The organism is Faecalimonas hominis (assembly GCF_054660755.1).
The window spans coordinates 1-90,978 of the sequence record NZ_BAAHSH010000027.1 but is presented as its reverse complement, the minus strand read 5'-3'; the positions used below and the strand labels follow the sequence as shown (position 1 = coordinate 90,978).

The 90,978-nt window shown below is 39.0% G+C and carries 97 protein-coding genes, 8 tRNA genes and 1 pseudogene; 24 read left to right on the top strand and 82 right to left on the bottom strand.

The window, feature by feature from the left end; all coding sequences use genetic code 11:
• The 11 genes and pseudogenes from ACYQ35_RS05290 to ACYQ35_RS05240 form a co-directional block, all read right to left on the bottom strand.
• Positions 1-86 (bottom strand): annotated as a pseudogene (locus tag ACYQ35_RS05290) (IS200/IS605 family transposase); the annotation flags it as partial.
• A gap of 228 nt (positions 87-314) precedes the next feature.
• A complete protein-coding gene (locus ACYQ35_RS05285) occupies positions 315-821 on the bottom strand; it encodes a flavin reductase (RefSeq protein WP_009461401.1) in 507 nt (168 codons plus the stop codon).
• Between the two features lie 20 nt (positions 822-841).
• Complete coding sequence (gene nagA, locus ACYQ35_RS05280) at positions 842-1,948, bottom strand: N-acetylglucosamine-6-phosphate deacetylase (protein WP_009461403.1); 1,107 nt, start codon at positions 1,946-1,948, stop codon at positions 842-844.
• An 11-nt stretch (positions 1,949-1,959) separates the two neighbouring features.
• Positions 1,960-2,691: a glucosamine-6-phosphate deaminase gene (gene nagB / locus ACYQ35_RS05275; RefSeq protein ID WP_009461405.1), complete on the bottom strand. Its 732-nt coding sequence runs from the start codon at positions 2,689-2,691 to the stop codon at positions 1,960-1,962.
• Between the two features lie 153 nt (positions 2,692-2,844).
• A complete protein-coding gene (locus ACYQ35_RS05270; RefSeq protein ID WP_459830963.1) occupies positions 2,845-5,010 on the bottom strand; it encodes a DNA topoisomerase III in 2,166 nt (721 codons plus the stop codon).
• Positions 5,011-5,038: 28 nt separating this feature from the next.
• Positions 5,039-5,797, bottom strand: coding sequence for an acyl-CoA dehydratase activase (locus ACYQ35_RS05265; RefSeq protein WP_009461409.1), 759 nt, complete (start codon positions 5,795-5,797; stop codon positions 5,039-5,041).
• Positions 5,798-5,809: 12 nt separating this feature from the next.
• Positions 5,810-6,547, bottom strand: coding sequence for a tRNA pseudouridine(38-40) synthase TruA (gene truA / locus ACYQ35_RS05260; RefSeq protein WP_459830960.1), 738 nt, complete (start codon positions 6,545-6,547; stop codon positions 5,810-5,812).
• Between the two features lie 95 nt (positions 6,548-6,642).
• Positions 6,643-7,467, bottom strand: a complete 825-nt coding sequence (locus ACYQ35_RS05255; RefSeq protein ID WP_009461413.1) for an energy-coupling factor transporter transmembrane component T family protein — start codon at positions 7,465-7,467, stop codon at positions 6,643-6,645.
• Positions 7,464-8,306: an energy-coupling factor transporter ATPase gene (locus tag ACYQ35_RS05250; RefSeq protein ID WP_009461415.1), complete on the bottom strand. Its 843-nt coding sequence runs from the start codon at positions 8,304-8,306 to the stop codon at positions 7,464-7,466. Before ACYQ35_RS05250 ends, ACYQ35_RS05255 begins: the two co-directional genes overlap by 4 nt.
• Positions 8,291-9,142 (bottom strand): energy-coupling factor transporter ATPase, encoded by an 852-nt coding sequence (locus ACYQ35_RS05245; protein ID WP_459830956.1) that lies wholly within the window; start codon positions 9,140-9,142, stop codon positions 8,291-8,293. Before ACYQ35_RS05245 ends, ACYQ35_RS05250 begins: the two co-directional genes overlap by 16 nt.
• A 52-nt stretch (positions 9,143-9,194) precedes the next feature.
• On the bottom strand, positions 9,195-10,127 hold the full coding sequence (locus ACYQ35_RS05240) for a DMT family transporter (RefSeq protein ID WP_459830953.1): 933 nt from the start codon (positions 10,125-10,127) through the stop codon (positions 9,195-9,197).
• A gap of 142 nt (positions 10,128-10,269) precedes the next feature.
• On the opposite strand from ACYQ35_RS05240, the gene ACYQ35_RS05235 reads away from it, so the two are divergent.
• The 3 genes from ACYQ35_RS05235 to ACYQ35_RS05225 are packed head-to-tail and all read left to right on the top strand — an operon-like array spanning position 10,270 to position 12,058.
• Entirely contained in the window at positions 10,270-10,788 is a 519-nt protein-coding gene (locus tag ACYQ35_RS05235; protein ID WP_459830949.1) for a peptidylprolyl isomerase, read from the top strand.
• A gap of 15 nt (positions 10,789-10,803) precedes the next feature.
• The gene (locus tag ACYQ35_RS05230) at positions 10,804-11,382 is read left to right on the top strand and encodes an RNA polymerase sigma factor (protein WP_459830947.1); all 579 of its coding nucleotides are present in this window, start codon (positions 10,804-10,806) and stop codon (positions 11,380-11,382) included.
• Positions 11,375-12,058: a DUF4367 domain-containing protein gene (locus tag ACYQ35_RS05225; protein ID WP_459830944.1), complete on the top strand. Its 684-nt coding sequence runs from the start codon at positions 11,375-11,377 to the stop codon at positions 12,056-12,058. Before ACYQ35_RS05230 ends, ACYQ35_RS05225 begins: the two co-directional genes overlap by 8 nt.
• 88 nt (positions 12,059-12,146) lie before the next feature.
• Here the strand turns inward: ACYQ35_RS05225 and ACYQ35_RS05220 are convergent, their stop codons facing one another.
• Positions 12,147-12,353 (bottom strand): hypothetical protein, encoded by a 207-nt coding sequence (locus ACYQ35_RS05220; protein WP_459830941.1) that lies wholly within the window; start codon positions 12,351-12,353, stop codon positions 12,147-12,149.
• A gap of 177 nt (positions 12,354-12,530) precedes the next feature.
• Between ACYQ35_RS05220 and ACYQ35_RS05215 the strand changes: the two genes are divergently transcribed.
• The 5 genes from ACYQ35_RS05215 to ACYQ35_RS05195 all read left to right on the top strand — a co-directional run bounded on the left by ACYQ35_RS05215 (position 12,531) and on the right by ACYQ35_RS05195 (position 14,087).
• On the top strand, positions 12,531-12,797 hold the full coding sequence (locus tag ACYQ35_RS05215; RefSeq protein ID WP_459830939.1) for a hypothetical protein: 267 nt from the start codon (positions 12,531-12,533) through the stop codon (positions 12,795-12,797).
• 219 nt (positions 12,798-13,016) lie between these two features.
• Complete coding sequence (locus tag ACYQ35_RS05210; protein WP_009461430.1) at positions 13,017-13,178, top strand: DUF6019 family protein; 162 nt, start codon at positions 13,017-13,019, stop codon at positions 13,176-13,178.
• Positions 13,179-13,213: 35 nt separating this feature from the next.
• Complete coding sequence (locus ACYQ35_RS05205) at positions 13,214-13,465, top strand: hypothetical protein (RefSeq protein WP_009461432.1); 252 nt, start codon at positions 13,214-13,216, stop codon at positions 13,463-13,465.
• Positions 13,466-13,500: 35 nt separating this feature from the next.
• The gene (locus tag ACYQ35_RS05200) at positions 13,501-13,758 is read left to right on the top strand and encodes a hypothetical protein (RefSeq protein WP_009461434.1); all 258 of its coding nucleotides are present in this window, start codon (positions 13,501-13,503) and stop codon (positions 13,756-13,758) included.
• Between the two features lie 14 nt (positions 13,759-13,772).
• Positions 13,773-14,087: a hypothetical protein gene (locus ACYQ35_RS05195; protein ID WP_459830934.1), complete on the top strand. Its 315-nt coding sequence runs from the start codon at positions 13,773-13,775 to the stop codon at positions 14,085-14,087.
• A 23-nt stretch (positions 14,088-14,110) separates the two neighbouring features.
• On the opposite strand, the gene yaaA is transcribed toward ACYQ35_RS05195, so the two are convergent.
• The gene (gene yaaA, locus ACYQ35_RS05190) at positions 14,111-14,848 is read right to left on the bottom strand and encodes a peroxide stress protein YaaA (RefSeq protein WP_459830931.1); all 738 of its coding nucleotides are present in this window, start codon (positions 14,846-14,848) and stop codon (positions 14,111-14,113) included.
• A gap of 236 nt (positions 14,849-15,084) precedes the next feature.
• On the opposite strand from yaaA, the gene ACYQ35_RS05185 reads away from it, so the two are divergent.
• From ACYQ35_RS05185 to hydF, 4 genes are read left to right on the top strand one after another with little or no spacing between them, the layout of a single operon-like run.
• Positions 15,085-15,336, top strand: coding sequence for a TM1266 family iron-only hydrogenase system putative regulator (locus ACYQ35_RS05185; protein ID WP_009461438.1), 252 nt, complete (start codon positions 15,085-15,087; stop codon positions 15,334-15,336).
• Positions 15,337-15,345: 9 nt separating this feature from the next.
• On the top strand, positions 15,346-16,383 hold the full coding sequence (gene hydE, locus ACYQ35_RS05180; RefSeq protein WP_459830928.1) for a [FeFe] hydrogenase H-cluster radical SAM maturase HydE: 1,038 nt from the start codon (positions 15,346-15,348) through the stop codon (positions 16,381-16,383).
• A gap of 15 nt (positions 16,384-16,398) precedes the next feature.
• A complete protein-coding gene (gene hydG, locus ACYQ35_RS05175) occupies positions 16,399-17,820 on the top strand; it encodes a [FeFe] hydrogenase H-cluster radical SAM maturase HydG (protein ID WP_459830925.1) in 1,422 nt (473 codons plus the stop codon).
• A gap of 10 nt (positions 17,821-17,830) precedes the next feature.
• Positions 17,831-19,030, top strand: coding sequence for a [FeFe] hydrogenase H-cluster maturation GTPase HydF (gene hydF, locus ACYQ35_RS05170; protein ID WP_459830923.1), 1,200 nt, complete (start codon positions 17,831-17,833; stop codon positions 19,028-19,030).
• A 36-nt stretch (positions 19,031-19,066) separates the two neighbouring features.
• On the opposite strand, the gene ACYQ35_RS05165 is transcribed toward hydF, so the two are convergent.
• A complete protein-coding gene (locus ACYQ35_RS05165; protein WP_009461446.1) occupies positions 19,067-19,336 on the bottom strand; it encodes a DUF1294 domain-containing protein in 270 nt (89 codons plus the stop codon).
• A 66-nt stretch (positions 19,337-19,402) separates the two neighbouring features.
• Here ACYQ35_RS05165 and sdaAB point away from each other — a divergent pair, with 66 nt between their 5' ends.
• Together sdaAB and sdaAA are read left to right on the top strand one after the other, a co-directional pair.
• Entirely contained in the window at positions 19,403-20,071 is a 669-nt protein-coding gene (gene sdaAB / locus ACYQ35_RS05160) for an L-serine ammonia-lyase, iron-sulfur-dependent subunit beta (RefSeq protein ID WP_009461448.1), read from the top strand.
• A gap of 12 nt (positions 20,072-20,083) precedes the next feature.
• Positions 20,084-20,956, top strand: a complete 873-nt coding sequence (sdaAA, locus tag ACYQ35_RS05155) for an L-serine ammonia-lyase, iron-sulfur-dependent, subunit alpha (protein WP_459830919.1) — start codon at positions 20,084-20,086, stop codon at positions 20,954-20,956.
• Positions 20,957-21,009: 53 nt separating this feature from the next.
• On the opposite strand, the gene ACYQ35_RS05150 is transcribed toward sdaAA, so the two are convergent.
• The 4 genes from ACYQ35_RS05150 to ACYQ35_RS05135 all read right to left on the bottom strand — a co-directional run bounded on the left by ACYQ35_RS05150 (position 21,010) and on the right by ACYQ35_RS05135 (position 23,702).
• Positions 21,010-21,840, bottom strand: a complete 831-nt coding sequence (locus ACYQ35_RS05150; protein WP_459830916.1) for a hypothetical protein — start codon at positions 21,838-21,840, stop codon at positions 21,010-21,012.
• A complete protein-coding gene (locus tag ACYQ35_RS05145) occupies positions 21,837-22,556 on the bottom strand; it encodes an NAD-dependent protein deacylase (RefSeq protein ID WP_459830914.1) in 720 nt (239 codons plus the stop codon). The genes ACYQ35_RS05150 and ACYQ35_RS05145 overlap by 4 nt, the downstream gene beginning before the upstream one ends.
• Complete coding sequence (gene yfcE, locus ACYQ35_RS05140) at positions 22,556-23,098, bottom strand: phosphodiesterase (protein ID WP_459830911.1); 543 nt, start codon at positions 23,096-23,098, stop codon at positions 22,556-22,558. Before yfcE ends, ACYQ35_RS05145 begins: the two co-directional genes overlap by 1 nt.
• A gap of 115 nt (positions 23,099-23,213) precedes the next feature.
• Positions 23,214-23,702 carry a helix-turn-helix domain-containing protein gene (locus ACYQ35_RS05135; protein ID WP_459830909.1) on the bottom strand — a complete coding sequence of 163 codons (489 nt, stop codon included), beginning with the start codon at positions 23,700-23,702 and terminating at the stop codon, positions 23,214-23,216.
• A gap of 151 nt (positions 23,703-23,853) precedes the next feature.
• On the opposite strand from ACYQ35_RS05135, the gene ACYQ35_RS05130 reads away from it, so the two are divergent.
• Positions 23,854-24,279 (top strand): GNAT family N-acetyltransferase, encoded by a 426-nt coding sequence (locus ACYQ35_RS05130; RefSeq protein WP_459830906.1) that lies wholly within the window; start codon positions 23,854-23,856, stop codon positions 24,277-24,279.
• A gap of 1 nt (position 24,280) precedes the next feature.
• Here ACYQ35_RS05130 and ACYQ35_RS05125 read toward each other — a convergent pair whose 3' ends face one another.
• From ACYQ35_RS05125 to gloA2, 4 genes are read right to left on the bottom strand one after another with little or no spacing between them, the layout of a single operon-like run.
• Positions 24,281-24,709 (bottom strand): GNAT family N-acetyltransferase, encoded by a 429-nt coding sequence (locus ACYQ35_RS05125; protein ID WP_459830904.1) that lies wholly within the window; start codon positions 24,707-24,709, stop codon positions 24,281-24,283.
• Between the two features lies 1 nt (position 24,710).
• Entirely contained in the window at positions 24,711-25,223 is a 513-nt protein-coding gene (locus ACYQ35_RS05120) for a hypothetical protein (protein ID WP_459830902.1), read from the bottom strand.
• A gap of 2 nt (positions 25,224-25,225) precedes the next feature.
• Entirely contained in the window at positions 25,226-25,783 is a 558-nt protein-coding gene (locus ACYQ35_RS05115) for a GNAT family N-acetyltransferase (protein WP_459830900.1), read from the bottom strand.
• A 20-nt stretch (positions 25,784-25,803) separates the two neighbouring features.
• Positions 25,804-26,184, bottom strand: coding sequence for an SMU1112c/YaeR family gloxylase I-like metalloprotein (gene gloA2, locus ACYQ35_RS05110; protein WP_009461481.1), 381 nt, complete (start codon positions 26,182-26,184; stop codon positions 25,804-25,806).
• Positions 26,185-26,539: 355 nt separating this feature from the next.
• Between gloA2 and ACYQ35_RS05105 the strand changes: the two genes are divergently transcribed.
• Positions 26,540-26,776 (top strand): hypothetical protein, encoded by a 237-nt coding sequence (locus ACYQ35_RS05105; protein WP_459830897.1) that lies wholly within the window; start codon positions 26,540-26,542, stop codon positions 26,774-26,776.
• A gap of 152 nt (positions 26,777-26,928) precedes the next feature.
• On the opposite strand, the gene ACYQ35_RS05100 is transcribed toward ACYQ35_RS05105, so the two are convergent.
• Genes ACYQ35_RS05100 through ACYQ35_RS05045 form a run of 12 tightly spaced genes read right to left on the bottom strand, consistent with a single transcriptional unit; the run spans position 26,929 to position 37,412 of the window.
• Positions 26,929-27,366 carry a MarR family winged helix-turn-helix transcriptional regulator gene (locus tag ACYQ35_RS05100; protein ID WP_459830895.1) on the bottom strand — a complete coding sequence of 146 codons (438 nt, stop codon included), beginning with the start codon at positions 27,364-27,366 and terminating at the stop codon, positions 26,929-26,931.
• Between the two features lie 35 nt (positions 27,367-27,401).
• Positions 27,402-28,481, bottom strand: coding sequence for an NAD(P)H-dependent flavin oxidoreductase (locus tag ACYQ35_RS05095; RefSeq protein ID WP_459830893.1), 1,080 nt, complete (start codon positions 28,479-28,481; stop codon positions 27,402-27,404).
• 12 nt (positions 28,482-28,493) lie between these two features.
• Positions 28,494-30,185 carry an acetyl-CoA carboxylase carboxyltransferase subunit alpha gene (locus tag ACYQ35_RS05090; RefSeq protein ID WP_459830890.1) on the bottom strand — a complete coding sequence of 564 codons (1,692 nt, stop codon included), beginning with the start codon at positions 30,183-30,185 and terminating at the stop codon, positions 28,494-28,496.
• Between the two features lie 5 nt (positions 30,186-30,190).
• Positions 30,191-31,456: an acetyl-CoA carboxylase biotin carboxylase subunit gene (accC, locus tag ACYQ35_RS05085; protein ID WP_459830888.1), complete on the bottom strand. Its 1,266-nt coding sequence runs from the start codon at positions 31,454-31,456 to the stop codon at positions 30,191-30,193.
• A gap of 9 nt (positions 31,457-31,465) precedes the next feature.
• The gene (gene fabZ / locus ACYQ35_RS05080) at positions 31,466-31,894 is read right to left on the bottom strand and encodes a 3-hydroxyacyl-ACP dehydratase FabZ (RefSeq protein ID WP_459830886.1); all 429 of its coding nucleotides are present in this window, start codon (positions 31,892-31,894) and stop codon (positions 31,466-31,468) included.
• Between the two features lie 15 nt (positions 31,895-31,909).
• Positions 31,910-32,335, bottom strand: coding sequence for an acetyl-CoA carboxylase biotin carboxyl carrier protein (gene accB, locus ACYQ35_RS05075; RefSeq protein ID WP_459830884.1), 426 nt, complete (start codon positions 32,333-32,335; stop codon positions 31,910-31,912).
• A 3-nt stretch (positions 32,336-32,338) separates the two neighbouring features.
• Complete coding sequence (gene fabF, locus ACYQ35_RS05070; RefSeq protein WP_009461491.1) at positions 32,339-33,583, bottom strand: beta-ketoacyl-ACP synthase II; 1,245 nt, start codon at positions 33,581-33,583, stop codon at positions 32,339-32,341.
• 11 nt (positions 33,584-33,594) lie between these two features.
• Positions 33,595-34,335 (bottom strand): 3-oxoacyl-[acyl-carrier-protein] reductase, encoded by a 741-nt coding sequence (gene fabG / locus ACYQ35_RS05065; protein ID WP_009461492.1) that lies wholly within the window; start codon positions 34,333-34,335, stop codon positions 33,595-33,597.
• Positions 34,329-35,264 carry an ACP S-malonyltransferase gene (gene fabD / locus ACYQ35_RS05060; RefSeq protein ID WP_459830880.1) on the bottom strand — a complete coding sequence of 312 codons (936 nt, stop codon included), beginning with the start codon at positions 35,262-35,264 and terminating at the stop codon, positions 34,329-34,331. The genes fabG and fabD overlap by 7 nt, the downstream gene beginning before the upstream one ends.
• Entirely contained in the window at positions 35,257-36,195 is a 939-nt protein-coding gene (fabK, locus tag ACYQ35_RS05055; RefSeq protein ID WP_459830878.1) for an enoyl-[acyl-carrier-protein] reductase FabK, read from the bottom strand. The genes fabD and fabK overlap by 8 nt, the downstream gene beginning before the upstream one ends.
• 20 nt (positions 36,196-36,215) lie before the next feature.
• Entirely contained in the window at positions 36,216-36,434 is a 219-nt protein-coding gene (acpP, locus tag ACYQ35_RS05050; RefSeq protein ID WP_459830876.1) for an acyl carrier protein, read from the bottom strand.
• Positions 36,435-36,488: 54 nt separating this feature from the next.
• Positions 36,489-37,412 carry a beta-ketoacyl-ACP synthase III gene (locus ACYQ35_RS05045; RefSeq protein ID WP_459830873.1) on the bottom strand — a complete coding sequence of 308 codons (924 nt, stop codon included), beginning with the start codon at positions 37,410-37,412 and terminating at the stop codon, positions 36,489-36,491.
• 167 nt (positions 37,413-37,579) lie between these two features.
• Here ACYQ35_RS05045 and ACYQ35_RS05040 point away from each other — a divergent pair, with 167 nt between their 5' ends.
• On the top strand, positions 37,580-38,572 hold the full coding sequence (locus tag ACYQ35_RS05040; protein ID WP_009461497.1) for an aromatic acid exporter family protein: 993 nt from the start codon (positions 37,580-37,582) through the stop codon (positions 38,570-38,572).
• A 19-nt stretch (positions 38,573-38,591) separates the two neighbouring features.
• Here ACYQ35_RS05040 and ACYQ35_RS05035 read toward each other — a convergent pair whose 3' ends face one another.
• Together ACYQ35_RS05035 and ACYQ35_RS05030 are read right to left on the bottom strand one after the other, a co-directional pair.
• Entirely contained in the window at positions 38,592-39,026 is a 435-nt protein-coding gene (locus ACYQ35_RS05035; protein WP_009461498.1) for an NfeD family protein, read from the bottom strand.
• Positions 39,027-39,070: 44 nt separating this feature from the next.
• Positions 39,071-39,229: a hypothetical protein gene (locus ACYQ35_RS05030; RefSeq protein WP_009461499.1), complete on the bottom strand. Its 159-nt coding sequence runs from the start codon at positions 39,227-39,229 to the stop codon at positions 39,071-39,073.
• A 116-nt stretch (positions 39,230-39,345) separates the two neighbouring features.
• Here ACYQ35_RS05030 and ACYQ35_RS05025 point away from each other — a divergent pair, with 116 nt between their 5' ends.
• Positions 39,346-39,579 carry a helix-turn-helix domain-containing protein gene (locus ACYQ35_RS05025; RefSeq protein WP_009461500.1) on the top strand — a complete coding sequence of 78 codons (234 nt, stop codon included), beginning with the start codon at positions 39,346-39,348 and terminating at the stop codon, positions 39,577-39,579.
• 216 nt (positions 39,580-39,795) lie between these two features.
• Here the strand turns inward: ACYQ35_RS05025 and ACYQ35_RS05020 are convergent, their stop codons facing one another.
• From ACYQ35_RS05020 to ACYQ35_RS05000, 5 genes are read right to left on the bottom strand one after another with little or no spacing between them, the layout of a single operon-like run.
• On the bottom strand, positions 39,796-41,214 hold the full coding sequence (locus ACYQ35_RS05020; RefSeq protein WP_459830868.1) for a zinc-ribbon domain-containing protein: 1,419 nt from the start codon (positions 41,212-41,214) through the stop codon (positions 39,796-39,798).
• 32 nt (positions 41,215-41,246) lie between these two features.
• Positions 41,247-41,774, bottom strand: coding sequence for a zinc-ribbon domain-containing protein (locus tag ACYQ35_RS05015; RefSeq protein WP_459830865.1), 528 nt, complete (start codon positions 41,772-41,774; stop codon positions 41,247-41,249).
• 37 nt (positions 41,775-41,811) lie between these two features.
• Positions 41,812-42,153, bottom strand: a complete 342-nt coding sequence (locus ACYQ35_RS05010) for a DUF2085 domain-containing protein (protein ID WP_459830863.1) — start codon at positions 42,151-42,153, stop codon at positions 41,812-41,814.
• 7 nt (positions 42,154-42,160) lie between these two features.
• Positions 42,161-42,988, bottom strand: coding sequence for a zinc-ribbon domain-containing protein (locus tag ACYQ35_RS05005; RefSeq protein WP_009461504.1), 828 nt, complete (start codon positions 42,986-42,988; stop codon positions 42,161-42,163).
• Positions 42,989-43,002: 14 nt separating this feature from the next.
• A complete protein-coding gene (locus ACYQ35_RS05000; protein ID WP_009461505.1) occupies positions 43,003-43,554 on the bottom strand; it encodes a zinc ribbon domain-containing protein in 552 nt (183 codons plus the stop codon).
• Between the two features lie 102 nt (positions 43,555-43,656).
• Between ACYQ35_RS05000 and ACYQ35_RS04995 the strand changes: the two genes are divergently transcribed.
• Positions 43,657-43,977 (top strand): helix-turn-helix domain-containing protein, encoded by a 321-nt coding sequence (locus tag ACYQ35_RS04995; RefSeq protein ID WP_459830858.1) that lies wholly within the window; start codon positions 43,657-43,659, stop codon positions 43,975-43,977.
• A gap of 90 nt (positions 43,978-44,067) precedes the next feature.
• On the opposite strand, the gene ACYQ35_RS04990 is transcribed toward ACYQ35_RS04995, so the two are convergent.
• The 22 genes from ACYQ35_RS04990 to murB all read right to left on the bottom strand — a co-directional run bounded on the left by ACYQ35_RS04990 (position 44,068) and on the right by murB (position 63,029).
• A tRNA-Leu gene (locus ACYQ35_RS04990) sits at positions 44,068-44,147 on the bottom strand.
• Between the two features lie 64 nt (positions 44,148-44,211).
• Positions 44,212-44,284, bottom strand: a tRNA-Lys gene (locus ACYQ35_RS04985).
• A gap of 9 nt (positions 44,285-44,293) precedes the next feature.
• A tRNA-Gln gene (locus ACYQ35_RS04980) sits at positions 44,294-44,365 on the bottom strand.
• An 11-nt stretch (positions 44,366-44,376) separates the two neighbouring features.
• Positions 44,377-44,450: transfer RNA gene (locus ACYQ35_RS04975), tRNA-His, on the bottom strand.
• 7 nt (positions 44,451-44,457) lie between these two features.
• Positions 44,458-44,531, bottom strand: a tRNA-Arg gene (locus ACYQ35_RS04970).
• 47 nt (positions 44,532-44,578) lie between these two features.
• A tRNA-Gly gene (locus ACYQ35_RS04965) sits at positions 44,579-44,649 on the bottom strand.
• Positions 44,650-44,653: 4 nt separating this feature from the next.
• Positions 44,654-44,728, bottom strand: a tRNA-Pro gene (locus tag ACYQ35_RS04960).
• A 182-nt stretch (positions 44,729-44,910) separates the two neighbouring features.
• Positions 44,911-45,390, bottom strand: a complete 480-nt coding sequence (locus ACYQ35_RS04955) for a metallophosphoesterase family protein (protein WP_009461507.1) — start codon at positions 45,388-45,390, stop codon at positions 44,911-44,913.
• A 4-nt stretch (positions 45,391-45,394) separates the two neighbouring features.
• Positions 45,395-45,994, bottom strand: a complete 600-nt coding sequence (locus ACYQ35_RS04950; protein ID WP_009461508.1) for an XTP/dITP diphosphatase — start codon at positions 45,992-45,994, stop codon at positions 45,395-45,397.
• Positions 45,987-47,150 carry a THUMP domain-containing class I SAM-dependent RNA methyltransferase gene (locus tag ACYQ35_RS04945; RefSeq protein ID WP_459830854.1) on the bottom strand — a complete coding sequence of 388 codons (1,164 nt, stop codon included), beginning with the start codon at positions 47,148-47,150 and terminating at the stop codon, positions 45,987-45,989. The genes ACYQ35_RS04950 and ACYQ35_RS04945 overlap by 8 nt, the downstream gene beginning before the upstream one ends.
• A gap of 95 nt (positions 47,151-47,245) precedes the next feature.
• The gene (locus ACYQ35_RS04940) at positions 47,246-47,401 is read right to left on the bottom strand and encodes a hypothetical protein (RefSeq protein ID WP_009461510.1); all 156 of its coding nucleotides are present in this window, start codon (positions 47,399-47,401) and stop codon (positions 47,246-47,248) included.
• 328 nt (positions 47,402-47,729) lie between these two features.
• Complete coding sequence (locus ACYQ35_RS04935) at positions 47,730-48,167, bottom strand: DUF1700 domain-containing protein (RefSeq protein WP_009461511.1); 438 nt, start codon at positions 48,165-48,167, stop codon at positions 47,730-47,732.
• A 19-nt stretch (positions 48,168-48,186) separates the two neighbouring features.
• The gene (locus tag ACYQ35_RS04930) at positions 48,187-50,298 is read right to left on the bottom strand and encodes a glutamine synthetase III family protein (RefSeq protein WP_009461512.1); all 2,112 of its coding nucleotides are present in this window, start codon (positions 50,296-50,298) and stop codon (positions 48,187-48,189) included.
• A gap of 132 nt (positions 50,299-50,430) precedes the next feature.
• Positions 50,431-51,294, bottom strand: coding sequence for a class II fructose-1,6-bisphosphate aldolase (fba, locus tag ACYQ35_RS04925; RefSeq protein WP_459830850.1), 864 nt, complete (start codon positions 51,292-51,294; stop codon positions 50,431-50,433).
• 111 nt (positions 51,295-51,405) lie between these two features.
• Entirely contained in the window at positions 51,406-56,955 is a 5,550-nt protein-coding gene (locus tag ACYQ35_RS04920) for an NPCBM/NEW2 domain-containing protein (protein ID WP_459830848.1), read from the bottom strand.
• 351 nt (positions 56,956-57,306) lie between these two features.
• Positions 57,307-57,378, bottom strand: a tRNA-Glu gene (locus ACYQ35_RS04915).
• A gap of 278 nt (positions 57,379-57,656) precedes the next feature.
• Positions 57,657-59,027 (bottom strand): sodium-dependent transporter, encoded by a 1,371-nt coding sequence (locus ACYQ35_RS04910; protein WP_009461515.1) that lies wholly within the window; start codon positions 59,025-59,027, stop codon positions 57,657-57,659.
• A 14-nt stretch (positions 59,028-59,041) separates the two neighbouring features.
• Positions 59,042-59,977 carry a diacylglycerol/lipid kinase family protein gene (locus tag ACYQ35_RS04905; protein ID WP_009461516.1) on the bottom strand — a complete coding sequence of 312 codons (936 nt, stop codon included), beginning with the start codon at positions 59,975-59,977 and terminating at the stop codon, positions 59,042-59,044.
• Positions 59,978-60,029: 52 nt separating this feature from the next.
• On the bottom strand, positions 60,030-60,287 hold the full coding sequence (locus ACYQ35_RS04900) for an HPr family phosphocarrier protein (protein WP_009461517.1): 258 nt from the start codon (positions 60,285-60,287) through the stop codon (positions 60,030-60,032).
• Positions 60,280-61,242: a DNA-binding protein WhiA gene (gene whiA / locus ACYQ35_RS04895; protein ID WP_009461518.1), complete on the bottom strand. Its 963-nt coding sequence runs from the start codon at positions 61,240-61,242 to the stop codon at positions 60,280-60,282. The genes ACYQ35_RS04900 and whiA overlap by 8 nt, the downstream gene beginning before the upstream one ends.
• Before the next feature lie 13 nt (positions 61,243-61,255).
• Positions 61,256-62,116, bottom strand: a complete 861-nt coding sequence (gene rapZ, locus ACYQ35_RS04890; protein ID WP_459830842.1) for an RNase adapter RapZ — start codon at positions 62,114-62,116, stop codon at positions 61,256-61,258.
• Position 62,117: 1 nt separating this feature from the next.
• Complete coding sequence (gene murB / locus ACYQ35_RS04885; RefSeq protein WP_009461520.1) at positions 62,118-63,029, bottom strand: UDP-N-acetylmuramate dehydrogenase; 912 nt, start codon at positions 63,027-63,029, stop codon at positions 62,118-62,120.
• Between the two features lie 158 nt (positions 63,030-63,187).
• On the opposite strand from murB, the gene ACYQ35_RS04880 reads away from it, so the two are divergent.
• A complete protein-coding gene (locus tag ACYQ35_RS04880) occupies positions 63,188-64,471 on the top strand; it encodes an HlyC/CorC family transporter (protein WP_009461521.1) in 1,284 nt (427 codons plus the stop codon).
• A 69-nt stretch (positions 64,472-64,540) separates the two neighbouring features.
• Here the strand turns inward: ACYQ35_RS04880 and ACYQ35_RS04875 are convergent, their stop codons facing one another.
• The 12 genes from ACYQ35_RS04875 to ACYQ35_RS04820 form a co-directional block, all read right to left on the bottom strand.
• Positions 64,541-65,386 carry a carbohydrate ABC transporter permease gene (locus ACYQ35_RS04875; protein WP_459830839.1) on the bottom strand — a complete coding sequence of 282 codons (846 nt, stop codon included), beginning with the start codon at positions 65,384-65,386 and terminating at the stop codon, positions 64,541-64,543.
• Entirely contained in the window at positions 65,386-66,264 is an 879-nt protein-coding gene (locus ACYQ35_RS04870) for a carbohydrate ABC transporter permease (RefSeq protein ID WP_459830837.1), read from the bottom strand. Before ACYQ35_RS04870 ends, ACYQ35_RS04875 begins: the two co-directional genes overlap by 1 nt.
• 1 nt (position 66,265) lies before the next feature.
• A complete protein-coding gene (locus ACYQ35_RS04865; protein WP_459830835.1) occupies positions 66,266-67,522 on the bottom strand; it encodes an ABC transporter substrate-binding protein in 1,257 nt (418 codons plus the stop codon).
• Between the two features lie 128 nt (positions 67,523-67,650).
• Complete coding sequence (locus tag ACYQ35_RS04860) at positions 67,651-68,343, bottom strand: sigma-70 domain-containing protein (protein ID WP_459830834.1); 693 nt, start codon at positions 68,341-68,343, stop codon at positions 67,651-67,653.
• 18 nt (positions 68,344-68,361) lie between these two features.
• Positions 68,362-69,123, bottom strand: a complete 762-nt coding sequence (locus ACYQ35_RS04855; protein ID WP_009461526.1) for an N-acetylmuramoyl-L-alanine amidase — start codon at positions 69,121-69,123, stop codon at positions 68,362-68,364.
• A 172-nt stretch (positions 69,124-69,295) separates the two neighbouring features.
• Positions 69,296-69,736: a ribose 5-phosphate isomerase B gene (rpiB, locus tag ACYQ35_RS04850; RefSeq protein WP_009461527.1), complete on the bottom strand. Its 441-nt coding sequence runs from the start codon at positions 69,734-69,736 to the stop codon at positions 69,296-69,298.
• A gap of 97 nt (positions 69,737-69,833) precedes the next feature.
• Positions 69,834-70,616, bottom strand: coding sequence for an ABC transporter ATP-binding protein (locus tag ACYQ35_RS04845; RefSeq protein WP_459830831.1), 783 nt, complete (start codon positions 70,614-70,616; stop codon positions 69,834-69,836).
• Positions 70,613-71,599 (bottom strand): FecCD family ABC transporter permease, encoded by a 987-nt coding sequence (locus ACYQ35_RS04840; RefSeq protein WP_009461529.1) that lies wholly within the window; start codon positions 71,597-71,599, stop codon positions 70,613-70,615. Before ACYQ35_RS04840 ends, ACYQ35_RS04845 begins: the two co-directional genes overlap by 4 nt.
• The gene (isdE, locus tag ACYQ35_RS04835) at positions 71,596-72,486 is read right to left on the bottom strand and encodes a heme ABC transporter substrate-binding protein IsdE (protein WP_459830828.1); all 891 of its coding nucleotides are present in this window, start codon (positions 72,484-72,486) and stop codon (positions 71,596-71,598) included. The genes ACYQ35_RS04840 and isdE overlap by 4 nt, the downstream gene beginning before the upstream one ends.
• A gap of 3 nt (positions 72,487-72,489) precedes the next feature.
• Positions 72,490-73,185, bottom strand: coding sequence for a heme-binding Shp domain-containing protein (locus ACYQ35_RS04830; RefSeq protein WP_459830825.1), 696 nt, complete (start codon positions 73,183-73,185; stop codon positions 72,490-72,492).
• Between the two features lie 2 nt (positions 73,186-73,187).
• Positions 73,188-74,786 carry an NEAT domain-containing protein gene (locus tag ACYQ35_RS04825; RefSeq protein WP_459830822.1) on the bottom strand — a complete coding sequence of 533 codons (1,599 nt, stop codon included), beginning with the start codon at positions 74,784-74,786 and terminating at the stop codon, positions 73,188-73,190.
• Between the two features lie 224 nt (positions 74,787-75,010).
• Positions 75,011-75,781, bottom strand: a complete 771-nt coding sequence (locus ACYQ35_RS04820; protein WP_009461533.1) for a MarR family transcriptional regulator — start codon at positions 75,779-75,781, stop codon at positions 75,011-75,013.
• A 171-nt stretch (positions 75,782-75,952) separates the two neighbouring features.
• Here ACYQ35_RS04820 and ACYQ35_RS04815 point away from each other — a divergent pair, with 171 nt between their 5' ends.
• A complete protein-coding gene (locus tag ACYQ35_RS04815) occupies positions 75,953-76,726 on the top strand; it encodes an HAD family hydrolase (protein ID WP_459830819.1) in 774 nt (257 codons plus the stop codon).
• A 45-nt stretch (positions 76,727-76,771) separates the two neighbouring features.
• Here the strand turns inward: ACYQ35_RS04815 and ACYQ35_RS04810 are convergent, their stop codons facing one another.
• The 5 genes from ACYQ35_RS04810 to ACYQ35_RS04790 all read right to left on the bottom strand — a co-directional run bounded on the left by ACYQ35_RS04810 (position 76,772) and on the right by ACYQ35_RS04790 (position 85,848).
• Positions 76,772-77,398: an HAD family hydrolase gene (locus tag ACYQ35_RS04810; RefSeq protein WP_009461535.1), complete on the bottom strand. Its 627-nt coding sequence runs from the start codon at positions 77,396-77,398 to the stop codon at positions 76,772-76,774.
• Between the two features lie 8 nt (positions 77,399-77,406).
• A complete protein-coding gene (locus ACYQ35_RS04805; protein WP_459830815.1) occupies positions 77,407-79,194 on the bottom strand; it encodes an aminopeptidase P family N-terminal domain-containing protein in 1,788 nt (595 codons plus the stop codon).
• A 77-nt stretch (positions 79,195-79,271) separates the two neighbouring features.
• The gene (locus ACYQ35_RS04800) at positions 79,272-80,663 is read right to left on the bottom strand and encodes an aminopeptidase (RefSeq protein WP_459639350.1); all 1,392 of its coding nucleotides are present in this window, start codon (positions 80,661-80,663) and stop codon (positions 79,272-79,274) included.
• 131 nt (positions 80,664-80,794) lie between these two features.
• On the bottom strand, positions 80,795-80,977 hold the full coding sequence (locus tag ACYQ35_RS04795; RefSeq protein WP_459639351.1) for a ferredoxin: 183 nt from the start codon (positions 80,975-80,977) through the stop codon (positions 80,795-80,797).
• 47 nt (positions 80,978-81,024) lie between these two features.
• A complete protein-coding gene (locus tag ACYQ35_RS04790; RefSeq protein WP_459830811.1) occupies positions 81,025-85,848 on the bottom strand; it encodes a discoidin domain-containing protein in 4,824 nt (1,607 codons plus the stop codon).
• A 232-nt stretch (positions 85,849-86,080) separates the two neighbouring features.
• On the opposite strand from ACYQ35_RS04790, the gene ACYQ35_RS04785 reads away from it, so the two are divergent.
• Positions 86,081-87,202, top strand: a complete 1,122-nt coding sequence (locus ACYQ35_RS04785) for an MFS transporter (protein ID WP_459830808.1) — start codon at positions 86,081-86,083, stop codon at positions 87,200-87,202.
• 54 nt (positions 87,203-87,256) lie between these two features.
• Here ACYQ35_RS04785 and ACYQ35_RS04780 read toward each other — a convergent pair whose 3' ends face one another.
• A complete protein-coding gene (locus ACYQ35_RS04780) occupies positions 87,257-88,288 on the bottom strand; it encodes a YeiH family protein (RefSeq protein ID WP_009461541.1) in 1,032 nt (343 codons plus the stop codon).
• 10 nt (positions 88,289-88,298) lie between these two features.
• Positions 88,299-89,198 (bottom strand): NAD(P)/FAD-dependent oxidoreductase, encoded by a 900-nt coding sequence (locus ACYQ35_RS04775; protein ID WP_009461542.1) that lies wholly within the window; start codon positions 89,196-89,198, stop codon positions 88,299-88,301.
• Positions 89,199-89,344: 146 nt separating this feature from the next.
• On the opposite strand from ACYQ35_RS04775, the gene ACYQ35_RS04770 reads away from it, so the two are divergent.
• Together ACYQ35_RS04770 and ACYQ35_RS04765 are read left to right on the top strand one after the other, a co-directional pair.
• A complete protein-coding gene (locus ACYQ35_RS04770; RefSeq protein ID WP_459830804.1) occupies positions 89,345-90,232 on the top strand; it encodes a LysR substrate-binding domain-containing protein in 888 nt (295 codons plus the stop codon).
• Positions 90,222-90,923 (top strand): class I SAM-dependent methyltransferase, encoded by a 702-nt coding sequence (locus ACYQ35_RS04765; RefSeq protein WP_009461546.1) that lies wholly within the window; start codon positions 90,222-90,224, stop codon positions 90,921-90,923. Before ACYQ35_RS04770 ends, ACYQ35_RS04765 begins: the two co-directional genes overlap by 11 nt.
• The last annotated feature ends 55 nt before the right edge of the window (positions 90,924-90,978 follow it).

Below are 90,978 nucleotides of genomic sequence, written 5' to 3'. Positions count from 1 at the left end.
TATGCTACTTTTCTTCTATTTTTTGGTGCAAAAACAATATGATACTTACAATTCCATTTTGTATGTGATAAACTATTACTATCCATCTGGATACCTCCTTTGTTTATTAATGCGGTTGGCGAACCTTGCATTAATTATAACACTGGAGGTTTTTTACTGTAAGCTGAAGCACCTCTATCTCACCTGCATAGCAGGTGGTTTATTTGTTTTCCAAAGTTCCGTTTTTCGGATCAGCGAAAAACTCCACAATGGCAAACAGGGCTTTACCCTAACAACTAAAATGGGAGCAGACTCTTTCTGCTCCCATTCTCATTTTATTCTCGTACAAAAACTTTCTCAATTTCTGCTATATACATTGTATGGTAGTCTTTCTCAGGATAGCACTTCCGTTCGGTTTCCCTGTCCAAAAAGCATTCCGGCTTCAATGTATCCGCATATAACTTTTTACAGACAAGAACAAGCTGTGCTTCCTTAAAAGCGATTGTTCCTTCCATTTCCATCGGAGTTAAGCCGCTTTCTTTTATCTTATCTCCGTCTTTTCCCGACACTCTTCCCAAATATGTCAGCGCATTGCGATATTGTTCAGAGAAAAATGTAAGGGTAAACTTCTCATTTCCGTCCACAAATTCCTTTGTATATCTCTGTGGGCGAATATAGACTGTCGCCACATTCTTATTCCAAAGAACGCCGACGCCTCCCCAACTCGCTGTCATCGTATTGTGTTTTTGGATATCTCCTGCCGTAATCAAAGTCCACTCTTTTCCTATTTTCGTAAATGGATTTATCTGCAGTTCATTTATTGCAATCTCTACAAACGCCATACTATTCCTTCTTTTCTTTGTTAACCGTTTACAATAACTTCTTTTAATGATAAGTCTTCATTTAACAACACAACATTTCCGACTTTACCCACTTTGATTGAACCGTATTTATCGTCCAAACCTACGCTTTTTGCCGGATTAATTGTCGCTGCTGCAATTGCAGTTTCCAACGGAATATCCATTTTCTGAACTGCAACTCTCACACAGTCCATCAGATTTGTAACAGAACCTGCCAAAGCACCGTCTGACACAAGAGTGGCCACATTGCCCTCTACTTTTACCGCCTGACCGCCAAGAGTATATTCTCCATCATCAAGACCTGTTGCACGCATGCTGTCACTGATTAAAACTACTCTGTCTTTAAACATATCAAATGTTGTTCTGACAACTGACGGGTGAATATGAACTCCGTCTGTAATCAACTCTACAAAACAATGGCTGCTGTCATGTGCCGCTCCGATAACTCCCGGTGCGCGATGTGTAAATGCAGGCATTGCATTGTATAAATGTGTTGCGTGGTCTGCCCCTAAATCGTATCCCTTTTTCGCAGTATCATAATCTGCCAATGTATGCGCAAAAGAAATATGTACTTCATCTTTCAGCGCTTCAATAAAGTCCATTGCTCCCTCTGCCTCAGGCGCAATGTCTACAAGACGGTATAAACCGTTTGCCGCTTCCTGCAGTCTGCGGAACATTTCCACATCAGGTTTTACAATATGCGTCCCCGCCTGAGCGCCCTTTTTCCCCGGTGAAATAAACGGTCCTTCCATATTAATTCCCGCAAGAACAGCGCCCTCTTCATTTTTATACGCACCTGCCGTCTTAGAAATATGCATCAACTCTTCTTCAGACAAAGTCATTGTTGCAGGAACCATCGTTGTAATTCCCTGTGACGCTTCGTATTTAGCAATCTCACGGATAGCCTCCTCTGTTCCGTCACAGAAGTCATGCCCTACTGCACCGTGAAAATGTACATCAACAAGTCCCGGAATTGCGTATCCGCCCTGTCCGTCTATTACTTCGTCCTGATTTGTCGCCGTATCCTGAAAAATACCGTTCTCAATAATGATTTCTCCCGGTTCAAATTTTCCTTCTTCCGTAAATACCTGTACGTTCTTAATAATCATTGTCTTCACCTCTACTGAGCCACTTTAGAATATGCTGCCTCATCACATACAACAGTTACGTCCGGGTGCATCTGCAAAATTGATGCAGGTACTTCAGGAGTAACCGGCCCGAAAAATGCTTTCTTAACAATCTCTGCTTTATCTTCGCCGCTTACTACAACAACGATTTTCTTTGCACTCATAATTGTTCCGATTCCCATTGTATATGCCTGTCTTGGAACATCATCTGCTGATGCAAAGAAACGTTTATTTGCTTCGATTGTACTTTCCTGTAAATCTACACAGTGTGTAATTTTGTCAAACTGTGGTGCAGGCTCGTTAAATCCGATATGTCCGTTGTGTCCAAGTCCTAATAACTGTAAATCTACTCCGCCAAGAGAAGCGATTAATTCTTCATAACGTGCACATTCTTTTTCAGCATCTGGTTCCATACCGTTTGGCACGTTTGTGTTTGCCTTGTCAATGTTGATGTGGTCAAAGAAATTATCGTTCATAAAGTAGTAATAACTCTGATCGTTATCTCTTGGAAGTCCTTTATATTCGTCAAGGTTTACTGATTTCACCTGCGAAAAATCAAGATCCCCTTCTTCATATCTTTTGATTAATTCTTTATATGTACCGATTGGTGAAGAGCCTGTCGCAAGCCCGAGAACACAATTTGGTTTCATAATAACCTGTGCTCCGATAACATTTGCTGCCTTTCTGCTCATTTCGTTATAATCTTTTGCTACACAAATTTTCATGTTTATTTCTTCCTTTCTACATATGCTGATTTTTACCGTTACTGAGTATCAGATAATACTCTTTATATATTACCACGTTATATGACGATTTTGTAGACTATTTAACTATTTCATTATCTTTTTTTATTTCTGTTCTGATATACTGTGAATTTGCTAAATTTTTAATTTAGCAAGTGCGTCTGCAAATGCGGTATTGACCGGCTCTTCTTTCTGTTGTTTCAGATATCGCTGTACGTCCTTTTTGCTGACTCCGGCCCCTTCTTTTTCTCTTCTCGCTTTAAAAACAGACATTTTTTCCTTATGCCCGCATACACATACAAACTGTTCTTCATCACCTTTTTTAATGATTTCCATTTTCTTGTGGCAATTCGGACATCTTGCATTGGAAAGTCTTGCAATTACTTCCTTGTGTCCGCACTCTCTGTCCTGACATACAAGCATTCTCGCATTTTTCCCGTTCACCGCCAGCATCGGCTTATTACATTTAGGACATTTCTTTGTCGTCACATTATCGTGTCGGAAATTCCCTTCCCCGTGTTTGATTTCCTCCACAATATCTTCCGTGTACGTTTCAATCTCCGTCATAAATGTTTCTTTCGCCAGTTCCCCTTTAGCAATGCGGGAAAGTTTCATCTCCCAGTCCGCCGTCAGTTCCGGCTTCTTTAATTCTTCAGGAACAAGCGACAATAACTGTTTCCCTTTTGACGTGAGATAAATTTCTTTTCCTTTTAACTCCATAAGGAATGTATTGAAAAGTTTATCAATAATATCAGCCCTTGTGGCTACCGTTCCAAGACCGCCGGTTTCTCCCAGCGTCTGCACTGCCTGTTTGTCTTTGGATTCCATATATTTTACCGGATTCTCCATAGCAGATAAAAGTGTTGCCTCCGTAAATCTTGCCGGCGGCTTTGTTTTTCCTTCCGAGGCGAATACTTTTTCTATCGCAAATGTACTTCCTTTTTCTATCTGCGGTAAAGACTGTTCAGACAACTCATCTTCCTGCTCTTCCTCATATTCATATACAGCCTTCCAGCCAATCTGTTGAACCGTTTTCCCTTTCGCCACAAAAGTCTCTTTCCTCACTTTCCCTTTTAATGTCGTCTGCTCATATACAAACGGGGGATAAAGAACACTCAAAAATCTTCTCACGACCAAATCATAAATTTTTCTCTCTTCATTTGTCATATGCTCCAACTGTACATACTGTTCCGTCGGAATAATGGCGTGATGATCGCTCACTTTTTTATCGTCCACAAAAGATTTATTCGTCTGAAGCGGTTTCATCAGAAGACTTCCCGCAAGTTTTTTGTACGGTCCTATGCCACAGGCACGCAGCCTGTCCTTAATCGTATCCACAATGTCCGTTCCGATATATTTCGAGTCCGTTCTCGGATACGTCAGTACTTTATGATTTTCATAAAGTCTTTGCATAATGTTTAACGTCTCTTTTGCAGAAAATCCAAATCTCTTGTTTGCATCTCTCTGCAGTTCAGTCAAATCATAAAGCCCCGGTGCAAAAGATTTTTTCGCTGATTTTTCCACCTGCTCCACCTGCAGTCCTGTATTTGCCACTCCCTTTTCCAGTTCTTCAATTCTCTCTTTGGAAAATGTGCGGTAACTTCCGGATTTCATGTCCTGCCATGTCCATTTAATCTTTCCTGCCTGAACCGTCAGCCCATAGTAAGTTTGAGGTTTAAATGTTCTGATTTCCTCTTCCCTCTTTGCAATCATGGCGAGAGTCGGCGTCTGTACACGCCCACAGGAAAGTTGTGCGTTATATTTACATGTCAATGCCCGTGTGGCATTGATTCCTACAAGCCAATCCGCTTCCGCACGGGAAACTGCCGCCATATATAAGTCATTGTACTTTCTTCCGTCCGAAAGATGGGCAAATCCGTCCTGAATGGCTTTATCCGTCACGGAAGAAATCCAAAGACGCTTAATCGGTTTATGGCAGTTCACCTTTGCAAGAATCCATCTGGCAACAAGTTCCCCTTCTCGCCCGGCATCTGTGGCAATAATAATATTGTCCACATCTTTCCTAAACAACTGCGTTTTCACCGCATTGTATTGTTTTGCAGTCTTTTTAATGACAACCAGTTCCATTTTCTTTGGCATCATCGGAAGAACGTCCATCTTCCATTCTTTAAATTTTTTGTCATATCCTTCAGGGTCTGCAAGGGTAACTAAATGTCCCAGCGCCCATGTTACAATATATTTTTCCCCTTCAATGGCACCCGAGATATTCTTTTTGCAGTGCAGCACCCTCGCAATATCTCTCGCCACCGACGGTTTTTCTGCTATAACTAATGATTTCATTTTTCTTTCCTATCCTTCAGTTTTTAATCTACTTTTTCTCTTCCGCAAGATAAGAAGCCCCCAATGCTCCGGCAAATCTTCCGAAAGCAGTCGGCGTGACTGCTGCTCCTAATTTCTTGGAGAGACGCTCCGCAAAATAAGCGCTGTGACTTAGTCCTCCTGTCAGAATGATTTTCTCAGCCAACGTCTGCCGTTGTGCCAATTGAGCCACCTTTGATACGACCGATTCAATCACACCCATGGCAATATCCTCCCTCGGCCGGCCTTCACCGATATAACTGATAACTTCTGATTCCGCAAACACCGTGCAAAGTGAACTGATCGGTATCATCTCCCCTGTTTTTGCCAGTTCAAATAACTCGTCGAGCGTGATACCTAAACGATTCGCCATAATTTCCAAAAACTTTCCTGTTCCCGCAGAACATTTATCATTCATCAGGAAATCCATAACCATACCGCCATTTACCTGAATAACCTTTGTATCCTGACCGCCCACATCAATAATTGTACAGTCGCCCTCTGCCAGTTCACGGCCACCTCTGGCGTGGCATGTGATTTCCGTCACAACTTTATCGGCAAAATCCACCGCCACCCGTCCGTAACCTGTTGCCACAACTCTCGTCTTTTCGTCCTCCACATCAATTCCTTCTTTTAACAGACGCTCCCGAATTGTCATCGTCGTTTCTTTGCTGCTCCACCCTGTAGGCAGAACAAAGTGCAACTCCTTCTCCCCACGTACAACTACTTTCGATGCAGTAGAACCTATATCTATTCCTACGTAATTCATCTTTTCGCCCCCTTAATTGTATCTGATTTCCATTAACATCAGGCCATGCGGCGGCGCTGTCACTCCCGCTGCCTTTCTGTTCTTCGCTTCCAAAATTTCTTTTACCTGCACAGGCTCATAAAACCCTCTTCCTACCCTGATAAGTGTTCCCACGATAATGCGAACCATATTATAAAGGAAGCCGTTCCCGCTAATCCGAATGGTAATCTCTTCGCCATTTTCCAAAATTTCCAATTCTTTTACCGTACGAACCGTACTTTCCACGTCCGTCTTAATGTTACAAAAACTGGCAAAATCATGCTCACCAATCAGATAAGATGCTCCCTCTCGCATCTTATCCAAATCCAATTCATAGGAAACAAAATAATTCGTCAGTCGCTTTGTCGGAATGGGAATTCTCGTATTTACAATATGATATCCATACGTCTTCTCACAATCGCAATATCTTGGGTGAAAATCTAACGGTACTTCCTCAGATTTTACTACCACAATATCTTCCGGCAAAATGCGGTTCACTGCCATTGCAACCCTCTCAGGTGGAATCGTTGTCTCCGTGTCGAACACCGCCACATTCCCCATGGCATGCACGCCTGAATCCGTACGGCTCGCTCCAATCACAACAATTTTCTCTCCCGTCAATTTACTTAACGCCTTATTTACTATCTCTTCTATCGTAATCCCATTCGGCTGAATCTGCCAACCGCAATAATTCGTGCCGTCATAGGCAATTGTCAACTTCACTCTTCTCATCTTCTACCTCAATTCTTCAAAAAGGGACAGGGCATTTCTCAATTGGGGACGTAGTAAAACTCAATTTTACTACGTCCCCAATTGACTAAAATTCACTAAAATATCCACACTCGGAAGGAGATATAGCGTCCCACCAGAACCATTACAACTATATATAGTATCGTTACCGCATAAGTAATGTAATCTCGTTTTTGATATACGAGCGGCTTCATTTTTGTTCTTCCTTCTCCGCCCTGATAGCATCTCGCTTCCATTGCCATTGCCAAGTCATTTGCCCGACGAAATGCAGATACAAACAACGGAACAAGAATCGGAATCATGTTTTTTGCTTTCTGAATGATGTTCCCGCCTTCTAAGTCCGCACCTCTTGCAATCTGCGCTTTCATGATTTTGTCTGTTTCTTCCAGTAAAATAGGAATAAACCGAAGTGCAATGGACATCATCATGGCAATTTCATGTACCGGCACTTTGATTTTGTTAAACGGTTTTAATAATTTTTCGATTCCGTCCGTCAGTTCATTTGGCGTTGTTGTCAGTGTCATCAGTGATGATCCGACAATCAGATAGATAAGACGGATTGCCATATATACCGCCGTGCGAAGTCCCTCGTCCGTAATTTTAAAAATCCAAAAGGATACAAGTACATTTCCCTGATTCGTCAAAAACAGATTAAACAAAACCGTAATCATCAGTAAAACGATAATGGGTTTCAATCCTTTTGTAATAAATTTAAACGGCACTTTTGATAATCTGATTACCGCAAATAAAAATACAGTGCAAAGAGCATATCCCAGCACACTTTTAAACAGGAAAAGTGAAATCAGGTAAAATAACGTACACATAATTTTTACTCGCGGATCAAGCCTATGCACAATGCTGTTTGCCGGATAATATTGTCCTATTGTTATATCTCTAATCATAATGCTTTCATTATCTCCTCTACCGCTTCCTCAATGGTTGTCGCCTCCGTACTTACCGCAAATCCTTTGTCTTTTAACGCATTCATCACATAAGTAACCTGAGGTGCCGACAGCCCTATCTGCTCCAGTTCTTTATAGTGGGAAAAAACTTCTTTCGGTGTTCCGTCAAACATTTTTTCACCCCTGTTCATCACGATAAGCCGTTCCACATATTTCGCAATATCTTCCATACTGTGTGATACGAGAACTACCGTCATATCTCCCTGTCGGTGTAACTCTGCGATTTGATCTAAAATCTCATCTCGTCCCTTGGGATCAAGACCGGCGGTTGGCTCGTCCAAAACGAGAACTTTCGGCTGCATCGCCAAAACACCTGCGATTGCCACTCGTCTTTTCTGTCCTCCGGACAAATCAAATGGCGATTGTCCATAATATTTTTCCGGAAATCCTACCGCTTCCAGCGCTTCTTTCGCCCGCTTTTCACATTCTTCCTTCGGAAGCCCCTGATTTTTCGGTCCGAAACAAACATCGGTCAGTACGTCCACCTCAAACAATTGATGCTCGGGATACTGAAAAACAAGTCCGACTTCATTTCTCAGATTCCTCATGGAATATCCTTCCGCATACACATCTTCACCGTTGAAATAAAATTTTCCGTCCGTTGCCCTGATTAAACCATTCAAATGTTGAATCAGCGTCGATTTTCCCGAACCGGTATGCCCGATAATTCCCACAAACTGCCCGTGAGGGATTTCCAGTGAAACATCTTTTAACGCCTGTTTCCGATAAGCTGTCCCCTCTCCGTATATATAATTGATATGCTCTAATTTAATTGACATAATGCCTCCACCAACTCTTCTGTCTTAAGAATATCCTTCGGAAGTTTTACTCCTCTTTTTCTTAATTCATGTGCCAACATTGTTACCTGCGGAACGTCTAGTCTGTGTTTTTTCAACTCGTCCACCTGCGAAAATATTTCTCTCGGCGTCCCGTCCATGACAACACGCCCCTGTTCCATGACAAATACTCTGTCTGCTCCGATAACCTCTTCCATATAATGTGTAATCAAAATGACCGTTACCTTTTCTCTTTTGCGAAGTTCCTCAACCGTACGCAAAACTTCTTTTCTTCCAATCGGATCCAGCATTGCCGTAGGTTCGTCTAACACAATACATTTCGGACACATGGCAATCACACCTGCAATGGCTACACGCTGTTTCTGTCCGCCTGACAGTTTATTCGGTGAATGGTGTCGGTATTCCGTCATACCGACTGCGTGAAGACTTTTATCCACCCTCTGCCATATTTCCTCTGTGGGAACTCCCAGATTCTCAGGCCCGAATCCCACGTCTTCCTCCACAACCGTCCCGATAATCTGGTTGTCCGGATTTTGAAAGACCATTCCTGCCGACTGACGTATCTCCCAAAGTTTATCTAAATCCTTCGTATCTTTTCCGTCAACCCACATTGTTCCTTCCGTAGATGTTAAAATAGCATTGATATGTTTCGCCAATGTAGATTTTCCCGAACCGTTATGTCCGAGAATCGCAATAAACTGCCCCTCTTCTATATTCAAGTCCACGCCGTCAATTGCACGGTGCTTTCCAATGACATTTCCTGTTTCGTCTAATTTATCATATTCAAACACAAGATGTTTTGTTTTTATCATGCTCATACGCAACCCTCTTTTCGTCTTGTCACTGTGTGTTATTGTACTTCATCTCACTTTATTTTGCAATAATCTGCTCTCTGCTTCGGCTTTCTCTATTCACAACAATAATTCCCGCACAAACACATAGCAATGCAAGTATATTCTTGATAGAAAAGATTTCTTCTCCCAAAAAGATCCCTGACAGCAGTACGCCAAAAATAGGAATACTGAATCCGAAAATTGCAACTTTGCTTACCGGATTATACTTCAGCAATACCGTCCACAGACTAAATGCTATCGTAGAAAGCAATGCCATATAGAGCAGTAATACAGTAGATTTTACCGTAAAGTTTGTAATACTGCCCCCTGCAAATATACCAAGAAGAGTTAAAACCGCCCCGCCAAACAGCAATTGATACGCCGTTAATGTCATCGGCTTTTCTCTATGTGAAATCAATTTCAACGTCACCGAACTCGTTCCATATGCGATAGAACAAAGCATCACCATTCCTTCTCCCTGCAGAGAAAATCCACTTCCCCACGCTCCCGGTGACAGATTGATGAAAATAACTCCCGCAAATCCTACAACACAGCCCAGCGCCTTTCTCCACGTCATTTTTTCTGCCGGAATAAGCATCGTTGCAACGATAATTGCAACAAATCCGTTTGACGCATTGATGACAGAGCCTTTTGCTCCCGTTGTATTTGCCATTCCTATATAAAAGAAAAGATATTGTACCGTTGTCTGAAGTAATCCCTGTGCAAATACATAAGGAATTGAAGATTTCTTCAGCGTAACAAATCGCTTTTCGTATATGCAGGCCAGCAAAAATGTTAAAACTCCCGCCAAAAAGAATCTGTATCCCGCAAATAAAATCTGACTTCCCACCATCTTAATCTCAAATAACTCATATCCTATTTTCACTGCCGGAAACGCACTTCCCCAAAGTGCACAGCAGATAAGCGCCAAAATCGCAACGACACTTGTCTTTCTCATTGTTTTTTCCATTTTCTCACACTCCATTTTTTCATGTCTCTATTGTAACGAAGTTTCTCCCATTCGTAAAGTAAAAACCGTACGTTGACAAAATATTTCTCCCCCATTACAATAGGATATAACATTATTTTTTCAGAAGAAAGGAAGTAATCAAATGGCAAATCCAATCGTAACATTTGAAATGGAGAGCGGAGATATACTCAAAGCAGAATTATATCCTGAAATTGCTCCGAATACAGTAAATAACTTTGTATCCCTTGTAAATTCCGGATATTATGACGGATTAATTTTCCACCGTGTTATTCGTGGCTTTATGATTCAGGGCGGTTGTCCTGACGGAACAGGAATGGGTGGTCCGGGATACACAATCAAAGGAGAATTTAATCAGAACGGATTCTCAAATCATTTAAAACATGAACCGGGCGTACTTTCCATGGCTCGTGCAATGCACCCTGATTCTGCAGGTTCACAGTTCTTTATCATGCACGAAACTTCTCCTCACTTAGACGGCTCTTACGCAGCATTCGGTAAAGTGACGGAAGGAATGGATATTGTAAATAAAATTGCGGAAACAGCAACAGATTACAATGACAGACCATTGGAAACACAGAGAATGAAAACAGTAACAGTGGAAACATTCGGAGAAAATTATCCTGAACCGGACAAAATGTAATGACAGGCGGCAAATTTGCCGCCTTTTTTAGAAATTGGAGACGTTATGCTTGTTTACTTAGAAATGCTTGAAACACCGGAGGAAAAACTAAAATTTGAACAGTTGTATTTCCTCTACAGAGATAAAATGTACGCTGTCGCATTTAAAATTTTACATAATGAAAATGATGCAGAGGACATTGTCCATGAGTCCTTCAAGGCGATTATTGAAAATTTTGAAAAAATAAATGATATTTCCTGTCACAAAACATGGAACTACATTGTTACTATTGTAAAGAACAAATCGTTTACACTTTATCAGAAGAAAAAACACCATGAAACTTCTGCCTACGAAGACTGGGTTGAGGTGAAAATGGATTTTACACCGGAAAAGGTAACGGAAGAACGGGAAATTGCGGAAATTCTTGCAGAATTAATTCGCAGCCTGCCTTTTCCTTATAAGGAAGTTTTATACCTACAATATTACAATGCACTTTCCGGTGAGGAAATCGCTAAATTTATCGATAAGACACCTGCCCACGTCCGCAAAATCTCCCAGCGGGCAAAGGCAATGTTAAAAGAGGAGTTATTAAAAAGAGGGATTCAAAATGAATGATAAATTATTAGAAAACGCCGTAAAAATTGCTGTTGAAAAGGATTACAAAAAAGAGGTAACCGATTTTTCAGAGAGAGATAGTCATACATTTCCCCCTGCTTTCGAAGAAAAAATGCAGCCTCTTCTACATCGGGAATCTCCTATTCGATACCGCAAACGTTTAAAATTCCGTTATCTTCTCGTGGCAATCCTCGTTCTTCTTTTCGGCGGAATGACCGTCCTCGCCAATCCGGATATTCGGGAACGTATCGGAAAATATTTTGAACAGTTATTTGACGACCACACAGACGTATCATTTGACGCTCCTGAAAATCATAAGGAAAAAGAGTTTGTGAAAGTGAAACCGACCTACATTCCGGAGGGGTGTACGTTGGTAGACGCAGAATATGATTCCACTTTTGAAACTTATAGTCTAATATATGAAGATAAAAATGAAAGAACCTTCTATTACGAACAATCTTCTGTAAAATTTTTTGAAGATTCCTCTGTTTCGATTTCATCTGATGGAACACCCGCTAAAAAAATTGACATTAGTGGATTCCCATGTTATTTGCTATCTGATGAATATGGATTTCATACTCTCATGTATATTACTGACAATTATGTTTTCCAAGTTGGCGGTGAAAGTAGTTCTGAAGAACTTATAAAAGTTATAAAAAGTTTAAGAAAGGAGTAAATTTATGAAACTATCTCTAAAAACTTACAAACCTTTGGTACTTATTTGGGAAATCATGTGTATTCTTTCTTGGTGTAAAGCCATTTTCTTACCCGCCAAAATTGAATACAACTACAGCGGTGTATTTTTTGCACTTAATTTCATCTATTGCGTTTACAGTATTGTTTTGATTTGGCTGATGCCTAAAGATTTTACGCTTTCTTCCAAACAGAAAATTGCTGCCAGCATACTTATGCTCGGATTGTTTATCAGCATTTTTTTCTAAATCTAAAAAATTTTTAAAATTTTTTGTCACATTTTCCTCCTTGGATTGTTACTAATTATATAAAACAATTTGAGGAGGATTTTTTATGAAAAAGAATACACAACTCACCATTCCTTAAGGATTACTTAACTTTTGGAAATAACTTCCGTATCCATTGACAACACAATGAACACCTAATACACTAAACTTACTAGAGGAGGGCTGGATATGACAATACCCAAAAAACCTTTTCGATTTTTAAGAATTATTGCAATTATAATGACGTTTATCTTTTGGGCAAATATGTTTTTCGTCCCTGATGAAATTTTAGTCACATATAATACCGGCTTTTTTATATTTGACATTACATATTTCGTACTGGCTTTTATTGTTTCATACTTTGAACCAAAAGATTATCATGTACCTAAAATCGAAAAATTGATTGGATTTATTATGATTATTGTAATTATTGTAAAACTTTTCTTTTTTTCATAAAAAATGTCGGGAGGGGATACTTTGACGTTAAAACAAAAATCTCGACTGCGTTTTTATTTTCTTATATGCTGCCTCTCTTTCTTTTACGGTGTCCATACTGTAGAAAAACTGTTTTACCATGCCAGTGGAATTTAAAGACTTATTATTGTGGCAACTGTGGAAACAAAATTTCTTCCACATTGAATTAAAAAGTTAAAATATTTAAAAGAGGGAACATTTATGATGGATTTTTTTAATGATGTACTATTTGATTTGATTATGTTTGCAAAGTCACTTCCTGCATTTTTAATCACAATAATCGTATTATACTTTGTGATTAAATCTGCTGTTAAGAAAGGACTGCAGGAGTATCATGACTCTCTAGAAAAGAAAAACGATTAAACTATTTAAGCAAAACTTTGCAGGAGGATTTACCTATGACTCTGTCAACAAAGCAATTTAACGTTTTGAAAATCATTTGGTTTATGATGACCTTTGTCCTTGCATACATGATGTTTGCTTTACCTAAAGGAGTTAATCATAGTGCTTCGACTTCCGTATTTGATACAGCACAGTTCATCTTCACCTGTATCCTTGTCAAATTAAGACCGAAAAACTATGAATTTTCACTTGTTGAGAAAGGGATTGTTATCTTCATTATCATTACAATGATTATCTCCCTTTTCTAACTTTATTTACACGAACGAAGAAAAGGGGGGATTTTATGCTTATGTCCATTGTACTTATTTTTCTAAACTTTGCGTTATTTTTTAAAAGCCTTTGGAATTGGTTCGCTCTTACAGGTATCGACTCCAATATGATTTCTTTATTTGCTTTGTTATGGTGCATTATTATCGCATTTGTTCCTGCTGCCTACTGTGCCGAGCGGGAAAAACAATATTTAGAGGCATCTGTCAACCGTAAAAAGCAAATCATCATTCTCTGCATATTTGCCTTTATTGTTGCAGGACTTTATGTATAAATGAGGTGAATAAAATGACTAAGAAATTTTTTGTTTTACTTGTTTGCAGTATGGTTCTAACCGGTTGCGCATCTTCCAAACAGGAAAACACACAGAAACAGGAGTTTGTTCGTGAGGAATCTTCGCTGATAAATTCCCCTGAGATAATGAACTACAAATATCGTGTCAAACTGACCGGAAAAAGTAATAATGCAAAGCAAAAAAGTTATTATACTGTACTGACAAATGATAAATCACTTACATTTGAAACTGTTGATCGGAAATTTTGGAGCAGTTCAATCGAAGACAAAAACGACTTTTATATTGTAGCACATGGAATAGCAGAATAGAAGGAGGGGCGAAATCCCCTCCTTTATCGTTGTATAAATACATATTTTTTCTCATTTGACATACTTTCTTCAAATTCATAGTCATTCCAGTCAAACGCTTTGATTTGTTCCGGCTCGTCAATTCTGTTTTTTGCGATAAACCGTACCATTTGCCCTCTCGCTATTTTTGCCGAAGTGGTAATTGTACGCAGTTTCCCCTTACGATATGTCAAAAATTCCACATCAATAAACTTATCATACTTAGCATATTTCCGAATCGCCTTTGCATATTCCTCCGATGCCAAGTTTAACACAATCTGATTTTCCCTATAAACTTCCTTATACAACAAATCTCCCCAAAACTGATACAAACTCTTGTCATCTATTTTCAATTTACATTGCATTTCCAACCGATACGGTAAAATTTCATCTAACGGTCTGACTGCTCCATAGCAGGCGCTTAAAATTCGCAAGTGCATATTGATAAACTCCATTTCCTCCACCGAAAATGTTTCCGCGTCTATATTTTTAAACACAAGACCGTCATAGGTCAAAATCGCAGGTGTTCCTGCCTTATGCAAATCAAAATTTTGTATGTCCATAAACGCCTGTACCGCCAGTTTTTCATTGATTTTCATTAAAGTTTCCAATTCGTAAGGCTGATATTTCTTTAACTCTTTGATGATTTCTTCTGTTTCTTCGGGAAATGCAGTTTTGCTCAGCGATAGGTCATCTCTTTTTCGTATTTTCATATTTTTTGCAGGTGAAATAATTGTCAGCATTTTTCTCCTCCTTTTCTGTGACATTATTATACTGTTTTTATCATATATTTGTCAAAAAATAAACGTTTCTTGTCCCTATTATCTAATTATGATATACTAAGAAAAACGTACTGATTACAAAGGATTACACCTGCGTAAGAAGGCATAACATTTCGATTTCAAGGGGATTTTCTACCCTTTTTTATGTGTGCCTTCCGGCACTTTTCTTTTGTAATCCCACTGTAAAAGGAGGCTTTATGAATACAAGAATTGCACTTATCGGCATTATTGTCGAGAGTAATGAGTCTGTAAGCGAACTCAATCGGCTGTTAAGTGAATACAGCCAATACATTATCGGACGTATGGGGATTCCATATCGCGAGAAAAATATTTCCATTATCAGCGTGGCTATTGACGCACCGAATGATATTATCAGTTCACTTTCAGGAAAACTAGGAATGCTTTCGGGCATCAATACAAAAACAACCTACGCAAAAACATCAGTTTAAGAGGAATTTATGAAACAACTTATTCAAAAATTAAAAGAAACACAGACGTTGACAAAAGAGGAATGGATAAGTCTTATTGACAATCGCACACCCGAACTGGCAGAATATCTTTTTTCAGAGGCACGGGAAGTACAGAAATTTTATTACGGAAATAAAGTATATATACGGGGACTGATTGAATTTACAAATTTTTGTAAAAACGACTGCTTTTACTGTGGAATCCGCAAAAGTAACGGAAATGCCTGCCGCTACCGTTTGACAAAGGAAGAGATTTTGGAATGTTGCCGGATCGGTTATCCGCTTGGATTTCGCACATTTGTCCTGCAGGGCGGCGAGGACGGTTACTTCACGGACGCAAAAATGACGGACATCATTTCGTCCATAAAATCAGTTTATCCGGATTGTGCCATCACTCTGTCTGTCGGTGAAAAATCTTATGACAGTTACAAGGCATTTTTCGATGCAGGCGCTGACCGCTATCTTCTTCGACACGAAACATATGTGTCCGAACACTACAAAAAATTACACCCGCATACACTCAGCGCCAAAAAACGTCAGCAGTGCCTGTGGGACTTAAAAGACATTGGCTATCAGGTCGGAACCGGATTTATGGTTGGTTCGCCTTATCAGACAACCGAAAATCTTGCGGAAGATATGCTGTTTTTAAAGAAATTAAATCCGCAGATGGTGGGCATCGGACCATTTATCCCCCACCACGATACACCATTCAAAAGTTCTCCACAGGGAAGTCTTGAACTTACCCTGTTTATGCTGGCATTAATCCGACTTATGCTGCCTAAAGTACTTCTCCCTTCCACGACTGCGCTTGGAACAATCGCCCCCGACGGACGGGAACAGGGAATCCTTGCGGGAGCAAATGTAGTGATGCCAAATCTTTCCCCGCTAAGTGTGCGAAAAAACTATCTGCTCTACGATAACAAAATCTGTACGGACAGTGAAGCAGCCGAGGGACTTGAACAACTTACGACACAAATTCAAAAAATCGGATATGAAATCAGCGTTTCCAGAGGGGATTCGCTCAATTAATGAAAGGAGTTTACCATGTACAATATTTTATCTGAGAATCCGGAAGAATTTATTAACCACGAGGAAATTCTCGACACATTAGATTTTGCCGGGAAAAACAAACATAATGTGGAACTCATCAATCAGATTATCGAGAAAGCAAAACTTCGCAAAGGTCTTACACATCGAGAGGCGTTAGTATTGTTAGACTGCGATATTGAAGAAAAAAATCAGGAAATTTATGCTCTTGCTGAGCAGATCAAAAAGGATTTCTATGGAAACCGTATCGTTATGTTTGCCCCGCTTTACCTTTCTAACTATTGCGTAAACGGCTGTACATACTGCCCTTATCATATGAAAAATAAACATATTGCGAGAAAGAAACTGACACAGGAAGAAATCCGAAAAGAAGTGATTGCCCTTCAGGATATGGGACACAAACGCCTTGCTTTGGAGACAGGTGAAGACCCTGTGAATTCTCCGATTGAATATGTACTTGAATCCATTAAAACCATTTACGGCATAAAACATAAAAACGGTGCAATCCGCCGTGTCAATGTAAATATTGCCGCAACTACAGTGGAAAATTACCGCAAATTGAAAGAAGCCGGAATCGGCACTTACATTCTCTTTCAGGAAACGTATCATAAAGAAAGTTATTTGCAACTTCACCCGACCGGACCGAAACATGATTACGATTACCACACAACCGCTATGGACAGGGCGATGCAGGGCGGCATTGATGATGTTGGAATTGGCGTTCTCTTCGGTTTGGACAAATACCGCTATGAACTGGCAGGTCTTTTGATGCACGCGGAACATTTGGAAGCAGTTTTCGGAGTAGGTCCGCATACTATCAGTGTTCCTCGTCTCCGCCATGCAGACGATATCGACGCAGATTCTTTTGACAACGGAATTGACGATGATACTTTCGCCAAAATTGTTGCCTGTATCCGTATTGCCGTACCATATACGGGAATGATTATTTCCACAAGAGAAAGCAAGGCCTGTCGCGAGCGTGTTCTTCATTTGGGTGTATCCCAAATTAGCGGCGGTTCTAAGACAAGTGTGGGCGGCTACGCTGAACCGGAACCTGACGACAATAAATCCGAGCAGTTTGATGTCAGCGATACAAGAACATTGGACGAAGTTGTGAAATGGCTTATAGATTTGGGATATATCCCTAGTTTCTGCACTGCCTGCTACCGCGAAGGGCGAACCGGCGACAGATTTATGTCTCTTTGTAAAAGCGGACAGATTCAAAACTGCTGCCAGCCAAACGCACTGATGACATTAAAAGAATATCTTATGGACTATGCTTCTGAGGCAACAAAAAAAGTAGGGGAAAATGTTATTCAGGAAGAAATCGGCAAAATTCCAAATGAAAAAGTCCGTCAGGTTGTCATTGAAAATTTAAAAGCCATTGCAAATGATAATCGAAGAGATTTCAGATTCTAGGAGGAATTATATGAGTTTAAACAGCACTCCTTCTGCAAACCGAATCCACATCGGCATTTTCGGAAGAAGAAATTGTGGAAAATCCAGTTTAATCAACGCATTAACCGGACAGGCACTCTCCATTGTGTCCGACACAAAGGGAACAACTACCGATCCTGTCTTAAAGGCAATGGAACTTCTTCCCATTGGGCCTGTCGTATTTATCGACACTGCCGGTCTTGACGATGAGGGGGAACTGGGGCAGTTACGTATTACAAAAACATATCAGATGTTGAACAAAACCGACATTGCCCTGCTCGTTATAGACAGTTCTGTCGGAATGACCGTGGAGGACGAAAACATTTTAAAAAAAATTCAGGATAAGCAGATTCCATATCTGATTATCCACAATAAATGTGATTTGCCGGAAAAATCTACACTTTCCCTCGCGGAACATACTGAACATACTATAGAAATAAGCGCAAAAACTGGTTTTCACATACGGGAATTAAAGGAGAAAATTTCCACTCTTCTTCCCAAAGACGTAAATGGAACTCCAATTGTAAGTGACTTAATCTCACCTAATGATTTTGTTGTCCTTGTTGTACCGATTGATTCCTCCGCTCCGAAAGGACGGCTTATTTTACCGCAACAACAGACCATTCGGGATATTTTGGACGCCAATGCCGTTTCCATTGTCGTCAAAGATACGGAATTAAAAGAAACTCTCGAAAATTTAGGAAAAACACCCCGACTTGTCATTACTGACAGTCAGGCATTTAAACAGGTGTCGGAAATTGTTCCGAAAAGTGTTTTACTGACTTCTTTCTCTATTTTATTCGCCAGATATAAAGGAAATTTGGACACGGTAACTCAGGGAGCATTTGCCATTGACCAACTGAAAGACGGAGATACCGTGCTGATTTCCGAGGGCTGCACCCACCACCGCCAATGCGGGGATATAGGAACGGTAAAACTGCCAAATTTATTGAAAAAATATACGCAAAAAAATTTGCACTTTGTATTCACAAGCGGGGAAGAATTTCCTTCCGATTTAACAAAATATCATCTGATTATCCACTGCGGAGGCTGTATGTTAAATGAGCGGGAAATGAAATACCGCCTTCGCTGTGCCAAAGATATGAATGTTCCAATAACCAATTATGGTATTGCCATTGCAAAAATGAACGGAATTTTAGAAAGAAGTTTAGAACCCTTTACACACAGATAGAAAACCTTTACAATATAGGTATTATCCAAACTACACTTAAAGGAGACGAGTCTGAATAACAATGATGCCCACTGCCTGCATCACAAAAAACATCGGTACACCAATATAAAACTTTGCTTTCTTTGTCTTATGATGAAATATATACATTCCAAGAAACGCCCCTATGGAACCTCCCGCTAAAGCCACACCTAAAAGTGTCGCTTCAGGGATTCTCCATTTGTGGCGTTTCGCCTTTTGTTTATCTAACCCATATAATAAAAATGTCATTATATTTATCGCACATAAATAAATAATTATATTTGTCATTTTAATACCTCCCTAACCATGATATAATAAGAAGAATAAATTTGTAAATATATCAGGAGGAATGTTATGAATTTTCTAAGCATTTTCGATGTGATAGGTCCAAATATGATTGGTCCGTCCAGTTCACACACCGCAGGTGCAGTTGCCATTGCACTTCTTGCACGAAAGATGTTTGCTCAGCCAATCGATAAAGTCACCTTTACACTATATGGTTCTTTTGCCAAAACTTATCGCGGCCACGGAACAGATAAAGCATTATTGGGAGGCACTTTAGGCTTTTCTACAGATGACGAAAGAATTCGGGACGCTTTTACGATAGCCGACCGTGAAGGATTGGAATACCATTATATTATTGATGAAGAGACAATGACAGAACACCCAAATACTGCTGATATTGTATTGGAAAATAAAGCGGGACACATTCTTTCCATTCGCGGAGAATCTATCGGCGGAGGAAAGATGAAGATTGTCCGTATTAATAATATTGACGTAGAATTTACCGGCGAATATAGCACATTGATTGTACAACAGACTGATAAACCGGGAGTAGTTGCCCACATCACACAGTGTTTAAGTGAGGAGAACGTAAACATTGCATTTATGCGTCTGTTCAGGGAAGATAAAGGCGCTACCGCATTTACCATTGTGGAATCTGATGAGAAAATTCCGGAAGAAATTTTAGATAAAATCCGGGTAAATGAGCATGTAAAAGATTTAATGCTCATTCAGATGTAGGAGGATATGAAAATGGATTTTTTAAATGGACAAACTTTATTAAACTTATGTGAAAAAGAACAGATTTCCATCTCCGCCGCCATGAAAGAACGTGAAATCACTATGGGAACTCTTTCGTCCGCAGAGGTAGATGATAAATTGACTGAAGTGCTTACAATTATGAAAAATTCTGCCCACAAACCGATACAAAATCCGGGGAAATCTATCGGTGGTCTTATCGGTGGAGAGGCAAAACAGGTTGCAGACCATGCTAAAACAAATGCAAGCGTGTGCGGCTCCATGTTATCGAAAGCCATTTCCTACAGTATGGCTGTTTTGGAGGTCAACGCATCTATGGGGCTGATTGTCGCTGCACCGACTGCAGGCTCATCGGGTGTTATTCCGGGAACATTACTTGCTCTTCAGGAGGAAAAGGAATTGTCAGACTCCACGCTTTATAGCGGGTTGTTAAACGCCAGCGCCATCGGATATATTTTAATGCGAAATGCTTCCGTTTCCGGTGCAGAAGCCGGCTGTCAGGCAGAAGTCGGCGCTGCCTCTGCGATGGCTGCCTCTGCGGTAGTTGAAATGATGGGCGGCACTCCCGAGATGTGCCTGACTGCTGCCGGCATTGCCCTTTCAAATCTGCTCGGGCTTGTATGCGATCCAATCGCAGGGCTTGTGGAATCTCCTTGTCAGAGCCGAAATGCAATTGGAGTTGCCAATGCGATCACTTCCGCAGAACTTGCACTCAGCGGTGTTACACACCCTATTCCGTTTGACGAAATGGCAGAAGCGATGTTCCGCGTTGGAAAAAGTCTTCCGTTTGAACTTCGAGAAACTGCTATGGGAGGCTGTGCAGGTACACCGACAGGCTGCAGTTTGGGCTGTGGTATTTGTAAATAGTCAAATAAAAACAAGGTCTGTTTCCATTCTATCTAAACGAAACAGACCTTATTCTATGGGATATAAAATCCATAATGAACATTTCCATTATCCCATGTGGCAATCACTTCATATATATATGTCTTTTTTGCTCTTTTTATGTAGGCGGTATTTCCGTCCAGTGTTACCCTCACGCGCTGCCCGTAAGAATTTTGTTCCTTCGCTGTGTCGAGCGGCCATCTTCTCACTTTGACATGATTTGGTTCAGCAGAGAAAATCAATTTTAAGTCCGAATTTTCTCCATCGCAAATCACATCTGCCAATCCTTCTTTATCCGAAAGAGAAAGATTTTCTACTGTCTCCACCTGCTCATTTCCACTGCTGTCCTCATATTTCCACTCATAATTTCCCTCTGTTGCGGCGGTTGTCACAAGAGCATCTTTCTGCATATTTTCAATATCCAGATACGGAATATCTGCTTTGCCCGGTTTCTGTGCAAATTTGGCAACTTCCTTCTCATATTTTTTCGTATCTTCCACTGTTCCCTTTTTTACACGAACCATTTTCGTCACGCCCGGATATTGCCCCGGATATGATTCAAGCATTTTCCCGTCACCATAACAGGCAATGATATCTCCCGCACTCAAATCTTTTTGTTTCATCTTTTTATCATTCGTATCATACAGTTTGTCTTCCGGAATGATTGCATAAAACGGAGATTCCGTACTTGTGTCGAAAAAGATATAACCGTCTTCTCCAAATGGAACGTACATCGCCTCGATTGGTTTATGATTATCTTTTGTACTATTTTGTTTTTCTTTTTTTTCTTCCTTTTTGCACGCTGCTAAACAAACACAGAAAAGTACTAATATAAATAGTAAACTTATTCCCGCTTTCTTTCTCATACTGTAATTCCTTCCAACACTTCTCCTATTGGTTTTTGTATACACAAATCTGCCTGCTCATCTCTCGGTGTGGCGCTCTTATTAATAACAACAAGATGCTTTCCCCTGAAATAATCAATAAAACCTGCCGCCGGATAGACAACGAGGGAAGTTCCTCCGATAATCAGCATATCCGCCTGGGCAATCTCTCTCACGGACTGCTGAATAACCTCACTATCCAAACTTTCTTCATAGAGTACCACGTCCGGCTTTATTGTTCCACCACATTCACAGATAGGAATTCCTTCCGATTCCTTCACATATTTTGCACCATAAAATTTCCCGCATCTCTGACAATAATTGCGATGAATACTTCCGTGTAGTTCCAAAACATTTTTACTTCCTGCCAGTTGATGTAAGCCGTCAATATTTTGCGTGATAACGGCACTTAATTTTCCCTTTGCTTCCATTTCTGCCAGTTTTAAATGTGCTTTATTCGGTTTTGCATCTAGGAACATCATTTTCTCTTTGTAAAATTCATAAAACAATTCCGGTTTCTTCTGAAAAAATGTGTGACTTACAACCTGTTCCGGAGGATAAGCATATTTTTCCTGATAAATGCCGTCACTGCTGCGAAAATCAGGAATATTACTCTCCGTAGATACTCCCGCCCCTCCGAAAAATACAATTCGATGACTGTCATCTATCATTTTTTGAAGCAGTGATAACTTTTCCATTAGAAAACCTCCTTCTTATATACTTCTCCTTCTAAGTTTTTCCACAAATATACATTGTCTTCTATTATCATATAACTATGTTCTGAATTTTCCTTCGGAATGGATATCGAACCCGGATTCAAATAAATGTATTTTCCAACCTGCTCTCCTGCCGGCACATGGAAATGTCCGTTTAACAAAATATCTCCCTCTTTTAACATAGGAAGATTGTCTCTGTTAAACTGATGTCCGTGTGTGGCAAAAATCGTTCTGTCATTAACGGAAAGAATGGCATAATCTGCCAAAATAGGAAATTCCAGCACCATTTGGTCGACTTCCGTATCACAATTTCCTCTGACACAGAGCAGTTCCTCTTTCATGTTATTTAACATTTCAATTACCTTTTTCGGCTGATATTCTTTCGGCAAATCATTTCTGGGACCGTGATATAAAATATCACCTAGGAGTAACAATCTGTCCGCTTTTTCCCTTTGAAATGCGTCTATCATTTTCTCGCAATAATATGCTGAACCGTGTATATCTGATGCAATCATTAACTTCATTTTTCTGTCCTCTTTCTTTGTTCCAATCTCTACCTTAACTGTAACATAAATTGACCTAAAGGCTCAAGGACTTTTAGTTTTTAGAGGAAGGAATTAATATATTTTTCCAATATAATTATATCGTACTCTTCATTATGGCAAAATTCCTATTTCTCCATTTTATAAAAAAAGCAATACTTAAAACAAATGGAATAACAGTCACTAAATGTAGCAAAACAGGATTTATGATAATCCAATATTTCAAATACGATATAAATGCTCTATCTCCCAACCAATTCATATCAAAATAAAGTACATTTATAATTAAAAATAATAGTCCTGTAAAAAGGCTTATTAAACACCAACGAAAATTTTTTCTTCTTTCTTCCAGCAACCTGCTATTTTTTATTATTGTATCTTTAACATCAATACTCTCCTTCAATAACTCATCTGTAGAAACCTGATACAATTTGCTTAACAAAACTAAATTATCAAGGTCTGGTGCTCCTTTGCCGGTTTCCCATCTCGAAATAGACTGTCGTATGATATTTAATTTTTCCGCCACATCTCCCTGAGATAATCCCAGCCTCTCTCTATTTTCCTTTAATCGTTCTGCAAGTCCCATATACTTTCCTCCTTTGTCTGTTTATGCCATGATTATAAGGTAACACACCTGTTACATCAATGCTCAATCATGTTACAAATACGCAACGATTCGTTGCATTTCTCTCGTTTTGTTATATAATAAAGACAATTCCAAAAGAAAAGAGGTTCATATGCAAATCATACTTCGCGATTATCATATAACAGACAAAAAATATTTAGCATTATTATTTTACCAAATACAACAAAAAGAATTCTCATGGATTGACAAAAACACGCTATCTCTAACTGATTTTGAACGTTCTACTGAGGGTGAACGTATTTTTGTCGCTGAAGTCAATGGAAAAATTGCAGGTTTCATATCCGTATGGACGCCCGATAAATTTATCCACAATTTGTTTGTTGTAAAAAATTTTCGCCACCTTCATATTGGTCAGGCACTGATAGAAAAAGTTCTTCTCACTTTCGGAAAACCTCTTACACTGAAATGTATCGCTCAAAATAAAACCGCACTACAGTTTTATCTTTCTCACGGCTGGATAATACAGGAAGACGGTATTTGCGATGAAGGCACTTATTATCTGATGATATTAGAATAATTTAGCGCTTCCATGCCATTTCGTATTCTTTCTCCCCCGTATTTTCATCTATATTTTCACTCGTTATCTGAAAGCCTTCTCTTTCATAAAATTGTATTGCCCGTACATTTTTCTGATACACACTTAACTTTAAAAATGTTTTTCTTTCCTTCACGAAATCCAGTAACTGTCTGCCGATTCCGCATGACTGTACCTTGTCACAAACAAAAATTCCTTCTATGTAGTTGTCGTCTAAGCCTACAAACCCCTCTATCTTTTTTGATGTTTCCCCTTCGTAAACATAAATTTCTGCCTGTAAAAACATTTCTTTCACAAGAGTAAAGTTACTTTCCCAGTGTTTTGCCGGAACAAAATTGTGCGCTTTTATATTGGTATCCAGCCAGATTTCTGCCACACTGTCTACATCTGTTTTTTCTAAATTTCTAATCATACTACATTTCCGCTTTCTTTTTTCGCTTTCTTATCCATACTCCCAAATATCCCAACAAAACAATTATTGAACAAATACTTGTTATTCCGTATATCCTTCTCTGTTTTGCAACATAACTTTTGGCTGTCTGCTCCGGTTCTACGGTAATATATTTCCCTTCTTTTTTAATGGACAGCACCCGCCGTTTCACTTCTCTGCCCTCAGATATTTTCTTTTGCCCAACTCCTCTTGAAGATACTTCTTCTTTCCATTTGTATCCCGTTCCACCGGTTTCCCTGTAATAGAGATAATACACTGTTTTTGTCGGGTGAAGACGTCCCTGACGTCCACCGGCAGTATTTTTCACCTGAGTTGGCAATACCCTGTATGGTGAAAAAGTATATACACCCTTATCCTCATATACTGTAGCCGGACGTATCGCAAAAAATCTTTGCGCTCCTATGTATAGACACGCCATTGCCAATATCAATATAGCTGCACTAATAGTTGTTAAAACTCTTTTTCCTTTTTTCATTTCTATTTCTTAAAATACTCCTTTGCCAAAATACCATAAGTAACCATATCTACAATTCCCCTATTGTTTCTATCAGCCTCCCGAAGAGTTCCCTCATAAATCATTCCACATTTACTCATCACTTTTCCTGAACCGACATTCTCTTGGTCATGGTACGACTGAATCCTATTTACTTTTACTTCCTCAAATAAAAACGTAATTACTTTTTTAAATGCCTCCGTCACAATACCCTGATTCCACCATTTACTTCCTATGCAATATCCTATCTCAACCATATCTATCGATTCATTACTTCTCACGACACTGATTGTTCCAATCGCCTCTCCTATTTCCTTTAATTCAATTGCCCACTGATAAAAAGATGGGTTTTTATATTCTTCTATCCAACTTTTAAGCACCTGCTTTGTCACTCCAATATTCTCATGCGTAGACCATGTTAAATATTTTGTTGTCTTATCATCACTCGTCCAGTTGCGATAAGAACTCTCTATATCGCTTTCAGCAAACTTTCTTAAAATCAATCTTTCTGTTTCCAGTCTTCCCGTTCCTTTATGCTCCATAGTTTTTCAATCCTTTCGGTTTATTCATGTAATTCCAACGGAAGTCCATCAGGGTCAAAGAAAAATGTCATTTTCTTTCCCGTAAACTCATCCATTCTTATCGGTTCTGTTTCCACTCCCAAATTCTTCAACTCCTGCGCCGCTTCCTCTACAGAGTCCACTTTAAATGCTAAGTGCCGTAAACCGTATGCCTCCGGATAACTGACTCTTTTCGGACGTCCCTTTATAATAAATAATTCCAGTTCTATATTTCCACGTCGAACATCTATTTTATAATCTTCTCTTTCTTCCCGATAATTTTCTGCAATAACTTCAAATCCTAAAATCTCAACATAAAAATGTTTTGTTTTTTCATAATCACTTCCGATAATCGCAATGTGATGTATTTCATCTAATTTCATATATACCTCCCTATCCATTTTATAAATATGGCAATATTATACCTTTTTCATTTTCTATAAACAATACCTATTTTATATGGCTATCCGCTAAAGCTTCTGCTATAATCAACCTATAGAACTCCTCTGTAAACGGAGGCGATCAAATGAAAAAACAGTTACGTTATTTTCATCTGTGATTTTGATCCCTTTGGAGAGAAAAAATGATGCAGAAGTACCAGAAGAACTTGTATGTTTTCTTAAATTTGTGAAAGCAGATATAAAGGAAAGGCAAAAGGACTTTCACAATGAATATGTAAAAAAATTACAGGAATTTATAAAGCATATTAAAAAGAACAGGGAAATGGAGGAAAAATATATGCTTTTTGAAGAATTGCTGAAAGAAGAATGGGAAACCGGACGCAAAGAGGGACTCCAAGAAGGTGAAAGTATCGGAATGATAAACTCTTTAACCATGCTTTTAAAAAATTTCGAAGAGGTACCGGAAAGTCTTCAAAAAAGAATTTCCGAAGAGAAAAATCTTAAAACTCTAAATCTTTGGTTTCAACTGGCAATCCAAGCAGACTCTTTAGAAGAATTTATCTCTAAAATGTAAACATTCTATATTTCACATCAACTCTATTCACCGCAAATCTGACTAAACGGATTTGCGGTCACAAGTAACCAAATCTCTGCCAACTCAGGTAACAATTCAAAGAAAAAACAGAGGAATTCTATCAAATGGAAAAGGGGCTTATCGGAATGAAATTAATGATAATTTCTAAAAAATTCCGAAAGCCCCTCTAATGTTTTCAGCAACACGGGAATCTCTTCCTCATTCAATTTTTTGATAACCGCCTCCGTCATCTGATGATGAAACTGAGCGTGATGTTCATATGCTTTTTTCCCTTTTTCCGTTAATTTAATATAAACAACACGCCTGTCCTCCTCACTTCTCTCCCGGACGGCATATTTTTTATTTACAAGACTGTTCATTGAAGTAGTCAGCGTCCCAGCTGTTACATTCATCTTTTTCGCAATCGCAGACATTGGACTTCCCTCTCCAAGGCCGATTGCTTCAATGATGTGCATATCATTGTTTGTAATATCTTTAAATTCTTCCGTAATGATTGCCTTCTCTTCCAGTTCCCAGATCTCATTAAACAAATGCACTAAAATATCATTAATGGTTTCATATGTATTCATTTGCTTCCTCCTTCACCAGAATGATACTATGTACATTATACACATTCTTCCGCTAAAAGAAAAGAATCAATTACCTCTTTCACCGTTTCTATTTTTGCAGCACGATATACCTCAGCGCCACAAAAAACAAGACCATTTTCCACATTTCCTTTCACTGCCTCAATCAATTTATCCGTAATGCAGTATGGAATCGTTTTGGGATTGCACCCCTTAACGCACTGATGACACGGTGTATGTGGAATCTGTTCTCCATTTTCCACTCTCCTTATCAGTGTGTTATAAATCGCTCTTGCGGGCATACCTACGGGACTTTTCACGATGCAGATGTCTTCCTGTCCGGCTTTCAAATATGCTTCCTTATAACGAATATCCGCATCGCATTCCTCTGTAGTGACAAATCGGCTTCCAACCTGAATGCCGTCCGCTCCCAATTCTTTTGCCCTCTTTAAGTCTTTTGCCGAATACATTCCTCCTGCAAGTATAATCGGAATCTTCCTTTCGTATTTCTCCTCATAAAACCGCACAATGCCAATAATTTTTCCAATTTCCGTTTCATAAGAAATGTCGTCCCATTTTCCCAGTTCGTCCGAATGGAATCCTAAATGTCCCCCTGCTTTCCAGCCTTCTATCACAATCATATCCGCGGTGACACCATACTTTTTGTCCCAATATTTCAAAATAACATGAGCGGATTTTTCTGTTGATACAATAGGAGCAATATTTGTCTTCGTTCCTTTTGCGTATAAGGGAAGGTCTGTCGGCAATCCCGCACCTGAGACAATCAAATCCGCCTCCAGCCTTACCGCCTCCCTGACATATTCCTCATAATGTCTTGCTGCCACCATAATATTAAATCCGATAATACCGTTTGGCGCAAGATTTCTTGCAGATTTTAGTTCTTTCCCCATAGCATGCAAGTTTGCCTGCAAAGGATTTCTGTCAAAGTTTTTCTCCCGAAACCCTATCTGCGCAGTGGAAATAAGTCCCACCCCGCCTTCCTTTGCAATTGTTCCTGCAAGACGATGCAGACTTATTCCTACTCCCATTCCTCCCTGCACAATAGGAATATATGCCTTTTTTTCTCCAACCGCAAAAGATACTTCTTCTCTTTTCATGATTGCTCCTCTCTACATCTTTCGGAAACGCTGATAACGTTCTTCTGCAATATCATTCCCCACTTTGTCTTTATATTTCCACAGAAAACAAGAGATTTTTGCTGCTAAATTGTCACAGACGGAAGACAAAGTTTCCACCGTAAAATGTTTAGGCTCTTCAATCACCTTTTCCACAATGTTCGCCTCTTTCAATTCTCTTGCAGTCAATTTCATCACTTCCGCTGCCTCTTTTGCTCTTTTACTGTCCTTCCACAGAATTGAGGCAAATCCTTCAGGAGAGAGAATGGAATAAACAGCATTTTCCAATATCCATACCTCATTTGCAACAGCCATAGCCAAAGCGCCTCCACTGCCTCCTTCTCCTATAATAATGGAAAGTACCGGAACTTTTAGCGCCGACATTTCATAAATATTTTTGGCGATTGCCTCGCCCTGTCCCCTCTCTTCCGCTCCGATTCCACAAAAAGCCCCCGGTGTATCCACAAAGCAGATTACCGGCCGGTTAAATTTTTCTGCCTGTTTCATTAAACGCAGCGCCTTTCTATATCCTTCCGGGGAAGGCATTCCGAAATTTCTCTCCAGATTTTCCTTCGTTGTTCTTCCCTTTTCCTGCGCGATAACCGTCACGGGAATCCCATGAAACTTGGCAATTCCACCCACAATGGCTTTATCGTCCTGAAAATATCTGTCTCCATGCAATTCTATAAAATCCGCAAAAAGCCTGCTGATATAATCTGAGCCGACCGGACGGTCTTTCATGCGGGATTTTGTTACACAATCCCATGCTGTTCCTACCGCTTTTTTCTCTGTTTCTTCCGCATATATATCATTTGATTTTTCACAGATTTTCTTCTGCTCATGTAAATCAATTAGTTGAAACAGAACTTTTTTCAAGTTTTCTCTCTCTACAATCGCGTCTATAAAACCATGTTCCAGTAAAAACTCTGACCGCTGAAAGCCTTTTGGCAGTTTCTGACCGATTGTCTGCTCAATCACTCTCGGTCCCGCAAAACCGATTAAAGCGTTCGGCTCTGCCAGAATCACATCACCCAGCATGGCAAAACTTGCAGTAACTCCTCCTGTTGTCGGGTTAGTTAAAACAGAAATATAAAATCCGCCCGCTTCACTATGCTTTTTCAAGGCTGCCGCTGTTTTTGCCATCTGCATAAGGGAAGTAATCCCTTCCTGCATTCTCGCCCCGCCTGAGCAGGCAAACATAATGATTGGGAGTTTTTCCTTTGTGGCACGCTCGACCATGCGGGTAATCTTTTCTCCCACAACTTCTCCCATGCTCGCCATAATGAAACGGCTGTCACATATGCCAAGCGCCACGGTTCTTCCGCCGATTTCCGCTTTTCCGGTAATGGCCGCCTCCTCTAACCCCGTCTTTTCCTGCGTCAGACGGATTTTTTCCTCATATCCTTTATATTGCAACGGATTTCTTGTACATAATCCTCTGTCCCACTCCTCAAAACTGCCCTCATCTGCGACCATTTCCAGCCGATGTTTTGCATGAACACGAAAATAATTATGACACTTTGGACAAATATAATATCCATTTTTTACATCTTCCGTAAAAATGGCAGACTTACAGGCATTACATTTCTTTAAAATACCTTCAGGCACTTCAGGAGTCTGTTCTTTTTTTACATCTCCTTTCAGGGAAATGTAGTTTGTCTTCTTAAACATTTGTTTTAAATTCATTTTGCTCACATCTTTTCTATAATGTCGTACTGATAATCTATATTTGTGCCGATTCCTTCTATGATCACTTCTCCCAGCGCGCTGCGCATTTTCGCAATGGCATCTTCTCTCGTCTTGCCGTGTACGATGAGTTTTGCCAACATGGAATCATAGTATGGCGGCACAGTATAGCCGTGATAAACCGCAGTGTCAATCCGCACACCCTCTCCTCCCGGAAAATGTACGTCTGTAATTTTTCCTGAACACTTCGCATTGATTCTGCACTCAATGGCATGGCCGTTTATCTGAATGTCACTCTGGTCATAGGGAAGAGGCAATCCCGAAGCGATTCTTATCTGCTCCTTAATCAAATCCAAGCCCGTCACCCACTCTGTCACTGGGTGTTCCACCTGTATTCTCGTATTCATCTCCATAAAGTAAAACTGATTGTTGTTCTCCAAAAGAAACTCGATTGTCCCCACATTCTCATACTGTACTGCCTTTGCAGCCTTCACTGCTACCTCACCCATTTTTCTGCGAAGTTCCTCCGAGAGTATCGTACACGGAGATTCTTCAATTAATTTTTGATGATTTTCCTGAATGGAGCAGTCCCTCTCTCCAAGATGAACTACATTCCCATATTTGTCAGCCAATATTTGAAATTCGACATGCCTTGGGTTTTCCACAAAATGTTCGATATACATCGAATTATCCCCAAAAGACGCTTTGGCTTCCTCCTGTGCCATTTGAAAACTTTTGGAAAATTCCTCTTCCGTGTATGCCACACGCATTCCTTTTCCGCCTCCGCCAAGCACTGCCTTTATTATTACGGGATAACCTACTTTAACTGCAACTTCTTTCCCTCTTTCCATATCCAAAATAATTTCGCTGCTGCCGGGAATAACCGGTATACCCGCCTCAATCATCGTATTTCTCGCCTGAGATTTATTTCCCATTTTTCGAATGACTTCTGACTTCGGTCCGATAAATATAATGTGACACTTCTCACACAGTTCGGCAAATTTACTGTTCTCCGACAAAAAACCAAAACCCGTATGAATGGCGTCCGCACCCGAAGTGATGGTTGCACTGATGATTCTTTCCATATTCAGATAACTTTCCCGAGACGGTGCAGGTCCGATACAGATTGCCTCGTCCGCAAGCTGCGTATGAAGTGCTTCCCTGTCCGCCTCCGAGTATACTGCTACCGTTTCAATTCCCATTTCTCTGCAGGTGCGGATAATCCGCACTGCAATTTCGCCTCTGTTTGCAATTAACACTTTTTTTATCATATCTGCCACCTATCCAATCATAAAGGTCAATTCGGCACTTGCCACCACTTTTCCGTCAACACTGGCGATTGCCTCCCCAATTCCAAGCGGTCCTTTCTGCTTAATGATTTTCGTTTCCAGTTTTAACTTATCTCCCGGCACAACTTTCCCCTTGAATTTACATTTCTGTATTCCTCCAAAGTAAGCGATTTTTCCTTTGTTTTCTTCTTTTGACAGAATGGCAACTGCCCCAACCTGTGCCAGCGCTTCCACTGTAAATACCCCCGGCATAACCGGTTCTTCCGGAAAATGTCCTCTAAAAAAATCTTCTCTGTACGTCACACATTTATATCCAACCGCAAACTCTCCCGGCTCATAGTCTTCTATATAATCTACGAGCAAAAAAGGGTGTCTGTGAGGTATAATTTCACAGATTTCCTGAACTGTTAATCCTTTCATAAGTTCTCCTTTCCCCTATTTTAAGCGGAACAGCGGCTGACCGTATTCCACTGCCTGACCGTTTTCCACAAAAATTTCCGCTACGACACCGTCAAATTCACTTTCAATTTCATTCATCAGTTTCATTGCTTCCACAATCGCCAAAGTCTGTCCTTTTGTTACTGTATCTCCTACACGCACAAACGGTTCTGCATCTTCGGAAGGCGCTGTATAAAACGTTCCTACCAATACCGACGTTACAAGTTTTCCTTCCTGAGCCTCCTCCGTCTTTTGTATTTCTTCCACGTTTATCTGTGGAGCAGGCAATTCTTTTTCCCCGGCATATACAACCTGACATTCTCTTTTCATGCTGATTTTCATTCCATTTTCCTCATATTGAAACTCTGTCAGATTTGAGGAGGACACTGTATGTATTAATTCGATTAACTGCTCTTTTTCCATTTCTTACTCTTCCTCCCTATATTTTTTGACTAAAATTGTTGCATTATGCCCGCCAAATCCAAGAGAATTGCTGATGGCACAGTTGACTTCTTTTTCTATCGGTGAATGTATCGCATAATTTAACGTACACTCTTCGTCCAAATTTTCTGTCCCCATTGTCTGATGAATAAATCCTTCCTGAATGGTTTTTATACATGTGATAAATTCCACCGCCCCTGCTGCCCCAAGCAAATGTCCTATCATCGACTTTGTGGAATTAATTATTGGTTTTTGCGCATCTTCTCCAAATGCGAGAGAAATGGCTCTCGTCTCAAACAAATCGTTGTGGTGCGTACTTGTTCCGTGTGCATTGATATAATCTACGTCTTTCGGAAGCACACCTGCCTCCTGCATGGCCAGCTCCATCGCTTTTGCCGCCCCGCTTCCGTCTTCCGCAGGGGAGGTGATATGATACGCGTCACAGGTTGCCCCGTATCCCGCAATTTCACCGTAAATTTTCGCTCCTCGCGCCTTGGCATGTTCCAGTTCTTCCAAAACAACAATCCCCGCACCTTCACCGATGACAAATCCGCTTCTGTCTTTGTCAAAAGGTATGGACGCTTTATTTTTATCTGTGCTTGCAGTAAGCGCAGTCAATGCAGAAAATCCTGCCACCGCCGTAGGACAAATGGAACTTTCCGCTCCTCCCGCCAGCATTACATCGGCATCGCCGTATTGAATGGCACGAAAAGCATCGCCGATAGCGTGTGTTCCCGTGGCGCATGCTGTCGTGATACTCGTACATTTCCCTTTTAATCCAAGTTGAATCGCCACATTTCCTGCTGCCATATTAGAAATCATAAGCGGAACCATAAGCGGGTTTACCTTTGAAGGTCCTTTTGTCTGAATTTTATCGTACTCTCTCTCCACAACCTGAAGGCTTCCGATTCCCGAACCGACAATCACACCCATACGAAAAGCATCTTCCTCTTCCGGACAAAGCCCGGCATTTTCAAATGCTTCTTTTGCTGCTGCCACCGCATACTGTGAAAAGGTTTCCATTCGTTTTGCCGCTTTAAAATCCATTCTCTCTTTAGCAACAAAGTCTTTCACTTCCGCCGCCAGTTTTACCTTATATTCTGTTGTATCAAATTTTGTAATCTCTCCGATACCAACCTGCCCCGCTTTAATTCCTGTCCAAAACTCTTCCACAGAATTTCCTATAGGGGTAATCGCTCCCATACCTGTCACAACAACTCTTCTTTTCATAGATACTCTCCTTATATCACCATTCCACCGTCCACATGAAGCACCTGACCTGTAATATATCCCGCTTTGTCTGATGCCAAAAACGCAACCGCGCCGGCAACGTCTTCCGGTTTTCCATAATATCCAAGAGGGATTTTCTCTATGGAATCCTCTTTTACTTTGTCCGGTAAAACCTTTGTCATATCTGTTTCAATAAATCCCGGCGCAATGGCATTTACCGTAATCTTTCTCGATGCCAATTCTTTTGCCGCAGACTTTGTAAGCCCTATCACTCCCGCCTTAGATGCCGCATAATTTGCCTGTCCCGCATTTCCCGCAACACCTACAACAGAAGAAATATTAATAATTCTTCCATAGCGCTGTTTTATCATCTGCCTTGCCACAAATCTTATACAGTGGAACGTGCCCTTTAAATTTGTGTTCATAACCGTATCAAAATCTTTTTCCGACATTTTCATCAGAAGACCGTCACAGGTTATGCCTGCATTGTTCACTAAAATATCAATACGTTTATATTTTTCTATTACCTGTTGAAAAAACTTCTCACTCTCTTCAAAATCTGCAACATTACACTGCATAATTTCTGCCGTTCCGCCTTTTTCCTCTATCTCATGTTTAACTGCTTCCGCTTTTTCCGTCGAACCGTGATAATTAATAACTACATTGGCTCCCTGTTCCGCCAGTTCAAGAGCAATTGCCCTTCCAATCCCTCTGGAACCGCCTGTGACAACCGCCGTCTGCCCTTTTAACATTTATCTCTACCTCCCAGTTCATCTGTTACTTTTTTCATCTCTTGCCAATTACTGATACTGTATGTTTTCACATTTCTGTCAATTTTCTTTATAAATCCTGACAATGTCTTTCCAACACCTATCTCCACAAATGTATCCACACCGTCTGCAATCATATTTTCCACGCTCTGCTGCCAAAGTACAGATGATGCCACCTGTTTTGTGAGCAGTTCTTTTGTTTCTTCTATATTCGTAATATACTTTCCGGTTACATTTGTAACATATGGAATTTTTAATTTTGTAAAAGAAATATCTGCCAATACTTCCCTCAATTTTTCTCCCGCATCAACTAAAAACGGCGAATGAAACGGTCCGCTTACATTCAAAAGCATGGCGCGTTTAGCACCTGCTGAGAGAAGTTTCTCATTTGCCGATTGAACTTCCTCCGTCTTTCCTGTAATTACAGTTTGATTCGGACAATTATAGTTAGCGACAAAAACATTTTCCATGTTCGTAATCACACTTTCCACCTGCTCTGCCGTCATTCCGAGAATGGCGGACATCGCTCCTTCCCCCTGCGGTACTGCTTCCTGCATAAACTTCCCTCTTTTTTTTACAGTGGAAATGGCGTCCATATCGGTCATTCCCCCTGAAACGGCAATGGCTGTATATTCTCCCAGACTCAATCCTGCCGTCACATCAGCATGCAAACCATTCTCCTCCACCACTCTCGCAATGGCAAGACAGGTTGTCACAAGAGCCGCCTGTGTATATTCTGTTCTGTCCAGCAAGTCATTCTCTTCAAAACATAATTTTCTCAAATCCAACCCAATTCTCTCTGAGGCCTCGTCAAATATATGTTTTGCGATTTCACTCTGCTCGTAAAAATCCTTTCCCATTCCCGCCTTTTGTACTCCCTGACCGGAAAAAACAAATGCGATTTTACTCATAAAAAACCTTTCCTTTCATCAATCTGTCGGTTTCCGACACTAACTTTTCGATAAACTTTCTGCATGACATCTCTTCTTTCACCAACCCTGCTATCTGCCCCGCCATAACACTTCCGTTAATCACATCGCCTTCCACAACCGCCTTGCGCAGTCCCCCGAAGGTTAGAAGTTCCAGTTCTTCCAAAGACGCTCCTTCTTTTTCTAATTTTAAATATTCTTTCGTCATCTGATTACGCAATGCTCTCACAGGGTGTCCTGTCGTTCTTCCGGTTACTCTGGAGTCAATGTCTTTCGCTTTGATAATACATTTCTTATAGTTCTCGTGAACAACCGACTCTTTTGTCACGACAAAACAAGTTCCAAGCTGTACCGCTTCCGCTCCCAGCATAAAAGCGGCCGCCATTCCTCTGCCGTCCCCGATTCCCCCCGCAGAGATAACCGGTATTGACACTGCATCAGCAATCTGGGGAACAAGCACCATCGTCGTATTCTCTCCGATATGACCGCCCGCTTCCGTTCCTTCTGCTACGATTGCATCTGCACCGCAGCGTTCCATACGTTTTGCCATTGCTACGGAAGCCACAACCGGAATCACTTTTATTCCCGCTTCCTTCCACATTTTTATATATTTTTCAGGATTTCCCGCTCCTGTTGTCACAACCGGAACTTCTTCTTCCACAATTACTTTTGCCACTTCGTCCGCGTTCGGACTCATCAGCATTATATTTACCCCAAATGGTTTCTTCGTTAGTTTCTTCACTTCCCTAATCTGCCCGCGTACCCATTCTGCCGGTGCATTTGCCGCCCCAATCATTCCGAGTCCGCCTGCTTCCGACACGCCTGCCGCAAGATGATATTCGGCAACCCACGCCATACCTCCTTGAATAATCGGATATTCAATTCTCAGTAATTCAGTTACTCTCGTTTTCATATGATAACCTTTCTTTTGACCTAAGCCTCTAAATACACTACTACATCTCCAATTGTTGTCAGTTTTTCTAAATCTTCCGTAGGGATTTCTTTTTCAAATTCTTCTTCAAATGCCATTACCATCTCAAACAAATCTAAGGAATCAGCGCCTAAATCTTCTTTAAATGAAGTTTCTGCCGTTAATTCTTCTACCTCTGCTCCTAATGAATCTGCTACAATTTCTTTTACTTTTTCTAACATATTATTTTTCTCCTTTATTTTCTTAAATTTATGTAATCCTAAATTGGATATTACCTACCACTCAATCAGGCTTGCTCCCCATGAAAGTCCCGCGCCAAATCCCGCTATTACAATTTTCATTCCTTTTCTTAACAAACCTTTCTGATTCATCTCGTCTAGCAAAATCGGAATACTCGCCGAGGAAGTATTTCCATATTCCTGAAGATTCATGGGAAATTTTTCTATTTCTATTTTTAATCTTTTTGCCACGGCTTCCACAATTCTTCTGTTAGCCTGATGCAGTATGAAGTAATGAATCTCTTCCTTTTTCAAGCCGTTTGCCTCCAACAACTCGCAAATACATTTCGGCACCTGCTTTACGGCAAACTTAAATACTTCCTGACCGTCCATGTGAATAAAATCATTCTGCTCACAGGTGAGCGCCTTTCCTTTTTCACCGTCCGAATGTGTGATGATCGAAGGTTGTGTTCCCTCCTTTGCTTTCACCACAACCGCACCTGCGCCGTCTCCAAATAAAATACATGTTCCCCGGTCTTTCCAGTCAATTAGATTGGAAAGACATTCTGCTCCAATCACAATTCCTGTTCGGTATATTCCACTTGCGATATAAGCCTGCGCCGTATTGTACGCAAACAGGAAACCGCTGCACGCCGCATTCAAATCAAAACAGACCGCATTCACTGCCCCGATTTCTTTCTGCACCTCACAGGCGGCACATGGCAGAATTACATTTGAAGATATGGTGGATACAATAATAAAATCGATTTCCTCTGCCGATATATTGGCATTTTTCAATGCGCTTTCTGCAGATTTTACCGCCATACTCACCGTATTTTCCCCGTCTGCAATATGTCGTCTTACGATTCCTGTCCTTTCCCGTATCCACTCATCACTCGTCTCCACAAGTTTTGACAAATCATTATTATCCATAACATTGGGTGGGACGTATGCCCCTGTCCCACATATTTTTCCTATCATTTTCTCTTCTCCATATTTTGTTTTGATTTTCAAATACTTTGATATTCAAAGTATACTACTAAAAAAACATTTGTCAATAAAAATTTTTATCTTTTCCCAAAATAAACTCCGTCCATTCAGCCATACTATATTAAAAAAGCCGTTATTTACAATAAAGGAGACTGTCTATGAAAACTCTTGACTACATCAAAACAATTAAAATTTCTTTCGGGTGCTGCATTGCTTTTTTTATCGCTGAGGTTTTCTCTCTAAACTTTTCTACATCCGTTATCACAATCACTCTTCTCAGCATTTTAAATACGAAAAAGGATACTTTTCTCGTTGCCGGAAAGCGTCTTCTCTCCTTTTTCATCGCTGTATTTGTCGCAATATTATTTTTTCCGTTTTTAAATTATTCTCTGCTTAGCCTCGGTATTTATCTTGCCGTCTATCAGTTACTCTGTCAATTTTGGCATTTAACCGAAGGCTTTTCCATGAGTACCGTTCTTATGCTGCATCTTTGGAAAACTAAGAAAATGTCTCTTCCTCTTCTTGCCAACGAACTGGGACTTATGTTAATCGGTATTTCTATGGGAATTTTGATGAACTTGTATATGCCCAATAAAGTCGAAAAAATCAGAAAGGCGCAGAAAGACATAGAGGAAAAAATGTCGCAAATTTTATTTACAATGTCCCGTGCTATTTTTCAGGAGTATTTAAGTGAGAGTATCGCTCAAAATCTGTCCGAATTAGAAAACCTTCTCTCTACCTCTCTTACCCATGCACAATATACACAGAAAAATTTTTTTCTGAAAGATATGAGTTATTATGTTTCCTACATTCGCATGCGCTCCGAACAGACCGCACTTTTAAAACAAATCCATCGAAATCTTCCGCGTCTGCAGGAATCCTATTTACAGACCAATTTAGTTTCCAAATTTATGCGTGTCGTTGCCATTTCTATGGAAAATTATGATAATGCAGAAGATTTATTAAAATATCTTTCTCTTCTCCGCCAAAAATTTCGCGCAGCCTCTCTCCCATCTTCCAGACAGGAATTTGAATCCCGCGCGGTGCTTTATGAGATTGTAAACGAATTGAGGGAAATGCTTATTTTAAAAAGGGATTTTACAAAAAATCTGTCCTCCCATCAAATCGAAACATTTTGGGTACAAAAATAGAGTGTGCATTCGCACCACCCTATTTTTGTACTTTCTCCACGATTAGTTTCACTCCGATAATATCCAAAACTTTGACGATTTCATCTTTCTCAATAACGTCCACAGTATCTTTCGCCCTTGCTGTCCATTCCTGACCGTCCACGACGGCTGCCCCTGTCTCATTCAGATTATCAATTGTTTCTGTCACCTTTGCCGTCTTTCCGATAATGCTTTCATAGTTTGTCTTTGTCCGCCCTGCGTTAATATATTTCTTTGCAAACGGACGTGTAAATACCATCAGCACTACCGATACGACAAAAAAGGCAACTATTTGCCAAATAAGATTTACCCCTAACTGATTTAAGATCAGTGCCACCAGAGCACCGCCGGCCAACCATATGGAAGTAAGCCCAACCGTTATAATCTCAACAATCAAAAAAACTAATATTAATCCTAACCAAATTACACTTTCCATAGAAATCCCTCCTATTTCCGTCTGCCCGAATATCGATTTCCGGTTTATGGAATTTCTTCAAGGAATTCAGGACATTGCCGTAAAAAACTTTTAAATTCCTCCTCGGTTAAATCTCGTATTATTCGGGCATTATATTCTTTATCATCTTGCAACAGTATATGTATTGCCTGCATCATTTGTTTTTCTTCTAAATTATTTTTCATTTTGCTTACCTCTAACTTAAACTTTTCTTCCATTCAAGTTGTGATTTTGCAACCATATAGTTGTATTTCTACTTTCATTATGCCACTAAATGATAGCCTTATCAAGAGGTGATTTTATGTATTTAAAACGTTTGAAAGATTTAAGAACTGACCATGATTTAACACAGGAAAATATGGCTGATATTTTGAAATGCCATCGTGAAGTTTATAGAAGATATGAAAGCGGTATCCGCACGATTCCCATTGACTATCTGGTGACGATAGCAAAGTATTACAATACAAGCACAGATTATCTGTTGGAATTGACAGATGTGAAAACACCTTATCCGCCGACAAAGAAAAAGAGTTAATCTCTGTAATTCAGAAGTGCGGATTATTCAAATACGGAAATATCTTTTAATATAATTTATATTCTATTACTTACAAGAATAATCCCCTTCTGTTTTCTATAATGAAATTTGTTCCATGCCTCCTATTTCTGCATAGAAATAGAGCAGAAACCCGAAAGATTCTGCTCTGTCCAATATTGTTTCACTGTTATAATATGTAATTGAAAATGAATACTTTTACTTAGATTTTAGAACTCCGTCAAATCCGCTACCTGTGACTTCTACTTGACCATTTTTAAATGTAGCAGTTCCATATATCTCTTTAGAAATACTGTCTACAATTGCCAATCCCCCGTCTCCTTGTGTATATAATCTACCATTAATTTCCAATCCATTATTATATTTTACATGAATTGCCGCTATATCTGCCCCCGTAGGAACATATTCTGTGCTTGCTTCTGCCATTTGTTCTGATACTGTGATTATCGTTGTATCGTTTTCATAAGTTCCTTCGATTTCCAAATCAGGTGTAGAAGTACCACTAATTCTACGATAATTTCCCCAACCTTGCCCTGCTCCTGATGTTACACCAAGCAATCCATTTTCATTTTTATAAAATGTATAATATTGCCCTTCTAAATAATCTTTACCTGCGCTGCATCCGGATTCTTTCTGCTCAACTTGCCCGCTTGCTGTATACATTACATAAGACCACTCATATCCAATAGAAGCAATTACAAGACGTTCTCCTGAATCATCATCCTTATATGTACCTGCCCAGCCCATTGTAATTGGGTCTGTCAATACATTCTCCTCTTCACTGCTCTCTGATGACTCTTCTTGTGGTTCTTTTACTGGTTCTTCTTTAGGTTCTGTTTCTTCCTTTTTAGGCACTTCAGACTCTTTGTCTTTTTTCACTGTTTTCAATTCTTTATCATCCACATTTGATTTAATATCTTTATATGTCAAATGTGCAACATCCTCTTTGGTAAGGTCAATATAATTTAAATCACCTACAAAATTATCTATGCCTGATTTTAACATAATTGCAATATCATCCTTCTTAATCTGTTGTGCATACTTTTTCTTGAGTTCATATCTTTCTCCATCTACAATGAATGTTATTTCATCTTCTTCTACATCATATGTAATAACTGATAAGTTTTCTCCCTCAACTTCCGCATCACAGTACATATTTAAGTTTTCAGTCTTTAAATTATATCTAACTGTTCCATCATCTCCTAATTCTCCAATTCCCCATGCTTCCTCAAAATATTCACTCAAAGTTGAATCTGGTATGATTACGAACGCAGATTCCTTTGTATAGCATAATGTCCACATATCACCATAGGTAAATTCATATCCATTCTCTGTTTTACTAACCGTCGTAGAAGTTTTCAATTTTTCCACAATTTCTTTTGTATTAGAGTTTCCTCCGAACATTTTCATTACAAGAATAATTACTGCTATAATAACCGCTATGATTCCCACCAGAGCTATTGCTTTTCCTGATTTCTTCTTTTTAGGTTTATCTATATCACTCCTGTTTTTCACATCCGAACTATTCGACGCCTTTTCCTCTTGTATTAACTTTCCACAATTTGGGCAAAACACATCATTATCTTTTATCTCTTTCCCACAATTTTCACAAAACATTTTTCCACATCCTTTATCTCTTTTTTATAATTTTAATATAATGTCGCAGTCGTCTCATATCCATCATACTCTAAAATCAGTGTCGCTCCATCAACATCACATTCCGCAAAACTCAATCCGTAAAATTCTAAGATATTCCCCTCTACATCTTCAATCGCAAAATCCCAATCAAGATTATCTTCTGTAATTATGAATTCTATATTCATTTTTTCCCCATCACATAATATATTTTCGTCTAGCAAATCTTCTTCCCAGTTGTCTACATTTGGTTCAGAAGCATAGAGGGCACAAATATCAAAACCTGTATTATTAACTACACGCACATTAAACTTCAACGTTTCCTCTTTAGAACTCCATTTAAATATACCTATTACCACAACAATCACTAAAGCAATAATTGCAATAGTTTTCCAGTTTTTCTTTTTACTAGCACCCTTAATCGCAAAAGTTTTTTGTGATTCTGGCTCTAAACCAGTTCCTCTTTTTTTAATTTCTGATCCACAATTCCTACAGAACCTTTCACCATCTTTTATTTCTTTTCCACAGTTTTCACAAAACATAATTATCTCCTCGCACTCTTACTCCTAATCTTCTTCACTACATAAAATATCTTAAATATTTCATAATAAAATTTCCAAATGCATATCCACACACAAAACCAGTTACCAGTCTACGCAGATTATTTGATTCTCTCTGAAACTTGTATTGTACAAACCAATCTACAAACATAATCAAACAGAACAATATTGCGGTTAAATTAGAAATTTCAGCAATTTTAAATAAAGCAACTCCCAAAATTTCTCCAATAAACACTCCTGTACATCTAGCACATACTGGAAATTGCTTTCCATGATAGAAGAAACTTCGTTCCGGTAATTGATGACATCCTGTTGCTCTTCCTATCATTATAAGTTTCTTATATATTCTTTTTTTATCCATAATCATCCTACTCTGCAAAATATATTAAAATCGGACAAACAATAATCAATGTAACCGCTAGAGATATCATCGAATATTTTATGCTATCCCAAAATTCTTTCTTCTTCTCCACTTCTAAAATATCCCAAACACTATACCCTAATTGTTTGTCTATATCTTCACATAATTGATAGAAAAAATATAGTGGTACGGAAACTCCCACTATAACGGCTATAAAAACGATTATGAGTGTTCTCAAAAATCCATTCACAAGTTCATCCAATATTGGATAGAGCAAAAGAGAACCAATAGAGCCATAACAGAGACAATTTATAACCATCTTGTCTATAAATACCCTCATCATTTCCACAGCATCGTGTTGTGCTAGATGTTGTTTTCCACAATTTTTGCATCCCCACCATGTTTGAGAAATACTCTTTACTTTAGAACCAGAGCCGAACGATCCACACAATACTCCAAACGGACCAAGCAGACACATTCCACAACAGCCTCTCCCTATACTGTAACCTTTAGTTTTTATCTCCGTTTCGCTCTTGACAATTGGAAAGGTATCCTCGCTGTTACAATACGGACACATAGAATCTTTTGGGATATTCGGTTCTGTCTGAATCACTTTATCAATCGTACGGATAATATTTATCCCAGTATCCTTTATACATTCGATTAGCACCTTAAAAAACTCAACAAGTGATTCCCAAAGCGTTTTATCCGTGTTATTACCCTGAAATGAATTTTCAGTTCTTTCTACTTGCTCATCATTTACCCGATTACCACAATTAGGGCAGTATTGATCCTCTTCATTTATTTCATTTCCACATTTTCCACAATATTTCATCTTATACACACTCCCTATTCTTTCCTAACCAATGCCCGAAATCGCTCTACATCTTCAGTCATTCCATTTACAGGAATTTCAAAATTCAGTCCATTTTTCATTTTCAAATTTAAAATCTTTCCATAACCTGTATACAAAAAAATTGCTATCAATAGAAGCCATGCTATATCTGTTGTATCCAACAGAAAGATTACCCCAAATAGTGCCGCATACATTGTATCCCAAAAATCCATTTTTGTTTTTAATTCCATTGAACTAATTTCTGATAATTTTATCTCCAAATGGTTCGCTTTATCTTTCCTTAAAAATCTATGTGTCTTTTGATTTATCTCTAAACCATCTCCATCATTATTTACCTTTGTTTGGATAATTTTGTATCGTAGTCTTCCAATCATTTTTACTTTTTCAAAATAAAATGCCGCTTTACTTTGCTCCACTTTATTCTTTTCTTCATTTGAAATCTCATCATTCCTCTTTTCTTGTTGCTCCAAAATATTACTTCCACATTTTGAGCAAAACTTTGTACCTTCCCTAATTTCATTTCCACAATTACTACACTTAATCATATCTTCATCTTCCTTTGTAACTAATATTTTTATATTTATAGATTATTATACTATAACTAAACAAATATTACAATTAGATAAATATTTGTTAGGAGTTATTATATGGCTAATTTGAATTTTGAACGAATTGGAGAAAAATTAAGAATAATACGACTTTCTAAAAATCTGACACAAGAATATATTGCCAATGTCGCGGATGTAAACACCAGTCACATCAGCAACATTGAAAACAATCGTGTTAAAGTATCCCTTTCCACATTAGTACAGATATGTAATGCGTTAAATACTACTGTTGACTATGTTCTTTCTGAAGAATATAACGATACCTCTTCTGCTATTGAACAAGAAATCATCCATGAATTACATGCTTGCGACACCAAAACAAAAGAACAGATTTTAAAAATCATTAAGGCTTTACAGTAATTCTTTCCGATTTCTCATTCTTGTAAAATATAATTCCACACACGAAAAAAGCCGCAACCCTTGATTTCTCAAAGATCACGACCTTATTACTGCGGATGACAGGAATCGAACCTGCACGGTCTCCCACTAGATCCTAAGTCTAGCGCGTCTGCCAGTTCCGCCACATCCGCATATTATATTTTTAAGAATTTCTCCTTAAAATAAATATGAACAAACTTACGCTTGTTCATCAAGTGAAGCATCGGGGATTCGAACCCCGGACAACTTGATTAAAAGTCAAGTGCTCTACCAACTGAGCTAATGCTCCATATTCAATCTGGGCTAGTTGGATTCGAACCAACGAATGCAGGAGTCAAAGTCCTGTGCCTTACCGCTTGGCGATAGCCCACTATATTTGAGGGTGGATAGTGGGACTCGAACCCACGATATCCAGAACCACAATCTGGCGCGCTAACCAACTGCACCATACCCACCACAAAGCGTGCTTGAAGGGATTCGAACCCCTGACCCACGGCTTAGAAGGCCGTTGCTCTATCCAACTGAGCTACAAACACATATGCTTGTCTTAAAGTAATTTCTTATATTAAATTGGCTTTAAGAAAGCGGGTGATGGGAATCGAACCCACGTATCTAGCTTGGAAGGCTAGTGTTCTACCATTGAACTACACCCGCAAAGTCGGGGTGACAGGATTCGAACCTGCGACCTCCTGGTCCCAAACCAGGCGCTCTAGCCAAGCTGAGCCACACCCCGATGTGAAGTTTTTTGTTGTCATCTCCGTGACACAATGGTTATTATATATGCTCGTATAAGAAATGTCAACAACTTTTTTTATTTTTTTTACATTTTTTTATTTTCGCTTTTTTATCACTAAAACCGGCACCTGAAAGCCACCTGTTTTTCAACGGCGCCGGTTCTGATATATGCACTCTGCTTTAAATATAATGCAGTTCATATTCCACGGAATCGTCCTCATGGATTTCCATAATCATGTAACTTGCCCGACGCCCCTCCTGGCGTGGATAAGAAAGACTTCCCGGATTCAGTACGGTAATCTTTTCTCCTATATCAAGATATGGCCTGTGTGTATGCCCGAACATGACAATGTCCGCTCCTCTTGACAGTCCTTCTTCCTTAATTCTTTCCATTCCAACGGATACATAATAGTAATGTCCGTGCGTCATGAAAATGCGATGATTTCCCAGTTGAACTTCTTCTTCCCTATTCAACTGCGAAAAGAAATCATTGTTTCCCGCAACAATCCGTACCGGGCAGCCTGCAACGGCTTCAATATAATCTTCGCCGCCTTCCACATCTCCCATATGTAGAAGCAAATCAATTTTCCCCGCCTGCTCTAACGCAATATCCAAATTTTTATGTAATCTGTGCGTATCACTTACAATCAAAACTCTCATTTTACTATCCCAACTTTTTTTCCATAATCGCACGCATGGCGCGAAGCGCTTTTCCTCTGTGACTTAATTCATTCTTTTTCTCCGGTTCTAATTCCGCTGTAGTACATTGATATTCCGGAAGATAGAAAATAGGATCATAGCCAAAACCGTTTTCCCCCGCTATCTCATGACCTATAATTCCTTCAATTGTTCCTCTTGCCGTCTCCACGGTTCCATCAGGAAATGCACAGGCAATAACGCATACGAAACGTGCGGTGCGCTTTTCATCAGGAACACCCTCCAAGCGGTCTAACAGCATACGATTTTTAATGTCATAAGAAGTGTCTACTCCCGCATATCGCGCCGAATAAATTCCCGGCTCTTTATTCAGATAATCAATTTCCAATCCCGAATCGTCTGCCAGTACAATATCTCCCGTCATTTTTGCAATCGCAGTTGCTTTGATAATCGCATTTTCCTCAAATGTACTTCCATCTTCCACGATGTCAACATCAATTCCGGCCTCTTTCATCGACTGAATCGGCATTCCCAAGTCCGACAGAATCATGCGGATTTCTTTCATCTTATTTTCATTTCCCGTGGCAAATAAAATTTTATTACTCATTTGTATCCTCCCTTTGTTTTCTCGGTGGTTTTGGTCCTAAGAACTGATAGAAATATGTTTTTAACATTCCATTATAAATTTTTCTGTTCTTGTCGGCTTTACGCCCAAAATATTTTTCTGTATCTTCATAACTTGTAATCATGTACGCAGACCAACTGTCTAACAGTTTAAAACTTTCCCCGAATTCCCCGTACAGTTTTGGCAAATCTTTCTTTTCTTCCAGTCTTTCCCCGTACGGTGGGTTTGTAATAATGAAACCGTATTTTTTCGGGTGACGCAAATCTTTAACTGCTCTCTCCTGAAAATGTATCAGATGTTCCACGCCGGCTTCCCTCGCGTTTTCTCTTGCCGCCTTAATAACGGATTTATCAATGTCATATCCCTGAATATCAACCTCAATGTCATCATTTACTAAATCATTCGCTTCATTAACAGCGTTGTACCACTCCTTCTTTGGAATAAAATTCGTCCATTCTTCCGCCGTAAAGGAACGATTCATGCCCGGCGCAATATTTGCCGCAATCATTGCCGCTTCAATCGGAAATGTACCGCTGCCGCAAAATGGGTCAACGAGAATTCGGTCTTTTTTCCACGGTGTGAGCATAATGAGCGCTGCCGCCAGCGTTTCCGTAATAGGCGCTTTGCTCGATAACTGTCTGTATCCTCTCTTATGCAAAGAAACGCCTGATGTGTCAATTCCCACCGTCACAATGTCTTTCTTAATAAAAACACGTACCGGGTAAGACGCTCCGCTTTCCTCAAACCACTCTGCATCGTAATGCTCTTTCAGACGGTTTACCATCGCTTTTTTCATAATAGATTGAATGTCTGAAGGACTAAACAGTTTGCTCTTAACTGACGCCGCTTTTGTCACCCAAAATTTGCCGTCCTTCGCAATATATTTTTCCCACGCAATCTGTTTTGTTTTTTCAAATAACTCATCAAATGTAGTTGCCTTAAATGAACCTACTTTTAATAAAACTCTCTCCGCCGTTCTCAAGAAAATATTTGCACGGCAAATGGCTTCCACATCGCCATAAAAGGAAACTCTTCCGTCTTCCACAACTGATATTTCATACCCCAAATCCTGCACTTCTCTTTTTAACACGGACTCTAATCCGAAATGGCAAGGGGCTATTAATTCTATTCTTTCCATATGTACCTCCAATGTTATCTGCTTTCTATATTATTTGAAATTACCGCATATGTCAAATGGGGACGCAACATTTTTATTGCGTCCCCATCTGCAGATTAGTTGTTGTTATACTCGTTTGATTCTGCGTTATTCATTTTGTTTTTAGATGCATTTGTGTTCTTGTTTGAAGTCTTGTTTTTCTTGCTCTGATAATCTGCCTCTGATGAATATGCGTTTCTTGTTTTGTTGTTTGTTCCATTTGTTTTTGCCATTTTTACTTCCTCCTCATCTTTTTGTTTCTCAAAGTTCATACCTGTAAATCACGCTGTACTTTGATTACAAAAATATTATGGCTCGTCATCGCTCTTTCTATTCATTATGTAAAAATAAGAACCTTAACTTTTTTTTAAGTTTTTCTTGCTTTTTTTACCATTTTATATTATACTAACCCATGTAGAAATTATTTCTACAACCCCTTATTAATTATTTATACTCCCCTCGAAAGACCGATAGCTCCCCTATCGGTCTTTTACAATATGTGAGTATAATGTGCTATGAAAAAATGACAGGTCATATCGTCGAGATATGACCTGTCATTTTTTATTTCTTATGAAAGAATTTAATCAAAAACATAATCGCCAAAAACGGTATAAGTATAGGCAATACAATTCGCACTACACCAACTAAAAGTGTCCCTATTCCAAAAATAATGCCCACAATAGCAAGAATCAGCGCCGCTTTCTTCCACCATGTGTCCAAGCCCAAAATATGCACGTTCTGTCTCCGGTCTTCGTACCGGCTGACATTGTCCTCCTCTGCTTCCTCATAAGTCTGCTCTCCGCCCGGAGATTCAATTAAAGTTTTGGCAATTATCCACGGATCTCCCAGTTCTTCCACAACTTCTTTTTCCGTTCTTCCCTTTTTCACTTCATCTTCAATATATGTCTTATAGTACTGTAGATTTTCTTTTACTGCCTGTTCACTCATGTTTCCTTCGAGCGCTTCCCGAAGACTGCTTAAAAACTTATTGCGGTACATTCTCTAACTCACTTTCTTTTTATACTTCAAACATTAAGTCACCATATGAAGGCATTGGCCAAACTTCTTTTGCAACTATCATTTCCAACTTATCCACAGGATCTCGAAGCGCCTGCATTGCCGGAGACACTTCCTCATAGAACCAGAATGCCTGCTCTTTTCCCTCTTCCTTTTCCGCTGCCTGATTTGTCACTTCACCTAATTTTACAAGAGCCTCTTTCGCTTCTTTTAACAGTCTTGAAACTTCATTTAAAATTTCAGACTGTACTTCCGCATCGGCTCCCGCCTCTTTTACTGCAATAACCGTATCTGCCAACTGTTTTGTATACTTCACAACAGCAGGAAGAATATGCTTGCTCGCAATGTCAATCATGGCTCTTGCTTCAATATTAATGGCTTTCGCATATGTTTCATACTGGATTTCCGCACGAGATTCCAGTTCCGCTTTTGTAAATACATTGAATTTCTCAAATAGTTTTACAGCCTTGTCCGAAACCATCGCATCAATGGATTCCACCATGGATTTTAAGTTTGGAAGCCCTCTTCTTTTTGCCTCTTCCACCCATTCCTCGGAGTAGCCGTTTCCGTTAAATACAATTCGCTGATGCTTAATCGCATATTCTTTAATCAAATCGTGTACTGCCAGGTCGAAATCTTCCGCCTTTTCCAAAATGTCACAGGCATCTGAAAAAGCATCTGCCACAATTGTATTGATTACAACGTTCGGTGCTGCAACTGAATCTCTTGAACCAACCATACGGAATTCAAATTTATTGTTTGTAAAAGCAAACGGGGAAGTTCTGTTTCTGTCCGTTGCGTCTTTTGCAAGGTTTGGAAGAGTGCGCACACCTGTCTCTAATTTCCCCGATTTCAAACTGTGTGTTGCCGAACCTGTAGATACAAGTTGCTCTAACACGTCCTCCAGCTGCTCACCCAAAAATACGGAAATAATCGCAGGCGGCGCTTCCGCCGCCCCTAAACGATGGTCATTTCCAGGGTCTGCCGCCGATTCTCTAAGCAACTCCGCATACGTATCCACCGCCTTTAACACGCACATCAAAATGAAGAGGAACTGAATATTTTCGTGAGGAGTTTTTCCCGGTTCTAATAAGTTCTTTCCGTCGTCGGTTGTCAGTGACCAGTTATTGTGTTTACCCGAACCATTTACCCCCGCGAACGGCTTTTCATGGAGAAGGCAATGTAAATCGTGTCTTGCAGCCACTTTCTTCAACACTTCCATAATTAACTGGTTGTGGTCCACCGCCACATTACACTGTGCATAAATCGGTGCAAGTTCATGCTGTGCAGGCGCAGCCTCGTTGTGCTGTGTCTTCGCGGACACACCCAGTTTCCATAGTTCTTCGTTGACATCTTTCATGTATGCGGCAATTCTTTCCCGAATACTTCCAAAGTAATGGTCGTCCAACTCCTGCCCTTTCGGCGGCATCGCACCAAACAATGTTCTTCCCGTGAACACTAAATCTTTTCTTTTTAAATATTTTTCTCTGTCAACTAAGAAATATTCCTGTTCCGGACCAACGGAAGCAATAACTCTCTTTGCCGTCGTATTTCCAAATAAACGAAGTAAACGCAGCGTCTGCTTATTTAACGCCTCCATAGAACGAAGCAATGGGGTTTTCTGGTCAAGAGCCTCTCCTGTGTAGGAGCAGAATGCTGTCGGAATACAGAGAGTTGCCCCACCTGCGTCCTGACGGACAAATGCCGGTGACGTACAATCCCACGCCGTGTATCCTCTCGCCTCAAATGTTGCACGAAGCCCGCCTGATGGAAAGGAAGATGCGTCCGGCTCTCCTTTAATCAGTTCTTTCCCCGAAAAACTCATGAGAACTTTCCCGTTAGGCATCGGTGCAGAAATGAAAGAATCGTGCTTCTCCGCAGTCACTCCGGTTAAAGGCTGAAACCAGTGTGTGTAATGGGTCGCCCCTTTTTCAATTGCCCACTCTTTCATCTCATGTGCAATGACGTCCGCAGTCACAAGATCCAACTCTTTCCCATCTTCTATCGTCTTCTTTAAGTCTTTATACACCTTCTTTGGCAGTCTCTCCTGCATAACTGTATCATTAAATACATTTTCCCCAAAAATCTCTGCTACATTAATGAACTCTCTCATTTCTCCTCTTCCTCCAACGTATACGCAAATTTACTTATACGATACCCTACTTTTTTTCTTTTTGCAAGATTTTCTTTATATTAAGAAAAAGAGATGCAGTGCGAACTACATCTCTTCCCATTTGTATTATTCTTATGCTCTGTTTACTGAACCGAATAACTCCATTTTTTCTTTTACTGTTGCTTTGATTGCTTCAAAACCAGGCGCTAATAATTTACGAGGGTCAAATCCTTTACCTTCTAAATCTTTTCCTGCTTCAACATATTCACGAGTTGCTGCTGCAAATGCTAACTGGCATTCTGTGTTTACATTGATTTTAGATACGCCTAAATCAATTGCTTTCTTAATCATATCAGCAGGGATTCCTGTTCCTCCGTGAAGAACTAATGGAAGTTCACCTGTCAACTGCTGAATGGCATCTAATGTTTCAAAACTAAGTCCCTGCCAGTTTTCCGGATATTTACCGTGAATGTTACCGATACCCGCTGCAAGGAAATCAATTCCTAAATCTGCTACCATTTTACATTCTGCAGGATCTGCACATTCACCTGCACCTACAACTCCGTCTTCTTCTCCGCCGATTGAACCAACTTCTGCTTCAAGAGACATTCCTTTTTCTTTAACGATTGCTACTAATTCTTTTGTTTTAGCAACGTTTTCTTCGATTGGGTAGTGTGAACCGTCAAACATGATTGATGAGAATCCTGCATCAATACATTTTAAGCAACCTTCATAACTACCGTGGTCTAGGTGAAGTGCTACAGGTACTGTGATGTTTAATTCTTCTAACAATCCGTTTACCATTCCAACGATTGTTTTGTATCCACCCATATATTTTCCAGCACCTTCTGAAACACCTAAGATTACCGGTGAGTTGTTTTCCTGTGCTGTAAGTAAGATTGCTTTTGTCCATTCAAGGTTGTTGATATTAAACTGTCCTACTGCGTAGTGTCCTGCTTTTGCTTTCTGAAGCATATCTTTTGCTGATACTAACATAATTCCATTCCTCCGTTTGTTTTCTATTTTTAGAATAAGATAATTATACCCCATATTTTTAAAAATGGAAACCCTAAATTCCGTTTTCCCACTACATAACAAAAGAAACGCTTATTTTCGCTTTCTTCCTAGTACATATGCTAAAGCAATTGCAGAAATGCCAAAGCCAAATAATGCTAATGTACTCTGACTGTCATCTCCCGTTTTTACCGGTTTCTGTGGCTGTCCTGCATTGCCATTTTGTGAAGGTTTCTGTTCATTTGGTCTGTCCGGTTTAGGCGGTATCTGTGGTGCTACAGGTTTATTCGGTTTTTCTGGAACTACAGGTTTATCCGGTTCTACAGGTTTTTCTTCTTTTTCAAACTGTGCTGTCAATTCTCTATCCTTATCTACTGTAAATGTGTATTCCTTTTCTGTGCTGATAATCTCATTGTTTTCTAGCCAACCTGTAAATTTATATCCTTCGTTTACATTTGCGATGACTTTTACTTCTTCTCCGATTTGATAAACTTCCTTTTCAGGAACAATTTCTACAACACCCATTTTATCATCATTTGCATTTGCAGTGATTGTATATGTTTTCTCCGGAAATTCTCCCAAAAACTTGGCGTCTGCCCAGTCCGCATGGTCATTAAAGTTATTTTCACCTTTTAATGCTTTAAGCGTAACTTTCTTCGCATTTTCAGGCAATTCTATAGCAAATTTTTTCATCGGTGTTTTCTGTGCCATTTCACCACTGTCAAATACAATCTGACCGTCTATCTCAATACAGAACTGTACTTTTCCATCGTCTGCATTGTATTGACAATAATCAATTCCAACAAATCCTTCCAATGCCTTGTAACCTTTTCCTGTAATGTCATACACGATTACAGACTCCGCATGCGTTCCCAAACCTTTTTTAAATGCTACCGGTTCGCCCTTTTCATTCGCCAACTGAATTGTACTGCCTAAATGATTTCTATCACGATTTACCTGTGTACCGTAACCTACTGTGGCGCTCTCCCACTCTAAATCTGACAGGTATGCACCTTTTCTCAGTTCGATACGATATGTTTCTTTTGTTTTTCTATCTGCTGCTGTTACAACAATGTCTACATTTTGCAGTCCATCATAAACATTAAGTTCTCCCTCGAAAACATTTCCTTTCGCTGCCTTTTCTCTTGTCTGTTTTACCTCCACCGTCGCATCTGAATCAATAGCAGTTACTTTTAATGTTGTCTTATCACTATCGACAAACTGCTCACTTGTTTTCTTTTCATTTAGTAAATCAGAAGTAATATTTTTTCCATCTAAAATAACTTCCTGAATACCTGTATTTGCATCAAACTGTTTATAAACGGTTACACGATAATTTTTCTTAAATAGTTTATCTCCTGCCACACACTGTATAAGAAGTGTATTTTCTCCCTCTTTTAATTTGTTAAATGTGGCTTCCGTACCATTTTTCACCTCTCCATTTAAAGAAATTTTAACTGCTGATGCATCTGTATTTACTTTTACATTTAAGTTCTTTTCTTTTTTGTCCAACGCAAAGAAATATTCTTCTTTTTCCGCATCAAAGTTTGTTAATCCTTTGCCATTCAATGTAATACCGTTTACCTGCATTTTAGTTGAAGGCATATAAGTCACATTTAAAATATATTGCTCGTATGTTGTATTGTCTTCGGCATAAACACGAACATAGAAACTATTTAAACCGTTTCTGAAATCCGCTTTTGCCGTGTATCTGTTCCCTTCATTTGAAACATTCAACGGTGTTCTGTATTCTCCTGCAAGCACTTCCACTTTTCCGATTTTTCCCTCTGTTTCTACTACAATGTCAGATGTTGCTTTACTGCCATCTGCATTCATATAAAAACTCTTTGTTTCTATCGGTTTGTTCTGCTCAAACTGTAGTTGTGGCATACTTAGTTTATTAACTTGAATTGCACTTTCACCTTTTAACTGTACGGTTAATACATATGTATTTTTTCCACGTACAATCCGAAGTTCATCTTTATCCTGTACCTCTAAAATAAGAGTATCCGTATTATTTAATTCTCCCGCAACTTCTGTTCCGTTTATATATATCTGTGTTTTTCCCACACTATCATTTACGGAAACATAAGATAACATTATTTTCTTTAACGATTGTGGTACAAGTATATTCTGCTCTTTGTTATCACCACGTTTATATACTATACCATTGTTTACGGAAATTTCCTGCAATTCGTCTGTCTGTTCAGGCGAAACTGCTACTTTCACCTTTTCGCTTGGCATTCCTACGATACCGTATTGGTCTTTTGGATATACCTGACAGAAAATATCTTTTTTACCTGCAACAGAAAGTTCTTTTTCTTTTGTTACAGTTGTCTTTTCTACTTCTCCTTCTTTCCAATACCATCTGTATACGGTTTCACCCTCTTTTGCACCTTGTGTATCAGCAAATTTATATTCCACTTTTGCTTTACCGTTTTCTACTTTTGTCTTCACATCAGAAACAGTCGGACGTACTGTCTTTGTCTGCTGAACGGAGATTTCTTCTCCTTCTAACAACTTGTTGAACTCTGTATCGGCACTTCCCACATGGAAATCGGAAAATGTTACTTTCTTTGCTCGTGCATTTGATTCCCAACAAGCCATACCGATTTTATAGTCATTTCCAAATGATGCATTTGTAAATTCTTTTGCTGTCTGCCATTCCCCATTTTCTTTTTGATAAGAAAGTGTAATTTTATCATTCTTTTTCGTTATTCCCAAATATGCAGAAGTTACATTGTTGTCCGCCTCATTTCCATGATATTCCTGTGCAGCGGCATTTTTCTCCTCTACAGTAGCAATTCCATTATAATGCGATTTCTTTCCTACTGTCACATAGTTATCATCATCATGGTATAAAATAAATGATGCTGTATCCCACTGATTATTTTCTTTTATTGGCAATCCCTCTACTTTTACAACTGCACGAAGATTATTTTTCTCTACATTCTTCGGATTGTATAGGAATAAATTCTTCACCGTATTCGTATTCGTATACAAATCACCCGGCTGCATTGTCACTTCAATAGAATTGTCTGTCAATTTATATTTTGCCTTATCTTCACGCTTAATCTCAAAATCAGCGTTAAGTGCTTTCACTTCTCCACCATAAATGACAACTGCTTTTCTATCTTTCGCTGTTCCTTTTACTGCATTTACCCAAACAACACCATTTGCTTTTGCAGTCAATTCACCTGTGGAAGAAATAATTGCACTGTTTGTTTCTCCACCTGTAAGGAAATCTGTTACAGACCATGTTGCTCCATTTCCCTTTTTCAGTGTGAACTGTACTTTTTCATTTACTTTTACTTCTTTGTTATCCTCTTCTTTTATTTCAATTTTTTCTGTTTCGGTCGCTTCTCCACCAACTGTAACTTCAATCTCATTTGATTTTACAATCGTATCGTTCCAACGATAGTATGCAAAAACAGTTGTTTTTCCTTGTTTTATTCCTAAAATCTGCCCATTTTTATCTACAGTTGCAACATCTGGATTGGTGCTTGCATAACAAATATTTCGTACCGGTTCTACAGGCGCTTGATTTTTATTACGAATAACTTTAATATCATCACCTTTGATAGAAATATTCTTTTCTGTTGCATCATCTTCCGCCACTGCATACAATTTCAATCCGTCATCATACACATTGTTTTCAATCTTAACATTTTTTGATTTTGTAAATTCAAAAACATTGTCTACTTTCTTATTATTTGTATTTCCTTTAGCATCTGTTTTTAACTGTACAGACTGACCTGCCTGAATGGTTTTGTTATCTAATGCAATTCCCACTGTTACATCAGGATTCATACGGAATACTTTGTTGTTTTTAAATGTCAGATTTTCTACACTTTCCGCTTTTACCACCGTATCCTCGTCCATATAGAATGTATTTCCCTCAATACTGATATTCTTATGAATCGGATTTGATGCATCAGGGAATTGTCCTCCTTTTGTTACCGGGTGAATATATATTGCAGGTGCATATTCCCAGCTTGTTCTTCCTATATCCTTTATATAAAAAGTGTTGTTTCTGATTTTCATATCACGGATAGGTCCTGACTCATACCAGTCATTTGAGTCATTGGAAAGGAAAATGGTTGCCATAGACATATTGTGGAAAACATTGTTTTCAATAATGACTTCCTTTCTTGTTGTACAAAGTATACCTCTTGTAGGCACATTTCTGAATGTACAATTTCTAATCGTAACTTTCGGTGCATATGTTACATTTTCTGCCACATATTTAGGTTGACCACCAATTTTATCCGATAGATTTTCCGGTAAATCTTCTTTAAATTTAATTTTCATTGTACGAAGATCGTTTCCATTTTCACCCGGATTGGAAATAACCTCCGCTACTTCATACTGTTTTTCTCCGTCTGTTGAAGACAGCAAATCTCTTGTAAAGAACTGAACCTTATCTCCTACATGATACTGTGGAAATCCTCCCTGCTGATTGTGAATATACTTTAACTCTAATGTGTGAGAATCTATTCTTTTCTCTACCCTTGTAAACGTTCCATGCAAATTAATCGGGTCATCATGTGTATTGGCAAAATTACAATTTTCAATTACAATTTCTCCTGAAGCACCTGACGCATGAATACCATCAGCATAACTCACTGTCAAATGTCCTGAATTTTCTCTTGGCATAAGATTGCAATCCTTGTAATATACATTTTCACTCATCTGAATGAGCCAGCCAAATCCATGCATAAAATGAACATTTACTTTCTCTGCACGGACATTTTTACTCTCCCAAGTAAATGCACCTGCCGTTTCTCTTACAGCACTGCTTGCCAGTTCAAAAACCATTCCTTTTTCCTGCATGGCAGGACGTGTTACAGCATAGTGAACTCTCACTTGATTATTTTCTAACTTTTCAATTTTAATTGCATTTTGAAACGGTCCCTGATTAGTATAATAATTTCTTGTCATCTCATCATCAGGCTGGTATGCAACTACTGCATAGGAATTATGTATTCCTTTTTCCGTCCAATACGGGTAATTTGTATACGGGCTGTTTTCACTCTTCCAAAGAATCGTATTTCCTTGAATTTCATATGGGAAACAATTCGGAATATAAAAATCTGTGTAATCTCTTCCTCCACTTTCGCCCATATTTGTAACCGTCATCTCAGATACAGTAGGAACTGCAAAATCCCACGAAAAATTATGCAAAGTAATATTTTCTGACTTTGCCACCGCTAAAGCCATCATATTTCCGTGCATCATAAATAAAGAACCATTTCCCTCAATGGTAAGGTTCTTTTGCTCTTCGATTAAAATTCCGATTGTTTTTACCGGATTTTCAATACTGTTTGTATTAGAGGTATGATACTCCCTTTTCTGTGCCTTGTCTTTGTAAATATGGTATTCTCCTTTTGGAAAGTTCAATGTAACCTCTTTCTTTCCTCCGTCTGATACCTTTTTTGCTTCTTCTAACGCTTTCCAAATTGCCTCAGCACTATCGTTGACTCCGGTTGGATCTGCACCAAAATCACGTACGTCAATTACAACACCGTTATTTTTCTTCGCACTTTCTTCTCCGTCCTTTGCCAAACTGACTGTCGGCTGAAGTAATAAAGCGAATATAAGCAGCAAACTCATAATTCTACTTCGTTTTCTGTTCTTTTTCATAATATTCCTCCTTTTCTTTACTTTTCATTTTGTATGTTTTTAATAATTTTTTCAATGTTCTTATCTTCTTTTTATGTTTTTCGTTGTTTTATACATGTTACTCCCTTTTATACTAAAAATTTCTTTTGTTTTTTGTATACTTTTACTATTAGGGGGAAATATAATGAACTGTAAAGAATAGAAAAGATTATGTATGCTTTCACAAAATATATTTTTTATTGTATCGGAAAATTGTGCACAACAAAAAACTGCCCAAATCCCTTTTTCAAGGAACTTGACAGTTTTTATATGCTAAAAATGCCAACCCCTGAAAATATTCAGATGCTTGGCATTTCTTTCTCATTTGTATAATGACTCCAAGGGGAATCGAACCCCTGATTCCAGCGTGAGAGGCTAGCGTCTTAACCGCTTGACCATGGAGCCGTTTTTCATACTTGTATATTATAAAACATCTTTTCCTAATATGCAAGTACAAATTTTGAAATCATTATTTTTTCTGAGACAAAAGAAAATATATTGCACTTTTCTTATTTCCATTTTATAATAATAACAAGAGAGAACAACCGCCACAAGTGGTTGACCTTGGAGTTCTAAATAACTGCCCACACATTCGGTCAAAAACAGGGGCAGTTATTTTTTATGCTTGTCTATGTAGGCAAGCAGTGTAATGATAAATATTCCAAAAGATTTCCACTCTTTTCTTATTTCATCATCGTCCAATATCCCTGAACGAAGATAAACAGCACAACAACCGGCAAAATAAATGTCAGATAAAATTTCACTGCCTTATTTTTCGGAAACTTCAATCCCGTTCCGGCATTTGCTTCTTTTAAGAAATTATCCCAGCCCCAGCCGTATCTTGTCACACAGAACAACAGGTAGACCAGTGAACCGAGCGGAAGAAGGTTATTGCTGACAATAAAGTCTTCCAAATCCATGATATTCTTTCCTGCGACTGTAAATCCCGCCCAGTCCGTCATTCCAAGTACGCACGGGATTCCCAAAACAATAAGTAAAATTCCGTTAATCCATGTAGATTTCTTCAGAGACCACCCCCACAATTCTCTTGCGCAGGTAATAACATTTTGAAATACTGCAATAATTGTGGATAGCGCCGCAAACGTCATAAACAGGAAGAACAACGCTCCCCACAAACGCCCGCCTGCCATTTCATTAAATACATTCGGCAGCGTCACGAAAACAAGTCCCGGTCCTTCCCCCGGATTGATGCCGAAGGCAAAACATGCCGGAAAAATAATTAATCCTGCCATTATCGCCACACACGTATCCAGCAGTGTAACACTTATTGCCTCTCCCGCAAGTGTTCTCTCTTTTCCAATGTAACTTCCGAAAATTGCCAAAGCGCCGATACCGATACTGAGCGTAAAGAATGACTGTCCCATAGCCGCAAATACGGTTGTTCCAATCCCAACTTCTTTCATCTTACTCAAGTCCGGTTTTAAATAGAATGAAAGACCTTCCATCGCATTTGGCAATGTCACCGCGCGAACAACAAGAACGATCATAATCAAAAACAGACTGACCATCATTGCTTTCGTAATCTTTTCCACCCCTTTTTCTAAACCTAAAGAGCATACAATCAAACCGATAACAGAAATCACCAACATCCAAAATAACATTTCATTTCTGTTGGAAGTCAACGCCGTAAAAATTTCCGAAATTTTTTCCGCACCCGCTCCCGCAAATTCTCCTTTTGCCATCTTTACAAAATAGGCTACCATCCAGCCGCCTACGGTTGTATAGAACATCATCAGCAAATAATTTCCTGCGATGGCAAAATATTTATGTATATGCCACTTCGTTCCTTTCGGTTCAAGCACCTCATAAGACTTGGCGACACTTTTTTGGCTGGCTCTTCCTACCGCAAACTCCATAATAACAATCGGCAAACCTAACACAAGCAGAAAGAACAGATAAATCAGCACAAATGCTCCGCCGCCATACTGTCCCGTAATATATGGAAACCTCCACACGTTCCCCAAACCGATTGCACACCCCGCCGAGATCAAAATAAAACCTAATCTCGAAGAAAACTTTTCTCTCTTTTCCATCTGTAATTTTCCCTCTATTCCTCTTCTTTTTCCTGCGGATATTCCATCAATGACGATTTACATTCCGCATCTACCATAATCTGTAACTCTTTTTGAGCATTTCTAATAACTACTTTATCATGCTCTCCCCCAAATTCTCCGTCAAGTGTCCATGAGATTTCTTCCAGCGATTCAAATGTAACCTCTTTTGTCTTGAAGGAATACATATATTTTGAATCCTGCTGCTCCGAAACAAGGGCAAGAATAATCCCCTGCAGTTCCAGTGGGTTTTTCGGTTTCTTTATCAAAGTCGCCTCAAATTCCCCGTCATCAAACACGACCTTTTTCCCTACCATATTTTTAAATCCGCCCACTGACCGGGAATTTGTTACCATACCAAAAATAAACTCATCTTCAATAACTTCGCCATCGTGAGTCACCCGAATATTATATGACGGTATATTAAACAATCTCTTTGTTCCCTCCAAAACATATGCCAAATGACCGAGAACATTTTTTATTTCCTGTTTTGTCTGGTAGGAAACGTCCGTAAACAGACCAAATGCAGCAATATAAACAAAGATATCTTTATTGAAACGTCCCACATCACATGAAAATATCTCTCCGTTGACCGCAACGTCAGCCGCTTTTAACAGTTCTCTCGGAATATGAAGACTTTTGGCAAAATCATTCGTCGTCCCGGTAGGAATATATCCGATTGGAATTTTATTTTCTCTCTGCATCATTCCTGTCACAACTTCGTCCAGCGTTCCGTCTCCACCGCTGCATACAAGCAAATCATAATCTCCCGTAAAATCTGCCACTTTTCTGTAACCGTCTCTATATTTTTGTGTCGGATATACAGTCACTTCGTATCCCGCCTTCACAAAAATATCAAAAATATCAGATAATCTTGGTTTTAATAATCCTTTTCCTGCATTAGGGTTATAAATAAACAATAACTTTTTCATGTTACCCTCCATATATTTCAAAAAAGATTGCGTCGAGACGCAATCTTTTTATCTATTTTCCTGATACTAAAAGTTCTTTCATCTTCTCCGTTGCCATAGTCTCATCATCGCCATCTGCAACTACTGTTAATTCATCTCCTGTTGAAAGTTGAAGACTCATCATACCCATAATACTTTTAGCATTAATTTTTTTTGTTCCTACTTCAATAAAGACCTGACTTTTAAATTCGTTCGCCACCTGAACTGCCTTTGCTGTCACTCTTGCACAAATACCATCTTCTGCCTGAATCGTCACCGGTTGCTTAATCATAACGTACCTCCTTGTTTTCTCTGAGTTTATCGGCCATTTCGCCCAATTTCCTCAGACGGTGATTCACTCCCGATTTTCCTATTGGTGTAGTGAGTAAATCCCCTAATTCCTTTAATGTTGCTTCCGGATATTCCAACCTTGTCAATGCCACATCTCGCAAGGCATCAGACAGGTTTTCCAACCCGATTGTGTCGCGAATATACACAATATCTTCCACTTGTTTTACCGCTGCGGAAACAGTTTTATTAATATTCGCTGTTTCACAGTTTACTTTTCTATTTACCGTGTTACGCATATCTTTTATGATACGCACGTTTTCAAATTTCATCAATGCAACGTGTGCTTCTATGATATTAAGAAGGTCTGCAATCTGCGCACCTTCCTTGACGTATACAACATAAGATTTCTTCCGAAGTATCACTTTTGCATCTATCCCAAAACTATTCATTATCTTCTGCAACTGCTCGGCTTTCGCACGAACGGCACAGACAATTTCAAAGTGATAGGATTTCTCCGGGTCACTGATAGATCCCGATGCTAAAAAAGCACCTCTGATAAACGCTCTTTTACAACAATACTGTTGAACAATTACGTTTTTTACAATGGAAAGTTCCTCAAAAACTTCTCCATCTTTATTAATCAACTTCGTTGCCTGAAGCACCTTTATTGCTTCTTCATGCTTTTTCACAATAATCCAATACGAAACACTCTGCCTGATGAGATTTTTTCGTATGGAAATTTCAGTTCTTATATTAAATGTTTTTTCCAGTAATGTAAAGCACTTTCTTGCAACAATCAGATTTTCTGTATGTATTTTTATTGCATAACGATTATTGCTGTCAATCATGACGCTGCCACACATGCTGATTAATGCAGAAATTTCCGCAATCTGACAATGTCTTGCCGTGCTTATCTGTCCGCCTAATTCCTCTTTAATTTCTCCCGAAAACGACATTTGCCACCTCTACTTACATTTTTCTGAGAGCATCTTTTTCAATATCGCGATGCTCAATTCTCACCCCATACTGATTTTTCTCTTTAAAATAATCGTATAAAGCATTTGCCAAAGTAACGGAACGATGTTTCCCTCCTGTACAGCCTATTCCGATAACCAACTGATGTTTCCCTTCAGATATATAATTCGGTATCAAAAATTCGACCATATCTTTCAATTTCTGTAGAAATATATCTGCTTTTCCATTACTCATCACATAATCCTGCACTTCTTTTTCATTCCCTGTTCTTGGGCGGAGTTCGTCTATATAATACGGATTTGGCAAAAAGCGGACATCGAACACTAAATCAGTATCGTTTGGAATACCATATTTAAACCCAAAAGATACGACGGTGAGATATAAATTTTTGTATTCCTGATTATTCACAAAAATATTTTGTAATGCCTGTTTTAACTCTCTTGTCAGAAGAAGACTCGTGTCAATAATGTAGTCTGCCCTCTTCTTAATCGGCTCAAGAATCTCTCTTTCCTGCAATAAACCGTCCCCGATGCTTCCCTGTGCTGTCAGCGGGTGGTTTCGCCTCGTTTCCTTATATCTTTTAATCAACACCGAGTCGCTTGCATCTAAAAACAAAATCTCGCAGGAAATTTCTTTTAACATCTCCTCCAACTCCGAAAATTCCTGCCCCCCGCGGATATCAAGCCCCAGCGCAATTTTGTTGAACTCCGGTCCCGGCACTTTTAATAATTCCGACAGTTTAGGAAACAGAGGAATCGGCAGATTATCTACACAAAAATATCCTACATCTTCCAAAACTTTTAATGCTGTACTTTTACCTGCTCCCGACATTCCCGTTACAATTACTACTCTCATCTTAAAATTCTCCCAGTTTTTTCACTTCCGGCTCAAGCGTAACACCAAATTTTTCTTCCACTTTTACCGTCACCTCTCTCATTAATTCCACCACATCTTCTGCAGTTGCATTCCCTCTGTTAATAAGAAAACCACAATGCTTTTCGGACACCTGCGCATCTCCGACACGGAAACCTCTAAGTCCTGCCTGCTCAATCAACTGTCCCGCAAAATGCCCCTCCGGTCTTTTGAATGTACTTCCCGCGCTGGCATATTCAAGCGGTTGTTTTGTCGTTCTCTTCTCTCTGAGTTCATTCATATATTCTCTAATTTCTTTTGCATCTTTCTTTTCCAACTGTAAAACAGCTTCCAACGCAATGTAACCTCTTCTTCCAACAATACTTGTCCTGTATCCCAACTCTAATTCTTCTTTACTTAACGTGAGAAGTTCTCCTTCTCTTGTCAATACGGTCACTTCTTCCAGAACGTTTTTCATCTCGCCGCCATAAGCACCTGCGTTCATCACAACCGCACCGCCTAAGGTTCCCGGGATTCCTCCGGCAAATTCAAGACCCGTCAGCCCGTTCCTGCACGCTTCACTTGCCACTTTCACAAGCAAAGCGCCTGCCTGCGCTCTTATCTTAGTTCCCGACACTTCGATTTTGTCCATCTGCTTATACAGGCGGACAATCACACCTCGAAAACCTTTATCTCCCACCAAAAGATTGCTTCCGTTTCCGAGCAGATAAAACGGCATATCCATTTCATTGCACAAACGAACAACTTTCTGTACTTCATCAACCGTCTCAGGGCAGACAAAACAGTCTGCCGGTCCGCCGATGCGAAATGTAGTGTGTCTGCTCATCGGCTCATCTGTAAAAACTCTTTCTTTATCTATAATTTCTGTTACTCTATCTAAAAATTTTCTATCCATACCTGTCTCCTGTTATTTATACCCTATCTGTTATCAAAACATTTCTTTTCATGATACACTAATCCTCTTCTAAATTCAATGAACTCTTGCAAATTCGTAAAAAATACGTTATATTAAAAATACTATTTATTTTTAATTTAAGAAGGAGTGAAAAACAATTGGACTCGAGTGTCGTCACCCAAAGTATTGTTTTAATTATTTTACTTGCGCTTTCTGCATTTTTTTCATCAGCAGAAACATCGCTTACTACCGTTAACCGAATACGAATGCGTTCGTTGGCAGAGGAAGGAAATAAGCGTGCCAAGATGGTTATTAGGATTACCGAAGATTCCGGCAAGATGTTAAGCGCCATTCTTATCGGTAACAACCTTGTAAACCTTTCCGCCTCTTCCATCACAACAAGTATTGCTTATGTGTTTGGTGGTTCGGCAGTTGCTATTGCTACAGGTATTATTACACTGTTAATTCTCTTATTTGGGGAGATTTCTCCAAAGACGGTGGCAACAATCCATTCAGAAAAACTTGCATTGGTTTATGCCTACCCTATCAGTTTCCTTATGAAGATTGCTACACCATTTATTTTTATCGTAAATAGTTTATCAAAAGTAATCTTATTTATTCTGAGAGTAGACCCTAATGCAAAGAATGACTCCATGACCGAGAGCGAACTGCGTACAATCGTAGATGTCAGCCACGAGGACGGTGTCATCGAATCTGAAGAAAAAGAGATGATTTATAACGTGTTCGATATGGGAGACGCAAAGGCAAAAGATGTTATGGTACCTAGAGTACACGTTACCTTTGCCGATGTGGAAAGTACTTACGAAGAGTTAATCGAAATCTTCCGTGAGGACAAATTTACCCGACTGCCTGTCTATGAGAATACGACAGACAACGTTATCGGAACCATTAACATGAAAGATTTACTTCTTTTTGATAACCGAAAAGAATTTCATGTCCGTGATATTCTCCGTGAAGCATACTTTACGTATGAGTATAAGAGTATTTCCGAACTGCTCGTAGAGATGAGAGAAGCTTCTCTGAATATCGTTATCGTACTTGATGAGTATGGTGAGACGGCAGGTCTTATCACTTTAGAAGATTTGCTCGAAGAGATTGTCGGTGAAATTCATGATGAATATGACGAAAATGAAGAAGAGTTCTTTAAAGAGATTAATGAGCATGAATTTATCGTAGAAGGTTCTATGAACTTAGACGATTTAAACGACCGTTTAGATTTAGGTTTGACTTCTGAAGATTATGATTCCCTCGGTGGATTTATCATTGAGCAGTTGGACCGACTGCCTGAATTACATGATGAAGTCGTTACGGATTCAGGTATCCGTCTTGTCGTAGAAACATTGGACAAGAACCGTGTAGAAGATGTTCATATTTACCTTCCTGAGAATTTTCGGGAAGAAAAAGACGAGGAAGAAGAATAATTTATCACAAATATCATAATAAGCAGAAAAAATGGAAGACTGCCGTAATGGTTTCTTCCATTTTTATATTTATCCTTTTGTTGAACCTTTCGTCATTCCTGCCACGAGGAATTTCCTGAAAATCAGTGCCACTATCGCCGGAGGAATAACTGCCAAAAGCCCGGCTGCCGCCGTCACTCCGTACTGCACCATATCTTTCGTCATAAACTCCGATGTCACGATTGCGACAGGTTTTGTCTCTGCCGACGAAGCAAGAATAAGCGGTATTTGAAATTGACTCCAACCACTCAAAAACATAATTAAAATTGATGAAAAGATAACCGGGTAGGATATTGGGAGAATGATTTTAAAAAAAGTATGAATCCTCCCACAGCCGTCCACCCTCGCCGCTTCCTCCAATTCTTTCGGAATTGTGGCAAAATAATTCGATATCAGCCACACATTCATCGGAAGAAACGAACTCACATACACCATACTGAGCCAAAATGTATTATTCAATAATCCTTTATCCACAAAAATACGGAACAACGGAATAATTGTCGCAAAAATCGGAATGACCATTGTAATAAGCAGACTGTTTCGGATAAACTTTTTCCCCGGAAATTCCATTCTTGTCAAAACATATCCACTGACAAGGGCAATCGGTACACCGAATAAAATCGTACAGCCTACCGCCTTCATTGAATTTGCCAGTCCGGTAAAGAGACGGATATGCTGGGAACTGTTCACATCAAACAGCATTTCATAGTTGTTCCATGTCATTTCTTTCGGCAGCATTCCCACTGTATTCTTAAACATCTCATACTCAGGAGTTACCGACACAATAAACGCCCACACAAATGGTCCCAACGTTAAAATAAGAAAAAGAATCACCGCAGCAATATAGAGAAGGGAAACTTTTTTGCGCCTTTTCATTAGTATTCCACCTCCTTATTCAGACTTCTCAAATAGAAAAATCCGAGAATTGCCGACAGAAGCATAATGATATAAGTCAATGCACTTCCTTTTCCAAAGTCTAAAAAAGAAAACGTCGTCAGATAGTTCTCAATTAACAAGTTTTTGCCTAAATCTTTGTACCCCGAAATTGCCACAATCTCATCAAAAATATTGATTGCAGTTATGGACGCCGATGTCATTCCAATAATCAGAAACGGTTTCACAAGGGGGAGTGTGATATGAAAAAATCTTGATTTTCTGTCTGCCCCGTCTATTTTTGCCGCCTCATATAATTCCTCCGGTATAGCACGTAGCCCCGAAACCGTAACGATTGCACAGAACGGTACACTTCTCCATGCGACAACAAGCGCAACGACAAGAAGTAAAAGCCACCTGTCCGTCAGCCACTCTATCGGTTTGTCTATCAACTTTAGAGAAATAAGCAATTTGTTCATAAAGCCATATCCCGAATGAAAAACGAACTTCCAGATAATTCCGTTCACAATCGGCGGCATCGCCCACGGCAAAATGGCAATCGCAGTCAAAATACCCGAAATCTTCGTATCCACATTTAAAATAAGCGCTACCGCAAACCCACATACCGTTGTCACAGCCATAACAATCACGAGCAGAAACAGCGTGTTTTGCAGACTGTACCAAAATGTGTCCGATTTCAATATAGATATGTAGTTTTCTAATCCAATTAACTTAATATCATTCGGCGCCGTCAGTTTCATTTTGTGAAGACTGTAGGAAAATGTCATGACAATCGGGTACAGCACCAATGTACACATAATAAGAATTACTGGCGTAAGAGTAACATACGCCAGTAATTTTTCCTTGTTTCTTTTCAACATACTATTTTACCAATTCTTTTATCTTCTTATCCATCGTATCAAACGCTTTCTCAGGAGAGATTTCTCCAAGAACCATTTTGTTTACGTTATTATAAATTGTGTTTGACATTTCTGAATAGTAGTCCGGCACTCCTTTAGGGAATGGAGATTTAATTAATTTCGCCTGATCAAGCATTGCTCCTGCATTTTTAATTGTGCCGTCATTGATTAATTCTTCGATAACCGAGTTTCTTGTCGGAATGGAACTGTTTTGTGCGTACAGTTTTTTCTGTACTTCCGGAGAGGAATACCATTTTACAAACTCTTTTGCTTCTTCTTTGTTTTTAGAAAATGCAGTAATTCCAATCGCTTCCGGAAGCGGCATTGTCACCTGTGAAGTTCCTTCTTTTCCCGGCAATAAAATCGGTTTAATCTGTCCGACTACGCTGCTCTCCTCAGGATTATTGCTGATTCCAACAAATTTTGTGGGTCCGACCATAAAACTTGCCTCTCCTGAAGTAAGTTTGCGGTAACAGTCCATACCTGAAAATGTTTTTGCCGCAGGATCAATCAATTCTTCATCTACTAATTTTTGTTCAAATTTCAATGCGTCCAACACTGCTTCTTCATTTAATGTTCCGTCCTCGTTAAACGCTACGCCATTTCTTGCAAACGCAAGCCAAATCATTGAAGTTGTTGCCGATTCGTCCGCATTTACCGGAAGAGTGAACGGATATTTTGTCACTCCGGACTCTTTCAATTTCTTTAATGCGTCATAAACTTCGTCCCATGTTTCCGGCGCTTTCTCAATTCCGGCCTTTTTGAAATGTTCCTCATTATAATATGCGATTCGGTAATCGTTCGCATATGGAACTGCCAATACCTTATCATCTATTGTAAATGTCTCCAGTGTAGGCATGTCCTTTTTATCTTCTTCGCTCATTTCAATCGGTTCAAGCCAGCCCGCACTGTTCATCTCACCAACCCATGACCAGTCTACTTCCACTACGTCCGCAGCGGCTTCCCCACCTGCTGCCGCAATGGAGACTTTATCGCGAATGTCGTCCCAACTTACTTCTTCCACATTTACCTTAATTCCTGATTCTTCCTCAAACTCTTTTAAAAGTTCTTCCCCCGGATTTCCCCAGTCAGGAATCATGAATGTAATTTCTTTTTTACCATCTGTTTTGTCTTTTGATGGTTCCTTTTTTCCACAGCCTGCTGCCATAGTTCCCACTAAAGCCATACACAAAAGAATACTTACGATTTTCTTTCTCATCTGTTTTCCTCCTTTTTTTAAATCTCTAGTAGTATACCCAAATTTTTCCTCAGTTTCAATTCTGTGACAGTTTTTTCCTATTGTTTTTTGTTGTAGTACTATACAGATTTTCTATACAGCCTGTTTTATTATTCCTCTTCCTCATCATCTTCTTCCCCTGTCAGACGCAAAATATCATTGACTTCCTCTTCCGTCATCTCCATATAGTCTGCTAGTTCTTCCAAAGTCGGCTTTCTGTTCAAATCTTCTGTGAGATTTTTTAGACTCTCGTCCAAAAATACTACCTTCTCCACCATTTTATTATCCTGATGTTTCACTTCCTCCTGCTCCTCCACAAGCAGTTGCATCATCTGACGAATACCCTCTAAAATTTCCTGTTCTTCCGCCTCTTCTTTTTCCAGTGCAAGCATCAGTCCCACATTTCCCTCCTGAATTAAATCGCCGATGAAAAATTCAGGAGTATGTAATTCTTTTGCAATCTCTACAACTTTCGGAAAATATTGTTTTAATTTTTCCTCTCTTTCATTCAAAGGTACCAACGAGGACATTTCTTCCAAATATGTTTCTAAATATAACTCGTCCTCCTTGGGGAAATTCTTTTCCTCCTCTTCCTCTACAACCGTTCCCCCTTTTTTCACATAGCCGGTTACGGCTATCTTTTGAGATAAAAGATAGTCGTATACCAGTTCCATTTGTTCTTCTGAAAGTGTGTCCTCCTCAAAATATTTTTCCACATCTTCCATTGTCAATACACGATGTTTTTCTTTTCCTAACTCTAAAATACCATTTAACTTTTCACGAAACTGTAATTTACCGCTCATTTTTCTTCTCCTGTTCTTTTAACTTACAATAATTGTCGGATACCCCGCCTGTTTCAAACGTCTTTCCATGACGACTGCCTCTTTCAGCGTAGGATACTCTCCCACCTGCACTCTCCAGAATCCATTTCCCTGTTCGATAAACGCCGGATATTCCTGTGCCTGCAATTCATTTAGCAGCGCTTCCGCATATCTTCTCTGCCGATATGCGCCGACCTGTACCCTGTACTGCATCACCTGATTCATACCCGGTTTCATCACTGTATCCATAATTCCATCTGCGATTGCATTTGCTATATCATCGAAAGACTCATCAAACAGCTGGTTATCCGTATCGGAATTGATAAATCCCGCTTCCACTAACACAGCGGGCATCTTTGTCCTTTTTAACACAACTAAATTCGGTCTGGCATGAACACCTAAGTTTACAAACCCTATGTCTTCCAATTGGGCATTGATATTCTTCGCCATCTCATATTTAATTCCCGACAAATCATAGACAAGGCTCTCCACTCCCGAAACTTCGTTATCCGTCGGATAGGAATTTCGATGAATGGACACAAAATAGTCCACTCCTGCCTCATTTGCCTCCATCGCCTTCTGATATGGCGACTCATATACGTCTGTTGTTCTTGTATATTCTACATCAAAACCGTGATTTTGTAAAATCTCACCGACGGCCAATGTCAGTTGCAGTGCGTCATCTGCCTCTCTTCTTCCTTTGTAAACGGCACCGGGATCTGTTCCCCCATGCCCTGCGTCAAGCATAATTGAAATTGGCATATGTTTACTCCGTTTTCTTTCTTTTCTATAATACAATATGTCAAAGAAAAGGAATCGTGAAAAGAGGCTATCTGTTTTAAGAACAACCCTGATTTATTTTTACAGAAAATTTCTTAGACTTTGTCAATCACATAAAAAATAAAGTGGAGTCTTTTTCAACTCCACTTTATTTTTATCTATTCTCAATATCTGAAATCATATCTACACGTCTCTGATGTCTGTCACCCTCAAATTCTGTGTTTAACCATTCTTCCACAATCATTTTTGCCAATTCAATACCGATAACTCTGGCGCCGAACGCAAGAATATTTGTGTTATTGTGCTGTTTTGAAAGTTTTGCCGAATATGGCTCGCTGCAAACGACTGCACGTACACCTTTTACTTTGTTGGCTGCAATGGAAATTCCTACGCCTGTTCCGCAAATCAAAATTCCACATTCTACGTCTCCGTCCACAACTGCGCGTCCCACTTTTTCACCATAAACAGGATAGTCGCAACTGTCGTTTGTATCTGTTCCATAGTTTACCACTTCATGTCCCAGTTCTTCCAAAAATGCGACAATCTGCTCTTTCATTTCTACTGCTGCATGGTCATTACCAATTCCAATTCTCATTTTTTAGTTCTCCTTCATTCCGAAATCTATAATCCTTTTTAAACAGTTAGATTATAGCATTTTCACAAAAGATTTTCAATGAGATGAATTTTCCCTTTTATACTGCCGATATAAACGATTTTTCTCCTACCGTGAAAACATGAAGCCGCACGCCATATACTTCTTCCAACAGTTCTTCTGTCAAAACTTCTTTCGGCATTCCCTGCCCGATGATTTTTCCATTTTTCATTGCCAGTATCTCGTCACTGTAATATAATGCCTGATTAATATCGTGCAGTACCATGACAATAGTCAAACCATACTCTTGATTTAGTTTGCGTACCAACTGCAGTATCTGTATCTGGTATCTTACGTCCAAATATGTTGTCGGTTCATCTAAAAGCAACAGTTCTGTATCCTGTGCAAGCGCCATGGCAATCCAAACTCTCTGTCTTTGTCCTCCCGACAGTTTTGAGACCGGACGGTTGCGGTATTTCGTTATTCGTGTCACTTCCATCGCCCATTCCACTTTTTCTCTGTCTTTCTCACTGATCCTGAAACTTCCCGCTTTTCTGTGAGGAATTCTCCCATAACTCACCAGTTTTTCCACACTCAAATCCTCCAAAACAGTATGATACTGGTGTACAATGGCGGATTTTTTTGCCAAATCTTTTAATTTAATGTCACGGAGATTTTCTCCGTACAGTTTTATCTCTCCCGACTCCGGTTTTTGGTTTCTTGTCAGCAGTTGGAATAATGTAGATTTCCCACAACCGTTGGCGCCAATCAAGGTAGTAATTTTCCCTTTTTGCAGTGAAAAGGATACTTCCTGAAGTACCTTATGTTCCCCGTAAGCGAAAGATAAATCCCGTACCTCATAAACATATTTCTGTTCACTCATAGTTCTGTCTTCGCCCTCCTTAATAGTAAAATAAAACTCGGGCCTCCAATAACCGCCATAATCACTGCCGCATTAATTTCATATGGATAGGCAATAGTACGGCCTACCGTGTCTGCAAGCAGCAGGGTAAATGCCCCCAGAAGCATTGTGTACGGAATCAGCACTTTGTGGCTGTTTCCAACAAGCAGCCTTGCGATATGTGGTACCAACAGTCCGAGAAAACTGATACTTCCCACCACTGCCGTGCTGACAGCTGCCAAAAGCACCGCCACCCCGGATACGAGAAGACGCACTGTATTTACCCTGATTCCGAGAGAAAGTATCGTCTTATCTTCCAGTCCCAGAATGTCACATTTTACCGCAAATATAAACGCTAATATAAGTCCAATCACCGTATACACAGAAAGCATCTGAAAATCGCCCCATGTTTTCATTGTAATATTTCCATTTACTATACTTGCCGCCCCGCTGTAGTCCGTTCCCATCATACTTTCTCCTGCTGACATAAGCCCTGAGAAAAAGGCATTCACCGCCACCCCGGTCAAAATAACACGAAGAGGACTCAGTTCTCCTTTCCACGAGAGAAGATATACAATTAAACAGGCAATAATTCCTCCCAAAAACGCAAAAACAGGAACTGCAAGATACAATGACGGTGCAAAGACGGTCACAAGTACCGCCGCCATTCCCGCCCCTGAACTAATCCCCATAATTCCCGGATCTGCCAACGGATTTTTCATTACCGCCTGCAGCATAACTCCGGATACGGCAACCGCTGCCCCGGCGAGCATGGCAATCAAAATTCTCGGAAAGCGCAGCGAATATATTGTCGCCACCGTCTCATCGTATTCTACAAACAGACCTTTTATAATCTGTCCCGGGGACGCCTTTAAACTTCCCGTATTCACAGCAACAAGGAACAGCACGATTAATGCTGCTCCCGTAACAAGAAATGAAATGATTTTTCTTCTTCTGCCAATCAATTTGTTCCCTCCTGATATAAATATGTTTCCAACTCTTGCAGTGCCTCTTTATAACGGAAATTTGCACTCATTCCAAATTTCTCATTGTCCAAATCATACACATAGCCTTGTTGCACCGCCTCGAAATGTTTCCAAATATCATTTGTCTTAAATTCCTCCGCAAACATTTTCTTAACCTGTTCCGGAAGAGCGTGTGAAGTACGCAGAATAATATCCGGCTTTTTCTTTACCATATCCTCGGGATTGATGTTTAGAAAATCCTGTCCGGCTCCATCACCGTACACATTGATGCCTCCGGCAAGTTTTACAAGACTTCCAGCATAACTGCTTTCCGTTGCCACCACATAAGACCCCGGGAGTCCCATCAGCAAAAGAACGGTGGGTGCTTCCTCTCCGGTATGTTTTTTTGTAAAATCAGCTTTAAAGTCTTTAAATTCCTTATAAAGTTCTTCTGCCTTCGCTTCTTTTCCCAGCATCTTTCCAAGTATTAAAATTGATTCGTACATTCCTTCCGTACTCTTTAAATCCAAAAAATAACTTTCCACTCCTATATTTTCATACTGAGATTTCAATTCTCCTTCCAGAGAATTCGGACTTAAAACGATGTCCGGCTTCAGTGATTTTACAATTTCCATATCCGGCGCCATAGGTGAACCGACGCTTTTCGCCTTCTCATAGCGTTTCGGAATGGAATAACTGTCTGTCTTGGGAACTCCCACAACGTTATCCCATTCCAGCCTGTCTAAAATCTCGCAGGTTGCCACAGATGTTGCCACAATCCGTTTTTCTTTTACACTGTTATTTACATTCTGTTCTCCCGACTGGTTTACACACCCCGTCAGGAATAATGCGGAAAGAATTACGGCAATTAACGGTTTCTTTTTCATCTCTTATTTCCTTTTCTTTACAAACACAACTAATGAACCAATGACAAGTACAACAGCCGCTCCAACTGCAATCTCACCAACCGGAACTTTCTTTTTAGATTCTTTTGGCGTTTCATTAGAAGTTTCTTTTGAAGTTTTTTTTACTGATTCTTCTTTTACCGGCTGCTCATCTTCCGTCTTAATCATCTCGCTCACAAAATTTCCGTTTCCCTTTTTTGCCGATGCCATATCCAGTTTTATAAAAAACTGTACGTCTCTTCCCATCGGTTCTACAAACAAAATAGGACTGATATAATTCTCTGCCGAATCTACCTCAAACCGATAGTGATTGCAAGTGTCTCCATCTCTCTCACAAGTTCCTGTCTGTGTAAGTTCTACATTTCTATAATTTCCGTCATTACCTTTTATCTGCATACGGACATTGTTTACGTTGGACATTAAACCAATTCCAAGCGTGACATATGTCTTTCCCTGAGACTGTTCCACCAGCACGCTATCCTCCACGATACTGTCAGCCATACTGTCTCCGAGAGCAATATTCGTTCCTCCGTCCACAGTTTTATTCGTCTCCGGATTTGCGTAGGACGTTGTTCTGCCCACTGTGTAGGCTCCATCTTCCATCGCGTGAACCGGAATATGGGAAACTGCAAGCATGGCAGCCATTCCCAATCCCAAAACAACTTCTTTCCATCGTTTCATATTTATCTTGCCTGTCTCTTTCTATAAACTAGCGCCGCCACACTCGTTGCTGCCGATAAAAGCATAGCAAGTAAAAGCGCTGAATAATTACTATAGTCGGCTGTCTTCGGCGCATTTGATGCCCCATAACTGCTCTGGGCTGACGGCTTAGTCACCTGAACAGAAGAAACCTGTTTCAGCGAAGAATAATTGATACGAAATCTTGCGTCGATGTCCTGATTTCCCATAATAGCCACATGTGGATTTACTTTTACATTTAAGTATTCCTTTGTGTGAGGAAGTGTAAAGGAGAAACACACCGGATTCCCTGCCGCATCTCTTTCTTCTACTTTTGCACTGATATATTTTCCGTCAGTGCCCTCCACTTTCAGTTCCTGAAGGCTTGCTTCAATGTTTCCATATTTCATGGATTTTGTGTAAATGTACATTGTTTTCACACCATTTTTTACAACAATTCTCGCTGTATTGTTTAAAGACTGTGCGGCCATAGAAGCCTGATTTTTTGTTGCATGCCATAACCATACCGGAACTTCATAAATTCCGTCTTTTAAATTATTTTTATCTAATGTTGTGTTTCCTGTATTTAGATTCGGCTGGCTGTTTGTGTCGTTATTGGTTCCATTATTCGTATTGTTATCAGATGTCGGTTTCTTTTTCAGCCCTTTTACTGCTGCCTCGATATTTGCCGCCATCTGATTTACTTTGTCCTGTTCATTTTGTTTCAAACCGCGAATAACTGCCTGTAATGCATTTTCAAGCGTCTTTACCGTTCCATCTGTGTATTTTGTTAAATCTTTTGGAACCGTCGCAATTGCCGCATCTACTTTACTGTAATCCGCTTCCGGCAACTCGCTTACCAACTGTAATTTTCCTTTTAAATCTTTTAAAGAAGCTATCATTCCGCTGATTTCTGATGCGGAGGCCTTTCCGCCTGCAAGCAATTCTTTTGCCTCTTTCTTTTTCAATTCAAACGCTTTCCATGACTCTTCCGTGTAATCTTCTTTTTTCAATCCGTCATAAGATTGTAAGAGCGCGTTTAATCCGCTTGTATCCGCCTGTGCTTTTGAAAAATCTAATGTCAATGTCACAGTTGTCGGATATGGTTTCCCTCCGCCCATCATATTGTTCATAAAGTCCACCGTAATCGTTAATGAGCATTCTCCGTTACCGGAAGGTGTGATTGGAAACTTCATTTTCTCCGGCACTTCAATTTGGGTAATCTCTGTCGGTTTTCCAAATGAAGTGGAAGACTGTTCTGTTTTGTAAGATAAATATTCTGCCCCTTCCACAGTTAAAACATTTGCGTGATATTCTCCCATCATATTGATAACCATGTGTCTGTTCTCAACGGTGGCTGTCATATTGCCTTTTTCATCTACACTTACATTTGCATTTTCCCCAAACGCTTTGTTGAACGCTTCGTTTACGGCAGGAATCGGCGCTTTACTCTTCAGTGATGTAATCGGCACGACATAATCTCCCGCTTCCAACACTTCGGCAGCCTTTACCGCAGGTACCTGCGTCAAACTAAATGTGCAAACTGCTGCCATCGCAAGTGCAGCCAATCTTTTTGCCATTGATTTTATAGTCCTATTCTTCATTTTCATATCCTCCTCTTTTAAATGGTTGCTTTAAACTATTTTTTATTAGTTTCGTCTAACCCACGAGCATTAAAAAAAGCAACTGAAATTGCTGATTAGACTGTATCATAATTTTTTTGAAAATGAAAATCTTTTTTTGTTGCATCTTGGCAACTTTTTTTTATGTTTTCATCACTTTTTTTATTTTACACCACAATTTTTTCTTTGTTGCAAACGGCAACTTTTTATGCAATATACATCGTAAATAAAAGTTTTTTCATATCTCTTCCCCGATAAATCTTTATCCAAATCTTTCCTAACAGTATTCTTCCTCTGTCGTCTGCCATACTTTGAAAACGAATCCAATCCGCCCTGAATGAAAGCAGACGCCCCTGCCGTTCCATATCGCACCATGCTTCCCCGTCCCAATACGCAAACTGATATTCCCTGTACTCGCCGAGCATCTGAAGAAACACCTTTCCATTTTTATTCTGCACATTTAAAATACATGGATTTTCAAATCGTTCATTCCACGTTGAGACTTCTTTTTCCAAATCCAGCTCTTTTTGAAAAATCGCAAACGGAATCGGGTAATTCCCATCGGGATACCTCCCACTCAGACGCTCTCCGCCAAATTCCATTCCCTCTCTGAAACTATATTTTACCCGTTTTGCAATTTCCTCTTTTTTCAATACTTCCAGAGTCTCCTCCTTACAGTATGACGCAATGATAACTGCGTCTTCCCGCGCTGTCTCCTGAGAAACCCCTGTTCCCAGAAGATGCCCGATAACCAATTCCACTTTTTGGCTGTATTCCTTTGCAACTGCCCTGCCCTTTCTTGTCAGCACCGGATTTCTCCGGTCACTTTTATCAAGCAGCCCTTCTTTTTCCAAAGCAGATAATATGCGGCTGACTACATATTTCTCTACCCCAAGCGTTATCGCAAGATTTGTCACATTCCACTGCTCTTTTGGATTTTGAAAACAGATTAATATTTTTACTCTTAATACGTCCATATCATTCTTCCCCTGAAAGCGTTATCTTCACATCATTATTAGTCGCAACTAACTTCCTAAAAGATAACAAATTCCCATTTATTTGTCAATCCGGCATCTTTCCCTTGTCTACACACCGTTCCGGTAATATAATAATGAGGGAATAAGAAAAATAGTATGAGGTAATTGATTATGATAAAATTAGTGGCAAGTGATATTGACGGAACATTATTAAGATACGGGGAGCAGAAATTAAATCCTGAATTATTTGATATTATCCGCCAATTGAAAAAGAAAGGAATTCATTTTATTGCGGCAAGCGGAAGACAGTATGCAAGTATCGTCAATCTTTTTGAACCTGTGAAAGATGAGATTTCCTACATTACGGAAAACGGTTCACTCTGTATTCACAACGGTGAAGTTCTCAGTCGCGGAACGATTGACCGCGAATTAGGAATCCGCATTTTTGAAGAAATCAGGAAACGGGAACACTGCGATGCCGTTCTTTCCTGCGAAGAGGCATGTTATATTGAGACTGCCGATAAGGAATTTTTCCGACATCTTGTGGAAGATATGGCAAATAAAGTTATTCGTGTAGATGATTTGTCTAACGTTGCCTCCCCATTTTTAAAAATCGCTATTTTTGACAACGTAACGCCTGAGGAGACTTTTGTGCATTTCCGCGAAGAGTTCAAGTCGGATATCAAAGTCGTCACTTCAGGAAATGAATGGGTTGACTTTATCTCCCCTGAAGCAAACAAAGGAACTGCCCTGCAGGTTTTCCTTGATTACTTCAACATTCTTCCTGAAGAGTGTATGGCATTTGGTGACCAGCATAACGATATTGAAATGCTTCATCTTGCAGGCGAAGGATATGCCATGTCAGACGCTGCTCCGGGTGTGGCTTCACACTCGACATATGTTACGGATTCCGTAATTGAAACATTAAAAGAGTTATTAGAATAACCAAGAAAAAGGTATCGCACCAGTCTGATATGCGATACCTTTTCTCTACTCTAACTTCAGCAGTTCTGAAAATTCTTTAATTTTCCATTCACTTTCAGGGACGTCTCCAAAACCATACTCTGCAAAGACAAACGGAACTCCCGCCTGTTTTGACGCCTCATAATCGCCTCGGATATCACCTACATAGCAGGCGCTTTCTGAATGATTTCTCTCCATAATCAAACGAATGTTTTCCCCTTTTCCTCTTCCGGTATTTCCAAAACATTCTATGTCTGTAACATATTTTTCCAGATTTGTTTTCTTTAAAAACATTTCAATGTATCCGGATTGACAGTTGCTTACAATAAAAACCCGATGTGTTTTTGATAATTCGATAATGGTTTCCCTTACATTGGGATACAACATATCGCACTCATCATTTTCCAAATCTTCATGTTCGTACTGACAGCATAAGTCCATGACCTGTGCTTTTTCTTCCTCGGAACACCCCGCTAAAACAACGTCTGCAATCTCTTTCATCGTTCTGCCGAACAATGTTTTCAGCCGGTCTGCTGTCACATCAATATGCGTAATACCTATATCACGAATCGCTCTGTTCCATGACTTTGCCACTAACTCCGTGGAATCCCACAATGTTCCGTCCACATCTAAAATAATACTTTCTATCTGCATTTTCACTCCTATATTTCTCTCGTATATTTTTTAAGCCATTCTTTTTCTTCTTCATTTAAGTATGGAGAAACTTTTTCGTATACCGTTTTGTGATAAGTATTCAGATACCGTCTGTATTCTTCTGTCAGCATCTCTGGCTTAATCGCATCTAAATCGAATGGAACATATGTGATTGTTTCTAAATACATAAACTGTCCGTACTCATTTTTTTCGCCTTTGCATACAAGAACCTCGTTCTCCAGACGTACTCCGTGTGAACCTTCAATATAAATTCCCGGCTCAACCGTAAGTATCATACCTTCCTGTAAAACTGCCGTATTTCCTTCACGATATCTTAATTGGAAATTTGCAGGGTCTTCGTGAATATTCAATAAATATCCTATACCATGACCTGTTCCGTGATTATAATCTTTGTTTCTTTCCCACAATGGTTTTCTCGCCAAAATATCTAAGTTTACTCCTGTGCATCCTTCCATAAATTTTGCATTTGACAATTCTAAATTACACATGGCAACAACAGTAAAGTCTTCTTTCATATTCTCCGGTATTTCTCCCAAAGCGTAAGCCCTTGTAATATCTGTTGAACCTTCATAGAAACCGGCGCCTGTGTCTGTTAGGAAAATATTTCCTTCTTTCAATTCCACATCTGTTTCCGGTGAAGATGTGTAATGGCATAGTGCGGCGTGTTCCCCATAAGAAGAAATCGGCTCAAAACTTGGTCTGATGAAGTTACCCATCTCTGCACGGAACTCATCTAATTTATCAGACGCACTCATTTCCGTAATCGTTATTTTTCCAACATTTTCTTTTAACCATTTCATAAATTTAACATGGGCAACACTGTCTTTAATTTGTGCCTGACGCATATTTTCTACTTCTGACGGATTTTTCATCGCTTTAAACAACACTTCCGGATTTCTTTTTTCCACTTTTTTCACATCGGCAGAAATATTACTGTAAATCGCATAATTCAAGCACATCGGGTCAATCAGAAGAACTTCTTCTTCACCGATTTGTTTTACATCCTCATAAATGGCATTATATTTATGTAAAATAACGCCGTCCGCTTCCATATTTACTCTTATCTCATCACTTAATTTTGTTTCATCAATGTATAAATGCATTTTGTCCATTGTGATAATCGCATAAGAAAGAACAAGAGGGAAAAACTCAATATCATTTCCTCGTATATTCAATGTCCAGCAAATATCATCCAATGTCGTTAAAATATGTACGGTTGCACCGTTTTCTTTCATCACTTCTCTAATTCTGCTTAATTTACTCTCGGTAGATTCTCCGGTATATTTTTCCTCTAAAGCAAATACAGGCTCTTTGGAAAGTGACGGTCTGTCTTCCCAAATTTCTCCGATTAAGTCCATATCATACACGATTTTTCCCTGTTTTTCTTCTACAATTTTAGCATATTTCTGCCCATTTCCCATAGAAACAACTCTTCCGTCAAAACCGAGTGTCTGACCATTCTGTAATGCTTCTTCCAAATATTTATCCAATGTCGGTACGTTCGGCCGTCCCATTTTCATCATCTGAATTCCCGTACCCTGTAACTGTTCCGCAGCCTGAATAAAATATCTTCCGTCTACCCAAAGACGTGCTTCCTCTAAAGTGATTACCGCCGTTCCCGCTGAACCGCTAAACCCTGTAATAAATTTTCTTGCCTTAAAATATTCTCCTACATATTCGCTCTGATGAAAATCTGCTGTCGGTACAATATATATATCTATACCGTGACTTTTCATTTGTTCACGCAACATCGAAATTCTTTCCTGTATACTCATTTTCTCTCCTCCTGTAAAATACATAATAACTATAGAAAAAGCCACTACACTTTCGTGTTGTAGCTTTTTCATCATCTTTATTTCATTTCTCTTAAAAATGCCTTATAACCTTTGTATCCTTCATAAATGTCTGCTTTACTTGCAATTTCCCATGGAGCGTGCATAGATAACACTGCCATACCGCTGTCAATAACATTCATTCCGTAATCTGCCATGATGTAAGCGATTGTTCCGCCTCCACCAAAGTCAACTTTACCTAACTCTGCTGTCTGGAAACCGATTTCATTATCATCAAATACTTTACGGATTTTTGCAATATATTCTGCGTTTGCATCACTTGAACCGCTCTTTCCTCTTGCTCCTGTATATTTATTTAAGCAAAGTCCACGTCCAAAATATGCTGTATTTTTCTTTTCAAATGCATTTGCAAACATAGGGTCATATGCTGCACTAACGTCTGAAGAAAGCATATATGAGTTCTGAAGGGCACGTCTTACTTTCAATGAAGATTCTCCTACTGTAAGGGCAACTAATTCTGCAACTGCATTTTCAAAGAATTTTGATTCCATACCTGTTGCTCCTACACTTCCGATTTCTTCTTTATCCACTAATAAACAACAACTTGTTCTCTCAGGATTTTCTACTTCTAACATAGCAAATAATGATGTAAATGCACAAATTCTGTCATCATGTCCATATCCCATAATCATGCTTCTATCAAATCCGCAATCTCTTGCTTTTCCTGCAGGTACAATTTCTAACTCAGCAGATAAGAAATCTTCTTCTTCAATTCCGTAATTATCTTTTAAGAAAGAAAGAATAGTTGCTTTTACTAATTCTTTTTCTTCCTTATCCTCTGTTGAAAGTGGTTTTGAACCAACTAAAACATCAAGTCCTTCCCCTTCAATTACAACGCTTGCCTTCTTATCCATCTGTTCTCCTGCAAGGTGAATCAAAAGATCTGAAATAACAAGTACTGGGTCATCTTCCTTTTCTCCTACAACAATATCAACTGTTGTTCCGTCTTTCTTAGCAACTGTTCCATGAATTGCCAATGGAATGGAAACCCACTGATATTTTTTGATACCGCCATAATAATGTGTATCTAAGTATGCTAAATCTGTATCTTCATAAAGTGGATTTTGTTTGATATCAATTCTTGGTGAGTCTACGTGAGCTCCAAGAATGTTCATTCCTTCTTCTAATGGTTTCTGTCCGATTTGGAATAAAGCCAATGCTTTGCCCATTTGGTTTACATATACTTTATCTCCTGCTTTTAATTCTGTATTTTCAGCAATACACTCTTCCAGATTACGATAGCCGTGTTCTTCTGCCATAGAAACAGCAAGACTTACACATTCTCTTTCTGTTTTTCCCGCATCAAGACAATCTTTATATCTTTTGCTAACTTCTTCTACTTCGTTTAACTGTTCTGCAGTATACTGTTTCCACATATTTTTTCTTTCCATAGCGTATTCTCCTTACTTCAATTTAATTCTCTGTCATTATATCGCTTTAAATAGCAAAAGTCAATCTTTCCATAGGAATTTCCATAGACCAAAAAAGATATGGCATCTGAAATTCAAATGCCATACCTTTTTTAACTTAAATCAATTACGGAAACCGGACATCCATCTCTTGCGTCCTTGGCTGCCTCCTTTATCTCTTCAGTTATATCAGCGTACGCCTCCGCCAATCCTTCATCATTAAACTGAAAAACTTCAGGGCAGAGGCTTACACACATTCCACAGGCAATACAGCCTTCATTCACTTTTGCTTTCATCAGTGTTCCTCCTACTTTTTTATTTAGGATTCCCACTTTTTCTTATCTTATGAATGTTTTCTTTTTTTTGAAAAGAAAATACTTCCGCCTGCCACAACTAATAATGCTAACCATAAACCGATTGGTGTTGCATCTGCTGTTTTTGGTGGTTTTGTTCCTGCCGGTTTGTTATTACCATTTCCGCTACCGTTCCCGCCTTGATTTCCACTACCGTTTCCACCTTGATTTCCGCTGTCGCTTCCACCCTGATTTCCGTTACCGTTTCCATCTTGGTTTCCATTTCCTCCATTGCCGTTTTCGGCTGGAACAAGTGCGTCTGCTGCTGCATTTAATGCATTCAAGGCGTCGGCAATTTGTTTTTCTGTTGCGTTTTTATTTGCTAAAACTTTTTTAGCAGTATTTAATGCGTCCTCAAATACTTTCCATGAATCTGCCGTATAGTCTTTTTCATCATATTTACTATACTTTTCAACTGCTTTTCTTAAAGCATCTTTTCCGTCATTTGCTTCGCCTTTGCCTTCAAGAACAAGAGAAGTCATTGCTTTTCTTAATTCTTTTTTCATTACTTCTACATCATTTGCATCAGGATTTTCTGAATTAGCAAGTTTTTCTGCCTCTTCAATCTTGGCCTGTAGAGCAGCACATGATTCTGTTGTGTAGCCTTTTTTATCCATTTCTTTTGCTTCTGTGATTAAAGCTTTTAATCCTTCCACATCTGCTTTTACTCCTGCACGGTGGATTAAAAATTCTGCTGCTGAACCAAATCCGCCATGAGATGCTTTATAAATAACACGGATATGTTTTGTTGTAACTGTCTTACCAAAGTCGATTACTTTTTCTTTTGCATCATCTGCAAGAGTTCCAGTTTTAACTGTTGTATAATTTTTTCCATCATCACTGGCTTTAATTTCATAACTTGTAAGATTTCCGTTTCCACCGTTTGCACGCGGAGTATATGTCAATCCATTTACTGCTGTAGGCTCTTTCATCTCAAAGTTAATCCAGTGTTGATTACCTGCACATTTATCTTCGCCGCTGTAGTTTGTATGCCAGATTGTATTTTTGTTTCCGTCAATAGCTTTATCCGGTCCTTCACTACCATTTTTTGAACAAGCAGTCGCCTTTACTGTTCTATTGTCTACATAATTTACATTAGCTGCCTCATAAATCTTTAATTCTTTTAATGCTTTTGCTAATGATTTTTCATATCCGTCTACAACATCCTGCATAGATGCCGGAAGGTCATAACGAATAGAATCGATTACATAGTTAAGATTATCTACTGTTTCTTTTGTAAATGCAGATAAATCTTCCGGAACTAATGCTAAGTATTTTTCTACTCTGCTATAATCAGCCTTTTTAAATTCTGAAGAAGAAATCACTTCGTTAATTCTGTTTGTCAAGTTTTCCACTTCTGCTTTTGTTGGGTTGAATTTTGTCAACAGTTGTTTTGCTTCTTCTAATAATGGTTTTAATGCTTCATTATCTTTTGCTACTTCTGTTGCTGTCCAAACTGCACGGTCTAAAGCGATTGTAGATGTGTATGTACCCTCTACTGCCTTTCCAACACGAATGTCATCCACATAACCTTCAAATGCTTTTGTTTTGCTTCCGATTGTATCAATTGGGAACATTGTTGTTGCAAGCATTGGTCTTCCTTCAACCTGTTCACCGTCACCAAGAGTATCTTTTAACGCACCGTTTACATATAATTCTACACGGTTCTGTTTGTTCTTGATTTCTAATTCTACCCATTCATTTACAGGTAATTCATAGTTAAATGAATAGTCAAAGTTCTCTCTTGAAATACCAACTTTTCCTGTTTTTTTCTGTACTGCTTTAATACTTCCATAACTGCTTTCAAATAAAACTTGTTCATCTGTACTTTCAGAAGTACGTTTCACTTTCACACGAAGGTCGTTTCCAAGTCCTACTGTTCCGACTTCTGTGTTCATGTAACTTTCTTTTCCATTTAATTTTAATGCACTCTTACCGTCAACGTTTGTAATCTCTGCATTTTTACCGTCTGCAAGGTTATGTTTGTTTGCTGAGTAATCAGCCTTATCATCCATTGGATAGTTTACGATAGCACCTTCGCTATCTGTTGCTGTTTCGTATCCAAAGTTTGTTTGTGGAGCATCACTAATTTGTTTTGACAAACTGAGTGCTTCATTCATATTCATATTTCCCTTGCCCCAAAGTTTTGCACCAAATAATGCAATTGGTTCATTGATACGGTCATATACGTCATATTCACTTACACCATTATCAAGGTAGTCTGTCATATCATTCCATACTGCAAATGCTCCACCAATCATCTGTTTGTCACCTGCCGGAATTGTCGTATTACCAATTGTATTAATTGCAAGATCATATAAGACATTGTTATTTAAATAATCATAGTAATATCCTGCATTTGGAACAACATAATAATTACCGTCATTACAGTTAATTAAATCAAATCCTTCATTATACATCTGATTCATATTTGCCCAGCCGCCGTTCCATAAGTTCATCTGAACGCCTTCGCTCTGTACAGCCACATTACCTTTAATCTGAGTCAAACTTCCCCAAATACGAGGTGTACGTCCGTTTTCTTTTACATAACCGAGCATATCATTTGCAAATCTTCTGTAAGCATTTCCGTCAGCAGTATATTCATCTGCTCCTACATGAACGATTGTATCTTTATCAAATACCGGATTAGACAAATCTTTTCCCATGTATTCATTAAAAATACTTTTAACAAATGATATACTGTCATCATATTTGTCAATTAAGTTTAAGTGGTCATTATCTCTGCCATATGTACCGTGTCTAAGATCAGGTCTTACTTTTGTCAATGCAAGAGAATGTGCCGGTACGTCAATTTCCGGAATGATATTTACACCATAAGTTCTTGATTCTTTAATAAAGTTTCTAAATTCATCTTTTGTATAGAACACATCTTTACTTGTTAAGTCGGCTTTGTTCTTTCCACCGTTACCGCCTTTTTTAATATCAGATTCCAAACGGAAACCTGAGTACGCTGTCATTGGGTCTTTTCCTGCTTTAGAATAGTTTTCCAATGGAATTAAATTATCGTTTAAGTGTACTTGGAAGTCATTCATTTTGTACCATGACATTGCCTTTACAACTTGCTGAAGGTAATCCATTGTAAATGTTTTTCTTCCTACGTCCAAAATAAATCCACGTACTTCATATAATGGATAATCTCTTGTCTGTCCTTTTGGAATATTGTTTGTTAATTTTAAACTCTGTAAAATTGTTCTCGTTGCCCAGAAAGCACCTGTTGTTGTTTCTGCCTCAACAGTTACTTTATCTGTAATGTTCATTAAGTAGCCTTCTTTCTGAAGACCTTTTGTTTTATCTGTTGTCAATGCAAAATAGAAATCACCCGGTTTTGCTTCTCCTTTAACAACGCTGATTTCTTTACCTGTAATTTCTTTATAATCTTTTGCAAAAGCATTTGCCATATCTTTTAAAGCATCACTCTGAATAACAATACGGCTGCTTGCAGAAGGAGTAAAGTTTCCTGTAGAACCTTTCCACTCACGTAATTCCGGAAGTACTTTCGGTGCTTTATTATCTCCCTCTTCTTTTGCTAATTTACCAGGGATAACAACATTTCTTTCTTCAAACATATAATTTTTATCATTTTTCTTATCTGTAAGTTTGAAAGAAACTTTTACCACTGTATCTACAAGTGGCTGGTAAATTTCTAAGTTTGGTCCAACTACCTGTTCGTAGTCTGTTCCGTTATATTTAATTGTATAATCATCAGATGTAGGTAATGTTACCTGTAATTTTTCATCTGTTCTTTCAGGTTTTTTAATCTGAATTTCTTTTGCCAGATCGTCCATACCTGCTTTTGGTTCTCCGCCGTATACTTCCATTTCGTAAACAGAAATCGTATTCCATGTTGCCCCGCCGTCAACATCTTCAGCTGTGAACTTATCAATCATAAGACGAACATAACGTGCCTTTTCTGTATTTTCCAATGTGATTTTTTCTGTTTTACTTGCAGGACGTTCATTCATTACCTTAACATCTTTCCAATCTGTTTCTTTCATTGGATTGCTTAATGTTGTCGCTGTCTGAATACGGTATTTTGTAGCCTTTCTTGTTTCCCAGAAAAGTCGGATTGTTTTTACATCTTTTACTGCACCTAAGTCTACATAAATCCAGTGTGGGTTAGAATTTACCGCACTTGCCCATCTTGTGTCTTTTGTATTACCGTCAAATGCTTTTTCTACTTTTAAATTATCTGCTTCAAAAGAGTCTGAGAATGACGGTTGTCCCTGTGCCACGTTTTCCTGTGGGTCTTGTGGTTTCTGAGGCTGTTCAGGTTGTTCAGGTTCTGTTGTGCCATCCACAAGTTTCACCTGAAAATCACAACAACTTACATTTGGATAATCATTTACTTTAGTTACATTTAATTTAACGTAACGTCCTTCCACAGTATGATTCAATTTTACTTCTGTTTTTCTTGTTGTGTTTCCTGTTTTTGTTGTTACAGGTTCACCCCATTCTGTTGTACTGTCTGAAACATAAATCTCAAAATCTGTTGCATACTGTGAGTCACTTTCCCAAAGCATTGAAAAGTAATTCATGCTTTTCTTTGCCCCTAAATCAACATATGCCCACTGTGTTGGTTTTTGCTCTGCTGACCAACGGCTTTCTTGGTTCTCATCTGTTAAATTAGATTTTGGGAAATTTGCATGATCCGAACTTGCAGTTACTGTCTTGCCCAATGCTAAATCATCATTTGCTTTTGGCGCCTTTGTTTCAGCGAAAATCGTCACATTTCCAGTAACCGCCAATGACATACTTAACGCTAAGGCAAGTACCTTTTTCTTCCACTTTTTCATTTTCTTTTTCCTTCCTTTTTACTTTTTAGCAAGGTTTCCATAAAATGCCTACTTGCTAAAATAATAGCAAATTTTCCAGAAAATGTACACTCTTTTTTTCATCTTGCACAAAAAAGTTTCCATATGTTATAATTATACGTACGAAATTTACTAAAGGAGAGTTTATGATGAGAAGTCCGCATTAGATTTTCATTATTTCATTACATACAATTAAATACGAAAGGACATGAAAATGAAACATAGAAATATAACCACACTAAAACATATTTCTTTGTTTGGAGGATTAATTTTTTATGCACCTGTTGCATTGCTTGTCCGTACAAGAATGGGAATTACCTATTCTCAGTTTTTTGTGTTACAATCAGTGTTATCAATCAGTATTTTTATTTTTGAAATACCTTGCGGATATATCACCGATAAAATCGGCTATCGGAAAACACTTATTTTAAACAGCACTTTTACGTTTCTTGCAAGAATACTTATGGTTTTTGCAGGAAACTTTTACTTCTTTTGCATAGAGGCTATATTGGAAGGCATCTCTATCGCTTTATATTCGGGAACAATGTCCGGTTATCTTTATCAACTGTCGGAAGAACATTTTGCCTATTCACTTTCTGTTGTAGACAACTATTCTCACTTAGGATTTATTTTATCTACACTTACATTCCCTTACATGTATTCTATATGGGGAATGGACGGATTGCTGGCACTAACTGCTCTCTGTTCCTTCATCGGTCTTTTATTGTCTTTTCGTCTTCCAAAAGAGAAAAAATATCCTGTCAAAAAGAATTTTTCATTTTCTTTTCATTTAACGGATATTACCATCAGCCTTTTTATTGGAATTATTAAGATTAGTTTTCTTATCATTAACTTTTTCTATATTGGAATTTTAACTCAATTTCGCATGGATGAACGTTATATGAGTATACTGATTTTACTCTATACGACAATACAACTGAATGTACCGAAACTCACACAAACATTTGGTGAAAATAACTTATTGAAAAAAATTTACGTCTGCTCAGTGATGTGCATTTTTTGTATTTTTTCTATTTCTCTCTGCCGCAGCCGTACTATATTTTTCCCAATGCTGATACTTCCAACTCTTTTATCACTTTTAAATGTTTATTTTGAAAAATATCAAAACAATTATATTGACTATATGGGGTATGGACAACAGCGGGCAACTATTTTGTCCTGTTATAATATGAGTGCAAATATTATAGAAGTTTTCTTTCTACTTGGCTCTGCAAAATTAGAAAAAATAAACGTGTTTGATATATTCACAATGTTAGGATGTATCTTTAGTATTATCCTTATCTTTATATTGATTTTCCAAGCAAGAAAAAAATAATGCAAAACGCATGAGATTTCTTTTCCAAGAAATTTCATGCGTCTTTTTATGTAATTACCATATATGCATAAAATGCTGCATTCCAAGTGTCACTGCCGTAATACCAACCCAGCATGACATTCCGAGTAAAATCGGACGCCCGCCACTTTTAACCAGTTTTACAATATCCGTATTAAATCCAATGGCAGCCATAGCCATAACGATAAAGAATTTTGATAACTCTTTCAGCGGATTAAACATTGTCGCAGGCACACCCATAGATGTAGCAACCGTTGTAATCAAACTTGCCCCGATAAAGAAAAGAATAAAAAATGGGAAAACTTTCTTCAGTGATACTTTCTCTCCACTTTCATTTTCTGCTTTTCTTGCTCTCATAAATGCCAACACAAGTGTAATCGGAATAATTGCCAATGTTCTTGTTAGTTTTACCGTTACCGCTTTATCCAACGTCTGACTTCCCAATTGATACATACTGTCCCATGTGGACGCCGCCGCAGTAACTGAAGAAGTATCATTTACCGCTGTCCCCGCAAATATACCGAACGCCTCACCTGATGTTGTTGAAAATCCAAGTCCTGTTCCAAGCATCGGAAAAATCAATGCTGCTAACACATTAAATAGAAAGATAACTGAAATTGCCTGTGCAACTTCCTCCTCTTCTGCATCAATAACCGGCGCTGTCGCCGCAATGGCAGAACCTCCACATATAGATGAGCCTACACCGATTAATGTAGAAATCTTAGTCGGCACACGCATTACCCTGTGCATAATGTATGCGATAATCAGTGAAGTACTGATTGTACAAATAATAATCGGTAACGACTGTTTTCCCGTCTGCATCACAACTTTTAAATTCATTCCAAATCCGAGAAGAACAACTGCATACTGCAAAATTTTCTTCGATGTAAATTTCACTCCCGATTCAAATGCTGTTTTATTTTTTACTAAAAGAGCCAAAATCATTCCGATAATAATAGCAAACACCGGACCGCCGATAATGGCAAATTTTTTTCCTAACATACTGGACGGCACTGCTATTGCAAGACAAAGCAATAAGCCTTTCCAATTCTTTTCTATAAACTTCATCTGTTCCCTCCTATTTCGCTAAATGTACTCCCGCTACTGTTCCATCTGCAACAGCCGTAGATACCTGACGCACCTGTTTCACTCGAATATCTCCTGCCGCATAAACCCCTTCAATCTCTGTTTCCATATTTTCATCAACCGGAATAAATCCATTTTCCAACTTCAACTCTGTATATAATTCCGTGTTTGGTGTCGTTCCTGCATAAACGAAAATACCACATCCCGAATCAGAAATCGTTTCTATTGCACCGGTCTTTTCATCAGAAATTTCCAACGATTCCACTTTATCCACTCCGTACACCGCATGAAGTCTTGAACCTAAACGAAGTTTCATATTTGGTGTTCTTGCCACCTTCTCTCTAAATTCTGCAATGCATCCAAGCGTTTCTTCAAAATGGATAATCGTTACCTGTTCAGCATATTTTGACAAATATAATGCCTCTTTTACCGCTCCGTCTGCACCACCTACAACGTAAACATGTTTTCCCTGATATCTTTCTCCATCTCTCTGTGCATTCATGCCCATTCCCTTTCCAGCAAGTTCCTTTTCTCCGATAATACCAAGTTTTCTAGGAGTTGTTCCATTTGCCAAAACAATTTTTTTCGCTGAATAAGCCTTATCCTCTGTATAGATTTTCTTCACTTCTCCCGTAAGTTCAACTCGTTTTACTTCACCATATGCGATTTCAATTCCTGCACTTTCTGCCTGCTCTTTCAAGCGATTCGCAAAAGTGACTCCTGTTTCTTCTGACATAATCCCTGCATAATGCGTAACCGTAGAAACTTTTCCAATCAATCCGCCTACAATATTTTTCTCCACAATCAACACTTTTTTCCCTCTGCTCACTGCGTAAATTCCTGCACTGATTCCTGCCGGACCTGCACCGATAATCACAACATCATACATCATAACTATTTCCTCTTTTCTTTTTTATCTTTAATGTGTTCCTCTTGCTCATACTATATACCCGTATAAGCATTTTGTAAAATTATAATTATTGATACTACCATAAATATATGTTATTGTTATTTTATTAAACTTTTACGGAGGAAATTATGCTTGATTTTAGAATGGAAACTTTTTTAAAAGTATGTGAATATATGAATTTTACCCATGCCGGTGAAGCCTTAAATCTAACCCAGCCCGCTGTTTCCCAACACATTAAATATTTGGAGAAAAAATATGATTCCCCTCTGTTTATTCGTGATAAAAAACGTCTTCTTCTCACACCGGCAGGGGAAATCTTGCGTTCTGCTCTAGAAACAATGCGAAACGATGAAAACACATTAAAAAAACGCATGAAAGAAAGTCTGGCAGGAAAAAACATTCTCACGTTTGGTGTTACAATGACTATCGGAGAATACGCTCTCGTTCCTGCTCTTACAAAATTAATTAAATCCCACGAGAATACCGATTTTCATGTCCGCTACGGAAATACTCAATCCCTTCTCAGTTATCTTTACGAGGGAAGTATTGATTTCGCCATTGTGGAAGGTTATTTTAAACCTGACAACTATAATACCCGTATTTATAAGACAGAAGAATATATTGCCGTTGCTTCCACGAAGCATATCTTTCAAAATCCAATACGGACACTCACAGATTTAACTTCTGAACGGCTGATTATAAGAGAACATGGTTCCGGAACAAGAGCAATTTTAACAAAAACACTCGCTATGAAAAATATGTCCGTCAATGATTTCCGTCATATTGTCGAAGTGGAAAATATTCACACAATCGTTAATCTGCTTCGGCAGGATTGTGGTATTTCCTTCCTATATAAGGCGGCTGTGGAGGAAGAGATTGCCAACGGAACTTTAATGCAGATACCTTTATCTGATTTTATGATTAAACATGATTTTACATTTCTGTGGAATAAGGACAGTGTTTTTTCTACGGAGTATGAAAAGATTTTTGAGGAGTTGAAGGAGTATGAAGAGTAGAAAAGATAATATCATAACTGAATGGAATTTTGCCGCTGATAATTATATGAAACAGCAAGAACAGTCCTCTTTTGTTTCAATCAATAAACAGATTATTATGAAACGCTTTCCAAAATTAAATAATGAAAATGTTTTAGATTTAGGTTGTGGATATGGAGTTTATACAAATTATTTTAGAACCGTTAATGCAAATGCTATAGGGATAGACGGGTCTAAAGAAATGTTAAGACTCGCCAAAGAACAATATCCCGACTGTCATTTTGAACTTGCTGATTTTAATCAGCCGCTTCCTTTTTCAGATAATAGTTTTGATATAATTCTCTGCAATCAAGTTTTAATGGACATCGAAAATATAGACCTTATTTTCTCAGAATGCCAACGGATATTAAAGAAAAATGGGATTTTCTTCTACGCAATTGTCCACCCTGCGTTCTATGACGCAGAGTGGCTTGAAGATGAAAACCATTTCAAATATGCAAAAGTAATCTCTAATTATATTGAACCTTATCAATTTAAAAATACATTTTGGGGTGAAACAACACATTTTCATCGTCCCTTATCTGAATATTTGAATACAGCATCTAAAAATGGATTTATGCTTATACATACAGAAGAGCCTGTATCCTACGACGGCAAAACCAAAACTAAAGATTTGCCACTATTTTTTATTGCGGAATATAGAAAAATTTAAAATAGTATCACAAAAAAGGGACTGCCTAAGCAATCCCTGAGACTATGAAGAAAAG

Coding starts and splice junctions, on each gene's coding strand:
- ACYQ35_RS05285 (WP_009461401.1), bottom strand. CDS start 821: ATGGCGTTTGTAGAGATTGCAATAAATGAACTGCAGATAAATCCATTT.
- nagA (WP_009461403.1), bottom strand. CDS start 1,948: ATGATTATTAAGAACGTACAGGTATTTACGGAAGAAGGAAAATTTGAA.
- nagB (WP_009461405.1), bottom strand. CDS start 2,691: ATGAAAATTTGTGTAGCAAAAGATTATAACGAAATGAGCAGAAAGGCA.
- ACYQ35_RS05270 (WP_459830963.1), bottom strand. CDS start 5,010: ATGAAATCATTAGTTATAGCAGAAAAACCGTCGGTGGCGAGAGATATT.
- ACYQ35_RS05265 (WP_009461409.1), bottom strand. CDS start 5,797: ATGAATTACGTAGGAATAGATATAGGTTCTACTGCATCGAAAGTAGTT.
- truA (WP_459830960.1), bottom strand. CDS start 6,547: ATGAGAAGAGTGAAGTTGACAATTGCCTATGACGGCACGAATTATTGC.
- ACYQ35_RS05255 (WP_009461413.1), bottom strand. CDS start 7,467: ATGATTAGAGATATAACAATAGGACAATATTATCCGGCAAACAGCATT.
- ACYQ35_RS05250 (WP_009461415.1), bottom strand. CDS start 8,306: ATGTCAATTAAATTAGAGCATATCAATTATATATACGGAGAGGGGACA.
- ACYQ35_RS05245 (WP_459830956.1), bottom strand. CDS start 9,142: ATGAGCATGATAAAAACAAAACATCTTGTGTTTGAATATGATAAATTA.
- ACYQ35_RS05240 (WP_459830953.1), bottom strand. CDS start 10,127: ATGGAAAAAACAATGAGAAAGACAAGTGTCGTTGCGATTTTGGCGCTT.
- ACYQ35_RS05235 (WP_459830949.1), top strand. CDS start 10,270: ATGGCAAATCCAATCGTAACATTTGAAATGGAGAGCGGAGATATACTC.
- ACYQ35_RS05225 (WP_459830944.1), top strand. CDS start 11,375: ATGAATGATAAATTATTAGAAAACGCCGTAAAAATTGCTGTTGAAAAG.
- ACYQ35_RS05215 (WP_459830939.1), top strand. CDS start 12,531: ATGACAATACCCAAAAAACCTTTTCGATTTTTAAGAATTATTGCAATT.
- ACYQ35_RS05210 (WP_009461430.1), top strand. CDS start 13,017: ATGATGGATTTTTTTAATGATGTACTATTTGATTTGATTATGTTTGCA.
- ACYQ35_RS05205 (WP_009461432.1), top strand. CDS start 13,214: ATGACTCTGTCAACAAAGCAATTTAACGTTTTGAAAATCATTTGGTTT.
- ACYQ35_RS05200 (WP_009461434.1), top strand. CDS start 13,501: ATGCTTATGTCCATTGTACTTATTTTTCTAAACTTTGCGTTATTTTTT.
- ACYQ35_RS05195 (WP_459830934.1), top strand. CDS start 13,773: ATGACTAAGAAATTTTTTGTTTTACTTGTTTGCAGTATGGTTCTAACC.
- yaaA (WP_459830931.1), bottom strand. CDS start 14,848: ATGCTGACAATTATTTCACCTGCAAAAAATATGAAAATACGAAAAAGA.
- ACYQ35_RS05185 (WP_009461438.1), top strand. CDS start 15,085: ATGAATACAAGAATTGCACTTATCGGCATTATTGTCGAGAGTAATGAG.
- hydE (WP_459830928.1), top strand. CDS start 15,346: ATGAAACAACTTATTCAAAAATTAAAAGAAACACAGACGTTGACAAAA.
- hydG (WP_459830925.1), top strand. CDS start 16,399: ATGTACAATATTTTATCTGAGAATCCGGAAGAATTTATTAACCACGAG.
- hydF (WP_459830923.1), top strand. CDS start 17,831: ATGAGTTTAAACAGCACTCCTTCTGCAAACCGAATCCACATCGGCATT.
- ACYQ35_RS05165 (WP_009461446.1), bottom strand. CDS start 19,336: ATGACAAATATAATTATTTATTTATGTGCGATAAATATAATGACATTT.
- sdaAB (WP_009461448.1), top strand. CDS start 19,403: ATGAATTTTCTAAGCATTTTCGATGTGATAGGTCCAAATATGATTGGT.
- sdaAA (WP_459830919.1), top strand. CDS start 20,084: ATGGATTTTTTAAATGGACAAACTTTATTAAACTTATGTGAAAAAGAA.
- ACYQ35_RS05150 (WP_459830916.1), bottom strand. CDS start 21,840: ATGAGAAAGAAAGCGGGAATAAGTTTACTATTTATATTAGTACTTTTC.
- ACYQ35_RS05145 (WP_459830914.1), bottom strand. CDS start 22,556: ATGGAAAAGTTATCACTGCTTCAAAAAATGATAGATGACAGTCATCGA.
- yfcE (WP_459830911.1), bottom strand. CDS start 23,098: ATGAAGTTAATGATTGCATCAGATATACACGGTTCAGCATATTATTGC.
- ACYQ35_RS05135 (WP_459830909.1), bottom strand. CDS start 23,702: ATGGGACTTGCAGAACGATTAAAGGAAAATAGAGAGAGGCTGGGATTA.
- ACYQ35_RS05130 (WP_459830906.1), top strand. CDS start 23,854: ATGCAAATCATACTTCGCGATTATCATATAACAGACAAAAAATATTTA.
- ACYQ35_RS05125 (WP_459830904.1), bottom strand. CDS start 24,709: ATGATTAGAAATTTAGAAAAAACAGATGTAGACAGTGTGGCAGAAATC.
- ACYQ35_RS05120 (WP_459830902.1), bottom strand. CDS start 25,223: ATGAAAAAAGGAAAAAGAGTTTTAACAACTATTAGTGCAGCTATATTG.
- ACYQ35_RS05115 (WP_459830900.1), bottom strand. CDS start 25,783: ATGGAGCATAAAGGAACGGGAAGACTGGAAACAGAAAGATTGATTTTA.
- gloA2 (WP_009461481.1), bottom strand. CDS start 26,184: ATGAAATTAGATGAAATACATCACATTGCGATTATCGGAAGTGATTAT.
- ACYQ35_RS05105 (WP_459830897.1), top strand. CDS start 26,540: ATGCTTTTTGAAGAATTGCTGAAAGAAGAATGGGAAACCGGACGCAAA.
- ACYQ35_RS05100 (WP_459830895.1), bottom strand. CDS start 27,366: ATGAATACATATGAAACCATTAATGATATTTTAGTGCATTTGTTTAAT.
- ACYQ35_RS05095 (WP_459830893.1), bottom strand. CDS start 28,481: ATGAAAAGAGAAGAAGTATCTTTTGCGGTTGGAGAAAAAAAGGCATAT.
- ACYQ35_RS05090 (WP_459830890.1), bottom strand. CDS start 30,185: ATGAATTTAAAACAAATGTTTAAGAAGACAAACTACATTTCCCTGAAA.
- accC (WP_459830888.1), bottom strand. CDS start 31,456: ATGATAAAAAAAGTGTTAATTGCAAACAGAGGCGAAATTGCAGTGCGG.
- fabZ (WP_459830886.1), bottom strand. CDS start 31,894: ATGAAAGGATTAACAGTTCAGGAAATCTGTGAAATTATACCTCACAGA.
- accB (WP_459830884.1), bottom strand. CDS start 32,335: ATGGAAAAAGAGCAGTTAATCGAATTAATACATACAGTGTCCTCCTCA.
- fabF (WP_009461491.1), bottom strand. CDS start 33,583: ATGAAAAGAAGAGTTGTTGTGACAGGTATGGGAGCGATTACCCCTATA.
- fabG (WP_009461492.1), bottom strand. CDS start 34,335: ATGTTAAAAGGGCAGACGGCGGTTGTCACAGGCGGTTCCAGAGGGATT.
- fabD (WP_459830880.1), bottom strand. CDS start 35,264: ATGAGTAAAATCGCATTTGTTTTTTCCGGTCAGGGAGTACAAAAGGCG.
- fabK (WP_459830878.1), bottom strand. CDS start 36,195: ATGAAAACGAGAGTAACTGAATTACTGAGAATTGAATATCCGATTATT.
- acpP (WP_459830876.1), bottom strand. CDS start 36,434: ATGTTAGAAAAAGTAAAAGAAATTGTAGCAGATTCATTAGGAGCAGAG.
- ACYQ35_RS05045 (WP_459830873.1), bottom strand. CDS start 37,412: ATGATAGGAAAAATATGTGGGACAGGGGCATACGTCCCACCCAATGTT.
- ACYQ35_RS05040 (WP_009461497.1), top strand. CDS start 37,580: ATGAAAACTCTTGACTACATCAAAACAATTAAAATTTCTTTCGGGTGC.
- ACYQ35_RS05035 (WP_009461498.1), bottom strand. CDS start 39,026: ATGGAAAGTGTAATTTGGTTAGGATTAATATTAGTTTTTTTGATTGTT.
- ACYQ35_RS05030 (WP_009461499.1), bottom strand. CDS start 39,229: ATGAAAAATAATTTAGAAGAAAAACAAATGATGCAGGCAATACATATA.
- ACYQ35_RS05025 (WP_009461500.1), top strand. CDS start 39,346: ATGTATTTAAAACGTTTGAAAGATTTAAGAACTGACCATGATTTAACA.
- ACYQ35_RS05020 (WP_459830868.1), bottom strand. CDS start 41,214: ATGTTTTGTGAAAATTGTGGGAAAGAGATAAAAGATAATGATGTGTTT.
- ACYQ35_RS05015 (WP_459830865.1), bottom strand. CDS start 41,774: ATGTTTTGTGAAAACTGTGGAAAAGAAATAAAAGATGGTGAAAGGTTC.
- ACYQ35_RS05010 (WP_459830863.1), bottom strand. CDS start 42,153: ATGGATAAAAAAAGAATATATAAGAAACTTATAATGATAGGAAGAGCA.
- ACYQ35_RS05005 (WP_009461504.1), bottom strand. CDS start 42,988: ATGAAATATTGTGGAAAATGTGGAAATGAAATAAATGAAGAGGATCAA.
- ACYQ35_RS05000 (WP_009461505.1), bottom strand. CDS start 43,554: ATGATTAAGTGTAGTAATTGTGGAAATGAAATTAGGGAAGGTACAAAG.
- ACYQ35_RS04995 (WP_459830858.1), top strand. CDS start 43,657: ATGGCTAATTTGAATTTTGAACGAATTGGAGAAAAATTAAGAATAATA.
- ACYQ35_RS04955 (WP_009461507.1), bottom strand. CDS start 45,390: ATGAGAGTTTTGATTGTAAGTGATACGCACAGATTACATAAAAATTTG.
- ACYQ35_RS04950 (WP_009461508.1), bottom strand. CDS start 45,994: ATGAGTAATAAAATTTTATTTGCCACGGGAAATGAAAATAAGATGAAA.
- ACYQ35_RS04945 (WP_459830854.1), bottom strand. CDS start 47,150: ATGGAAAGAATAGAATTAATAGCCCCTTGCCATTTCGGATTAGAGTCC.
- ACYQ35_RS04940 (WP_009461510.1), bottom strand. CDS start 47,401: ATGGCAAAAACAAATGGAACAAACAACAAAACAAGAAACGCATATTCA.
- ACYQ35_RS04935 (WP_009461511.1), bottom strand. CDS start 48,167: ATGTACCGCAATAAGTTTTTAAGCAGTCTTCGGGAAGCGCTCGAAGGA.
- ACYQ35_RS04930 (WP_009461512.1), bottom strand. CDS start 50,298: ATGAGAGAGTTCATTAATGTAGCAGAGATTTTTGGGGAAAATGTATTT.
- fba (WP_459830850.1), bottom strand. CDS start 51,294: ATGTTAGTATCAGCAAAAGATATGCTTCAGAAAGCAAAAGCAGGACAC.
- ACYQ35_RS04920 (WP_459830848.1), bottom strand. CDS start 56,955: ATGAAAAAGAACAGAAAACGAAGTAGAATTATGAGTTTGCTGCTTATA.
- ACYQ35_RS04910 (WP_009461515.1), bottom strand. CDS start 59,027: ATGGAAAAGAGAGAAAAGTTTTCTTCGAGATTAGGTTTTATTTTGATC.
- ACYQ35_RS04905 (WP_009461516.1), bottom strand. CDS start 59,977: ATGAAAAAGTTATTGTTTATTTATAACCCTAATGCAGGAAAAGGATTA.
- ACYQ35_RS04900 (WP_009461517.1), bottom strand. CDS start 60,287: ATGATTAAGCAACCGGTGACGATTCAGGCAGAAGATGGTATTTGTGCA.
- whiA (WP_009461518.1), bottom strand. CDS start 61,242: ATGTCGTTTTCGGGAGAAATTAAAGAGGAATTAGGCGGACAGATAAGC.
- rapZ (WP_459830842.1), bottom strand. CDS start 62,116: ATGAGAGTAGTAATTGTAACGGGAATGTCGGGAGCAGGTAAAAGTACA.
- murB (WP_009461520.1), bottom strand. CDS start 63,029: ATGGATAGAAAATTTTTAGATAGAGTAACAGAAATTATAGATAAAGAA.
- ACYQ35_RS04875 (WP_459830839.1), bottom strand. CDS start 65,386: ATGAAAAGGCGCAAAAAAGTTTCCCTTCTCTATATTGCTGCGGTGATT.
- ACYQ35_RS04870 (WP_459830837.1), bottom strand. CDS start 66,264: ATGTTGAAAAGAAACAAGGAAAAATTACTGGCGTATGTTACTCTTACG.
- ACYQ35_RS04865 (WP_459830835.1), bottom strand. CDS start 67,522: ATGAGAAAGAAAATCGTAAGTATTCTTTTGTGTATGGCTTTAGTGGGA.
- ACYQ35_RS04860 (WP_459830834.1), bottom strand. CDS start 68,343: ATGAGCGGTAAATTACAGTTTCGTGAAAAGTTAAATGGTATTTTAGAG.
- ACYQ35_RS04855 (WP_009461526.1), bottom strand. CDS start 69,123: ATGCCAATTTCAATTATGCTTGACGCAGGGCATGGGGGAACAGATCCC.
- rpiB (WP_009461527.1), bottom strand. CDS start 69,736: ATGAGAATTGGAATTGGTAATGACCATGCAGCAGTAGAAATGAAAGAG.
- ACYQ35_RS04845 (WP_459830831.1), bottom strand. CDS start 70,616: ATGAGTGAACAGAAATATGTTTATGAGGTACGGGATTTATCTTTCGCT.
- isdE (WP_459830828.1), bottom strand. CDS start 72,486: ATGAAAAAGAAACCGTTAATTGCCGTAATTCTTTCCGCATTATTCCTG.
- ACYQ35_RS04830 (WP_459830825.1), bottom strand. CDS start 73,185: ATGAAACGATGGAAAGAAGTTGTTTTGGGATTGGGAATGGCTGCCATG.
- ACYQ35_RS04825 (WP_459830822.1), bottom strand. CDS start 74,786: ATGAAGAATAGGACTATAAAATCAATGGCAAAAAGATTGGCTGCACTT.
- ACYQ35_RS04820 (WP_009461533.1), bottom strand. CDS start 75,781: ATGGACGTATTAAGAGTAAAAATATTAATCTGTTTTCAAAATCCAAAA.
- ACYQ35_RS04815 (WP_459830819.1), top strand. CDS start 75,953: ATGATAAAATTAGTGGCAAGTGATATTGACGGAACATTATTAAGATAC.
- ACYQ35_RS04810 (WP_009461535.1), bottom strand. CDS start 77,398: ATGCAGATAGAAAGTATTATTTTAGATGTGGACGGAACATTGTGGGAT.
- ACYQ35_RS04805 (WP_459830815.1), bottom strand. CDS start 79,194: ATGAGTATACAGGAAAGAATTTCGATGTTGCGTGAACAAATGAAAAGT.
- ACYQ35_RS04800 (WP_459639350.1), bottom strand. CDS start 80,663: ATGGAAAGAAAAAATATGTGGAAACAGTATACTGCAGAACAGTTAAAC.
- ACYQ35_RS04795 (WP_459639351.1), bottom strand. CDS start 80,977: ATGAAAGCAAAAGTGAATGAAGGCTGTATTGCCTGTGGAATGTGTGTA.
- ACYQ35_RS04790 (WP_459830811.1), bottom strand. CDS start 85,848: ATGAAAAAGTGGAAGAAAAAGGTACTTGCCTTAGCGTTAAGTATGTCA.
- ACYQ35_RS04785 (WP_459830808.1), top strand. CDS start 86,081: ATGAAACATAGAAATATAACCACACTAAAACATATTTCTTTGTTTGGA.
- ACYQ35_RS04780 (WP_009461541.1), bottom strand. CDS start 88,288: ATGAAGTTTATAGAAAAGAATTGGAAAGGCTTATTGCTTTGTCTTGCA.
- ACYQ35_RS04775 (WP_009461542.1), bottom strand. CDS start 89,198: ATGATGTATGATGTTGTGATTATCGGTGCAGGTCCGGCAGGAATCAGT.
- ACYQ35_RS04770 (WP_459830804.1), top strand. CDS start 89,345: ATGCTTGATTTTAGAATGGAAACTTTTTTAAAAGTATGTGAATATATG.
- ACYQ35_RS04765 (WP_009461546.1), top strand. CDS start 90,222: ATGAAGAGTAGAAAAGATAATATCATAACTGAATGGAATTTTGCCGCT.